87 protein-coding genes and 3 pseudogenes (1 of these 90 only partly in view) are annotated in these 97003 nt (G+C 54.1%); 64 read left to right on the plus strand and 26 right to left on the minus strand.

All coding sequences use genetic code 11. The features are described 5' to 3' along the window. The 4 genes from PCH05_RS04630 to PCH05_RS04645 all read left to right on the plus strand — a co-directional run. A protein-coding gene (locus tag PCH05_RS04630) for a sensor histidine kinase (protein WP_127601149.1) crosses the window boundary here: on the plus strand, window positions 1-882 show its 3' portion. It extends 951 nt beyond the left edge of the window; 882 of the gene's 1833 nt are visible here — the last part of the coding sequence; the start codon falls outside the window, past its left edge; it ends in the stop codon at window positions 880-882. Beyond that, window positions 875-2518, plus strand: coding sequence for a response regulator (locus PCH05_RS04635; protein WP_127601151.1), 1644 nt, complete (start codon window positions 875-877; stop codon window positions 2516-2518). Before PCH05_RS04630 ends, PCH05_RS04635 begins: the two co-directional genes overlap by 8 nt. 146 nt (window positions 2519-2664) lie before the next feature. Then, window positions 2665-3984 carry an ABC transporter substrate-binding protein gene (locus tag PCH05_RS04640; protein WP_127601153.1) on the plus strand — a complete coding sequence of 440 codons (1320 nt, stop codon included), beginning with the start codon at window positions 2665-2667 and terminating at the stop codon, window positions 3982-3984. A 103-nt stretch (window positions 3985-4087) separates the two neighbouring features. Further along, complete coding sequence (locus tag PCH05_RS04645) at window positions 4088-6232, plus strand: glycoside hydrolase family 36 protein (RefSeq protein ID WP_246049358.1); 2145 nt, start codon at window positions 4088-4090, stop codon at window positions 6230-6232. A gap of 75 nt (window positions 6233-6307) precedes the next feature. On the opposite strand, the gene PCH05_RS04650 is transcribed toward PCH05_RS04645, so the two are convergent. Further along, entirely contained in the window at window positions 6308-6859 is a 552-nt protein-coding gene (locus tag PCH05_RS04650) for a helix-turn-helix domain-containing protein (protein WP_127601155.1), read from the minus strand. Between the two features lie 150 nt (window positions 6860-7009). Between PCH05_RS04650 and PCH05_RS04655 the strand changes: the two genes are divergently transcribed. Beyond that, entirely contained in the window at window positions 7010-7417 is a 408-nt protein-coding gene (locus tag PCH05_RS04655) for a DoxX family protein (RefSeq protein WP_127601157.1), read from the plus strand. Window positions 7418-7458: 41 nt separating this feature from the next. After that, on the plus strand, window positions 7459-8229 hold the full coding sequence (locus PCH05_RS04660) for a DODA-type extradiol aromatic ring-opening family dioxygenase (protein ID WP_127601159.1): 771 nt from the start codon (window positions 7459-7461) through the stop codon (window positions 8227-8229). A gap of 116 nt (window positions 8230-8345) precedes the next feature. Here PCH05_RS04660 and PCH05_RS04665 read toward each other — a convergent pair whose 3' ends face one another. Further along, window positions 8346-9389 (minus strand): C40 family peptidase, encoded by a 1044-nt coding sequence (locus tag PCH05_RS04665; protein ID WP_127601274.1) that lies wholly within the window; start codon window positions 9387-9389, stop codon window positions 8346-8348. A gap of 326 nt (window positions 9390-9715) precedes the next feature. Here PCH05_RS04665 and PCH05_RS04670 point away from each other — a divergent pair, with 326 nt between their 5' ends. Further along, window positions 9716-10777 (plus strand): LLM class flavin-dependent oxidoreductase, encoded by a 1062-nt coding sequence (locus tag PCH05_RS04670; protein WP_127601162.1) that lies wholly within the window; start codon window positions 9716-9718, stop codon window positions 10775-10777. A 241-nt stretch (window positions 10778-11018) separates the two neighbouring features. After that, on the plus strand, window positions 11019-11966 hold the full coding sequence (locus tag PCH05_RS04675; RefSeq protein ID WP_127601164.1) for a bile acid:sodium symporter family protein: 948 nt from the start codon (window positions 11019-11021) through the stop codon (window positions 11964-11966). Between the two features lie 90 nt (window positions 11967-12056). Here PCH05_RS04675 and PCH05_RS04680 read toward each other — a convergent pair whose 3' ends face one another. Next, window positions 12057-13295, minus strand: a complete 1239-nt coding sequence (locus PCH05_RS04680; protein ID WP_164766538.1) for a tetratricopeptide repeat protein — start codon at window positions 13293-13295, stop codon at window positions 12057-12059. Window positions 13296-13575: 280 nt separating this feature from the next. Here PCH05_RS04680 and PCH05_RS04685 point away from each other — a divergent pair, with 280 nt between their 5' ends. The 11 genes from PCH05_RS04685 (at window position 13576) to PCH05_RS04735 (ending at window position 23831) form a co-directional block, all read left to right on the plus strand. Continuing rightward, window positions 13576-14553 carry a ring-cleaving dioxygenase gene (locus PCH05_RS04685; RefSeq protein ID WP_127601169.1) on the plus strand — a complete coding sequence of 326 codons (978 nt, stop codon included), beginning with the start codon at window positions 13576-13578 and terminating at the stop codon, window positions 14551-14553. A gap of 228 nt (window positions 14554-14781) precedes the next feature. Continuing rightward, window positions 14782-15357 carry a CatB-related O-acetyltransferase gene (locus PCH05_RS04690; protein ID WP_127601275.1) on the plus strand — a complete coding sequence of 192 codons (576 nt, stop codon included), beginning with the start codon at window positions 14782-14784 and terminating at the stop codon, window positions 15355-15357. Between the two features lie 93 nt (window positions 15358-15450). Further along, entirely contained in the window at window positions 15451-16404 is a 954-nt protein-coding gene (locus tag PCH05_RS04695) for a phosphotransferase family protein (protein WP_164766539.1), read from the plus strand. A 112-nt stretch (window positions 16405-16516) separates the two neighbouring features. Continuing rightward, window positions 16517-17347, plus strand: coding sequence for a KPN_02809 family neutral zinc metallopeptidase (ypfJ, locus tag PCH05_RS04700; protein ID WP_127601173.1), 831 nt, complete (start codon window positions 16517-16519; stop codon window positions 17345-17347). Between the two features lie 137 nt (window positions 17348-17484). After that, window positions 17485-17673, plus strand: coding sequence for a hypothetical protein (locus PCH05_RS04705; RefSeq protein ID WP_127601175.1), 189 nt, complete (start codon window positions 17485-17487; stop codon window positions 17671-17673). Between the two features lie 206 nt (window positions 17674-17879). Then, entirely contained in the window at window positions 17880-19493 is a 1614-nt protein-coding gene (locus PCH05_RS04710) for an ABC transporter substrate-binding protein (RefSeq protein ID WP_127601177.1), read from the plus strand. 145 nt (window positions 19494-19638) lie between these two features. Continuing rightward, on the plus strand, window positions 19639-20589 hold the full coding sequence (locus PCH05_RS04715) for an ABC transporter permease (protein WP_127601179.1): 951 nt from the start codon (window positions 19639-19641) through the stop codon (window positions 20587-20589). A 4-nt stretch (window positions 20590-20593) separates the two neighbouring features. Further along, a complete protein-coding gene (locus PCH05_RS04720; protein ID WP_127601181.1) occupies window positions 20594-21439 on the plus strand; it encodes an ABC transporter permease in 846 nt (281 codons plus the stop codon). A 38-nt stretch (window positions 21440-21477) separates the two neighbouring features. Then, window positions 21478-22491: an ABC transporter ATP-binding protein gene (locus PCH05_RS04725; protein WP_127601183.1), complete on the plus strand. Its 1014-nt coding sequence runs from the start codon at window positions 21478-21480 to the stop codon at window positions 22489-22491. After that, on the plus strand, window positions 22488-23375 hold the full coding sequence (locus tag PCH05_RS04730; protein WP_127601185.1) for an ABC transporter ATP-binding protein: 888 nt from the start codon (window positions 22488-22490) through the stop codon (window positions 23373-23375). The genes PCH05_RS04725 and PCH05_RS04730 overlap by 4 nt, the downstream gene beginning before the upstream one ends. A 21-nt stretch (window positions 23376-23396) precedes the next feature. After that, window positions 23397-23831 carry a hypothetical protein gene (locus tag PCH05_RS04735; RefSeq protein ID WP_127601187.1) on the plus strand — a complete coding sequence of 145 codons (435 nt, stop codon included), beginning with the start codon at window positions 23397-23399 and terminating at the stop codon, window positions 23829-23831. 120 nt (window positions 23832-23951) lie between these two features. On the opposite strand, the gene PCH05_RS04740 is transcribed toward PCH05_RS04735, so the two are convergent. The 3 genes from PCH05_RS04740 to PCH05_RS04750 form a co-directional block, all read right to left on the minus strand. After that, entirely contained in the window at window positions 23952-24905 is a 954-nt protein-coding gene (locus PCH05_RS04740) for a helix-turn-helix transcriptional regulator (RefSeq protein ID WP_246049359.1), read from the minus strand. Between the two features lie 25 nt (window positions 24906-24930). Next, the gene (locus tag PCH05_RS04745) at window positions 24931-26151 is read right to left on the minus strand and encodes an epoxide hydrolase family protein (RefSeq protein ID WP_127601189.1); all 1221 of its coding nucleotides are present in this window, start codon (window positions 26149-26151) and stop codon (window positions 24931-24933) included. A 295-nt stretch (window positions 26152-26446) separates the two neighbouring features. Next, window positions 26447-27232 (minus strand): ABC transporter ATP-binding protein, encoded by a 786-nt coding sequence (locus PCH05_RS04750; RefSeq protein ID WP_127601191.1) that lies wholly within the window; start codon window positions 27230-27232, stop codon window positions 26447-26449. Between the two features lie 206 nt (window positions 27233-27438). On the opposite strand from PCH05_RS04750, the gene PCH05_RS04755 reads away from it, so the two are divergent. The 3 genes from PCH05_RS04755 to PCH05_RS04765 all read left to right on the plus strand — a co-directional run bounded on the left by PCH05_RS04755 (window position 27439) and on the right by PCH05_RS04765 (window position 33407). Further along, window positions 27439-28488 (plus strand): NAD(P)/FAD-dependent oxidoreductase, encoded by a 1050-nt coding sequence (locus PCH05_RS04755; RefSeq protein WP_127601193.1) that lies wholly within the window; start codon window positions 27439-27441, stop codon window positions 28486-28488. Window positions 28489-28907: 419 nt separating this feature from the next. Beyond that, the gene (locus PCH05_RS04760) at window positions 28908-31706 is read left to right on the plus strand and encodes a bifunctional diguanylate cyclase/phosphodiesterase (RefSeq protein ID WP_127601195.1); all 2799 of its coding nucleotides are present in this window, start codon (window positions 28908-28910) and stop codon (window positions 31704-31706) included. A gap of 63 nt (window positions 31707-31769) precedes the next feature. Beyond that, window positions 31770-33407, plus strand: a complete 1638-nt coding sequence (locus PCH05_RS04765; RefSeq protein ID WP_127601197.1) for a thiamine pyrophosphate-binding protein — start codon at window positions 31770-31772, stop codon at window positions 33405-33407. Between the two features lie 98 nt (window positions 33408-33505). On the opposite strand, the gene PCH05_RS04770 is transcribed toward PCH05_RS04765, so the two are convergent. After that, on the minus strand, window positions 33506-34234 hold the full coding sequence (locus tag PCH05_RS04770; RefSeq protein WP_127601198.1) for a hypothetical protein: 729 nt from the start codon (window positions 34232-34234) through the stop codon (window positions 33506-33508). Between the two features lie 170 nt (window positions 34235-34404). Between PCH05_RS04770 and PCH05_RS04775 the strand changes: the two genes are divergently transcribed. Both PCH05_RS04775 and PCH05_RS04780 read left to right on the plus strand, forming a co-directional pair. Then, entirely contained in the window at window positions 34405-35082 is a 678-nt protein-coding gene (locus PCH05_RS04775) for a cupin domain-containing protein (RefSeq protein ID WP_307719507.1), read from the plus strand. Between the two features lie 171 nt (window positions 35083-35253). Next, a complete protein-coding gene (locus tag PCH05_RS04780; RefSeq protein WP_127601203.1) occupies window positions 35254-36849 on the plus strand; it encodes a PTS sugar transporter in 1596 nt (531 codons plus the stop codon). A 559-nt stretch (window positions 36850-37408) separates the two neighbouring features. Here the strand turns inward: PCH05_RS04780 and PCH05_RS04785 are convergent. Beyond that, window positions 37409-37948, minus strand: a complete 540-nt coding sequence (locus tag PCH05_RS04785) for a hypothetical protein (RefSeq protein WP_127601205.1) — start codon at window positions 37946-37948, stop codon at window positions 37409-37411. A 340-nt stretch (window positions 37949-38288) separates the two neighbouring features. Here PCH05_RS04785 and PCH05_RS04790 point away from each other — a divergent pair. The 4 genes and pseudogenes from PCH05_RS04790 to PCH05_RS04800 form a co-directional block, all read left to right on the plus strand. Continuing rightward, a pseudogene (locus PCH05_RS04790) lies at window positions 38289-38989 on the plus strand (DMT family transporter); the annotation flags it as partial. A gap of 6 nt (window positions 38990-38995) precedes the next feature. Beyond that, window positions 38996-39124, plus strand: a complete 129-nt coding sequence (locus PCH05_RS27875) for a hypothetical protein (protein ID WP_443093730.1) — start codon at window positions 38996-38998, stop codon at window positions 39122-39124. Between the two features lie 50 nt (window positions 39125-39174). Further along, window positions 39175-40149 (plus strand): aldo/keto reductase, encoded by a 975-nt coding sequence (locus PCH05_RS04795; protein WP_127601207.1) that lies wholly within the window; start codon window positions 39175-39177, stop codon window positions 40147-40149. 140 nt (window positions 40150-40289) lie between these two features. Further along, entirely contained in the window at window positions 40290-41705 is a 1416-nt protein-coding gene (locus PCH05_RS04800) for a hypothetical protein (RefSeq protein ID WP_127601277.1), read from the plus strand. A gap of 97 nt (window positions 41706-41802) precedes the next feature. Here PCH05_RS04800 and PCH05_RS04805 read toward each other — a convergent pair. After that, window positions 41803-41988: pseudogene (locus PCH05_RS04805) on the minus strand (KGG domain-containing protein); the annotation flags it as partial. Between the two features lie 377 nt (window positions 41989-42365). Between PCH05_RS04805 and PCH05_RS04810 the strand changes: the two are divergent. Together PCH05_RS04810 and PCH05_RS04815 are read left to right on the plus strand one after the other, a co-directional pair. Further along, window positions 42366-42833 carry an SRPBCC domain-containing protein gene (locus tag PCH05_RS04810; protein ID WP_127601211.1) on the plus strand — a complete coding sequence of 156 codons (468 nt, stop codon included), beginning with the start codon at window positions 42366-42368 and terminating at the stop codon, window positions 42831-42833. Between the two features lie 300 nt (window positions 42834-43133). Continuing rightward, window positions 43134-43568 carry a hypothetical protein gene (locus PCH05_RS04815; protein WP_127601213.1) on the plus strand — a complete coding sequence of 145 codons (435 nt, stop codon included), beginning with the start codon at window positions 43134-43136 and terminating at the stop codon, window positions 43566-43568. Here the strand turns inward: PCH05_RS04815 and PCH05_RS04820 are convergent. Then, window positions 43565-44701, minus strand: a complete 1137-nt coding sequence (locus PCH05_RS04820) for a glycosyltransferase WbsX family protein (protein WP_127601215.1) — start codon at window positions 44699-44701, stop codon at window positions 43565-43567. The two genes, PCH05_RS04815 and PCH05_RS04820, sit on opposite strands and share 4 nt — an antisense overlap. A 31-nt stretch (window positions 44702-44732) precedes the next feature. Continuing rightward, the gene (locus PCH05_RS04825) at window positions 44733-45758 is read right to left on the minus strand and encodes a glycosyltransferase family protein (protein WP_164766540.1); all 1026 of its coding nucleotides are present in this window, start codon (window positions 45756-45758) and stop codon (window positions 44733-44735) included. 406 nt (window positions 45759-46164) lie between these two features. Between PCH05_RS04825 and rlmN the strand changes: the two genes are divergently transcribed. Further along, window positions 46165-47262, plus strand: a complete 1098-nt coding sequence (gene rlmN / locus PCH05_RS04830; RefSeq protein ID WP_127601219.1) for a dual-specificity RNA methyltransferase RlmN — start codon at window positions 46165-46167, stop codon at window positions 47260-47262. A 58-nt stretch (window positions 47263-47320) separates the two neighbouring features. Here rlmN and PCH05_RS04835 read toward each other — a convergent pair whose 3' ends face one another. Beyond that, window positions 47321-47689, minus strand: coding sequence for a DUF423 domain-containing protein (locus tag PCH05_RS04835; RefSeq protein ID WP_127601278.1), 369 nt, complete (start codon window positions 47687-47689; stop codon window positions 47321-47323). A gap of 255 nt (window positions 47690-47944) precedes the next feature. Here PCH05_RS04835 and PCH05_RS04840 point away from each other — a divergent pair, with 255 nt between their 5' ends. The 9 genes and pseudogenes from PCH05_RS04840 to PCH05_RS04875 all read left to right on the plus strand — a co-directional run bounded on the left by PCH05_RS04840 (window position 47945) and on the right by PCH05_RS04875 (window position 56736). Continuing rightward, a complete protein-coding gene (locus PCH05_RS04840; protein WP_246049360.1) occupies window positions 47945-48913 on the plus strand; it encodes an AAA family ATPase in 969 nt (322 codons plus the stop codon). Next, a complete protein-coding gene (locus PCH05_RS04845; RefSeq protein ID WP_127601223.1) occupies window positions 48914-50017 on the plus strand; it encodes a DUF58 domain-containing protein in 1104 nt (367 codons plus the stop codon). After that, entirely contained in the window at window positions 50014-51276 is a 1263-nt protein-coding gene (locus tag PCH05_RS04850) for a hypothetical protein (protein WP_127601225.1), read from the plus strand. The genes PCH05_RS04845 and PCH05_RS04850 overlap by 4 nt, the downstream gene beginning before the upstream one ends. Before the next feature lie 183 nt (window positions 51277-51459). Further along, on the plus strand, window positions 51460-52557 hold the full coding sequence (locus tag PCH05_RS04855; protein ID WP_127601227.1) for a sulfotransferase family protein: 1098 nt from the start codon (window positions 51460-51462) through the stop codon (window positions 52555-52557). A gap of 193 nt (window positions 52558-52750) precedes the next feature. Beyond that, window positions 52751-53626, plus strand: coding sequence for a diguanylate cyclase domain-containing protein (locus tag PCH05_RS04860; protein ID WP_127601229.1), 876 nt, complete (start codon window positions 52751-52753; stop codon window positions 53624-53626). Window positions 53627-53639: 13 nt separating this feature from the next. Further along, the gene (locus PCH05_RS27175; RefSeq protein ID WP_164766541.1) at window positions 53640-53783 is read left to right on the plus strand and encodes a hypothetical protein; all 144 of its coding nucleotides are present in this window, start codon (window positions 53640-53642) and stop codon (window positions 53781-53783) included. After that, window positions 53776-55072, plus strand: a pseudogene (locus PCH05_RS04865) (glycosyltransferase family 2 protein). Before PCH05_RS27175 ends, PCH05_RS04865 begins: the two are co-directional and overlap by 8 nt. A 330-nt stretch (window positions 55073-55402) precedes the next feature. Beyond that, entirely contained in the window at window positions 55403-55945 is a 543-nt protein-coding gene (locus PCH05_RS04870; RefSeq protein ID WP_127601231.1) for a CD3072 family TudS-related putative desulfidase, read from the plus strand. 50 nt (window positions 55946-55995) lie between these two features. Next, complete coding sequence (locus PCH05_RS04875) at window positions 55996-56736, plus strand: hypothetical protein (protein WP_127601233.1); 741 nt, start codon at window positions 55996-55998, stop codon at window positions 56734-56736. Window positions 56737-56917: 181 nt separating this feature from the next. Here the strand turns inward: PCH05_RS04875 and PCH05_RS04880 are convergent, their stop codons facing one another. Together PCH05_RS04880 and PCH05_RS04885 are read right to left on the minus strand one after the other, a co-directional pair. Continuing rightward, window positions 56918-57445, minus strand: a complete 528-nt coding sequence (locus PCH05_RS04880; RefSeq protein ID WP_127601235.1) for a PadR family transcriptional regulator — start codon at window positions 57443-57445, stop codon at window positions 56918-56920. A 156-nt stretch (window positions 57446-57601) separates the two neighbouring features. Beyond that, window positions 57602-58765, minus strand: a complete 1164-nt coding sequence (locus tag PCH05_RS04885; protein ID WP_127601237.1) for a YhgE/Pip domain-containing protein — start codon at window positions 58763-58765, stop codon at window positions 57602-57604. A gap of 240 nt (window positions 58766-59005) precedes the next feature. Between PCH05_RS04885 and PCH05_RS04890 the strand changes: the two genes are divergently transcribed. From PCH05_RS04890 to PCH05_RS04910, 5 genes are all read left to right on the plus strand, one after another. Continuing rightward, a complete protein-coding gene (locus tag PCH05_RS04890) occupies window positions 59006-59407 on the plus strand; it encodes a BlaI/MecI/CopY family transcriptional regulator (RefSeq protein WP_127601239.1) in 402 nt (133 codons plus the stop codon). A gap of 31 nt (window positions 59408-59438) precedes the next feature. After that, a complete protein-coding gene (locus PCH05_RS04895; RefSeq protein WP_127601240.1) occupies window positions 59439-61706 on the plus strand; it encodes a M56 family metallopeptidase in 2268 nt (755 codons plus the stop codon). A gap of 157 nt (window positions 61707-61863) precedes the next feature. Then, the gene (locus PCH05_RS04900; protein WP_127601241.1) at window positions 61864-62154 is read left to right on the plus strand and encodes an ArsR/SmtB family transcription factor; all 291 of its coding nucleotides are present in this window, start codon (window positions 61864-61866) and stop codon (window positions 62152-62154) included. Window positions 62155-62322: 168 nt separating this feature from the next. Continuing rightward, window positions 62323-63333, plus strand: a complete 1011-nt coding sequence (locus PCH05_RS04905; RefSeq protein ID WP_127601242.1) for an NADP-dependent oxidoreductase — start codon at window positions 62323-62325, stop codon at window positions 63331-63333. A gap of 280 nt (window positions 63334-63613) precedes the next feature. Next, window positions 63614-64021: a hypothetical protein gene (locus tag PCH05_RS04910; protein WP_127601243.1), complete on the plus strand. Its 408-nt coding sequence runs from the start codon at window positions 63614-63616 to the stop codon at window positions 64019-64021. A gap of 69 nt (window positions 64022-64090) precedes the next feature. Here PCH05_RS04910 and yedF read toward each other — a convergent pair whose 3' ends face one another. Together yedF and yedE are read right to left on the minus strand one after the other, a co-directional pair. Continuing rightward, window positions 64091-64318 carry a sulfurtransferase-like selenium metabolism protein YedF gene (yedF, locus tag PCH05_RS04915; protein ID WP_127601244.1) on the minus strand — a complete coding sequence of 76 codons (228 nt, stop codon included), beginning with the start codon at window positions 64316-64318 and terminating at the stop codon, window positions 64091-64093. Continuing rightward, window positions 64308-65495, minus strand: coding sequence for a selenium metabolism membrane protein YedE/FdhT (gene yedE / locus PCH05_RS04920; protein WP_127601279.1), 1188 nt, complete (start codon window positions 65493-65495; stop codon window positions 64308-64310). Before yedE ends, yedF begins: the two co-directional genes overlap by 11 nt. 328 nt (window positions 65496-65823) lie before the next feature. On the opposite strand from yedE, the gene PCH05_RS04925 reads away from it, so the two are divergent. The 10 genes from PCH05_RS04925 (at window position 65824) to PCH05_RS04960 (ending at window position 74665) form a co-directional block, all read left to right on the plus strand. Further along, complete coding sequence (locus PCH05_RS04925) at window positions 65824-67518, plus strand: methyl-accepting chemotaxis protein (protein WP_127601245.1); 1695 nt, start codon at window positions 65824-65826, stop codon at window positions 67516-67518. A gap of 166 nt (window positions 67519-67684) precedes the next feature. Then, on the plus strand, window positions 67685-67963 hold the full coding sequence (locus tag PCH05_RS04930; RefSeq protein ID WP_127601246.1) for a hypothetical protein: 279 nt from the start codon (window positions 67685-67687) through the stop codon (window positions 67961-67963). A gap of 183 nt (window positions 67964-68146) precedes the next feature. Then, the gene (locus PCH05_RS27605; RefSeq protein WP_246049361.1) at window positions 68147-68542 is read left to right on the plus strand and encodes an alcohol dehydrogenase catalytic domain-containing protein; all 396 of its coding nucleotides are present in this window, start codon (window positions 68147-68149) and stop codon (window positions 68540-68542) included. Continuing rightward, the gene (locus tag PCH05_RS27610) at window positions 68543-69154 is read left to right on the plus strand and encodes a zinc-binding dehydrogenase (RefSeq protein ID WP_246049362.1); all 612 of its coding nucleotides are present in this window, start codon (window positions 68543-68545) and stop codon (window positions 69152-69154) included. Window positions 69155-69172: 18 nt separating this feature from the next. Continuing rightward, complete coding sequence (locus PCH05_RS04940; protein WP_127601247.1) at window positions 69173-69595, plus strand: MerR family transcriptional regulator; 423 nt, start codon at window positions 69173-69175, stop codon at window positions 69593-69595. Window positions 69596-69777: 182 nt separating this feature from the next. Then, window positions 69778-69954 (plus strand): hypothetical protein, encoded by a 177-nt coding sequence (locus PCH05_RS27180; RefSeq protein WP_164766542.1) that lies wholly within the window; start codon window positions 69778-69780, stop codon window positions 69952-69954. Window positions 69955-70162: 208 nt separating this feature from the next. Further along, entirely contained in the window at window positions 70163-70864 is a 702-nt protein-coding gene (locus PCH05_RS04945) for an N-acetylmannosamine-6-phosphate 2-epimerase (protein WP_127601248.1), read from the plus strand. 34 nt (window positions 70865-70898) lie between these two features. Beyond that, window positions 70899-71789, plus strand: a complete 891-nt coding sequence (locus PCH05_RS04950; RefSeq protein ID WP_127601249.1) for an ROK family protein — start codon at window positions 70899-70901, stop codon at window positions 71787-71789. Between the two features lie 371 nt (window positions 71790-72160). Beyond that, a complete protein-coding gene (locus tag PCH05_RS04955) occupies window positions 72161-72601 on the plus strand; it encodes a MarR family winged helix-turn-helix transcriptional regulator (protein WP_127601250.1) in 441 nt (146 codons plus the stop codon). A gap of 90 nt (window positions 72602-72691) precedes the next feature. Beyond that, complete coding sequence (locus PCH05_RS04960; RefSeq protein ID WP_127601251.1) at window positions 72692-74665, plus strand: FUSC family protein; 1974 nt, start codon at window positions 72692-72694, stop codon at window positions 74663-74665. Between the two features lie 95 nt (window positions 74666-74760). On the opposite strand, the gene PCH05_RS04965 is transcribed toward PCH05_RS04960, so the two are convergent. Together PCH05_RS04965 and PCH05_RS04970 are read right to left on the minus strand one after the other, a co-directional pair. Then, a complete protein-coding gene (locus tag PCH05_RS04965; RefSeq protein WP_127601252.1) occupies window positions 74761-75240 on the minus strand; it encodes a GyrI-like domain-containing protein in 480 nt (159 codons plus the stop codon). A gap of 209 nt (window positions 75241-75449) precedes the next feature. Next, window positions 75450-75788 carry a hypothetical protein gene (locus PCH05_RS04970; RefSeq protein ID WP_127601253.1) on the minus strand — a complete coding sequence of 113 codons (339 nt, stop codon included), beginning with the start codon at window positions 75786-75788 and terminating at the stop codon, window positions 75450-75452. A 106-nt stretch (window positions 75789-75894) separates the two neighbouring features. Here PCH05_RS04970 and PCH05_RS27880 point away from each other — a divergent pair, with 106 nt between their 5' ends. Next, window positions 75895-76017, plus strand: a complete 123-nt coding sequence (locus PCH05_RS27880) for a MerR family transcriptional regulator (RefSeq protein ID WP_281278745.1) — start codon at window positions 75895-75897, stop codon at window positions 76015-76017. A gap of 39 nt (window positions 76018-76056) precedes the next feature. After that, window positions 76057-76281, plus strand: coding sequence for a hypothetical protein (locus tag PCH05_RS04975; RefSeq protein WP_127601254.1), 225 nt, complete (start codon window positions 76057-76059; stop codon window positions 76279-76281). A 7-nt stretch (window positions 76282-76288) separates the two neighbouring features. Here the strand turns inward: PCH05_RS04975 and PCH05_RS04980 are convergent, their stop codons facing one another. Then, the gene (locus PCH05_RS04980) at window positions 76289-77173 is read right to left on the minus strand and encodes a LysR family transcriptional regulator (RefSeq protein ID WP_127601255.1); all 885 of its coding nucleotides are present in this window, start codon (window positions 77171-77173) and stop codon (window positions 76289-76291) included. A 169-nt stretch (window positions 77174-77342) separates the two neighbouring features. Here PCH05_RS04980 and thrC point away from each other — a divergent pair, with 169 nt between their 5' ends. The 3 genes from thrC (at window position 77343) to PCH05_RS27185 (ending at window position 80529) form a co-directional block, all read left to right on the plus strand. After that, window positions 77343-78584 carry a threonine synthase gene (gene thrC, locus PCH05_RS04985; RefSeq protein ID WP_127601256.1) on the plus strand — a complete coding sequence of 414 codons (1242 nt, stop codon included), beginning with the start codon at window positions 77343-77345 and terminating at the stop codon, window positions 78582-78584. Window positions 78585-78958: 374 nt separating this feature from the next. Continuing rightward, entirely contained in the window at window positions 78959-80380 is a 1422-nt protein-coding gene (locus PCH05_RS04990; protein ID WP_127601257.1) for an FAD-dependent oxidoreductase, read from the plus strand. Continuing rightward, window positions 80377-80529, plus strand: coding sequence for a hypothetical protein (locus tag PCH05_RS27185; RefSeq protein WP_164766543.1), 153 nt, complete (start codon window positions 80377-80379; stop codon window positions 80527-80529). Before PCH05_RS04990 ends, PCH05_RS27185 begins: the two co-directional genes overlap by 4 nt. Window positions 80530-80543: 14 nt before the next feature. On the opposite strand, the gene PCH05_RS04995 is transcribed toward PCH05_RS27185, so the two are convergent. Beyond that, window positions 80544-82103 carry a hypothetical protein gene (locus PCH05_RS04995; RefSeq protein ID WP_127601258.1) on the minus strand — a complete coding sequence of 520 codons (1560 nt, stop codon included), beginning with the start codon at window positions 82101-82103 and terminating at the stop codon, window positions 80544-80546. 226 nt (window positions 82104-82329) lie between these two features. On the opposite strand from PCH05_RS04995, the gene PCH05_RS05000 reads away from it, so the two are divergent. After that, window positions 82330-82941 carry a TetR/AcrR family transcriptional regulator gene (locus tag PCH05_RS05000; protein WP_164766544.1) on the plus strand — a complete coding sequence of 204 codons (612 nt, stop codon included), beginning with the start codon at window positions 82330-82332 and terminating at the stop codon, window positions 82939-82941. A gap of 148 nt (window positions 82942-83089) precedes the next feature. After that, complete coding sequence (locus PCH05_RS05005) at window positions 83090-86206, plus strand: MMPL family transporter (RefSeq protein ID WP_127601260.1); 3117 nt, start codon at window positions 83090-83092, stop codon at window positions 86204-86206. 113 nt (window positions 86207-86319) lie between these two features. On the opposite strand, the gene PCH05_RS05010 is transcribed toward PCH05_RS05005, so the two are convergent. The 3 genes from PCH05_RS05010 to PCH05_RS05020 form a co-directional block, all read right to left on the minus strand. Then, the gene (locus PCH05_RS05010; RefSeq protein ID WP_127601261.1) at window positions 86320-87444 is read right to left on the minus strand and encodes an NADH:flavin oxidoreductase; all 1125 of its coding nucleotides are present in this window, start codon (window positions 87442-87444) and stop codon (window positions 86320-86322) included. 113 nt (window positions 87445-87557) lie between these two features. Further along, entirely contained in the window at window positions 87558-87869 is a 312-nt protein-coding gene (locus PCH05_RS05015) for an ArsR/SmtB family transcription factor (protein ID WP_127601262.1), read from the minus strand. A 51-nt stretch (window positions 87870-87920) separates the two neighbouring features. Then, window positions 87921-88217, minus strand: a complete 297-nt coding sequence (locus tag PCH05_RS05020; RefSeq protein ID WP_127601263.1) for a hypothetical protein — start codon at window positions 88215-88217, stop codon at window positions 87921-87923. Between the two features lie 188 nt (window positions 88218-88405). On the opposite strand from PCH05_RS05020, the gene PCH05_RS05025 reads away from it, so the two are divergent. Then, entirely contained in the window at window positions 88406-90544 is a 2139-nt protein-coding gene (locus PCH05_RS05025; protein ID WP_127601264.1) for a catalase, read from the plus strand. Between the two features lie 139 nt (window positions 90545-90683). Beyond that, complete coding sequence (gene mprF, locus PCH05_RS05030) at window positions 90684-93335, plus strand: bifunctional lysylphosphatidylglycerol flippase/synthetase MprF (protein WP_127601265.1); 2652 nt, start codon at window positions 90684-90686, stop codon at window positions 93333-93335. Window positions 93336-93451: 116 nt separating this feature from the next. On the opposite strand, the gene PCH05_RS05035 is transcribed toward mprF, so the two are convergent. The 3 genes from PCH05_RS05035 to PCH05_RS05045 form a co-directional block, all read right to left on the minus strand. After that, entirely contained in the window at window positions 93452-95401 is a 1950-nt protein-coding gene (locus PCH05_RS05035) for a CotH kinase family protein (RefSeq protein ID WP_246049364.1), read from the minus strand. A gap of 63 nt (window positions 95402-95464) precedes the next feature. Next, complete coding sequence (locus PCH05_RS05040) at window positions 95465-96163, minus strand: DUF4956 domain-containing protein (protein ID WP_127601266.1); 699 nt, start codon at window positions 96161-96163, stop codon at window positions 95465-95467. Window positions 96164-96217: 54 nt separating this feature from the next. Continuing rightward, window positions 96218-96931: a polyphosphate polymerase domain-containing protein gene (locus tag PCH05_RS05045; RefSeq protein WP_127601267.1), complete on the minus strand. Its 714-nt coding sequence runs from the start codon at window positions 96929-96931 to the stop codon at window positions 96218-96220. Window positions 96932-97003 lie beyond the last annotated feature (72 nt).

The raw sequence follows: 97003 nt of genomic DNA on the forward strand, positions 1-97003 counted from the left end.
CTCAGTTATATGATCGGCCTGATTTTCTTGGTGCTCTCGATCATTCTGGTCGTGCTGATCTCGAACGCCATCACGAAGCCGCTGCATAAGTTGGCTTACCAAATGAAGCGATTTAGCGAAGGAACGTTTGATGCGTCCGCACCCGTCAAGGGCCGGGATGAGATTGCTTACTTGACTCAGCATTTCAATCGGATGGTGATCCGGACGAACGATCTCATCAACGAACGCTACAAAATGAAGCTGGTGGAAAAGAACGCGATTCTCAAGGCGTTGGAGGCCGAAATCAACCCGCATTTCCTGTACAATGCCCTGCAGGCGATATCCACCAAGGCGCTGAAAAGCGGGGAATACGAGGTGGTGGATATGGTGGATGCGCTGGCGCTGACGCTCCGGTATTGTATCAGCAGCAAGGATATTGTTTACGCCAGAGAAGAACTGAGGCATATTGACCATTATTTGGCGTTGCAAAAGGCGCGTTTTGGCAGCCGGCTTGAGGTGTCTGTTGATTGGGATCAGGCGCTGGAGGATTTACTGATTCCGAAGCTGTCCGTCCAATCACTGGTCGAAAATTCCATTAAGCATGCGGTAGAGAAGGTATCGGGACCCGTTAAAATCACGATCCGCGCCGAGTCGGAGGATACCCGCACGCGCATATCCGTTCACGACAACGGCCCGGGCATCGAAGAAGCCCGGATGACGCAAATTCTAAAGTCTTTTCAGACGGAATGGGAAGACCAGGAGGGTGAAAATATCGGCCTCAAGAACCTCCATACCCGGCTGAAGCTGCTGTACGGAGATGAGGCAGCGCTACAGATCGAAAGCAGCGGCGGAGGAACGACGATGATCATGTTCATACCACGGGGAGGTGGCAGCTATGTATAAAGTACTGATTATTGATGATGAGGAGCCGCTGCGCGAGGCGATTTCCATCCTGGGCGATTGGAAGGCGCTTTCGGTCAGCGATGTTTTCGAGGCTACGAACGGTAAGGAGGGCTTGGAGATGATCGGGGAGCATCAGCCTGATCTGGTGATGGTAGACATGAAGATGCCGGAGATGAACGGCGTCGAATTCCTGCGGGTGATCGAGCAGGAGTATCCGGAGATGATGACGATCGTCATCAGCGGATATAACGATTTTGAATTCACAAAACAGGCAATCCATTCGAAGGTAGCGGATTATTTGTTGAAGCCGATCAATCGGCGTGAATTGAACGAGGCACTGCACAAGGCTTTCGACGTGATAGAGGCGAAGCGACAGCTTCAAAACGAATCCATCAGCCGCAATATCGCTTATAATCTGTCCGTTCCGAAGCTCAAGGAAAAAATGTACCTTTCCATCATTGAAGGCAGCTTTAAACCCTACAATCACTCGGCGTTTTTGTCGCTGATCGGAGCGGACAAGCAGGGTCGGCAGTTCGGCGCCATCGTGCTGCGAATTCTGAATGTTGAGAGCATCCGCGACAGCCGTTTCAAGCGGGATATCGAGCTGCTCTATTTTGCGGTCGAGAACGTCATCAATGACATGTCCTCAGACAGGGTACAATGCTTCAGCTTTGCTAATCCGAAACAGGAGCGGGAAATGATTGCCGTGTATACGCTGTCAGGCGGGTACCCGCAGGAATGGACGTACCGTCTGGAACAGCTGGTCAAGCAGGCGGTCGCCCATCTGGGCAGCTTGTTTGGCATGATCGCGGCAGGCGGCGTCGGTCCTTGCTTCGGCGATCCGATAGGGATCGCCGAATCCTACAAGGCGGCCAGAGCGGCCTTGCTGGAAACGGACCTGCTGCGGATGAAGGGGCAAGGCGTGACTGGTAGTTCCGATAAGCCAACCGCCGTAAGGGACATTCATTCGCTGACAAGCCGGATGCCGTTGATCCGCAACGCTCTGGAAGCTGGGAACCTTCATCATGCGCGGACGATTCTCAGCGAGTTCACGGCCAAGGTCAAGACCTCGGAAACCTTCAGCCTGGGCGATGCCGACCGAATGATTCATGAGGCTGCCGTTCTGTTCAACGATATGGCGCTAGAGTTGGGCGTGTCGGCAGATCAAATTCCGCCATCCGGCGGGGAACGGGCACTTCGTTCCCTTGGCATGATGACCGATTTTGCCACATTTGACGAATTCGAGCATCTGCTGATGCTCATCCTGGAGCGTTACGGCGAACTGATCGGCAAGAAAATGGCGGGTAACCGTCCGTTTAACGCCGCGGATATCAAGGATTACATCGACAAGCATTATTTTGAGGACATTAAGATTTCCATGTTCACCGAAAAATATTATCTCAGCCGGGAGTATCTGATGAAGCTCTTCAAGCAGCATTTCGGCTACGGCATCCATGAATACGTGCAGAAGGTCCGGATGGACAAGGCCCGGCAGCTGCTGGATGACCAGAGTCTGAAAATCCAGGATATTTCGGAGATGCTGGGATACAAAGATAAAAACTATTTCAGCAAGGCGTTCCGCAATTATTACTCGATTTCACCGTCTGAATACCGAAGCAGCAGAATGGAACACTGAAGTGAAAAAAGGATCACGTCACTTTTTTACCCTCATTACTTCACTTATCTGCATTTTTATGATGAAGCGTTTTCAATACAATAAGGCCAAGAGGTAATACTTCTTATCCAATTTTGATAGCATGAACAGAAGGTGGGGGAACACGGATGAAAAAGAAAATTTTAGCCTTGTCTTTCAGTTTGGTGTTGATCATGGGACTGCTGTCCGCATGCGGAGGCAGCAAGACGGATGACAACACATCGAGCGGAACGGAGGGCAGCGAAAAAACCGCAACCGACGATTCCAAGCCAGTGACGATCAACATGTTCACAGCTTCTCCGGAATACACAGACGCTTTCAACGCTTACATCGCAGAATACAAAAAAGTGAAGCCTAACGTTACGATTAACCTGGAAATTATGCAAGCCGACTATAACACCGTATTGAAATCGAGAATTGCGGCCGGCAGCACGCCGGACGTATTCCAAACGACAGCGGGCGGCGATATCGATACCTTCGCGGAATATACGGCCGATCTGACCAATGAGCCGCTGGCGGCAGCCATGACCGATGCCGTACGTTCGAACATGAGCTCCTCGGACGGCAAAGTGCTCGGCCTCCCGGTCAAGGGCAATCTATTCGCTCTGATTTACAACAAGAAGCTGCTTGAAGAAGCCGGAGTCACCTCCGTACCCAAAACCATGACCGAAATGCAGGACGCGGTAACGAAGCTGGAAGCCAAAGGCATCACGCCATTCGCGAATGCGTATAAAGAATGGTGGGTATGGAAGCATGAATTCCAGCATTTCATTAATGCGGCTGCTCAAGACGCAGGCGTAAGCTCCAAGGAACTTGTCGATAAATTTATTAAGGGTGAAGCCAAATTCAAGGATTATCCGGTACTGTACAACAACTTCTTTGACTTTGTGGACCTGACGGTCAAGCACGGCACGGACAAACCGCTGGAGCGTGACAGCAATGCCGAAGTGAGCGATTTTGCTTCAGGCAAGGCCGCATTCATGACCGGCAAAGGCGCATGGGATGAAGAAGCGATCAAGAAGATTTCCCCGGATATCCAAATCGGCATCGCGGGTTATCCTGTGAGCGACAAGCCGGAACAGTCCATGATCATTACCGGAGCTGACCAAGCGCTTCGCATCAACAAGGATTCCGCCGTTCTGAAGGAAACCGTAGAATTCTTCAACTGGCTGTACACTTCCGACTACGGTAAAAACTGGTTCTCCAGCGTAGCCAAGGTTATTCCACCAATCAAGGACGCCCCACTTCCGGATCTTGATATGCCGAAGGAAATGGAGGAAATTCTGAAAACGGAAAAATCCGGCGACCTCTCGGTCAACTATTCGCTGGATACGTTCCATCAAAAATTCGGTGAAATCATGCAATCTTATATTGGCGGCAGCGAATCGAAGGATCAAGCCGTCAGCGATATCGAAAAAGCATGGGTACAGCTGGGATCTGCTGAATAAGCTTACACTGAGCTATATGCACACCTTAACTCAGCACCAGCCGGTGCTGAGTTAAGGTGCTTTGTAGGACTTAATGATGGGATGGAAGAGAAGGAACACGCATATGAAGGCAGGTGTGATGATGTCCGAATTCATCAGAATCGAGGAAAATAACGTGCATCTCGTTCTGGAGATCACGAAGGCGAAGGACGTTTTGCTGCTGCACTTCGGTGCGCAGGCATGGGATGAAAAGAGTATTGATGGCAAGCAAAAGCCGTTCTTTCGCCTGATGGAACTGCAGGTTGCCGGAGAGGACCGGGACGAATATCACGGCAGGACGCACCGCGCGACCTATCCGGGACTGCGTATGCAGTATGACGGATATACCGATGAACGGAATGGGATGGGAAGGAAGCTGGAGATCCGGCTCAAGGATCCGGCCACCCTGTTGACAGCCGTGCAGCATTTCCAGTTCTATGACGGCATTCAAACCGTCCGATCCTGGGCGGTACTGAAGCATGAGGGAGAGGGGCCGCTGGGAGTCGAGTATGTCTCTTCTTTTGCGCTAACGGGACTGGATAAGGAAGGAGTAAGGGACCGCGGCGAGAAAATGAAGCTGCATCTGCCGCATACCGGCTGGCAGAGCGAGCTGCAATGGAGATCCTACCGTCTACCTGAGCTGGGCTTATCCCATTTAACTGACCGTACATCCAAACGGATTTCCTGCAGCAACACAGGCTCGTGGTCTGCCGCCGAGCACATTCCGATGGCAGTACTGGAGAATGAGGAGGATGGAAGCACCCTATTCTGGCAGATCGAGCATAATGGCTCATGGCATTGGGAGATCATCGATCAGAGCGATTTCCTTACCTTGCTTGTCAGCGGGCCGACCGAGCATGACAATCATTGGTGGATCGAGCTTCAGCCAGGCGAAGAGTTCGAAGGTGTTCCGGTTGCGGTCGGATCGGTACAGGGCGGATTCCAGGAAGCAGCCGGTGAGCTGACGAAATACCGGAGGAAGATCCGGCGCTTAAATGAAGATAATCGTACGCTCAAGGTCATTTTCAATGACTACATGAACTGTCTTTGGGGAAGTCCGACGACCGAAAAGCTGCTGCCGTTGATCGATGCTGCGGCCGAGGCCGGGTGCGAATACTTCTGCATCGATGCAGGCTGGTATGCTCCGGGTGAATGGTGGGACGGCGTCGGGGAGTGGCTGCCGTCTGAGGAACGCTTCCCGGGGGGGATTAAAATTGTTCTGGATTATGTCCGCAGCAAAGGGATGGTCCCCGGCCTGTGGCTCGAGCTTGAAGTCATGGGCATCAATAGCCCGAAGCTTGCCGAAACAGACGACAGCTGGTTTTTTATGCGACATGGCCGCAGAGTGAAGGATCGAAGCCGTTACCAGCTGGATTACCGGAATCCGGCAGTCGTGGCGCATGCGAACGAAGTGATTCGCCGCCTGGTCGAGGACTACGGCGTCGGGTACATTAAAATGGATTACAATATCAATGCCGGAATCGGCACGGAGACGGACGCGGACAGCTTCGGCGACGGCCTGCTTCAGCATAACCGCGCCTACCTGAGCTGGCTTGATTCAATCTTTGACTGTTACCCCGATCTCGTGATCGAGAATTGCTCAAGCGGAGGCATGCGGATGGACTATGCCATGCTGAGCCGCTACAGCATTCAGTCCACGAGTGATCAGGAGAATTACGTGAACTACGCGGCTATTGCCGCCGCGTCGCCTTCGGCGCTCACGCCGGAACAATCCGCCGTATGGTCCTATCCGCTTCGCGAAGGCGATGACGAGGAAGTGGTCTTCAACATGGTGAACGCGCTGCTGCTTCGCGTCCATCAAAGCGGACATCTCGCCGAGCTGAGTCCCCGCCGGAGAGAGCTGGTGAAGGAAGCGCTGGACTATTACAAGCAAATCCGCAGCGACATTCCGGAAGCTCTTCCGTTCTGGCCGCTCGGTCTGCCTGCAGCGGAGGACGAATGGGTAAGCCTTGGCCTGCGCCGGGATGAACGCTTGTACCTGGCCGTTTGGCGCGTGCGAGGCCGCATAAATTATCAGGAGGCGCAGCCTGCTACAGTTTCATTGCCCCTGCCATCCCTCAAGGGGGAGGACCTGGCGGTCCGCTGCGCGTATCCACTGGACATGCCGGTTGAATACCGTTGGCAGCCTGGCGCAGGCGAACTGGAAGTGACGCTGCCGGCGACCCAAACGGCCAGATTGTTTGAAATTCATGTGAAAAGCGTACGGTAAGCGCCGTTTCTTCATCCAAAAAAGCTCTTCCCCTAAAGGGGAGGAGCTTTTTTGGATTCGAAGCGGTCTAACGTCCTATAAATAATCGACTGGCTGCTCGGACTCGGTGTAGACCGATATCAGAATGATCGCCAGCTCATCCCCGATATTTTTCACGAAATGAGGCGTGCAGGCATTCCACGCAAAAGAATCTCCTTCGCCGAACTCGGCGGAATCCTCTCCCTGCTCGGCATAGACCCTACCTTTGATGACAACATGAACCTCTTCGCCTTCATGCGCATGCGGGGCGTCTCCGGTCGAAGCGCCGGGAGGAACCTCCACCAGCATCATCTTCACGTTCTTCGTGGAACTGAGATGCTCGACTTTCAGCTGCTGCGAGCCGCTGGTCGTTACCTTCCGCTCCTCTTTGCGGACGATATGCATGCGTTCTTCCTTTTTAAGAAGCAAATAAGCCAAGGGAACCTTCAGCGCCTGCGCGATATGTTCTAAAGTAGCGATGGAAGGCGAGGTTTTGTTGGTCTCAACCTGGCTTAGAAAGCCCTGGGACAGGCCGGTTTCCTCGCATATTTGCGCTATCGTAATGTTTTTTCGTTTCCGGATCGCCCGGATGTTGGAGCCGATATCCATGGATTCACGCGTCCTCTAAAAATATTTGTAATACTGAATTAATATTTATATTAACAAATTTCCTGTTGACATGCCAGCAAGCGGCGCGTTAAATTACTTATATAGAATTTATTTTATTATTACTTATATTTTAGGGATGGAGTGAATGCAATGATCAAACATATAGGGGTACCGACCTTATTGCGGGTGGTGCTTGGCATTATATTTCTGGCTCACGGCATCAGCAAGCTGCAAATGGGCCTCGGCAATGTGGAAGCATGGTTCAGCTCGATGGGCGTGCCTGGCTTCATGGCTTACGTGGCTGCTTTTGTGGAGCTTGCCGGGGGAATTCTGCTCATCGTCGGGTTGTTTACCCGCGTGGTGTCGGCGCTGTTCATTGTACTTATGCTCGGCGCGATTGTAACCGTGAAGCTGTCCTCCGGATTGCTTGGGCACGATCAAGCAGCCGGCTATGAGCTTGAGCTGAGCCTGGTCCTTATTTCCATTTATTTGCTGGCATCCGGTCCGGCTGCTTTGTCGCTTGATCATCTTATTTTTAACAAACGCCGTTCGGCGTAATCATAAGCGAAAATGAACCATCGATAAGGAGTGATATGAATATGATGCCATCTTTCTTTTTTGCGCATGGGGCGCCATCGCTCGTGCTCGAAGAGCATGCGTATACGGATTTATTGAAGCAATTTGCGGCAAAGCTGCTGCAGCCGAAAGCCATTGTGATCTTTTCCGCCCATTGGGAGGAGCAGGTGCAAACGGTCAGCTCCGTGGACCGGTACAGCACGATCTATGATTTTGGCGGGTTTCAGGATGAGCTGTACCGGATGACGTATCCGGCTCCAGGGGATCGTCCGTTAAGCGAGCAAATTCAATCGTTGTTTGCGAAACACGGCATACCAAGCCGGCTCGATGGGGAGAGAGGACTCGATCACGGGGCTTGGGCGGTGCTCAAGCTGATCTACCCGGATGCGGATATTCCGGTCGTAGCCTTATCCGTAAACCGCGATTTGACGAATGAGCAGCAGTATGAAATCGGAAAAGCGCTGTCTGAGCTGAGAGAGCAGGATGTGCTGATCATCGGCAGCGGCGGGACCGTCCATAACCTGCGGAGCGTCAATTGGCGCGCGCAGGGCGTGGATGAATGGGCGGGAGCCTTCGATCAATGGCTGGAGAGCAAGCTTGAGGCATGGGACACGGAGGCATTGTTCCAATATGAGGAGCTTGCCCCTTATGCCCGGATGGCGGTTCCGACGAGCGAGCATTTCGTTCCGCTGTTGATTGCTATGGGCTCCGGGGATGCGAACCGGCAGGCACAGCTGCTTCATCGCAGCTATCAGTACGGCAATTTGAGCTTGAGCTGTTGGCAATTCAACTAATATAAAAAGGGCAGACCCGTCAAGGGGGTCTGCCCTTTCTTTATATGTTTTGCTGCCAATTCCCTTCGTTGTATGAATGCGGAATAAAGCCGCGAATCATTCATCGCTTACAAGGCTTAAAATACGCGGCGTGCGGTAACAAACCGCTTTTTCCACTGGCCGTCAAAGGGTTCAATATGAACGCCGAGTACTTTGGAATAAGTGTGCAATATCTGGTTATTTCCCGCATAGATCGCTACGTGGCCGATGTCGAGATCACGGGCGCTGAAGAACAGGAGATCGCCTTTGCGCAGATTGCTGAGGCTGACTTCGGTGCCTGTCTTGGCCTGATCATACGACACGCGCGGAAGATCGACCGACAGCGTATCCTGGAAGACGCGCTTCACGAAGGAAGAGCAGTCGAAGGAGTCGGTCTGGTCGGGGGAAGCGCCGAATACGTAGGGGGCACCAAGATACTTTTTGCCGGTTTCAATCAAGGCATCACCTTGCAGCTCGGCCAAGGAAGGGCTGGTGTAATCGGTATATTTCGGCTTCGCCGATATGTATCCGGTGCGGTTATCCTGGGTCTGTACTTCGAGCCACAGGGCGTTCACCTCCCGGATGACATGCACCTTCGCACCGGCGGACAGCATCTCGAGAGAAGCGCCCTTCTCGGCATCGGGCTGGCTTCGCAAATTAACGCCCCACCGAATGCTGGTCTCATCCAAGACCGTTGACATAATTCGTACCGTTTTGGAAGCCGGATCCCAATTCACCGTACTTCCCAGCGCTTCGCTGACAAAGCGCAAAGGGACCATCGAGTAACCGTTCAGAATCTGTCCGGGAACGTCAACAGTTACCGCTTTGCCGTTGAGGGAAGCCGTATGCTCTCCAATCCGGTAAGTAAGCGTGGTGCTGCCTTTGATTGCCGTCACGGTTTTGCTGTCATTATTCCAGGCGAGCTTGGCTCCTTCATGCTCGAATAGCTCGCGCATGGGCACGAGCACGGTGCCGCTCTGATTGACAGGCGGCGCTGCAGGTTGCAGCTGCTTGCCGTCCATATAGATGGATATCGGGGCTGCAGGCGTTTGGGCCGGAGAAGCCGTTTCGGCATGCGTAGGAGCAGAGTATAAGAACGATGCCGTTAATAAAAGAAGTAGCGCGGTTTTGCTTTTGTTCATCTGTTCATCACCTTGCTGATAGATTTGTTCGTTCATATAGATGGATATAAAATAAGGTCGCATCGCTCCTAGAAAACGGATCAAGGGTTGATGACGGACAATTTCATCTATATATAGTTGGACGAGAGAGGTTAAAATTGGTTTTGTGCCAAATGATGGAAACTTTATCATCCGCCAGTTATACGAAGTCTCTCCGGAATAACGACATGATGAAATCAGCTTGAAAATCCACTGCAAATAGTTCAATATAAAGATATCAATCATTAAAATTTGCACTTTTATAAAGCAGCTAACAAAAAAAGTGCATGAATATAGGAGGGCTCGACATGGAGATCGGGATCAGTACATTTGTGGAAACGACGCCGGATGCGCATACCGGCGAGGTGATCAGTCATGCACAGCGGCTGCGCGAGGTGGTCGAGGAGATCGTGCTTGCGGATCAGGTCGGGCTGGATATATTTGGCGTCGGGGAGCATCACCGGAAGGATTATGCTGCTTCATCCCCGGCTCTGGTGCTCGCGGCAGCTGCGCCGCAGACGAAACGAATCCGGCTGACCAGTGCCGTAACGGTGCTTTCATCGGCGGATCCGGTGCGCGTGTTCCAGGATTTCGCGACGCTGGATGGCATCTCAAACGGAAGAGCGGAGATTATGGCGGGGCGCGGTTCTTTTATCGAATCGTTCCCGCTGTTTGGATATGATCTGGATGACTATGATGAGCTGTTCGACGAGAAGCTGGAGCTGCTGCTCAAAATCCGCGAGTCTGAAAAAGTAACATGGAAAGGCGGCCACCGGCCGGCCATCCGCAATCTGGGCGTATATCCGCGTCCGGTTCAGGACCCGCTCCCGGTATGGATCGGCAGCGGCGGCAACCAGGAATCGGTCGTTCGCGCAGGGCTACTCGGATTACCTCTGGTACTGGCGATCATCGGCGGCAGACCGACGCAGTTTGCGCCTCTCGTCCAGCTCTATAAGAAAGCGGCCGAGCATGCGGGCCATGACGCTTCGAAGCTGCCGGTCGCATCGCACTCGCACGGCTTTATCGCCGAGAGTACCGACCTTGCAGCCGATCTGTTCTTCCCGTCCACGCAGGCGGCGATGAACGTGCTTGGCCGGGAGCGGGGCTGGGGACATTACGACCGTTCGAGCTTTGACTTCGCCCGCAGCTTTGAAGGTGCGCTGTATGTAGGGGACCCGGAAACGGTAGCCAAGAAAATCATCCACCTGCGCAAAAAGGTTGGCATTACGCGTTTTATGCTGCATGTACCGGTAGGCTCCATGCCTCATCACCACGTGATGAAAGCCATTGAGCTGCTCGGAACCCAGGCGGCACCGATCGTGCGCGAGGAAATCGCCAAATGGGAAGCGGCAGGAGAGCCGCAGGATTAATCGGTTCACCGCGCCAGGATGGCGTTATACGGCCTCTCGATGAATACCTGCTTCCAATGGTGTTCCACGTACGAGGCTTAATAGAGGATTGCATGACAAGAGCTGCCAGGCGCAACCAAGCCGGCGGCTCTTTTGGTGCTGAAACTGTAATAAACTTCCATTGCCCGGTACCGGGGAAAAGCGTAAAATGATTTTTAATTATCATCCAGGATATATCACATCGGAAGTGAGGTTTGGTGCTGTGAACGCGATTGCAAAGGTAAGCAGATTTGTAGGGGGAACGTTTTCCGTATGGGTTATTTTATTTGCCGGATTGGGATTTTTTTTACCCGGGGTCTTTAGCCATTTAAAGGGGTACATTTCTCTATTCCTGGGCATTGTCATGTTCGGCATGGGGCTTACGCTGTCCTCGGCTGATTTTCGCGAAGTATTCCGCCGTCCGCTGGAAGTGCTGATCGGTGTGGTCGGCCACTTCATCATTATGCCGCTGCTCGCTTACGTGCTGGCGCTAGTGTTGAACCTGCCGCCCGATATTGCCGTAGGCGTGATTCTCGTCGGCTGCTGCCCAAGCGGTACCTCCTCGAATGTCATGACGCTGCTGGCAAAAGGCGATGTGGCGCTGGGCGTCTCCATTGCATCGGTCTCCACGGTGATTGCTCCGCTGGCCACCCCGGCATTGATCAGCCTGCTCGCCGGGCGCTGGATGCCGATTGACGGCGGGGGACTGATCAAAGATATTCTGATGGTCGTCATTCTGCCGATTATTCTGGGCGTCATTGTGAAGACCTTGTTTAAAAAGCAGGCCGAGGCAAGCGTGCAAGCCCTGCCGCTTGTATCTACGTTGGCGATTGTCCTGATCGTGGCGATTGTGGTCGGCGGCAGCAAGACCAAAATCATCGAGAGCGGCTTGCTGATCTTTGCCGTCGTGATTTTGCACAACATACTCGGGTATGTCCTCGGGTATCTGTTTGCCAAGCTGTTCCGGATGAATCTGGCCAAACGCAAGGCTGTGCTGTTCGAAACCGGTATGCAAAATTCCGGGCTGGGAGCCGCGCTCGCTGCGGCCCACTTTAACCCGGTTGCCGCCGTTCCAAGCGCCATCTTCAGCGTATGGCACAACATTTCCGGCTCGCTGCTGGCAACCTGGTTTGCTCGCCGTGCGGAGAAAGAGACCGGACAGGCCGGGTAGATGCTGCAGAAATTCAGAAAATTCAAAAAGCCATCCCTATTAAGGGATGGTTTTTCTAGTTTAAAGCAGATTCTGAATTGCAGAAATGAATTACCATGCCATTCCGTTCTTCTGCAAAAACTGCTGGCTGACCTCGAGCTCCTGCCTTGCGGCAGCCTTATACATCTCGATGGCCTCTTCAATCCTACCCTGCTGCTGCAGCATGATGGCGTAGTTATGCTGGGCCATGGCGTCACCCTGCCGGGCCGCTTGTCCGTACCAACTGAACGCGCCCTCGTAATCGCCCTGTTCGTTGAGCAGAAAAGCGAGATTGTACTGGGCGTCGGTATCTCCTTGCTTCGCGGCAAGCTTGTACCACTTGACCGCTTCCTCAGGGGCTTTTTCCTCCAGCAGGGCACCGATGCTGAATTGGGCAGCGGCCATGCCCTGCTTCGCGGCTAATTCAAACCATGGCAAGGCTTCTTCCTGATAACCGTCCTTGCTCAGCATATCCCCCAGACGATATTGGGCTTTGGCATAGCCCCTGTCGGCAGCCTCGTGAATGAGCTCATAGGCCTGGGTTCTCATCTGATGTGCGGCATAGATGCCGCCCAGACGGAAGATCGCCTGCACATGCTCCTGCTTGGCGGCTTCTTCATACCAGTGTATGGCCTGCTCGAGATCCTTCTCCTCCAGTTCGTAATGCATACCGAGCTGATATTGCGCCTCCGCATGTCCTGAGGCAGCGGCCAGCTTATAGTGCTCCAGCGATAATTCAGGTTGATCGGGCTTGGATCTCTCCGGTACCATTCGGTCATTCGTCCCGGAGTTTCCTCCGCTGGCGTAGCCCCGGCTTGTTTCGGCATTTCCCTCCAGCTGGTCGAGCTTGTTTCGGGCATCCTTGACGCCAAGGTTCGCCGCTTTGACATAGAAGCTTTTTGCTTCCTCCACATTTCCTTCTTCATATAATAAGTCTCCGTAATACTGCATGGCCAGCGGATCATTATCCTGCAGCGCGCTCTCCATCAGGTCGGCGCCTGCTTCAACAGACCCGGACTCGATATACATCATGCCGAGGTGGTATTTGGCGCCTGGTTCACGGTTTTCGATGGCGAGCCTGTACCATTTTTCGGCCTTTTTCGGTTTGTTCAGGAACCGGTAAGCATGGGCTGCGCCCGTTTGGGCTTCGGCATTGCCATGTTTGGCGGATCTTTTGTACCAGGTCAGGGCGTTTCTATATTCGCCATTGTCTACATAGTAATGACCCAACGCGCATTGCGCTTCGGGATCTCCTCTTCTGGCTTTGCGTGTCAAACCTTCCAGGTCGATGCGTTCGATGTTTTCTTCCATATGCATATTCAAGCCTCAGTCCATCTCCTTTTCTTCTGCGCTTCACAAATGTAGGACGGCAGGATGGCAGACCGGTAATTTTGCAGGTCACTTCATAATGTACACTATAACAACAGGGGATGAAAACCCGGACGGAAGTACCGGTGCGCAGGTTGACAAGGGAAAATCAACGTGATATATTTATCTTAAATTAAAGATTCTTTAATGAGAAGGATGAGCGCCCTGGCATTCATTTTAAATACATTTTTGGGGAAGCTTAAAATGAAGAGGAGGAATTGCAATGAACGGATTAAAAGGTATTCACCACGTCACAGCGATTACAAGCAGCGCGGAAAAGAACTATGAGTTTTTCACTTATGTGCTCGGGATGCGGCTGGTCAAAAAGACGGTGAACCAGGATGACATCCAGACGTATCATTTATTTTTTGCCGATGATAAGGGAAGCGCGGGAACGGACATGACGTTTTTCGATTTTCCGGGCATTCCGAAAGGGGTTCACGGCACCAATGAAATATCAAAAACCTCGTTCCGCGTGCCGACCGATGCGGCGCTCGATTATTGGGTGAAGCGGTTCGACCGCTTGAACGTGCAGCATTTTGGCATCCAGGAGATGTTCGGGAAAAAGACGCTTTCGTTCGAGGACTTCGACGATCAGCAGTACCAGCTGATTTCGGATGAGCATAACGAAGGAGTTGCCTCCGGAACCCCATGGCAAAAGGGACCGATTCCGCTGGAATACGCGATTACCGGTCTGGGACCGGTTTTTGTGCGGATCGCGAACTTCGATTATTTTAAGGAAATGCTGGAAAAAGTCATGGAATTCAAGGAGATCGGGCATGAAGGCTCATATCACCTGTTTGAGGTCGGTGAAGGAGGCAACGGCGCGCAGGTCATCGTGGATTACAATGCCGTGCTGCCGCCGGCACGCCAAGGCTTCGGCACCGTGCATCACGCGGCATTCCGGGTTGAGGATCGCAGCGTACTGAATGAGTGGATCAAACGTCTCGATGATTTCGGTTTCTCGACATCCGGCTATGTGAACCGCCACTTTTTCGAATCGCTGTATGCCAGAGTGGCGCCGCAGATTCTGTTTGAGCTGGCTACTGACGGCCCCGGCTTTATGGGCGATGAGCCTTACGAGACGCTGGGCGAGCTGCTGTCGCTGCCGCCGTTCCTTGAGCCGAAGCGCGAGCAGATCGAAAAGCTGGTGCGTCCGATCAATACCGTGCGCAGCACGATCGAGTTTACGAAGGAATAAAGCCGCCCAAAACGGGGGAGCGCATGATGCCATGCGCTCCTTTTTGGCGTGTTCGTGTCGGGGAGGCCAGCGAATGGAATCTTTTATCCCCATCCGGCTGCATGAAAATCCGAAGCTTCTAATATACATGGCGAAGGAATTTAAGATGAATGGATGGGAGCGATATCGATGACCCTATCGAAGGATGAGGCAAGCATGGCCGCTGATCAAGGACCGGCGCAAGGCGATATGCTGAGACGGCTGCGAGAGCAGCTGCCGGAGCGCCGGGACGACTGGGGGAAATATGTTGTGGGCGACTACACGTACGGAATGCCGGCAGTCCGATCCTGGGGAGAGGAGGCAATGCTCCATATCGGAAAATTTTGCTCGATCGCGGATCAGGTGACCGTTTTCCTCGGCGGAGAGCACCGGGTGGATTGGGTAACGACGTACCCGTTCAGCGCGCTGCTGCCGGAATACGCCCACATCGAGGGGCATCCGCGAAGTAAAGGCGATGTCCATATCGGCAACGACGTGTGGATCGGGCATGGAGTTATGATTTTATCCGGCGTGCACATCGGCGACGGCGCGGTCATCGCGGCGAAGGCGGTAGTAACCCGGGATGTACCTCCATATGCGGTTGTTGCGGGCAATCCCGCCGCCGTCGTGAAAAACCGCTTCGACCTTGAAACCGTGACCCGCCTGCTGACCATTTGTTGGTGGGACTGGGAGCTTTCGCATATCGAAGGGGCGATTCCTCTCCTGCTCAGCGGCGATATGGAGGCTTTTTTGCATTATGCGGAGCATGAGGTGACGCCGTCGTAAATTTTCATTATAAGGAAATAATCCCGTGAATGCTCCTGCCGGCTTCGGTATCATTGGAAGCAGAACCATCGAAGATTGGAAGGAGACGTTACATTGGGTAAAAAGGAAGTCCCTTCGCTGCCATCGGTCCAGGCATGGCTCCGCGCATATTTTCCGGATGCCGATTTGCCGATCGAAAGAGAGCTAAGCGGCAGATCCACGTATGTTTTCCGCATCCGCACAGGAGAAGAAAACCTCTATTTACGCATTCTGCCGGAGGCGGAGATGAGCTTCGGCGTCGAGGTTCACGCGCATGAGCTGCTCCGCCGGAAAGGCGTGCAGGTTCCGGAAGTCATTGCGTACGAAAATCACGCCGAAGCGCTTGGCATGTCCGTCATGCTCGTGCGGGAGATGGCCGGCGGTTCCGCCGGTCAGGCTGATGCGCTGAACCGGATGGATTATGAAAACGTCATGCGGGCTGCGGGCAAGCAAATCGCGCTGGTGCACCAGGTGCCGGTGGACGGCTTCGGCTGGATTCGGCGCGGACGTGAGGAAGCGGCTGACGGTTTGCATGGGGAGAACCACAGCATCGGAGCGTACGTGAACGAAGGCTTAGAGCAGGATTTGGGCTTCTTATCGAAAGAGCTGCTCCATGGCTTCGAGATATCCCGAATCCGGGGTGTTCTGGAGACGGGATTGCAATGGATGTCGCGGCATGAGGCGAGACTCGTTCATGGCGATTTCGACGACTCCCATATTTTTCAGGATAAAGGCTCGTATACCGGCCTGATTGATTTCGGCGAGATGCAGGGAAGCAGTCCGATGTATGATCTGGGTCATTTCAAGCTGCATGACGATCAGCGCTTTGCCGGATACGAGGCACTGACTGCCGGTTACGGGGAGGTAACGCCGCTGACGCCTGACGACCAGCTGGAGATCAGCCTGTGGGCGCTTTGGATTGGCGTAAGAAGGCTGGCTGTTGCCGGGCGCAGGCCGCCCGGAAGCTATCGGCAGCATCTGACGAAGGCGGTCCGGCAGGAACTGGATCTGCTCGGAAGCAGGCTGTAACCCTTTCTTTTGTTATTTTCCGGAAGCTTCAATCTACCTGCTCGCGGGGTATTAGAACTTAGAACCTTTGAACAAGATGTTCATAACGCGAATCAGGCAGGAGAGGATATCGATGCAGTGGAAAGGCAGAAGGGCAAGCTCCAACGTGGAGGACCGCCGGGGCAAGGGTGGAGGGCTCGCGATCGGAGGCGGTATCGGCGGCATCATTCTTGTGCTGCTGGTCACGCTTTTGGGCGGCGGCAACGGCGGGGACATTCTGAATTCATTGACGGGGCTCGGGACGCAATCCAGCGCCCCTTATCAGGAAACCGCGGAGGAGAAGGATCTCTCGCAATTCGTGTCCGTCGTGCTCGCCGATACGGAGGATGTATGGACGGATATTTTCAAGCAGAAGGGCATGACGTATGAAAAGCCGACGCTCGTGCTGTACACGGATCGGGTGCAGTCGGCTTGCGGCACGACAGGCTCATCGGTCGGACCGTTCTATTGTCCGGGGGATCACAAGCTTTACATCGACCTCAGCTTCTATGACGAGCTGCGGCAGAAATTTCAGGCGCCGGGCGATTTTGCGATGGCCTACGTGATCGCGCATGAAGTGGGGCATCACGTACAGACTCTGCTAGGTGACATCAACAAAAAGGCTGCGGGTGGTCAAACCGCAAACCAGCTATCTGTACGCACCGAGCTGCAGGCTGACTACTATGCGGGTGTATGGGCGCATCACGCGCAGGATATGAACGTGCTGGATCCCGGCGATCTGGAGGAGGCGCTGACGGCGGCGAGCGCGGTCGGTGACGACACGATTCAGAAAAAGGCCCAGGGCTACGCCGTGCCGGAAAGCTTCACGCACGGAACGGCAGAGCAGCGCATGCGCTGGTTCAAGAAGGGCTTCGACACCGGCACCATTGAAGGCGGCGATACATTTCATGCAAGCAGCCTGTAAGCCGGATCGAATGAGGAGAGGGTTGGCGGACCCTCTTTTTTTTGTGCGATTTTTTAATGGTTTCCGCCTCCCCCGCGTCACAAAACAGCTCCCCGCTTCGTTTTAAGTGCATTAAAAGATAAGGGAGACGATTCGTGATGAGACATTTCACATGCGTTGTGATCGGTGGGGGATATGCGGGGATTCAGGCGATCCAGGCCATGCGGAAGGGAATTTCCGAGGGTGCTCTTCCCGGCGGCATGAAGCTGATTCTGATCGACAAGCAGCCGTATCACCTTCGGAAGGTGCCTCTTTTTCAGCCGGCCGTTCAGGAGCAATCCGGATAAACTGACATTTCGACAGTAAATTTCGACATTTTTCGAAAAAAATGCATAGCAATTTTTACGGAAACCTACTAAAATAAAGTTAGTTAGTATTTTAGTCAAGTACATTGCTAAACCGGCAAAACCTTGTAAATTCGGATAGTCATTGCAATTCCGAGTAATCCGATATACAATGAAAAAAGTTTCATAGAGATGGGGGATAAGACATCATGCGTAAATATTTATCAGGGGTCATTATTTTGGCGTTGCTGACGATGATTGTCAGCGCGTGCGGCTCGGGAGACAGCTCCAGCAGTTCGTCTTCGAATACGGGCACGTCGTCCGATACGACACAAACGACAGACCAGCCGAAGGATGGCGGTAATTTGATTATTGGCGTTGCGGCCGATCCGGTCATTCTGAATCCGAACTATGCGGGCGACCGCGTCAGTCTGACGATTGACCAGGCGCTTTATGCACCTCTTTTCCAAGTAAACAACGGCAAAAAGACGTTTTATCTCGCGGACAGCCTGGAGCCGTCTGCAGATAAGCTGACGTATACATTGAAGCTCAAGAGCGGGCTGACTTGGCATGATGGCGAGAAGTTGACGGCCGATGACGTCGTGTTCACCATCGATAAGATTTTGGACGAAAAGCAAAACAGCATGCTCCGCGGCAACTTCATCATCGGCGGCAAGCCGATCCAAGCGGTGAAAGTCGATGATACGACGGTGGAATTCAAGCTTCCGCAGGTCAGTCCGGCTTTTGAAGCGACGCTGGTACAGGTAACGCCGATTCCGAAGCATATTTTCGAGAACGAGGCCGATATTGAGAAGAGTCCTAAGAACAACACGCCAGTAGGTTCCGGACCGTTCAAGTTCAAGGAATACAAAACCGGCGAGTATGTGACTTTGGACCGCTTCGACAACTACTTCGGCGGCAAGCCGCATCTGGATTCGATCACGTACCGCATTTCCAAGGATGCGAATGCATCGAACCTTGCGCTGCAAAACGGCGAAATCAACATGAAATACGTTGATCCGCAGGACGCTGCGACCATCGAGTCCACCGGCAATTTTGAAATGAAAAATTACAGCGAAGGACGCCTGTCCTACCTGATCTTTAACGAGAACAGCGACACCGGCCTGCTGGCCAAGAAGGAAGTCAGAGAAGCGTTGTCTTACGCTCTGAACCGTGAGGAGCTCATTCAAGTAGCTTACACTTCACCCGACTATGCCGATCCGGCCAAATCCTTCGTGACACCAGACGGATTGTATCATGATAACAACGTAACCACGTACGACAATGACGTGAATAAAGCGAAGGAGCTCCTGCAGGCTAACGGCGCGACAGGCAAAAAGCTGCGCATTATCGTTTCCGGCGGCAACAAGGCCCAGGAAGCCATCGCCCTCTATGTTCAGCAAAAGCTGAAGGACGTTGGCGTGGAAGTGGAGATCCAATCCATGGACGCTTCCGCTTACAGCACGAAATTTACCGACCCGAAAGCCACCGATTATGAACTGGCCGTAGGCGGTTATATTATGGGCTTCGATCCGGACGCATACAGCATCCTGTACACTTCCGGTAGCGACTCCAACTACACGCACTATTCCGACAAGGAAGTGGATCAGCTGTTCACGCAGGGCGCCAGCGAAGCTGACGATGCGAAACGCGGCGAAATCTACAAGAAGCTGCAAGAAAAGATTGCTTCCGACGCGGTAATCTATCCGATCGCTTATACGAAGACCATCGTTGCCGTAGACAAGAAGTTCGGCGGTCTGGACGAAGCGGTATTGAAGCCGGTCGTGATCTTTGAGGATCCTTCCAAGCTTTACCTGAAATAAGAATTTCAGGTTTGGTGCTTTCATAGGCAGAAACGACAGCTGCGCCCCCAGGGTGCAGCCGTTTCTGTTCTGTTGGAATATGATCGTGACAGCAAATATCCTGTTCTTATTGTTCTTATCTGAATTAAGCTAGGAGACTATAAGCATGAGAAGACTGATCGTCAGAAGATTATTGCAAACCGTGCCGATGCTGTTTTTTGTGTCGATCGTCTGCTTCATTTTGGTGAAAGCGGCGCCCGGGGATCCCGTGCGTTCTTTTGTTACACCGAACATGCATGCGGCGGACATTGAACGCATCCGGCATAACCTCGGCTTGGACAAGCCTGCGTATATTCAATATTTTATATGGCTGAAGGAGTGCCTGACGGGCAATTTCGGCTACTCGCTCATCAATCATCAACCGGTGCTCGGGCAAATTCTGGATCGTCTGCCGGCGACGGCAGGTCTGATGGCCTCGGCCATTGCGCTGGCCGTTATTTTGGCCATTCCGCTCGGACTGTTGGCCGGGGCGAACCGCAGCCGCTGGGTGGATAAGCTGGTCAATATGATCGCCTATATCGGGATATCGCTTCCGCTCTTTTGGCTGGCGATCCTGATGGTCTATTTTTTCTCGATTAAAATGCACTGGCTTCCGAGCATGGGGATGCGCACGATCGGCACAAGCTCCGCGCTCGATATTATCAGGCACGGCATCCTGCCTTGCTCCGTGCTCGCCATCGGCTTTCTGACCGTGTATGTCAGATATATCCGTTCCAGCACGATCAGCCAGCTGAAGGAAGACTATGTGCAGATTCAATATGCGTTTGGCTCGAACAAACGGACGATCTTGTTCCGGCATGTTATGAAGCATGTGCTGCTTCCGATCATCACGCTGCTCGGCATGTCCATGGGCGACCTGGTCGCCGGGGCGATCGTGACGGAGACGGTATTTTCCTGGCCGGGCATCGGCTCGCTCGGCATGACGGCGGTACGGGGGATGGATTACCCAGTCATTATGGGCATTACGTTATTCTCCTCCGTCCTGCTGATTCTGGGTAACCTGCTCGCGGATATCCTGTATGGCATTGTCGACCCGAGAATTAAATCAACGAGGTGATCTCATGAAACAGAGTAAATGGGCTAATGTTGCCCGCGAGTTGAAGGGGAACAAGCTGGGGATCGCCGCCGTTATTCTATTGTTTGTGATTGCGCTGGCCGCGATCTTTGCCTTTCTGTCCTCCAGGGACCCGAACCAGCTGAATGCGCTGGAGCGCCTGAAGCCGCCAAGCAAGGACCATTGGTTCGGCACGGACGACTACGGCCGTGACACGTTCACTAGAGCGCTGTTCGGCGGCCGCATCTCCCTGATGGTCGGCGTGCTGTCCATGCTGTTCGCGACGGCGATCGGCGTGACGGTCGGCATGATCAGCGGCTATTTCGGCGGCTGGATCGACGGCCTGCTGATGCGTTTCGTGGACATTATCATGTCCATTCCTTCTTTCCTGATTCTGCTGCTGCTCAGCGTGTATCTGAAGCCGAACGTCGGCAGCATTATCGTGATTATTTCCCTCTTGATGTGGATGAGCATCGCCCGGGTGGTCCGGGCGGAGACGATGACGCTGAAAGAGAGGGAATACGTCCTGTATGCGAAGGCATCGGGGCAGAGCACGTTCGGCATTATCTGGAAGCATATTTTGCCCGGACTCTTATCCGTTGTGATCGTAAGTGCCACCAATAATATCGCTTCGGCGATTATGATGGAGTCGTCGCTGAGCTTTTTGGGCTTCGGCGTGCGCCAGCCGAATGCGACATGGGGAAGCATGCTGAACGGGGCTCAAGGGCATCTGATGGACGCTCCCTACATGGCTATATTCCCGGGCTTGCTTATTTTTGTCACCGTGCTTTGCTTTAACATCCTAGGAGATATTCTGCGCATCGGTCTTGAACCGAAGCTCGGCAAACGATAAAACGCCGCCTTGAGGCGAACGAGGAGTGAGAAGCCAATATGACCAAACAACTGCTGAATGTCGATGAACTTCAGGTCTCATTCCATACCCGGGACGGACTGAATCAAGCGGTACGCGGCGTCAGCTTCCACATGGGCGCGGGCGAAACGGTCGGCATTGTCGGAGAATCCGGCAGCGGCAAAAGCGTGACCGCCAAAGCCATCATGGGACTCATTGCGCCGCCGGGGAAAATTACGCACGGCAGCGTCACGTTCCAAGGGGAAAACCTGCTCGGGCTCAGCCAGAAGGATTGGCGCAAGCTCCGCGGCAACCGGATCGCTATGGTGTTCCAGGATCCAATGACCTCGCTGAATCCGGTCAAAACGATCGGTTTTCAAATGTCGGAGGTCATCCGGCGCCACCGGGGGCTCGGAAAAAAAGAAGCTATGCTGGAAGCGGTGGAGATGCTGCGGAAGGTGGGCATCTCCGAGCCCGAGCGCCGCGTGAAGCAGTATCCGCATGAATTCAGCGGCGGGATGCGCCAGCGGGTCATGATCGCCATGGCCCTCTCGTGCAATCCGGAGCTGCTGATTGCGGACGAGCCGACGACGGCGCTGGACGTGACGATCCAGGCCCAGATTCTCGATCTGCTCAAGAAGCTCAAGGACGAATCCGATACAGCCGTGCTGCTCATTACGCACGACCTCGGCGTCGTGGCGCAGGTATGCTCCCGCGTCGTCGTCATGTACGGCGGCATGGTGATGGAAGAAGGCACGGTCGAAGATATTTTCTACCGTACCGGTCATCCATACACGCAAGGGCTGCTCCGTTCGCTGCCGAAGCGCGTCGGCGCAAACCGGGAACGGCTCGTGCCGATCGAAGGCTCGCCGCCGGATCTGATTAATCCGCCTGCCGGCTGCCCGTTCCGGGACCGCTGTCCCTATGCGTTCGGGAAATGCGCGGAGCTGCCGCCGGTGGCCGAGCTGGGCGAGGGACACCGTTCCCTGTGCTGGCTTGTGCAGGACAAGGACACGCTGGCCGAGGCGCTGGCGGAAGGAGGGGCAGACCTATGAGCGAACAGATCATGGTCGATGTACGGAACCTGAAGAAGCACTTCAAGAAAGGACATGAAGTGCTGAAAGCCGTTGACGGCGTCAGCTTCCAGATCCGCAAAGGCGAGACGTTCGGGCTCGTAGGCGAGTCCGGCAGCGGCAAATCCACGGTTGGACGCTGCTTAATCCGGCTCTATGATTATACCGAGGGCGAGGTTTTCTTCGACGGGCAGAACCTGTCGAAGCTCGGCGACAAACAGCTGAAGCCTTATCGCCGCCGGATTCAAACCATTTTTCAGGATCCGTATTCTTCTTTGAATCCGGGCATGAATGTGCTGGATTTGATCGGGGAACCGATGGATATCCATGGTATTCATAAGAAGCCTAATGAACGCAAGGCATTCGTTGCCGACCTTCTCAAGAAGGTGGGGCTGAAGGAAGAGCATCTGTACCGGTTTCCGCATGAATTCAGCGGCGGGCAGCGGCAGCGCATCTCGATCGCGCGGGCGCTGTCGGTGCGCCCGGACTTCGTCGTATGCGATGAGCCGATTTCCGCCCTGGACGTGTCGGTGCAGGCGCAGGTCGTGAACATGCTGGAGGATCTGCAGGCCGAATTCGGTCTTACCTACCTCTTCATTGCGCATGACCTGTCGATGGTGCGGCACATATCCGACCGCATCGGCGTGATGTATAAAGGGCGCCTGGTGGAAGTGGCGGAGAGTGACGAGCTTTACGATAATCCGCTGCATCCGTACACGAAGGCGCTGCTGTCTTCGATTCCGATTCCGGATCCGCGTGCGGCAGGCGAGAACTTGGCGATCAAATATGAAGTACCCACGGCACAAGACGGCGCGGTGCCGGAGCTGCGGGAAGTTAGCCCGGGCCATTTCGTGGCCGATCATTAAGTTAGGGGAGGCGCTTTAAGTATGGAAGCCAAGCAACGCGTCAAACTATCCCAGTGGGATGCATTAATGCTGGAAGGACTGCGGGCCTACGGCTGGTCGGACGACGAGCTGCTGCAGCGGGTGCGTGAACGGAATCTGCCCGAGGACCACAGCATATACGAATTTGATTATCAGGCGCTGGCCGAGTTTGCAGCGGCGGACCTGGAATTGTTCGAGTCAGCGGTGAAGGATGGATATGTCATCAAGTACAACACGCTGGGCGGCCTTCGCTCCTGGATTGCGGTGGCGTACGGCTTAGAGCCGGTCGTCGTGCGGGAGCCGGGGCAGGAGATGGTCATCGCCGAGCTGACGGAAGCCCAGAAGGAGCGGCTCGAGTCCGTGATCTCATTCGGCTGGGCCATCCATGAGGATGCGGCTCGGCCCGGCGTGTACCGGATGGAGCCGATCCAGCGTTAATTCGGGCGCTTTCAATCGGAGCAGCCGATAATTAACTGAGCCTAAATGCGTTTTAAACACAAAAACCTGCCCTTTTGGGCAGGTTTTTGCTATTTTTCGTTCGTGGAATGTCTGTCTCACTTATATGCCATACTTCACGGCCATCGCAGCAATATGCCGTTTTAGCTCCTCAATCACTTCCGCCGGTTCGATCACCGTGACGCTGCTGCTGAAGCCCAGTATGTTTTGCATCGCCTTCTCCATCGAGGAATAATGAGCAGTGACGAAGAGCGACCCATCCGGCTGATCGTGAACCCGGTCATACCCGAATTCATCCCGCACGCGGGTTTTCACACTCGGATGAAACTGCAGCAGGGCACGGACCCTCTTGAAATCGGCCTGGCTCATAAACTGCTCTTCCACATCCTGCAGCGTATAAGGACGCCGAAGAAAGTTCTGCGGCAGGCTCTCCAGCTCTGTCATGCGTGTCATTCGGAATACGCGGATATCGGAACGTGTCAGGCAGAACCCATAGAGATACCAGACATATCCCTTCAGGAACAGTCCCATGGGCTCGATAGTCCGGTCGGATTCGTTCCCTTTATTGTCCAGATACCGGAAGCGAACGAGATGCTGCGTTTTGACGGCTTGCTGCAGGGGGAGGATCTTCTCCTTCACCATCGGTTCCGGCTGGAAATCAAGATCGATATGTCCGCTTCCGAGCCCGAGCGTGCTGTCAGGTGAGGGCATGAGCGCCCCGATCCGTTCCAGCAGGCCGTCAATATCCGTGCTGTCCGTGGCCGAACGGGCTCCGCGAAGCGCGGAGCAGATCGAAGCAAAATCATCCAGCGACAAGACTTGTTTGTCAATGCGGTAGCCCGACATGATTTCATATCCCCCGTCGGAACCCGCATAGGAAACGATCGGGATCCCGGCTTGATTGATGGCTTCCATATCTCGGTATATGGTCCTGAGGGAAACCTCGAAGCGTGCAGCCAGCTCGGTTGCACTAACTCTGGGCTGATTTAACAAAATCATCGTAATGGCGAGCAACCGGTCCAGCTTCACGCAAACATCCCCCCACTTGAGCTTCATCTTGGCTTATGGCATGGCTACCTCTTTAATTCTGCGGCTTAGGCTCAGGACCTGCTGCATTCCCATAAGAAGGCGATATTTCGTCTCTGAACCGGCGGAAAAACTTCCGGATGTCCGTGGCCAACACGGCAGGCTCATCCATGGCGGCGAAGTGAGTGCCGCGCTCGAATTCCGACCAATGTACAATATGGCTGTTGTCGCGCTCGGCGAAGCGGCGGATGGACTTGAAATCGTTGCCGAACACGGCTACCCCGGTTGGAGCGGCATTCACGCCTTGGGCGGCCTCCGCATTTCGGATATTTTCGTAATAAATGCGCGCCGAGGACTCTGCGGTGTTGGTCAGCCAGTACAGCATGACGTTGGACAAAAAGGCATCACGGTCGATAAAGTCGACATGGTCTCCAAAGCCATTGAACAGATCCGCGATCCAGGCGAGCTGTCCGGCGGGAGAGTCCGCCAGACCGTAAGCGAGCGTCTGCGGACGGGCCTGCTGAATTTGGTTAAAGCCAGCACGTTTGAAGAACTGGCCCAGAAATTGCAGACGTCTTTGGTCCTCTTCCGTCAGGCCGGCCATTTCGGCCGGATCACCGGATGGAAAGGAGAACAGCTGCAATACGTGGATGCCGAGCAGGCCTTCCGGCTGCTGCATTCCCATCTCACGGGATACGAGAGAACCGCAGTCGCTGCCATGCGAGCCATATTGCTCGTAACCGAGACGTTTCATCAGGGTATCCCATGCTCTGCCGATACGGGAGATGTTCCAGCCGGCGTCAAGGGCAGATCCGGAGAACCCGAAGCCCGGGATGGAGGGGATAACCAAATGAAAAGCATCGGCCGCATCGCCGCCGTAGGCGCGGGGATTGGTGAGCGGTCCGATCATTTCCAGGAATTCAACGACGGAACCGGGCCAGGAGTGCGTCAGGATGAGGGGGAAAGCACCGGGCTCGGGGGACTTGATGTGAAGATAATGAATGTTGGCTCCATCGATGGTCGTCATGAACTGCGGATATTCATTCAATCGCCGTTCATGCTTGCGCCAGTCATAGTCATGTTCCCAATAGGCTGCAAGCTCTTTTACGTAATCAAGGGAAACGCCGTACTTCCAGCCTGCTCCGGGCAGTGCGTCGATCCAGCGGGTACGGGAGAGACGGTATTTCAAATCATCCAGATCGTCTTGCGGGATATCGATACGGAACGGGCGGATGTCGCTTTCTTGAGCTTCAAGATTTGGGTTTGTGATTGTCATGGGAATGGCCTCCTCGATTTTTCGAAATGGATGAGGTTAACTTATATATCCATCTTAATTCATCCACCCTGACAGCCTTATGTCAGGGTGGTGAGGAGGCGAGGATTGAATTCGCTTTTTTTGCAAAAATAATATTAGCTCGGCGCGGCTGCCCAGAGAGACGACGATGCCGGCTGCAAGCCTGTCGGTGCTTGGAACCTGGCGGCCGATCGCGTCCGCCAGCCCAGCAGCCAGCCTCCAAGGAGGATTGCTATGGAGGATTCGGATCGAATCATTCGGGATGATAGAAGAACCTCTATTTGATCAGATTATAGGTGACGCACATCGGCTTATCCGTTCTCGGATCGCGTCCGATGGCCGCATCGATTTGATACACCTGCTGCAGGACCTCCCGCGAGATCACTTCCTCGCCGCTGCCGGTTTTAACGATCTCCCCGTCTTTAAGGGCGATGAGATAGTCGGCGAAACGTGCAGCTTGGTTGATGTCGTGAAGCACCATAACGATGGTGCGCTGCTGCTCCAGGTTCAGCTTCTGCAGAAGCTCCAGCACCTCCAGCTGATGCGCCATATCGAGGTATGTCGTCGGTTCATCAAGGAAAATAATATCGGTTTCCTGGGCTAGTGCCATCGCGATCCAGACCCGCTGCCGTTGTCCTCCCGAGAGGGTGTCGACGGAGCGGAACTTGTAGTCCTTCGTCCCCGTTTTTTCGAGCGCCCAGTCAATGACCTCATAATCCCGGGTTGTCAGCCGCCCGAAGCCTTTTTGGTAAGGAAATCTTCCGTAAGAGACCAGCTCCCCTACCGTCAGGCCTGCTGCGCTTTCCGGCGTCTGCGGCAGGATGGCCATTTTGCGGGCCAACTGTTTCGTGTTTTCTTTGGCAATATTTTCGCCGTCGAGAATAACCGCTCCGGCCTGATGCGGGATGATCCGTGTGATCGCCTTCAGCAGCGTGGATTTGCCGCAGCCATTCGAGCCAATGATCGCGGTGATTTTTTTGTCGGGAATGTTCACACTGAGATTTTTTACAATGGAGCGTTCGCCGTAACCGATATTCAGTTCCGTTGTGTACAGCCGAACCATGACTTGCCCCCCTATATAAATGGTTTATTTTATTTGAGAAAATAAGTGATAATGATTCTCAATATCGTTAAAAGAATAAGTTGAAAACAGATTAATGTCAATACAATCTTGAAAAGTCAGCGCAACAAGTGTATATTTACTTGAGAATGAGAATTGTTATCAGTTATTGTGATCGTGAAGAATAAATTTCTGAGGAGCGAGCGGGAATGGTTCAAGAAGAAATTTTCGATATGACAGTGATCGGCGGAGGTCCGGCCGGACTTTATTCCGCATTCTATAGTGGTCTTCGAGAGATGAAGACGAAAATCATTGAGTTTCAGCCGATGCTTGGGGGCAAGGTTCATGTATATCCGGAAAAAATGATCTGGGACGTCGGCGGCTTGACGCCGATGCCTGCCGCGAAGCTGATCGAGCAGTTGGTGCAGCAGGGGCTGACGTTCAATCCCGAGGTTGTGTTGAATGAAAAAATCGAATCCATCACGCGCAGCTCGGACGGGATTTTTGAGCTCCACGCCGCTTCGGGGCGCGTCCATCTCTCGAAAACCGTCATCGTGGCGGTTGGAGGCGGCATCCTGAACCCGCAGAAGCTGGATATCGAGGGCGCAAGCCGCTTCGAAGTCAGCAACCTTCATTATACGGTGAAGTCCCTGAAGCAGTTCAAGGATAAGACCGTCATCATTTCCGGGGGTGGCAATGCAGCTGTCGATTGGGCGAACGAGCTGGAGCCGATCGCGAAGAAGGTGTATATCACATACCGCAGGGAAGCATTAACGGGGCATGAGGCGACGGTGGGGCAGCTGCTGAACAGCTCGGTAGAATGCCTTGCACACACCTCCATTTCAAAGCTGCATGCACGCGGGGATCATGAGGTGATCGAGCGCGTGGAGCTGACGCATCACCAGACCGGTGAAGTGCTGGAGCTGGAAGTGGATGAGGTGATCATCAATCACGGCTACGAGCAGGACGCTTCCCTTTTGGAGAACAGCACGCTTCAGATCGAAATTGCGGAAAATTTCTACATCGCAGGCACGGCCAACAGCGAATCTTCTGTTCCTGGCCTGTACGCTGCGGGAGACATTCTGAAGCACGAAGGCAAGCTGCACCTGATCGCGGGAGCGTTCCAGGACGCGGCGAATGCCGTCAACAAAGCGAAGATGTTCATTCAGCCGGATGCCGAAGGATACGCCATGGTCTCCTCGCATAATGATCTGTTTAAGGACCGCAACAAAGAGCTCGTCAAAAAAATGATGGTCTAGGCCCGAATAACCATCTATCTTGATTTCGCATAGTTAAGCCAAGGCCAAAAGTCTCCTCCTATACGAGGGGGCTTTTTCTATATCTTGAAGTTGTTATTCGCTCACATTTTTGACTGGAGCGCTCGCTTTTTTCCAGAATAAATCATTAAGATTGGAATGAAAGGCTCATTTACTTATAAGTCTTTAGGAACCGGTTCCTTTAACTTTGTTAAAATAACTAAAAATTACTATTTTTTTAGATTTGCATATATAAAAAAGAACCCGGTTTGAGTTAAAATAAGGAAAATAGGACCTTATATCAGAGAAGGTATGACCGGGAGATAGGATGGAGAGATCATACGCTTGCACAACATAAGTAGTTCATATTTAGCAGGACCATACATCGATGTCAAACGAAGATGACAAGGGGAGAGCGTATGATGGTGAAGGAGCAAACGAGGTATTCCCGGCTTGCGAATATTACGAAGCTAATCAACACGAAGCTGGAATTACGAGAGGTACTGCAGCATGTTACGACGGCAATCTCAGAGGAAATCGTCCAATGTGATTCGGTAGGCATTTACTTGCCGCAGGAAGATGGGACTTTCAGAGGATATGTCGGCAAACCGGAAACCATTAACGGCATGACATTGGACATGCATATCATCGACACCCGAAATGATCTGCTCGCCAAAGAAGTGATCGAAACGCAGAGAACGATCTATATTCCCGACACATCACAGGATGAACGCCCGGATGCCTGGGCCATCGAGGGTTTTGAGATTAAGTCGCTCCTCGTCCTCCCCATCTCGTATGAGAAGGAATTGTTCGGACTCGCCTTCTTGTTCGATTACGGCATTCCGATGAACCTGACGGAGTCGGAGATTCAAACCGTCGAGGCTTACGTGAATATGGCGGCCGTTGCGATCCGCAATGCCAACAACTTGACGCACAAAGAGAATTTGATCGCCGAGAAGCAGCTCCTGCTCGATGTGACACGCAATCTTTCAATGTGTTCTACGATGCAGCAAGGACTGGACACGAGCTTTTACTATATTGCAAAAGTACTCAACAACTACAATGTCGGTGCGCATCTGCTGGATCCGCTGGCAGGCAAAAGAATCAAACCGGCCAAGCTGAGCAAGGACAGCGACTGGACCGAGGAAGACTGGATGCGGACGCATCAGAAAATCAAGATCGATCCGGAAAACGACGCCGTTTTCCAAGAAGTGATACGCACGAAGAAGGTTATTATCATTCCGGATGTGTTCGAGGACAACCGGCCGAATCATGATGCCTGCCGCGATTTTGGCATCAAAGGGATGTTCATGTTCCCGCTCGTATCCATGGGCGAGGTGCTTGGCGTCATTGCCGTCGTGAATCTGGGCGACAAGCCCATCGTCTATTCCGAGGCAACGATCCAGCTATGCCAATCCATTGCGGAAGCGACCGCTTCAACGCTGTCGAATCTGCTCTATATGGAGAAGCAGGAGGTCATTATCGAGGAGAGAACGTCGGAGATTACCGTCAAGAACCAGGAGCTGGAACGCGTTGTTGCGGAGCTCCAGCACTTGAGCCGGGAGAAGGAGCTGATCCTCAACTCCGCGGGCGAGGGGATATTCGGTCTCAATTTGGAGGGCAAGATTACATTTTGCAATCCGGCCGGTGAGGCGATGCTGGGCTACGAAACGAAGGGCGAGCTGATCGGGCAGCCGGGGAGCATTATTTTCAATGGCAAAAAAGCCAAGATCGAATCGGACAACGGCAGCAGCCAGCGCTCATGGAGCATCGGCCATACCGACGACCGGTTTTACCGCAAGGATAATACCAGCTTTCCCGTGGAATACGTCATCTCCTCCATCAAGGAAGGGGAGGACATTGTGGGTGACGTGGTCACCTTTAAGGACATCACGCAGCGCAAGCAGATGGAAGAGGAAATCAAGTACCATGCGTATTTTGACAGCGTGACGGACTTGCCTAACCGGGTGTTGCTCAAAGACAGGCTCAATCAGGGCATCAAGTATGCCCAAATGAATGGGGGAAAAGTAGCGCTCCTGTACCTGGATTTGGACCGTTTCAAGTTCATCAACGACACGCTGGGGCATTCTTACGGGGATCTGCTGCTGCGCGACGTAGCCAAACGCCTGAGCGCCTGCATCCCGAAAAGCGCGACGGTTTCGCGCCAAGGCGGAGACGAATTCACCATCTTTTTGCCGAACAGCAAGAGCCGTAAAGAGATTCTGAAGGTCGTCAATCAGGTCGTTTCATCGTTCGCCGAGCCCTTCTACGTCAAGGATAACGAGGTGTACATCAAAACAAGCATCGGGATCAGCCTGTTTCCGGATCACGGCGATACAAGCGAAACGCTCATTAAAAATGCCGACACCGCCATGTACAAATCCAAAGAGATTTCGGGCAACAGCTATCATTTCTTCAGCTCAGGCATGGACACGCGCACCTTTGAAATCGTTAAATTCGAAAATGCCTTATATAAAGCGCTCGACCAGAACGAGCTGATGATCTATTATCAGCCGCAGATTAACTATGAGACCAATACGATCGTCGGGGTAGAGGCGCTCCTGCGCTGGAATCATCCGACCGAGGGCATGGTGTCGCCGGATGAATTCATTCCGATTGCGGAGGAGACGGGCCTGATCGTTCCGATCGGGGAATGGGTGCTGCGCAATGCCTGCTTGCAGATTAAGGAGTGGCACCGCAAGGGCTTCCCGCTCATCAGCGTGTCAGTGAATCTGTCTGTCCGGCAGTTCGAGCAGGATAATCTGTTCGGGATGGTCAAGAGCATCCTGAAAAAGACCGAATTGGCGCCAGAGTATCTCCATTTGGAGGTAACCGAGAACCAGATCATTAAAAATTCCGATATTACGCTCAAAACGATGGAGCAGTTAAAGGGCCTCGGCATCAGCATTGCGATTGACGATTTCGGTACAGGCTATTCCTCGTTGGGTTATTTGAAAAACTTCCCGATCAGCACACTGAAGATCGATAAATCCTTCGTGCAGGACATCATTCAGGATGAAGACAACGCGGCGATTACGAACACGATCATTACCCTGGCCCAGAATCTGCACCTGAACGTGATCGCCGAAGGCGTCGAGACGAAGGAGCAGGCTGAGTTTCTGGCTGCGCGCAGCTGCTATTTGATGCAGGGATATTATTTCAGCCGCCCGATGAAGGCGGAGGATATTGCCGAATTATACCTATCCTGTGGAGTGAACTGAGACCCCGGGTATCGGTTCACTCTGTTACACCATAGATAAATAAGAATTTTTAGGAGGTTTTTTATGAAAGCAGCTCGTGCAGTACTAGAGTATCTGAAGGGACAAGGCGTCAGACATATCTTCGGCATTCCTGCCGGCTCGGTCAATGTGCTGTTCGACCAGTTGGTGGAGATGCCTGAAATTACACCGGTGGTCACCAAACATGAGGGGGCCGCGTCGTATATGGCGGCGGCTTATGCCAAATATTCGAATCAGATGAGCGTCGTCATCGGCTGCAGCGGGCCGGGAGGAACTAATTTGGTCACCGGCGCTGCCAATGCGATGCGCGAGCATTTGCCGGTATTATTCCTGACGGGCGCGGTTCCGGTGAATACGCTTGGGCTCAACGCCTCGCAGGAGCTGGACGCCGAGCCGGTATTCCGTCCGGTGACTAAATACAGCGTGATGGTACGCGAATCGAAGGATCTGCTGGCTGAAGTGGTCAAAGCGGTGGAGATCGCCATTTCCGGCGTGCCGGGTCCGGTCCATGTCGCGATGCCGATCGACGTGCAGCAGGGCGAGATCGATCATCCGATCATTCCGGCACCTCCGAGAAGAGCGCCGATGGTTCCGGAACTCGACGTCATCAAACGGGTGGCGGAGGAGCTGGTGCAGCGGGAAAAAGGCTATATTTTCGCGGGTCAGGGCGTCCGCGGTTCGGTCGATCAGCTGCTGGAGCTGGGCGAACTGCTGAATTGGCCGATTCTGACCTCGCCGCAGGCCAAGGGCTTTTTCCCTGAAGAGCATCCGCTTTCCGCAGGCGTTTTCGGCTTCGCCGGCCACGAAGGGGCTTCGGCGCTGATCAATGAAGGAGACGGACAAGCTCTCCTGATCATCGGCTCAAGTTTGGGCGAAACTGCAACAAACAACTGGAATATGAATTTGACGAAGAACCGCTTCTGCGTGCAGATGGATTTTGATGAGACGGTGTTCAACCGGAAATATGAGATCGACATTCCGGTGCTGGGCGACATCAATCTGAGCCTGATGTTCCTGATGGAGGAATTGAAGGCGCTGGGCCTGCCGAAGGCTGGCGCAGCAGCCCTGGAGAAGCCGCAGGAGTACAAGGTAACGGAGGAATACAACACACAAAACGTGCTCAAAACCCTTCAGCAGCACCTCCCTGCAGACACGCGCTATACCGTGGACATCGGAGAGTTCATGTCCTACGTCATTCACTATATGAAGGTGCTGGATTATAACACTTTCGATATAAACGTTCACTTTGGTGCCATGGGCAGCGGCATCGGCTCGGCGATCGGGGCGAAGCTCGCCGATCCGGACCGTCCGGTGGCATGCATTACGGGTGACGGCTGCTTCTTCATGCACGGCATGGAGATTCTCACGGCGAAGGAATACAAGCTGCCGATCCTGTTCGTGATCATGAACAATGCCCGTCTTGGTATGGTGTATCATGGACACGAGCTTCAGTATAAGCGATCGCATGCTTCCTTCGGGCAGCAGCCGATCAGTATCGCCGCGATGGCTGCCGCGATGGATATCCCGAGCCTTCGGGTGAACGAGCTGACCGACTTGAGCGAGGATGCGCTGCGCAGCCTGATGAATACAGGCGGGCCGGCGGTGCTCGAAATGGCGCTGGTGGACAACAACACGCCGCCGATGGGCGACCGGGTGAAGTTTCTGTCCTCGTTTGGCAAATAGGAAGAATTAAAAAGGCTCCGATCCATCATGGATCGGAGCCCTTTTTGTGGAGTTGAAAGCGGTGTACCCTGGCCGCAGGCATCATCACTCATGCAGCACTAGGTTAAAGCCCGGACCGCTGCCATGATGGCGCCCATCGTCTGTCCTTTGAACGCATCCGGGATGGCTTGTCCTTGCGGATGGGCATAACTGTAGCCGTTGTCTTCTGCGTCAAAACGATATCCCAAGCCTTGCAGCGCATGCTGCAGGTCCGCCGGCAGCTTGTCCGTTCCCGTGTGCTCCTTGTAATAATCGGTCGGATGCACGTGAACGTCCACGTCGCCTGCGCCGGTATAGACGAGGAAGAGGTCATCGTCATGCCGCACGATCCATTGACCCTTGGAGTACAGTGAAATTCTCGCTTTTCCCATCGATGAAATCGCGTCAAGGTTGACGCCGAACAGGTGATTGAGCAGGCTGCGGATTTCCGGGCCGCTCCAATCTCCGCCGCCGGCCAGCCGGGAATCGATGATGAAGCGGGGCTGGAGGCTGCTGGAGCGCGCGGCTTCGGCCTTCGCAGCTTCGGATGCCGCCAGGGCTTCCTCTTCTCCTTTGCTTAACAGTGAAACCGAATCCAGGTCGATTTCAAAAATGCGCAGCACGGCCTCGTGGATGACGTCACCCGTGATTTCACCTTCCAGCGATTGCAGGTATGCATCCATGATTTGAGCTTTGCTCATTTCGCTTCTACGTTCATCCAGCTCGGAAGAAGATGCGCCGGGCCATTCCCGGGCAAGCGTTTGGTTTACGCCTTCGAGGATGGCGTTATTGGCGTTTAGTGGATTCATAGGGCCTCCATAAGTGTTCATTATTCATGATTAATTGTTAAAGTTATCCATTAAGGGGATTGATTTTATTATAACGGAATCTGAGGCGTCCACAACCCCGATTGTCAGGAGCAATTGCCTGGGCGAATGCATACAGTGAGATAGACATGAACCTAGAGGAGGCACCTGACTTGAACGTTGATCTGACATCCCCGTCTCTGAATCTCAGCGCGGATTCCAATGAAGTTGTGACGTACCGCAGGGATTCGCGGAATTATATTACCCAGCTGTTCGGCGCACAGCTGCCGGCGGTTCACACGGGCTTTTTTAATGTATCGATGAGCCAGGGTATGATGATCAATCCGCATTGGCATACGAATGTGAATGAGCTGGTGGTGGTCATTACCGGCGAAGTGATGACATCCGTGTTTAACCCGTTTACGCAAAAGCTGATGACGTACCGGCTCAAACCCGGTCAGGTATCCCAGCTTCCGAAAGGCTGGTTCCACTGGATCGTTTCGCTCACGGACCATACGTTCATCATGACGATATTCGATCAGCCGACGCCGGATATCGTGTACGCTTCAGACTTCCTGCGCTTTACGCCAAAGGAAATTATGAACCGTGCATATTGCGTCAATCCGGAAGAGTACGCCAAGGCGGTGGCGCCCATAACGCAGTCGGTCATCTTGGGTCCGCCTGTCGATTGTGTTAACCGCGAGCTTCCGTCCCTTTCCGAGCCGCAGCCGGAATTCGTTCCGCCCGTCTACCCGGGTTTGCAGATGGAGCAGCCGTTGTTCCAGCCGCAAAATCCTTACGGACCAGGGCCTGCCCAGCCGTATCGCTTCGATCCGAACCGCTTCTGGTAACGAATACTTAGGAAAGAAGGGAGGGGGACCCCTCTCTCTTTTTTGCTGTCCTGAAATGTCCGCTCCGGTTATTTTGCGAAATAGCGGTTGTTCGTCCGACATTTTACTCTTATAATATGGTAATACGGTACCTGAATAAAGCGATAAAATAGATGGATAGAGGAGCACATCATGAAACGAATAGCAGTCATAGGCAGCAGCGGCGGCAATTTATATAATTTGGGCGGCAAAGATCCGGACAAGCTGATGGGGGAAATCGCGGCGCAGTGCAAGGGAGCGGGAGTCGAGATCAGCGGAGTGCAGTTCATTGCGGCCTCGGAGTCCATGGATACGGCTAAAGAGAGCACATCAGCAATTCTATACGGTTGGGATCCGGACGAGAACCGGCTGATGAAACGGACAGCGGGATCCTTGAGCGAGGTAAACCAGGCCGCAGCGGAAATCGACCATGAGATGGCCGGCTTAATCCGTGCAGGGCAGGTAGACGGCTTGATCGTAATGAGCGCAGATTCGGAAGTGGCGAACCGTTTCACGATCGAAGCGGCGGCGGAGCTCCACATTCCGGTGGTAGGCACCGGCGGCACCTCCATGGCTTTAATCAGCTCCAAGGGAGCGAATGTGATCGCGACTTCCGGCACGACGGGGACGACAAACCGGACCCGGGCAGTGTCGTTCGTCACCTCGCTTTGCAAGCATTGGGGAATAAAATATGTGCCCGTGCTGGGAAGCCCGGGCGCGGGGAAGCTGACGGCTGCCAACAAGCCTTGGCGGAGAGTCAATCTGAAGGGCATCATGCAATCCTCTCTGCCCGGCTTTATTGCCATGGCAATCGTGCTGGCGCTCAGCCAGATTCCAGCCTTGAAGGGCCTTAGTGAAGTATTCGACGTCATGCTGAAGGCGCTGCCGGTTGTTCTGGCCGTGATCGCGGCCAAGCAGATTTCCGACATGGACGAGGTGTCGATCGTTGCAGGGGTCATCGCCGGCGCGCTATCCATCAACGGCGGCATTATCGGGGGCATCCTCGGCGGAATAGGTGCTGGACTGCTCGTGCAGTTCCTGTTCGTCAAATGCGTGCAGTGGAAATTCCCGATGACGACCGTCAATATCGTGGCCGGCGGCTTCGCCGGTCTGATCTCCGGACTGATCATGTATTATCTGATTGCTCCCTTTGCGCTCCAGGCTGGGGAATTCATCAAATATCTGATCAATGAGGCGATTTCCTTCAATCCGATTGTAGCAGGCGTCATCGGCGGCTTGCTGATCTGGCCGGCCATTCTGGGCGGCGTGTATCACGCGGCGATCCTGCCAATCGTTCTGCTCGAAATGGAGAAGACAGGCAACAGCTTCCTGGGCGCAATCGACATGGTCGGACTGGTCATGGTATCCGCCGGCATCACGCTTGCGAACATTGTTGCCCCAAGGGATAAGGGTGAGGCGGCTGTCGCGGCGCCGGGCTTTCTGATCAATATGGGCTTCGGCACATTCGTGGAGGCGGCGTATCCATTCATGTTCTCGAACAAATGGGTTTTCGCGGGGGCGATTCTGTCCGCGGGCGTTGGCGGCGGCCTGGTCGGCGTTTTTAACGTTCGGGGGACCGCATATGTGCCGTCCTTTATGGGGCCGCTGCTCTCCAACAACGTCATCGGATTTACCCTTTCCATGGCGGTGGCCCTGCTGCTTGCCTTCGCAGTGACGCTGGTGGCCAACAAGGCGGCGAGAGTCCGGAAGCAAGCGCAAGGAGATGTGTCAGCTCAACAATCGGCATAACATTCGGATAAGACATTTTGCTGCAAGAAAAACCCGGATGCCCTGGTGACAAGGCTGACCGGGTTTTTGCACTTCAAAATAAGGGGCTGCTATGTATTTGAGTCATTTTATTGACGCCGATACGAAGCAGCGGCCTGCTGCAAGCTTTCGTCATCCTCCCTTGTTCGGAAAGAAGGTTTTTATGTTGCTTAACGGGATGGATCGCAGCCGTCTGGGCAGCATCTTGAGCCGGTAGTGAACCCAAGCCCCAAAATAGAACCCTGGGAGTCCCCGGATTCCTTCGATTATCGGCGGGACGATTACGGCAGGGCAGCGATCTGGCGCCTGGGTGAGCTGGGAAAGAATTGTCTGGAGGAGCTAAGCCGTTGGAGCAGCCAGACGGATTAACAGCATTGGATACAACGCTACAAAGCGCTAATGCCGTTTAAGAGATTGGCCGCATGCGTGGAAAAGCTGAAATCCCCCATTACGGGGGATTTTGTGTTGTGTTCCATGATGCGTGTCAACGGTGACGGGCAGCTTAGCGGTCGCCCGGGATGCTGGGCAAAGAAGCGATCCGCTAACGGCGCCGCCGCCCGCCGCCCTGTTTCCGCAGCTTGTTGACGGCCCGGCCTCCTTGTCCGCCGCCAACCGCCTGCTGCTGTTTGGTAAAGGGGCTCTCGATGGCAGCATTGGTACCGCCGGTGCTGTATTTGCCGGCGCCGCTTGCGATCTGCGTGGCCGAGGCAGCCCTTTGGTTCCGCGGGAGCTTCACGACTTGATGGTTTATGATGAATACCGCCTCCTTGCGGCGGCTGCGGTGCCTTTTCCCGGAGGGGGAGGCATGAAGCGGATGGAGGACTTTTTTATCCAGTATATTTTTGGCTTTGCCGCCGGCTCCGATGCTCTCCTGCTGCTGCGTGAACGGAGACTTGATGGCTGCGTTGCTGCCGGCTGCACTGCTGCGACCGGCGCCGCTTGCGATCTGTGTGGTATTAGGCGCATTCGTAAACTGGTCATTAATGACGAACACAAACTTATCGAACTTGCGGAGCGGAACCCGCGTCGACATTTGCTTGCCGTCCCTAACCAGCGTGACGATCAGCTCATCTGGATCCATTACAACACGACCTTTCTTGTAGATTTCATCATGGTGGACATATCATTAGTAAATGATGAGATTTCTCAGGCGGTGAGGGTCGCTGCCTTGGCGTATCGAATTTTATGGGACAACAAATGGGAGAGTGCCCCCAGCCTGGATTTGCAGCCCTGTTATCGCCGGTGGGCTTCATTGACAAATAGCCGGAGAGAACGTATATTCACTAAAAACAACGGCTGCCGCTGCGGCGGGAGTCTGACATAGCTAGGTTTTATACATATTTTTTAAGACATCCGAGGTGTGGTTAATGAATGGTTTGATCGGATTGCTATGCTTGATCTGGGGCTTTAACTGGGTGTTCATGAAGCTGGCGAACGGCGTTTTTCCGCCAGTGCTGTTTGCCGGTTACCGGTTTGCGCTGGGAGCTCTCGTGTTGATAGCGGTGTGCATCGTGAAAAGGGTGCCGCTCCCCCGGCTGCAGGATTTGAAGTGGTATGTTCTTTGCGGCCTGCTGCAGACGATGTATTTTAATTTGGCCATTCAGTTGTCACTCGAAGATTTGAGCGCGGGGCTCACTTCGGTGCTGACTTACAGCATGCCGCTGTGGCTGACCTTGATGGCGCACTTCTGGCTGCCGGGTGAACAGCTACGCGCGCGTAAATTGCTGGGAATCGTGGTCGGCATCGCCGGATTGTTCGTGGCCATGGATGCGCATTGGAGCGGGAGCACGCCTGCCCTGCTGCTGGCTGTATCCTCGGGACTGTCCTGGGCGATAGCCAACCTGCTGGTAAAAAGGAAGCTGGGCCATTGCGACATGCTGCAGTTTACGACATGGCAGATGATTACCGGTGCCGCGGGACTGCTGCTATACTCCCTCATGTTCGAGCATGGGGAAAGCCACTGGGGAGTCATGCCTGCGGTATATGTGCTGTTCTCGGGTATTGTCGGCTCGGCGCTGGCTTTTGTGACCTGTCGAAGGTGGAGGCAAGCAAGGCATCCATCTCACTGCTGCTCGTACCGGTTATCGGGGTGGTATCGGGCGTATTGTTCCTTGATGAGAAGCTCGGCATGATTACGGTCGGCGGGATTATGCTCGTGTTATTGGGCATCTGGCTCGTGAACGGCAAAAGCCGGACGAAGCATCCGGAGCTGCCGCTGCAAACGGGTTCGGAGCAGCAGAGCGAGATTATGAAATAACATCATTCAATCAGTGAAATTAAAAAAACAGGTGAAGGAGCGAATTGCAGATGAAATACCGCCGATTGGGAAATAGCGGCCTGGAAGTGTCCCTTCTGGGTCTTGGCACAAATGCGTTCGGCAAACGGGCCGATCAGGAAGCGTCCACGAGGATTCTTCATCAAGCGATCGATCAGGGCATCAATTTTATCGATACGGCCAATATTTATGCCGGCACGGAATCCGAGCGGATTATCGGAGAAGCGTTGAACGGGCGCAGACATGAGGTGGTGCTGGCCACCAAGGCGGGGCTGATCCGCGGGGAAGGTCCCAATAGCCGGGGCTCGTCGCGCTTTCATCTGATGCAGGAGCTGGACCAAAGCCTGAAGCGGCTCAAAACCGATTATGTGGATCTGTACCAGATCCATACGTTCGATCCGAATACCCCGCTTGAAGAGACGCTGCGCACCCTGGATGACATGGTTCGTGCCGGCAAAGTCCGCTATATCGGCGCTTCCAACTATGCCGCGTGGGAGCTGATGAAGGCGCTGGGAATCAGTGAAGCGAAGGGGTTAAACCGGTATGTGTCCACGCAAACGAGCTACTCGCTGGCCGACCGCACGCCGGAGCAGGAATTAGTGCCGATGTGCCTGGACCAGGGCGTGGGTATCATTCCGTATTTCCCTCTGGCCGGAGGAATCCTGACCGGCAAATACAGCTTCGCCGACCGGGCGCCGCTGCAATCGCGCGCGCAAACGGATCCGAGCTTCAACCGCTTCATAAACGACCGGACGCTGACGCTGGGCGAGGAGGTCAGCCGGATTGCTGAGGCATACGGCTGTACGCCGAGCACCCTCTCCATTGCGTGGCTGATGAAGCAACCGGCTGTTTCGACGGTCATTGTGGGCGCCACCCGGGCCGAGCAGCTGGATGAGAATTTGAAAAGCGTGGAGCTGGACCTGCCCGCCGAGGCGCTGACCCGCTTGAACGAGGTCAGCGATGCCTTCTTATACGGCAAGCCCTTTGCATCGTATCGCCTGTCTTAATCTCTGTTCCAGATGCTCCGCTGCTTCGATGTAACCTGACAAAGGTCACTCCGTAAAGCGCCGCTCCGATGAACGTTCGCCCAGACCCCTGCATAGCATATAGCACGACTTTGCAGCAGGGGAAGGGAGTGACCTTGGAAATGGTCATTCATTTAACGGCCATTCATCACGTATATCTGGCGTTCATCGTGTTCATTATGGCGCTGCTTATTCGGCGGCGGGATACGACGATGATTTGCGTGGCCGGGATTTTCGCGCTTGGCGTGCTGGCGACAGGCACGCTTAGCGGTTCGGTTTCCGGCATATTCAACTCATTCATTTATGCCACCAAAGAGCTGATGGGCACGATCATGATCATATCCATTATTGTGGCGATGAGCCGGGTGTTGATCATTACGGGCATCAACGAGGCCATGGTCGCCCCGCTCACACGCTTCATACGCACGCCGGCGCTGGCATTCTGGGGCATCGGCATCATTATGATGGTGACGTCCTGGTTTTTCTGGCCCTCGCCGGCGGTTGCCCTGATCGGCGCCGTGCTGCTTCCGGTAGCGATCCGCGTCGGCCTGCCCGCGCTTGGCGCCGCGATGGCGATGAACCTGTTCGGCCACGGCATTGCGCTCTCGGGCGACTATATTATCCAGGGGGCGCCGAAGCTGACGGCCGATGCGGCAGGTCTGCCCGTCACTAGCGTCATGGAAGCGAGCGTGCCGCTCGTCATCGTCATGGGACTCGTGACGACTGTAACCGCCTTCTGGATGATGCGCAAGGATATGAAGAACGGAACCTGGAGAGACGGCCTGGTTGCCGTCAAAAGCACGGGCAATGTTCTGGCGGCAGACGGGGCGGCAGACGAGATCAAGGTCGTATTGCCCTCCAAGATGAAAAAGGGGCTGGCCTTGGTTGTTCTGCTTCTGTTTCTGGCGGACGTGGTTGCGATGTTCCTGCTAAAGCTACAGGGCGGAGACGCCACCGCGCTTGTTGGCGGCACGGCCGTACTGATCTTGATCGCGGTTTCACTTCTTGCCCACAGAAATCAGGGGCTGGAGAAAATCACCACCTACCTGATCGACGGCTTTGTGTTCGGTTTCAAAATTTTCGCTCCGGTCATTCCGATCGCCGCCTTTTTCTATCTTGGCGATGCGGCGTTTACGGACCTGTTCGGCAAAGTGCTCCCCGAAGCGTCCCATGGCATCGTGAACGACCTTGGGGTCGCGCTGGCGGGCAGCGTGCCGCTGAACGGTGCGGTGGGCGCGGTGACATCGACCATTACGGGCGCGATTACCGGCCTCGACGGCTCCGGTTTCTCCGGCATCTCGCTCGCAGGCTCCATTGCCCAGCTGTTCGCGGCAGCGACGCATACGGGCGCGGCGACGTTAACGGCGCTAGGGCAAATCGCCGCGATTTGGGTCGGCGGCGGCACGTTGATTCCGTGGGCACTGATTCCGGCTGCGGCTATTTGCGGAGTCAGCCCATTCGAGCTGGCTCGCCGCAATTTGAAACCGGTGCTTATCGGGCTTATCGTTACAACCGTCGTGGCCATCTTCCTGATTTGATCGTGATATCAAACCTGAACGCGAAAAAGCACGATTTCAATGCGCGGTTGAAATCGTGCTTTTTATTCTAGATTATGAAGGCATCTTTCCATATTTAGTTGTTATTACCCCTGGCTTCCCCGCCTTTTCTACCGTTTTCGCGGTAAAAATCCTTGTCATGGTTTTTGGAAGTGGCTTCTCCGCCCTTTTCGCCGATTTCCTGATAGAATTCTTTGTCATGATTACGTGCCGTTGCTTCTCCGCCTTTGCGACCTGCTTCTTCTCTGGACATTTTGTCTGCCATTTTAAATCTCTCCCTTTTAATTGTATTTTTGCAATAATTTGCATCACCGCTACGTTATTTATATAACCGCGATCGGTGCGTATCAAACAAAAGCTTTGTTATTTCCTGCTTGAAAATGCTGGGAAGCGTGAATGCTTGGCAGGTGAGCGGTGGGTCCCGGAACCGGTAGTCTTCTATTACCCGTCTGTTCAGAATGCAATCGGAAATCGGGGAACGCCTGCCGGCTATCCGGGTTGTGGGCATTTCGAAAAAACAAAGTATCCATTTATTTACATACGAGTTGAAATGGGATTATATTATATATGTTGATAACGATGGACGACTTTGCCAGAGCCGGAGGATATACCTAATACACCTGATTAGGAGGTTGGGATATAATGGATTCATTACCTGCAGAAAAGAAATCCGCAAGCGGCAATGCTATCAAGCCGGTTGGGAAAACGGCGGCGGCCGGATTTCAAATTGGAGTTCGCAGAACGTTAGCGTTATCTGCTCAAGAAGCGTGGGATCTGCTTGTTTCTGACGAAGGAATGAGATATTGGATCGGCGAGGTGAACGGCTTTAAGATTACACCTGGACAGACATTTGCTTCGAGCGAAGGCACGACGGGAGAGCTTCGGATTGTCAAGCCGTTGGAGCAGCTGCGGATGAAATGGCAGCGTGCCGGATGGAAGGAGCCCTCGACGCTTCAAATTCGCATTTTACCGGCTGCGCAGGGCAGGACAACCATCAGCTTTCATCAGGAGAAGCTGGAGGATATGCAGGCCCGTGAGACCATGAAGCGCTTCTGGGAAGCAGCCTTGGATGGAATCAGCGAACAGGTGGTACGAATGGGAAACCTATGAATCGACTCCGTCATGTGGGCCATAGATTACGCAGCGCTGGCTAAGGGAACATTTCGGGGGAAGCTAATATAAAAAAGTAAACGGACAGCTCCGGCTGTCCGTTTGTTTATGTCAGTATGATGCCGGATTACGGTAGCCCAGGGTGGGCAGGAATCATGAACTCTATGATCAATCTGCCGATTTCATAGGTTGGGGGCGAGACTATTTTTCGGTTAAATCTATAAAATTGTGCCGCTGACTCGTACGAGACCTTAGCAGCATACATATCATATCCTATCAATGTCGAAAGGATGTAGAGCGATGCCTACTTTTGATAGTGTGCTCGTCACGGGAAACCAGACGATTAATCAGGATTTGCAGGTCAATGGAAACGAAACGGTTGGGGGAAGCATGCAGGTCAACAATAATCAAACGGTTGCAGGCAGTATGCAGGTGGTCGGCGATCAGTCGGTTGCCGGGAATCTCGCGGTCGGCGGCCTGATTCTGGCCAATACCGATGCGCTTGTGTTCGGCTCCGTCGATGCCGGCAGCACGATCAACGCCGTCTACAGATTGTCGGCGATTTCGCGGTCGACAACTCCTCCCGGCAGTTTTAGCGCCCAGCAGGTACGTTATTATCCAGCCGTCATGGCCGGACAGCCCGGACTCGTTCTGAATGGCACGGACGGCAACAATTATGTGCTGTTTGTCGATGTCAGCGGCGGCACTCCCAACCTGGGCATCATGAAGGCTTAGGTCGCTTCGATATAGGCTGGACATTTGGCGGAATGGGGAGCTTCAGCTTTGTCGGCACGGGAAGCAGCTTGGAGGGAATAAAGGCCATTTTCCTCCAAAGCCTGCTTGACCGCTTCCAGGTAACGGTAGCGATAATGCCGGTCGGGCTCCAGATAAGCGCCCTCTGCCCATTCGTTCCATGCGTTGATAAACAGGAATTCGCTTTGATAGACGGAAGCTGCCCGGCGGAGCTGCAAGGATAGGTAATGCCGGAACTTATCCGGCGAGGCCCCGATGCAGCTCTGTCCTTTTTCCGCAAGACGCGGCGTATTATCCCAGTTTACGAAAGCGCCCGGATAAACCATTTCGCCGCCGCGATGGGGCGATCTTCCCAGAACCGACTGCCATACGCCGTCATAATCGACGATCAGATGCTGCGAGCGCGCTGTTGTTATATAGTTCCACAGGTTTTCGCTATGATGATGTGCAAACGTATAATGGGGCTCGAATTCCACGCTTGCGTCAAACCCCTTTTGCTGCGGGACGGGAAACCCGCCCAGCGTACGGACAAAATGAATGCCTTCAAGGCCGTTTCCGGCAGCAAGCCTATTCCAGAACTTTAGCATTTCCTCGCAGCGCGGAATATTCCCGGGACGATAGATCAGAAAAAGAGGCTTTCCATTCACACGGATATACCTTTCATCCTTAAACGCTTCCAGTAGATCATAAAAATGGTGTTCCCAGTCATGCTCGGTTCCATAATCCTGCGGCTGCAGGATATGCTGGTTCCCGCCGTCCCATTTGCGAGTCCATGCTTCATTAGCCCAAGACAGGCAGAAAGGGAAATGCGGTTCTCCCAGCCGCAGAACCTGATTGAACGGTTTTTCTAGCAGACGCTTTCCCTTAAACCAGTAATGATAGTAGCAAAACCCGTATATACCATAGGCGCGAGCCAAATCAGCCTGCCACTGCCTTGCTTCGCGATCCGTCAGATCGTAGTAATAATCGTCAAGCGGTTCTTTGGGCTGCATATGTCCCCGGTACAGCGGCCTGCTTTTGCGTGTATTCGTCCATTCCGTAAAGCCTTCTCCCCACCAGCAGTCATTTTCTGGAATCCGGTGAAACTGGGGCAGCAGAAATGCGATAAGCTTCAAGGCTCTAAGCACCTCCTCTAAGGTTGCGATTTCAGCCTCTCTGTAACGGCACGATCCTCTGAAGGAGCTCCATGGCCATATGAAGCGGTGAGTAGTCATAGCGCGTGCGCCAGAGCGCCCTGCTGGCAATGATTCTCCTGCGGTCAACCTCTTCGGAATAATAAGTCAAACATGAATCCAGCTCGGCCGCATCCTGAAACGGTATGACGTCTTGGCTTGCCTCCATGTATTTGAAAAGATCGGGGTTTGCCTCCACGAGCTGGAACACACCGCAGGCGGCCGCCTCAAACACTCGGCGCTGGACAGGCTCCCAGTGGATGATCATATTGGCCCGATTATAGACATCGCGCAAAGGCTCCTTGGAAGAGACGGCAGGAATGAAAGCGGAATATGGCTCCCAGCCTTTGCCGAGGGCATGCACTTTGAGATCTTGTGAGAAACGCTGAATCAAGCGGATGTATTCTTCATGCAGCTTGCCGGCATTTCCGATAACCAGCAGATCGCAGCGTTCGGATTCCGTACTCTGTTTGGGCGCAAAGATCTCCGGGTTCGCTGGAAAGGGCAAGTAGTCGGCATGCCTGCATCCTGCCTGCTTATACGAAGCCAGATGCGAATGATGCTGCGAAAATACATAATTGAAAGCCAGGGCCGTCTGTCTCAGGGAATCGGTGATTCCGTTCTCGTCATTCAGCCATATGGCCGATGGGATTTCCGAATGCCGGATCATCTCCAGATCATTGGTGTGAATCGGCTCGGCTCCGCCGATCATCAGCAGGATATCGGGGCGGAGTTTATGCAGAACGTCGGCGAAACCCTCATAGGCTTTCACGACAAGCAGTTCTTTGACCAAAAGCCTCAACGCATCGGGGATGGATTGTCCTTCCGCCGGATGTGCAGGTTCGGATAACGGGGTCACGAGCAGGAGCCGCAGGCTTTTATGGGCGAGCCGAGGGATATCCATTCCCGAATCGACCGGATGCGGCGTTTCTGGCTCCCCCGTCTCCTCTTCAACAGGGTCGCTTGCCGCGGATGGAGGGAGCGGGGAGGCTTCTTCCACAACGAAAGAAGGCCTAGACCTCCGCCGTTTCTCAATACGGATGGAGGCGGAGCTTTCTGCCTGCGCGGGTGTGCGGGGTACCTCCCTGACAGCCCGTTTCTTCAAGGAGCGGATGACCGGGCGGCGTTTTGTGGCTCTGTGTTTCTTTTTCATAGCGACACCCTTTACGAGAGAATCAGCCTCATTTTGGTTCATTATATGATGGGGAAGGCTCCTGTTACAGGGCAGCTGTGCGTAATGCGCAAAAATAGGCCGGAGACCCGAGGCGAAGGGAACGGCTCAATTCCTGGCTGGCTCCCCTTGTTTTAACAATGAAATTTTGGGACAATAAAGGCAGACTGACGTTCTTTTTCTGGTAAAGTAGAGAGGAACTGAATTTTAGGTTTTTGAAAAGAGGAAAGCAGCAATGAACAAACCATCCATTTATGGATTCACTCTCGACCAGCTGGCCGCATGGCTGGCTGAGCACGGGCATAAAAAATCGCGGGCGTTTCAGGTATGGGACGCATTGTACCGCAAGCGGGTGACCGCATTTTCCGACATGGCGGACGTGAGACCGGAATGCCAGGAGCTTTTGGCTGAGCATTTTGCCATTCAGACGCTGGAGGAGCATACCAAGCAGGAATCGGCCGACGGCACGGTCAAATTCCTGCTTCGTCTTCAGGACGGCAATTTGATCGAGACGGTGCTGATGCGCCATAAATTCGGTCTTTCCGTCTGCGTGACTACGCAGGTGGGCTGCAATATCGGCTGCAGCTTCTGCGCCAGCGGACTGCTGAGCAAGAGCCGCGATCTGACCAGCGGCGAAATCGTGGAGCAGGTGATGAAGGTGCAGCTGCACCTGGATCAGCAGAAGCAGGGTGAGCGCGTCAGCCATATCGTCGTTATGGGCATCGGTGAGCCGTTCGATAACTTCGAGCATATGTCCGATTTCATCCGCGTCATCCGCGATCATAAGGGGCTGGCGATCGGGCCGCGCCACATTACCGTATCGACCAGCGGTCTGGCGCCTAAAATCCGCGAGTTTGCCGACAGCGATCTCGGCACCAACCTGGCGATTTCCCTGCACGCGCCGAACAATGACATCCGCACGCGCATCATGAAGATTAACAAGGCGTATCCGATCGAGCCGCTGATGGAAGCGATCGATTACTACTTGGAGAAGACCAATCGCCGGATTACGCTGGAATACATTCTTCTGAAGGACGTTAACGACCAGCCGGAGCATGCGCTGGAGCTGGCGGAGCTGGTAGGCGACCGCAGATCCATGGCGAACGTGAACCTCATTCCGTACAATCCGGTCGATGAGCACAGCCAGTACCAACGGAGTTCCCAAGAGACGATTACGGCTTTCTACGATACGCTGAAAAAGCAAAACGTCAGCTGCAGCGTGCGTCTGGAGCATGGAACAGACATCGATGCCGCCTGCGGACAGCTGCGCAGCAAGCAGATCCAAAGCGATCGGGCGCGCGCTTCCAAGGCAAGCCAGGCCGCAAACCAATAAGAGAGCATGAGAAGAGCGCAGTCCCCGAAGGGAGCTGCGCTCTTCGTCATGCATTCCGTTATCCTTGCGCTGCGGCAACGATGAAGAGTATCCACCCCGCCAGAAAGGCGACGCCGCCAAGGGGTGTAATGGCGCCTAGCTTGCGCATGCCGGTGAGGCTCAGAGCATACAGGCTGCCGGAGAACAATACGATCCCCGCTGCGATGAACCAGCCTGCCGTCACCGCAAGGGAGGCGTGCTCCGACATGCCTGCATAAAGTCCGATCAACACCAGGCCAAGCCCGTGGATCAGATGGTACAGAATGCCTGTCTGGTATGTTTTTTGCTGGGCTTCATTCAGCTTTTCTTTCAGAGCATGCGCGCCAAAGGCGCCAAGCGCGACCGCGAGAAACAGCATGATGCCGCCGAGTATCAGCATGGTTGACAATTCAATCACCTCTTACGCTCATCTTACCGACACCCCGGCATCGGCGTCAACGGCTGCCGTTATTTCGGAGAATTACCCTCTGGCAAGAAAAATTTGTTAATATGGGAATGAAGGGAAACGGCATACCTATGCGTTCTTTAACAGGTAAACCGTGTATTCGCACACGTATAACAAAGGAGACTTGCTCCATTTTGCAAGCGTTTTTACGAAACACCAGGGACCGAAATGGCGGCAAGGGAGAGGTGGGGAAAAGATATGGAGAGTGTGCATCAGCTCACGCAAAAATTAAAGCAAAACATTGCGAACGTCATCGTCGGCAAGGAGCATGAAGTGGATCTGCTGCTAACGGCGCTGCTGGCCTCCGGGCATGTGCTGCTGGAGGATGTTCCGGGAACGGGCAAGACGCTGCTGGCCAAAAGCCTGGCGGCTTCGCTCAGCCTGAGCTTCCAGCGGATTCAGTTTACCCCGGATTTGCTGCCTTCGGATTTGACGGGCATTCATTATTTCAATCAAAAGGACGGCGACTTTCATTTCCGGCCGGGGCCGCTGTTTGCGGGGATCGTCCTGGCGGACGAGATCAACCGGGCGACTCCGAGAACGCAGTCCAGCCTGCTGGAGTGCATGGAGGAACGGCAGATCAGCATCGAAGGCAAGACGATGCCGCTCTCAAGCCCGTTCATGGTGCTGGCTACGCAGAACCCGGTGGATAACCAGGGAACCTTTCCGCTGCCTGAAGCGCAGATGGACCGTTTTCTGATCCGGATGAAGCTGGGTTATCCTTCGGCGGTTGAAGGGGTGGAAATTCTGAAGCGGACGGCGGCTGCAGGCAGCCTGCGGGTGGAAGCGGCGGTCCAGACGGCCACCGCAGAAGAGGTGCTGGAGGCGCAGCGGCTGTGCGGAGAGGTACGGATCGCGGATGACCTGCTGGGTTACATCGTGGCTTTGGCGGAGGCGACCCGGGGTCACGCGGAGACGATGCTGGGCATCAGCCCGCGCGGTACCCAGGCGCTATTGCGCGCGGCCCAGGCTTATGCAGCGCTGCAGGGAAGAAGCTATGTGCTGCCCGATGATATCAAGCAGCTTGTGCTGCCGGTATGGACGCACCGGCTCGTGCTCCGCAAACGTCATGAGTCCGGCGGCAGCCAAGCCGAGCGCGTATTGACGGAAATCATGAACAGCATTCCGGTTCCCAGCGAAAAGGAACTGGAAAGCGGCGTGAAATAAATGGCGGTGATGTGGTTGTTTCTCGCCTGCGGGGCCGTCATGGTGCTGCAGGGGCTGATTTTGGGAAGGAACGCGCTGGGCAAGCTGGCTTACGATCGTCACTTCAGCACCGAGACGTGTTATGCCGGAGACCGGATCGAGATGGTCGAGGTGATCGAGAACAAGCGCCGTGTTCCGATTCCCTGGCTGCGGCTCGAAGCGATGCTTCCGGCTTCGCTCGGCTTCAAGCGGAGCAAGGAAACCTGGATCAGCGAAGGCCAGATCTATCAGAACCATACGAGCTTATTCTCGCTTCCCGCCCGGACGCGGATCACCAGAACGCATCAAATCCAGTGCCGGGGACGCGGCATCTTTCGGATGGATACGGCTACGATGACCGGCAGTGACCTGTTTGCGATGTATACACCCTCCTTAAAGGTGAAGCTGGACAAACGGCTTGTGGTCTATCCCTTCCTGCGAAGGGACGAGGAACTGCCCTCGTCCTGGAAAACATGGCAGGGCGAGCTGGCCGTGCGCCGCTGGATCGTAGAAGATCCGTTTTTGTTTACGGGCGTCAGAAGCTATGCCCCCGGCGACGCGATGAACCGGATTCACTGGAAGGCCAGCGCAAGAAGCGGGGAGCTTCAGGTGCATCAGCACGGCTATACCGCGGATCCGAAAGCGATGATCCTGCTGAACATCGAGGTGTCCGAGCAGATGTGGAATGTCGTCACCAAGCCGCAGATCATCGAAGATGCGCTGTCTTATGCGGCCACGTGCGCCGCTGCGCTCATCCGTCAAGGCATGGCGGCCGGATTCGCAAGCAATGCGTATCTGTCGCCGGAGGCCGATGCCCGCTTGGCGCGGCTTGATCCGGATTACGGAATTCCGCATCTGGAGGAGCTGCTTGAAGCGATGGCCGCGGTCGAGCTGAAGGTGTATCGCCCCTTTTATGAGCAGCTGAAGCTGGAGGCGGAGACCGACCGGGCGGAAACGATCGATTATCTGCTGGTCACGCCCCATCGGTCGGCGTCGATCCTGGAGGGCGCTCGGCTGCTGGAGCAAAAAGGCCACCGGGTATCGTTCGCCGACCTGGGCGAGGACGTTCGGGAGGCAGGAGCATGAGAAACAACGGGAAGAGCATTCGATTGCGCCGGCTCCTGGTCGTATTGGGACATTCGCTGCTGGAGACGGCGGCATGTTATCCATTTTTGCTGCTCTATATGGTGTATGCCATGGAGGCTGCGCCTTGGTGGCTTCTGCCGCTGGTATGGCTGCTCCACGCAGCGGGTACGCTGGTCGGCATGCGCCAGGCGAATGGCCATAAGGCAAGCCTGACCACGGTTGTGCTGTTTGCCGCCGCGCTGCTGCCGCTGGTGTTTGCGGGGGCCGGGCTCCGCGCGGTCATTCTCGCCACCCTCTTGCTGCTGCTGGCGGATATCCGCGGACTGATCGTCGGACGCAAGGAACAGTGGAGGCATCTGCAGCTGAATCTGCCGCTGGCGGGACTGGCGGCTGCACTGATTGTATATGGCATATCCTCTCGCGTCGAAGCCATCGAGCCGCATCGTACCCTGCTCTACCTCATGAGTCTGCTGACATTGTTTGGGGTCCTGCTGCGTTGGAACGGTGACCGTGTTCGCGAAGCTTCCAATGCGCAGGAGACGGATCAGATGCTGCTGCGCCGGATTATGTCACGGAACCGGCGGATGACCTGGATGGTCGTCGCGCTGATTCTGCTCCTGAGCATGTGGAACGGCCTGGGCCAGGGCTTGGCCTATGTCCGGAGCTGGCTGGCCGGGCTGTTACGGGGCCTGCCGAGCGGCGAACCGCCCAAGCCGGATTCGTCTCCGCAAGAGATGCCGCAGCAGGGACCGCTGGATCTGCCGCCGCCGACCCCGTCGCCGAAATGGGTGCATATCGTCGGCCAGATCGTATTTGCGATGCTGATCGTCCTGATATCCGTCGCCCTGCTCCTGCTGCTGTACCGGCTGCTGCGGCGCTGGCTGCCTGAGCGCTTCCGCGCCTTTATGGAAAGGCTGGCCCGGCGTCTGCGTCTTCTGCGGGAGATCCGGAGCATCCCGATGGATCAGGGGGATTACGTGGACGAGGTCGAACGAATTGAACGAGTCGGCAAGCGCCCTGGCAGACTGAAAAAACGGCGCAGGGACGCGGCCGCCGTCCAGGATCAAGACCCCCGCCGCGCCTATGAAGGCTTGATCCGTGCTGCGGTCAAGCGGGGCTATAAGTTTCGTCCGAGCCTGACGCCTTCGGAGAACGGCATGGAGCTGGCCGGGAAGGAAGAGTACACCGGCCTGCAGGAGCGGGAAGTGGAACAGGTCGTCAGCCGTTACAACCAGATTCGTTACGGTTCCGAGGATTAGTTTGCAAGCGCCAGCATGGAACCGCGCCTCGAATGAATATAAAGCGCTGAACACGCGAAATGCCCGGGAGGATTCCCGGGCATTTTTTTGGCATACCATCCCATCGCCAGAGTGCCAGACTGGAACCGATTGGGTAATATATTATTTACCATGAGCGGATCGTGTTAGAGAGGCGGGATTCAAATGAACAAGAAACGGATGTCCATCGTCATTGCCGGGCTCCTGCTTCTCGCGGGGACGGGGTTTTGGTTGACGGGCAAAGATAGGGAGCCTGACCGTACGCCGCTGCAGACGGAATGGTTTATCCGAAAGGATATGACGAATCCGAACGGAACGCTGGCGACGTACCTCCAAAGCGCAAGCTCGAAAAATCCGGATATCGTGGCGGGCAGGGAGGCCTTGTCCGAATCGATGGGATTCTGGCTGCAGTATGCCGTGCTGAAGGGGGATAAGGAACTGTTCCGTGACAGCTTCGGGGTGCTGGAGCGATCCTTCATCGCTCCGCAGCAATATGCAGCCTGGAAGCTGAAGCCGGATGGCACCTCGGATGTCCATACGAATGCGCTGGGCGATGATCTGCGCCTGATTGGTGCGCTGCTTGAGGCGGGACGTCTTTGGGGAATAGATGAATACGGCCAGATGGCCGGCAGGCTGACCCGTACCCTGGTCTCTTCTACGTTGGTGAATGGATATTTGACCGATTTTCATGATTTTCTAAGCGATGATTCGGCTCAGATACTGAGCCTAGCCTATATCGACAGCGGCGGCATGAAGCAGATGCGCGAGGCGGGCCTGATCCAGGAGTCTTTCCTGAACAGACATATGCAGCTGCTGGCGGAGATGCCGGACGACGGGGCATTTTATCCGAAAAGCTATAATGTCCGCACGGGGACCTATGCCTATGACAAGGCGGTGAATCTGATCGATCAGCTGCTGGTTGGAATACACGCGCAGGAAAGCGGGCGTAAACCGCAAGCGCTGCTTACTTTTTTGAAGAAGGAATGGAGCTCCAGACATCAGCTGCACGGGCGTTATGACAGGGTATCGCGGACAAGCAGCGCCGCTTACGAATCGCCTTCGGTTTACGGCCTGGCAGTGCAGCTGGCGCTCGCAACCGGCGACACAGCCTGGGCTGGAGAGATGTATCATCATATGCTCTCGTTTCGAGATGCCGATCCGAGGTACCCTGGGGGATATGTATTTCAAGGGAATACGCATGTATTTGATAACCTACTTCCGCTTGTGGCGGGAGAATTCTGGATGAAATATTCGCAAAAGTGAAAATTTGGTTTGATTATCTTGTGTTTGTGGTTAATTATTCATTAAATAACCAAGAAAGATGTCGTATTATGTAGTAAAATGATTGCGTAGTGTGGTTCATTCTTTGAAGGCCGGTCTCGCAACGGAATGGGGCATCTTGTAGATTCCATGAGTCATGTGGTGCGGTCCTGAAACGTAAAAGGGAGGAATGCGGATGAAGAACCCATCAACAATCCGCCGGCTGGAGCTTGGCTACGTGCTCTTGATCGCCTTGACGATGGTGCAGGAGCTGCTGATATTTCTGAAAATATACCTGGATCAATCCTACACGACGCTGGATGCGGCGTTCAGCATGGCACTGCTTGCGGCGCTGCTGATCGGCTTCATCATTCCGATGGGAATTTCGGTGGTCGTGGTATTCGTATATATGGTGAGCTACTTCGTCTGGCTGACGACCTATGCTCCCTTGAATGTGCTGACCTTTTCATGGATGCTGCTGGTCCCCGCCAATCTGCTGATTGCCGCTTTTATCAAGTCCGGACTGATCGGCAGCAAACGCTGGATGGAACGCATGAATGAAATGAAAGGAATCCTGCCTCAGGTCGATATCGACACGAGCCTCGGGAATAAGGAAGCGTTGGAAGAGACGGTTCAAAAGCAATCCAATCTGGCTAAGCGCTATGCCGACCGATACGGCTTTTCGATGGCGATGTTCAAGATCGACTTTCTGCCGCTGGTGCAGGAATCGCTTGGATCGCAGCTGTATTCGCGCCTGCTTTTGGAGCTGTCGGCTACGATTCAGAAGCAAATCCGCTATGAAGATTACAAGTTTGCGATCAGCAAGGGGCGTTTTATCATTTTGTGCCCGATGCTGGGACAGGAAAACCTGCATATGCTGACCAGCCGGATCAAGAATGCCCTGATGAACATGGTGTTTCTCGATAAAAGAGGCCAGGAACTGAAGCTGGTCATCCGCGCCGGTGCGCTGGTCTTCCAGAAGGAGCAGTTCGGCAAATACGAGCATATCGATGAGGTCATTGCCGCCCTGGAGCGCAATACCGAGACCGATCTGATTGGCGAATATATTTAGAGGAGGACTTCCCATGTCTTATACGAGCTGGTTTATCCCTGTATGCATCGCCGTCAGCGCCGTTTTTGCCGTAACCATCCTGGTTCTTACGATCGCAACCCTTCGATTCCGGGCCGATATCAATAAAAAATACGATCGGGGGAAATTCAGTGGCTGATGTCCTGTTGATTCTGTCGATCGTAACCATCTGGATCGCCGTATTCGAATCCGTCATCATTATGGCGGGTGCCGTCCGGTTCATCTTCAAGCAAAATAAGAAGGAGCTCATGCTTCCCGGCAATATGGACGATTATCCGGCCGTGACTGTCATGGTTCCGGCACATAACGAGGAGCTTGTCATCACCGCGACCGCGGAGCATATTCTGAAAATGAACTATCCGGAGGAGAAGGTGCAGCTGATCGTCATTGCCGATAATTGCTCGGATAACACGGCGGGGCGGCTCAAAGCGCTGAAGGAGAAGACCAGCTATAAGGACCGCGATTTCGTTATCCTGGAGCGGAAGGGAACGGGCGGCAAATCCGGCGCGCTCAAACGATGCGCTGAAGCTGGCGACGGGCGAATGGATCTGCGTATACGATGCGGACGCCGCACCGGAGCGCAACGCACTTCTATTCCTGACGCAAAAGGCGATGGAGAACCCCGATCAATACGGCGCCGTCTTCGGCCGGAACAAGGCCCGTAACCGCGGCCAGAATTTTCTGTCCCGCTGCATTAACCTTGAGATTATTACGATTCAGCGCGTGCATCACACCGGACTATGGGAGCTGTTTAAGCTCGGAACGATTCCAGGTACCAATTTCATCGTGAAAACCGAGTTGATGCGGGACATCGGCGGCTGGGACGAGCAGGCGATTACCGAGGATACGGCCGTTTCCTTCGAAATCATGTCCCGCGGCCAGCTGATCGCGCTTGCGCCCCGGGCGGAAGCATATCAGCAGGAGCCGGAGCAGCTGCGCGTGTACTTGAAACAGCGGGAACGCTGGGCGAAGGGCAATTACAACGTCGTGGTGGAAAACCTGCATCATTTGTTCGACCGCAGCAGCTGGCGGATCAAGCTGCAGGTGCTTTACTACGCGGCCAGCTACTTCTGGTTCATGATCGCGATCATCGTCTCGGATATCGTCTTTATCGCGAATCTGGTGTATCAGGTCATCGCTCTTTTCAAGCCGGGCGTGGTCTCGCCCTTCCAATTCCAGTCGGATGTGTACGTCTATCTCGTCGTGGCCTGGGCGCTCATGTATTTTCTCTACGTGCTGCAGATCAACCTGGCGCTGGCGACCGATATCGGGCAAAGCAACGTACGCAATTTCGTGCTCTCCTGTATCTCCTATTTCACGTATGCCCAATTGTTCCTCGTCATTTCCGTGAAGGCCTTTTACAATATGGTCATCGATAAAATCACCGGCCGGGAAAGCAAATGGTATAAAACCCAGCGTTTCGGTTAGCCTAAAGCGGCATCAGCTATCCGCTTCACCAGTCGAATGATGAATTACGCAGGCTCCGGCAGGATGACGGGGCCTTTTTGATGTGAGGCTGTATTCTGTGACCTTGTTGGAACCACCTTATGGCACATATTTCACGCTTGGTCTTGGCGGAATGATTGACTTCTGAAGGATTCGTCATACAATATAATCAATTATTCCGATTAGATTAGTCGATATATGGTGGCTATATGAATCCGAACCGAGCCGGTCTGGACGCCGGTGCAGACATTTTGCGGACGGGTTGCGATGCTATCGTGCAGAGATGGCCAATGAGGAGAAACGGGGTGCTCCGTGCAGAGCAGCAGAAGAATCATCGTCATGTCCCATTGCATTTTAAATCAAAATTCGGTTGCGCCGGGGAAAGCCCGCAGTCCCGGCATCATGAAATCGGCGGTCGATTGGGCGACGGAGGAAAGATACGGCATTCTCCAGCTGCCATGCCCGGAGCTGACGTTTTTTGGCCTTGATCGTCCGCTAATGAACGCGGAGGCTTATGATACACCGGAATATCATGCCCATAATCGCCGCATCTTGCTGCCGGTCATCGACCAACTCAAAACATACCAACAGCATGGATATGAGATTGCCGGAGGCCTCGGCATCGCGGGCAGCCTCTCCTGTGACCCGGGCAGGGGCGTGTTCATGCGCGATTTTCTTGAGTTGGCGAAGGAGCATGACGTATATATCGATTTCTTTTGGCAAATTCCTGATCATAAGGAAGAGGTTTTCGACGCGAGGGATAAGCAGAGCGTTTATGGCCCTGTGGGCCGGCGTCCCCAAACCGCATCCCCAAGGAAGTCTAAGGACGGCAGGAAAAAAGGAAGGTTTCGATGAATCCGCGATCGGGAGCGGCTGCTTCCGGTACCCGGGAAGGAGGGAACGCCTTGGCAATCTCATCTTTGTTCTCGAATTATAAACCGGCGCTGCTGAGGCTTCCCCAAGGCGCGGAGCTGACCAAGCCGGAGCTGTTGACGGAAGCGTTCCGCATGGCGTCCGAAGGGCGGATCGCCATGTATTATGCGCCGCATAACGAATGGATCAACCGCAGCGCGCAGGTGGCGATCGTTGGAATCACGCCGGGATGGACGCAAATGAAGGCAGCCTATGAATCGGCGGTGGCCGGTCTGGCCGCGGGGCTTCCGGACGAGGAGATCTGCCGCCGGGCGAAACGAACGGCCGGGTTTGCCGGGCCGATGCGCCAGCATCTGACTGCCATGCTGGACAAGCTTGGCCTGCCGGAGTGCCTGGACATCCGTTCCAGCGCGGAATTGTTCGGGGAGAAGGCGCTTTTGCTGCATACGACATCGCTCCTGAAGTACCCGGTGTTCGTGCAGGAACGCAATTACACGGGCGCGAATCCCGATATGCTGGCTTCGCCGCTGCTTTGGGGCCAGGCGCTGGCTTTCCTGGAGGAGCTGCGGGATCTCCCGGATGTACTGCTGATTCCGCTTGGCCGGTCGGTGGAGCGGGTGCTCTGCCGGATGGCGGAGGAGGGACGGATTCATGAGGAGCGGATTTTGCGGGGATTTCCGCATCCCTCCGGGGCTAATGGGCATCGGAAGCGCCAATTCGCCGCGCAGCAGGATGCCATGCAGGCGAAGCTGCGGGCTTTTTACGGGCGGTAACGGGCAACGCCAAGTTGAGTGTGCTGCGGTCGGGGACGAATGCAGCTTTGAAAGCGGACCTGCGAGGCTTTCATCCGGAACTAGCCGTTGTGAATATGTACGGCCTAGACCAAAAAACGGCGTACGCATAAGTCTGAGCGACTTTCTGCGTACGCCGTTCTATCGTAAATGTAGGGTCAAGTTATTGCTGCGCGATCACGAGCTGCTCCAGCTTGTTCAGCCACTCGAGGTCGATCTTCAGCTGGCTGATGGAATGCTCGTGAATCAGGTGCACCGCAGGCGGGGTACCCTCACGCACCGATTCCCAAAAGGCCTCATCGCTTCGGATTTTGTTCTCCAGCTTTTCCTTGGCCTCGTCAATAAGAAACATCAGCTTTTTCGGATCGGCATGCTTCAGGAAGATGACAGAGGAGTACAGGGCGTCGACGCGGGTGAAGTTTTTAAAGCTCGCATAGATTTCCTGCTCCAAGTACCCTTTTCCGAGCGGCGTGATGCCATAGGTCGTTTTTTCCGGACGGTTGTCGTCGCGGATCACCTCGATTTTTTCGATGTACCCCTTCTTCAGCATCACCTCGAAATTGTAGTACAGGGTTCCGTCATTGATCTTGGAGCTTTCATCGAGCACGTTCTGCTTGAACATTTTCTTGATATCATACGGATGATGATGACCCGAACTGAGAACTCCCAATATAAAAATTTGAAGCGACATTATGCAACACTCCCATCCAATCATACGAAAAGCCGGCTGACTCTGGGGAGTGAGCTGGCTTCGCGTGTATGTGCCATAGACGGCCTGGGCATAAGACCCGGGCAGTCTATGCGGCTTATCTTCATTGAAAGAAAATCAACTTGCAACCTGACTTCATCATGATACGGCCGCTGCAGGTTTACTCTCGTCGGCCGATTCTTTCGGGGAAACGAAGTAGAACGAAATCAGGCAGATGATCATGGAAGCAATGGATGCGATCCACAATCCGAGCAGATGCTCGGTTAGCTTGCCGCCGCCGAAGATGACCGAGAAGTCCGTTTGCACGGTATAGAACATGATGGAGATATAGCTCACGATCTTGAAGAGCCATGGCATCATTTCCCGGGACATCGTCGCGCCGCTGCTGATGGTTTGGATCAGCATGAGCGTCAGGTTCGCGAAAATGGCTTTGTCCTTTAATAATAAACTGAAAATGGACATAAACTCAATGGCTCCGAACAATTCAAGCGCATGAACAAGCCATACCTTTACGAAAATTTCCGCTCCGTAGCCGCCTTGAATCAGGAAATAGATCGAAATCCCGATCAGCGGCGCGATCAGAGCGACAATGGCATTGGTAGCCTGCGCGGACCAAAAGGCCTGCCACAAACCCATCTTGCGTTTCAATACGTTCATGGCGCCGACCATCATCATGGAGAAGATCATGGCGCCCGTATAACTGACCATCGTCAGGAAGAAGGGTGCCATCTGGTTATGCATGCCTGCCGGCACCGGATTCGTGTTGACGATATTCGCATCCAGCTTGGTAGGAATCTCAGCCGCGAGCTTCTGTGCCTGCTCCGCAGGCATTTTCATCGACTGAAATACGCCCTGCGCGGTCTGCGTTGCGAATTGGTTGTTCAAATTGGTCATAATCTGCGTCACGACCGACTGCATGCTGCTCGAGACCATCGCCGGGTTGGACTGGTTCATGAAGAAATCCATTTTGGCTTTCGTTCCGGATGTGGACAGCTGCTTCGTAAAGTCCTGCGGGATGTGAATGACCAGCGCAAGTTCACGGTCGTTCAGCTGCTCCTGGGCTTTATCCAGCGGAAGATCCGTCACCATTTTGAACGGAAGCTGCTTGGCCAGGCCTGCCGCGATTTCTTTGCCCGCCTGTTTGTCTTCGTTGACGATGGCAACGGACATCTCGGTCATGTTTTTCGGAATGGCACTGTAGCCTGTCATGAAGACCAGGATCATGACGACCTGATAAAACAGGACCATTGTGATTCCGCCGATGACGGATTTGTTTTTAAGAAACGTTACAATGTTTTTCAATGACACACACCTCGATGTATATAAATTTGATTTAATTACTTTAATTAGAGTAATTGATTTAGAATCATACGCCGGGTGAAATGTGGTGTCAACGAATGTATGCGCTTATATGTGATTTTTGTCATATTCAAAATGAAAAGTTTTCATTTAAGACACAATTACGGTTGTAATAGTTCAGGTCATAGGTTATATTTACATTTGTAATAGTTAATCTTCCTGGAATGGAAAGGAGGTGTAAGGATGGAGAGCATGCCCAAAATATCAGAGTCCGAGTGGGAGATTATGAAGATTGTATGGAAGGAAAACCCGCTGACGGCAGAGCAGATCGTTCAGCATTTGCCCGCAGATACGGAATGGAGCGACCAAACGGTCAGGACCTTCATTAACCGGCTGATGAAAAAGAAGGCGCTGGGCTATGAAAAGTCGGGGAGGAGCTATCGTTATTATCCGCTGATATCCGAAAAAGAATGCGTGCGCGCGGAAAGCAGGTCGTTCCTGAACCGCGTGTTTGGCGGAGCGGCGGGGCTGATGATGACGAATTTTCTGGAGGAAACGCAGCTGTCGGACCAGGAAATTGAACAGCTGCGACAGCTGCTATTGGAGAAGCAAAGCAAGGACGCGAACAACCCATCACGGTCCTAAGCCGTGAAATCCAATCAAACGAGGTCATCCCATGAACATTACCGAGAGCCTCTTCAGGTGGTTTATCGCGGCGACATTGACGGCGAGCTTGGCTGCCATCGTGGTAATATTCGTACAGCATCTGCTGCGCAGGCGCATCGGCGCCCGTCTGAGATATGCATTATGGCTGATTGTGCTGGTCAGGCTCGTGGTGCCCGTTTTTCCTCACAGCCCGGTAAGCCTTTTTAATGCGATTCCTACGGTTACAGAGATAAAAAATGCTGTCTCCAGCCTATCGTTTCAGCAGGACAAGCCTGGCGCGAAGGGTGGAAACAGCGTCAAAGAAAATTCAAACCAAACCCATTATACAACGAATGAGAACGCACAGACTATCCCGCAGCAGCTTTGGTTGCCGCAGGGTCATGGAGCAAGCGCGGTTCCGGCAGAACGAGCATCCCATCCGGCGATCCGGGTTCTGTCCGTCGTCTGGCTGACGGGTACGTTAGCCTTTCTGGCATACAATCTGGTGTACTGGCTGCGGATCAAGAGAAAGCAGAGAAGCTTCCGCCGCGTCAGCAATCCCGAAGCATGGTCGATCGTGGAAGAATGCCGGAGTCTGTTTGCCATTCAACGGCCGGTATCGCTATTCACCGATTCAAGCATACAAAGTCCTTATATTACGGGCGTTGTCCGTCCGGCAATATATTTGCCAGACACATTCGGACAAGAGGCGGAGGATGCGTCCCGCCTCAAGCATGTGCTTGCACATGAGCTGGCCCATTATAAAAGAAAAGATACGGCTTGGAACATGCTGGGCAGTTTGGTATTGGCCATTCACTGGATGAACCCGTTCGTATGGTTCCTGATGCGGCGGATGAAATCGGACCGGGAGCAAGCCTGCGACGCCTGTGCTTTGGAGGTGCTTGGCGAAGAGGAGGCCGTGCCGTACGGCATGACGATTATCGCTTTCCTTAAGCGGCATTCCGCAGGACGGAATCAGCCGCATCTCCTGTACTTCAAAGGCATGAACGGGGAAAAGGACATGATGCGGCGGATTCGCATGATCGGTTCTTTTAAAAAGGGTTCTTATAAGTTTTCGTTATTGGCCGTACTTCTGGTGGTTCTGCTCGGCGCGGCAACGCTGACGAACGCACCGGTGTCGGAGGCAGGCACTTCCGCCTGGATTCATGCGGAGCAGGGCGGGAAGGAGAAGCTGTTCGAGGATGGAGGGTTCCTTGTTTACGATAATCTGGAGAAGGGGGCTCGGATGGCACCGTTCGTGTTTAAAGTGCCTTCGGTGCTGCCGGACGGATATACTTTTGACGACTTGTCTTTTCATATTCAACCGCTGACATCCTCGGCCAGTCCGGAAGTGGATATCAAGTATATAAAGGCTAGGATAAATACAAGCAGCGGCAGCATGCACCTCAAAATCTCGCGCAGCGCAGGCCTGGAAGAGACCACTGAACAAGTCGTTGCGGACGAGAGCAAATCTCTTGAGGGGTTCGGTCATCAAGAAGGGAGCTACACCATCGAAAAAGCGCCCATCTCCCTTTCCGGCACCGAGGGACTGCGAATCACAATCCGCATGCTCGCCTGGGAAGGTCAGCCGGAGCGCTACTATTATATCTGGAAGGATCAAGGAATCACTTATCAGCTGGATTCTTACGGCGGTTTGAGCCCGGACGATTACGAGCGCATGATCGTTTCTATGAAGCTGCCGGACCGCGAGCTGAACAAGCTTTATGAAAACAACGAATATCATGGCAGAACGATTACGTATCTGTTTGACACCGAGGATATCCGGCGGGCTCAGAAGCTGATCGGATATGATGCCGCTTTTCCGCGCGAACTCCCCGGGGGCTTTGCTGCAAGCGGATCTTACGTATCCCGTAAGGTGAATTTTAACTATCCCGAGAGCGATCAGGATTCCATGCGGATGCTGCTTGAGGTGAGCTATCGCCCCATTAAGACAGACAAGAGCTCTGGAGGAGAACAGGTCGAGGGCATTAAGAGGGTCGACTTCACGCAAATGCTGAACGGGACGATGTATGAGGATATGAAGAATAAAGGGTTGGTCTCGTTTATGCTGATCGATGGGGAACGGAACAACGTCAAGCTGCAGCCGGTCTCCATCCAGGGACGGGAAGCGCTGCGAACGGAAACTTTCAAGGTGGACGGTACCCTCAGTGGTCCGAACGCAACCGATCTTGTCAGCTACTTCTGGCTGGAGGACGGCGTTTGCTATCAAGCGAACTTTGCCGGACAGGCACCTGAAGAAGAGCAGATCGTTCTATATTTGATGCAGCAGGACAAATAAGATTCGGAATACGGAAAGGAGCCGGCTCACGCAGCCCGGCTTCTTTCTTTCTCCGCATAAATAATGATTGCCTGGATGGGGTATAGATAAACGGCGGTCCATAAAAAGGAAGCGTCGGCAGATTGACTTCCTTCTCGGCTAAGAATAGTATAGTCGTATGACTATCAAACTTTCTAAAGACGATGAGAAGCGGGCTAAGATTTTCAAGGCCCTATCGGAAGTAAAGCGCATTGAGATCATCCGTTACCTGCATCATCACCGCAGCTGCAATACCTGCGGCGAGGTAGGGGAAGCGATGGGCATGGACAAGTCCAATGTCTCGTATCATCTCAAAATTTTGTACGAAGCGGATCTGATCGAGTTATACCGCAAAGGTCAAAATAAGAACAGCGTGCTGCGGGAGGATACGTTTAACGAATGGATGCCGGGTTTCTTGGACAGTTTATAATGGACGAGAAACCCTGTTTTCGGATCAATAGTTTTAAAGTTTTAAAACTATTTAATATTTTTAAGGGCGACAAAGGCGACTTCAAGCTTCTTCGAATATGAACGGTACTTAGTCATTGATTATTCCAGTACAACACATTTAATTATAATAAGGGAGCAGTGATTCAATATGCGTCAGTTATCCAATAGATCGATCATCCTGAAAAAACGTCCGGTCGGCATGCCGACAGAGCAGGACTTTGAATACCGCGAGGCGCCGGTCCAGGAGCCGCAGGCAGGGCAAGTCGTTGTTCGTTCGATATACATGTCCGTAGATCCTTACATGAGAGGGAGAATGAGCGACGCCAAGTCATATGTGGCCCCGTACCTATTGAATGAAGTCATCTCCGGCGGCATCGTCGGCGAAATCGTCGAATCCAAATCCGAAGCGTTTCAGGCCGGCGACAAAGTGATCGGCATGCTGGGATGGCAGCTGTATAATGTCGTTGACGCGAAGCTCGTGCGCAAGATTGACGAATCCGTCGCACCGTTGTCCGCTTATTTGAGCGTGCTCGGCTTGACGGGGCTGACGGCATATTTCGGCCTGCTCGATATCGGCCAGCCGAAGGCCGGAGAGACGGTCGTCGTTTCCGGTGCTGCCGGCTCGGTGGGCATGTTCGTCGGACAGATTGCCAAGATCCAAGGCGCACGCGCCGTCGGCATTGCCGGAACGGATGAGAAATGCGCTTATCTTATGAATGAGCTCGGTTTTGACGCAGCCATCAATTATAAAACGACGAAGGATCTTGGAAAAGCGCTCGAAGAGGCCTGCCCGAACGGCGTGGATGTGTATTTTGACAATGTCGGCGGCACGGTGTCCGATGCGGTCATGACATTGCTGAACGACTATGCGCGGATTCCGCTATGCGGCGCGATTTCTTCCTACAACAGCACGGACGGCGACATGGGACCGCGGATTCAATCGAAAATCATCAAGACCCGTTCGCTGATGAAGGGCTTTGTCCTCGGAGATTATGCTTCCCGCCAGCAGGAGGGATTGGTGGAGCTCGGAACATGGCTGTCCGAAGGCAAGCTGAAATATGAAGAAACCATCATCGACGGCTTCGATCATGTGATCGACGCGTTTCTGCAGCTGTTCCAGGGTACGAACCTGGGCAAAATGCTCGTCAAAGTAAGCTGAGGCGATGGAAAAAGCGGAGGGAGTTATGGACCGGATATCAGGTCCTTTATCCATCCTAGCCTTCTTCCCTAAGCGGCTTTCAGGTTAAACGATACGTATAACGATTCCAAGCCCTTTTCGTTTTTAACGAAAGGGGCTTTTTTGAAGAAGCTGAAAGGGGGGGCTTTTTTTGCGTGAATGTCTTGTGCCCCGAGGAAATTAGCGTTATATTGAAGAGCCGATAGCTTTATGCGCTGATCCTCGAAAATCATATTTTGAATGATAAGGAAGTTGTTAGACGATGACTGAAAAATTCAAAGGCAACAAGATGAACATCGTGATGTTTGGACTGCTCCTGCTTGCTGTGATCATCCGGCTGGCGCTGCAGTCGACCTCCCATTACACCCGGACGCAGTCCGTATGGAACATCGTATTGATGGCGGCGCTATTGCTCCTGTCTTTGCGGTTCGCATACGTGTATATGCGTTACATCCGCATCCGCGGGGACAAAGTGAGCGTCGTGAATATCCAAGGCACCCGGACGTTTGATGCGGCCGAGGTCGAGAAAGTCCAGCTTTACGACAATTGGATCCGGTTTACGATGAAAGCGGACCGGGACGTATTCATTCATATCAAGGATTTGAACGAGAGAGGCCGCGTTCCGTTTGTGGCTTGGGCGGCGGATCGATTCGAAATTGAAAAGGATTAGGGAGAATGCTGCTCACCCTAATCCTTTTTGTTATTTCTTAAAATATGCATATTGAAAATCTACGTTGGTCTACGCCCGGATGAAGAAGAGCAGCTCTTTGCCGTTTTTCATGGGCTCCTTCTCCAGCGTGTAGCCATGCTTGACGACTTCCTCGGGCACGTTGCGGAAGGCTGCCGGACAGTCGGCGATGACTTGAAGCAGCTCTCCCTTTTTCATTCCTTGCAGCGTTTCAAGGGTGTAGATTACCGGATAAGGACAAGATTCTCCGCGGAGATCGAGCGTGTAATCAATGGACATGTTTGGTTTCCCCTTTCTTGAATCCGACGCCGAAGCGGTAGTTTTTCTGCCAGAAGACAGCGACGATAAAGCCTGCGGCCAGCAGGACAAGCGTTAGGATCAGCGCCCAAGCCGCCCCCAGCTCTGTGATCAGGTTGATCGGCTTGCCCATCTTCACCAGCGCGTTGTAAATACCGAGATGATCCCAGCCGTATGCAAGCACGGTCGCGCCAGCGATGTTGCCGATGAATACCGGCAGGAAGACGACCTGCCCTTCCATCAGCCGGTACATCATGCCGGTTTCGCAGCCGCCGGCCATGACGATGCCGACACCGAACAGCAGGCCGCCGATCAGCGTGCTGGGAGCCGCCATTTTGGTGACGGGATCCATGCCGCCCACCAGGATAATGATGAGTGTGACAACCGAGCTGACCGCCATGCCGAGCGTGATCGCTTTGGTCATGGTGGCCCGTCCGCTGATCCACAAATCGCGGAAGGCGGAGGTGAAGCAGATTTGTCCCCTCTCAATCAGAATGCCAAACAAGGCGCCGAACAGAGCGGCGGTACCCAGCATGTTTTTGCCCGCCGCATAAAAATAAATGATCAGTGCAGCATAGCCGACCGCAAGCACCATGCCGATATACGGCTGAATTTTGGCGCGTTCCTTCACGATCTTGGCGGTATTCCCTTTCTGCAGAACAGGCTTGCCCTTCCACCAGGAAGTGCCAACGATCTTGGCCCCGCCAAAGGTGCCGATCGCCGTGGCGACGATGAAAATCCACGAGTGCAGCGAGAACTGCGGCACGCCGGTGAAGAAGGCTGCGAGGTTGCACCCAAGCGCCATTCGTGCGCCGAAGCCGGCGATAAAGCCGCCGATCAGCCCCTGCACCCAGCGGCGCTTTTGCCGCGGCATCCTGATTTTGAAATTGTTGCCGAGCAGCACCATGAGCAGCGCCCCGATGAACATGCCCCACACGATCCAGCCGTCTGTACGGGTAAAGGTCGTGCCTTCCATATGAATCAATTTGAAATAAGCCCACCCGGAGATGTCGACGCCGAACCATTCCAGAATATGCCCACCGAGACGGGTGAACTCGCCGGTTACCGCCCATACCGTCTTGGTGATGCCGAAGTACAGAGCGCTAAGCACGCCGGCAACGGCCATGACCAGATAAGGGCTCCAATACTGATTGAACATTCTTTTTAACACGTGTCTATTCCTGCCTTTCTTGACCCGATCATTCAATTGATGATGAATGTATATGTTCCAAGCCCTATCAATTTTACATCATTTTCTGGTGATTGTGTGCGAATTTGAGATTTGTCTCATCTGGTTCGAAATGGCTAATTTAGCGAGGACTGCCTCCAAATATGTCTATTGTGTGAATTTGTGATTCAAATGGATAATCCAAACGATTATATTTTAAAAAATATAGTTTTATAAAATTGAATATCGTGTATAAAATTGTATATAAACATAGGTAATAAGTCTCGATAAATTACATAAATAGAAGGAGCTAGCAAGGATGAGATTTAAACAGAAACTTTCTTTAAGCTTCGCTGCCGTATTGGTCATTACCATGATTGTGGGCACGATTGGTTGGGTACAGCTGTCGAATGCGAACCAAAGTTATCGGTCGCTCCTGGATGACCGTGTAGCGAAAATGCTTCTGGCAAAGGATCTCGGACGGATTGCCGCGCTGGAAGCCGAAAATGTGAGGGGGTACCTGCTGACCGGCAACGAGGAGCATTTGGCGAGCTATGAGAACAGCCGCAAGGATTTCGGTAAAGCGAAATCGGAAATCCAGGCGTCCATCAAAACGGGCAAAGGGAAAGAAATGTCCGAACAGCTTTTCGAGCTTGAACAACAGTATGCCGTGATAGTGGATGAGATTGCAGCCTATAAGAAAAAGAACGATGTTGCGACGTATACCCGCCTTGTCGAAGAGAAATGCGCGCCGATGGTGAAGAACATGACCGCAGCCGCGGCTGAGCTGGAAAACTACCAGCAGGAACAGCTGAATGCGGACTTGCAAAAGACAAGTGAACAGGAACAAAGGACGAAGACGGTGCTCGGTGTAACGGTGCTGCTGTCCTTGCTGGTGGGCATCCTCATGGCTTATCTGATGATACGGATGATCTCCCGCCCCGTGACCCTGGTGGCCCGTGCCGTGAAGCAGATTGCCGCCGGCGATTTGACGGTTGCGGATCTGAACATTCGTCAAAAGGACGAAATCGGCAGTATGGCACGTTCCTTCGACGAAATGAAGCATACGTTGAAGCGGCTTATGCGTCAGGTCGACCATCATGCATCTGAAGTGGCAACCGCATCCGGAGAGCTGACGCTCGGATCGGAGCAGACCGTGCTTGCTTCCCGGCAGATTACCGAATCGATGCAGGAGGTGTCTGGTGCAGCGGAGAGCCAGATGGCCCGCATGAAGGAGAATAAGGCGGCGATGGAAGAAAGCGCGGCAAGCCTGCAGCGCATCGCGGAGTCCGCATCGGTGACCGTTGAAACGGCGGAGACGATGCAAAAACAGTCGGAGCAAGGCTTGGAGCTGCTGGCGGAAACCGTTTCGCAGATGCAAAAAATCCAGGCGGTCATGGAGGATTCCTTGGGAACGGTTCATGATTTAGGGGATCGTTCGCAGCGAATCGAGAGCATCACCCTCTTCATCAAGGGAATCGCCGACCAGACGAATCTGCTGTCGCTGAATGCCAGCATTGAGGCGGCACGTGCCGGAGAGCATGGCAGAGGCTTCGCCGTCGTAGCCGGTGAAGTAAAAAAGCTGGCGGAACAGGTGAGCGCGGCTTCGGAGCAAATTGCCGGGGGCATACGCGACATGGTCGGCCAGGTGTCGAAATCGGTTGATGCAATGAACCGAAGCTCCAAGGAGCTGGAGGCGGGAAAAGCGTCGATGGAGAAGACGGGAGATGCGTTTCAGGAAATTTTCACGTCCATCCAGACCGTGACGGGACAGGCGCAGGAGGTATCGGCTTCCACGGAGGAGCTATCCGCTCTGACGGAGCAGCTGCTGAAGTCGGAAGAACGAATGGTAGAGCTGTCTTCACACATTGCCGAGCATTCCCAAAGCGTCGCAGCCGTGACTGAAGAGCAGCTGGCGGCGATGGAGGAAATTTCCGCCTCGACGTCCGCCATGAACGAAATGGCGAAAGATCTGCAGGGAGAGATCCGGACATTCAAATACGAAAACAGCTAAAATTACTGATTATGGGAAGCCTAAGCCTGTCTGAAATGAATAAGAAGCCATGTAAGAGGAACTCCTGCTTTTTGTAAAATTGGTAAATTGCCGCTTGAAAAAATGGAAACCACTTCATTTTGTGTTACAATGGCGCTAGGACATGAAATAAGGAGATGAAAAGGCCATGAGCGGCACAGTCAACGAGCAGGAGCTTGTGCAGTACATAGCGGCTGAGACGGGCGCTGAACCCGAAAGCATCAGGGTTGTCCTGAAGCATGAAAAGACGTTCATTAACACGGCGGAAGCGAATGAACAAGGCGAAGTGGAAATCGATAGCGATGATCTGGTCGATTACGTCCTGAGCCGTAAAGATGTCAAACTGGATGAAATGACCGTCGAGGCTGTACTTGATGCCGAGATGGATTACCTGATGGATATAGGGATTGCCGTAGACGAAGACTAGAGCCAACATCATTCGCAGAAAGCTCATTACCCTGCAGGCGGGAGTAATGGGCTTTTCTATATTTTCAATTCCGCCGAATTCGATTCGAATCTTGCTTCTTCTTTCCGCTAAATTATAGGTTGACTTCGAGTTTGCTCTAACCTGTAGAATAAGTGCACATGGAATAGAAAGCAGGGGATGAGCATGCAAAATACGAAAATCGTGGTAGAACGATATGGCGGTCCTGATGTTCTCAAGGTGGTTGAAGAGGAGCTGTCCCCTCCGGGGCACCGGGACATCCGCATCCGGGTGGAAGCGGCAGGTGTGGCGCTGGCGGATGTCATGCGCAGGGAAGGAACTTATCTGGACTCGCCTCTGCCTCCCTTCACGCCGGGCTATGAAGCGGTAGGATTCGTGGAGGATGTGGGGGAGCTCGTAACGGAATATGTCCGCGGTGAGCGGGTAGGGGCTTTCCTGAATGGAACGGGTGCATATTCTGCCTATATTAACTTGCCCGCAGAGGAGGCTTTGCGGATCCCGCATGATGTGGACGCCGCCCAGGCGGCTTCGGTGATGTTGAACTACGTGACGGCCTACTAGATGCTGCACCGGTTGGCGGAAGTGTCTGCCGGGGACAGTGTTCTGATCCATGGCGCAGGCGGCGGGGTAGGGACTGCGCTGCTGGAGCTTGGACGGATGATGGGGCTTCGGATGTTCGGGACGGCTTCGTCCGCCAAGCATCCGGGTGTTGCCGCTTATGGAGCCGTGCCGATCGACTATCGGAAGGCAGATTTCACCGAAGTGCTGCAACAGCTGATGCCCGGGGGTGTGGATGCCGTCTTCGATCCGATCGGCGGGGATCACTGGCAGCGTTCCTTCCGAACACTGGGCGAACGCGGCCGGTTCGTCGGCTTTGGTCATACTTCGGTACTTCAGGAGTCCACGCGTGAGGCGTGGACAAATCAGTGGAGGGAGTTGGCGGAGATAAAGCGGACGCCAACCGGTCATCCGGCATACCTATACAGCATTACGTCCCTGAAACAGGAGCATCCCGTCTGGTTCAGGGAGGATGCCGAGCTGCTGCTGTCCTGGCTCGGAAAAGGGCTGCTGAAACCACGCGTATTTTGCCGTGTTCCCTTCCGCGAAGCAGGCAGAGCGCAGCAGCTCATGCTGGAAGCGGGAACGGTCGGCAAGGTTGTGCTTACCTTTTAATGAAACGGGAGGATGAGCATGGAGGAATACACCATCAACGAGGTCGCTGAAATTACCGGCATTACGGCGTATACGCTTCGCTATTACGAAAGCATAGGCGTGCTGCCGACTCCCGCACGGACAAGAGGCTCCCGCCGTTACAGCGATCAGGATGTGCAGCTGATCTCCTTCATTCAAGGACTGAAGCAGACCGGAATGAAGCTCAGCGAAATCGCACTTTTCATGGAGGACGGATGCATCCTGTCACCAAGCGGGGAACAGCAGGATTGGACGAATGTATTGGAGAAGCGGATTCGCATTTTGACGGAGCATATGAAAGAACTGGATGCGCGGATGCAGGAGGTCGCGAGAGTGAAGGCGGCCGCTGCGGCGAAATGCGCTTATTATGCCGAGCGTCTGCAGGCGAAGAAGCAAGACGACGGTGAACGTATCATCAAATAATAAAAGGGCTGCCCGAGGCAGCCCCTTTTTGCATGGGATCGCATGATGTTTACATGCGGTGCATGTGAGTTGTTGCCGATCATTGCATTTTTGCCCGGAACATTATGGCGGTTTGCGGTTTCACCGTGGAATGTGGGTACATTTTATATAAGCTTCGTTATTTATGGGAGGGATCAGTCAGCGTGGATGCGAAGGATTACAGAGAGCTGTATATCCGAGGGATACTGGATTTGGCGGAAGAGCATGGGCTGGATTACCGAAGAAACGTGCTGGAGCAGATGGCGGAGAAGGATCTGATCGAGCTGCGCGATGCGCTGCGCATGAAGCACGGCAACATCAACTTCAAGCGTTTTTGTTAATAACGGGCCGGAATAACGCTGATTGGGAGAGTCAGAAAGCATAAGGGATGATTCTCCGGAAATCGGCGTGTTTTATTATGAAAGAAATAATCTCCCGATATACATTTAATAATGGAGAAAATCTTTATTAACTGCTATAATAGGGTTCAATAAGCATCGGAAAAATGATCCACATACCGACCGGTAGAGGGTAACAGGAGATGAATGCATGGACGACCCGTATTTCAACAACATTCAAGGTGGATTGATTGTTTCCTGCCAGGCACTGGAGGATGAACCGCTGCATGGGGGCGATACGATGGCCAAGATGGCCTTGGCCGCCGAGCAGGGAGGCGCCGCGGGGATCCGCGCGAACGGCGTTCACGATATTACCGCCATCAAGCGGGTAACGAAGCTGCCGATTATCGGCATTATCAAACGGGATTACGCCGATAGCGGCGTATATATTACCCCGACCTTGCGCGAGGTGCGGGAGCTAATGGAGACGGGAGTGGACGTAATCGCTCTGGATGCCACACGCAGCCCAAGACCAGGCGGAGAAACGCTCGAAGCCCTTGTGGCCTATATGAAGGAGCAGGGACAGAAGGTCATGGCCGATATTTCGACGATCGAAGAAGCGGAATATGCCGCATCACTGGGAGTGGACTGCATCTCGACGACGCTTTCCGGCTATACGCCTTATTCGCCGCAGCTAAAAGAACCTGACTTCGAGCTTCTGCGTAAAGCGGTGCATCACATGCCTATTCCGGTCATCGGGGAAGGGCGCATCCATACGCCGGAGCAGGCAGCGCAGTGCCTGAGGCTAGGAGCGCATGCCGTCGTCGTTGGATCCGCCATTACCAGACCCAAGCTTATCACGGAGAAATTTGCCGCGGCCGTCCGCGAAGCGATGGAAGGGGAAGCCCGTTAAAGCAGGGCCGGGACAAGAAAGGAATGGGGCAGGCATGAAGGTGATAGGAATTGATATCGGCGGTACTTCGATCAAGGGCATCGTCGTGGACGGCTCAGGCCAGCTTCTTGAGCAGGGCAAAACGGCGACGGAGGCGAGTCAGGGCAAGGAGCGCATATTAGAAAATATGAAGCTGTTGGTGGATGACCTGCTGGCAAAGCATGGCGATGTGCAGGGCATCGGGATCGGCACCGCCGGCAGGGTCAACGTCCAGACGGGCGAGATCGTGTACGCGACGGATAATTTGCCGGGCTGGCAGGGGGCTCCTGTGAAGGTGATCATGGAAGCGGCTTACAGGCTTCCGGTCTTCGTCGATAATGATGCCAATACCGCACTTGCAGGCGAGGCTTGGCTCGGAGCCGGGAAGGGCTTGCGGGATCTCTCCATGCTTACGCTCGGTACGGGCGTGGGCGGGGCTAATATGATCGGCGGAGACCTGTACAGGGGCGCTCATTGGAATGGCGGGGAATGGGGACATACGGTGCTCGTCCCCGGCGGCCGGCCCTGCAACTGCGGTCTGAACGGCTGCATCGAGCAGTACTTGTCAGGATCGGCTCTTGTGAAGCTTGCGAACGAAGCGACGGGCCATGCGTATGCTTCCGGCGTTGGGGTCATGGATGATCACCTGAAGGGGAAACCGCTGGTGACGAAGGTGTTGAAACAATTCGCAGCCCATCTGGCGGTCGTCATCCATAATCTTCATAACGGATTGAATCCTGAGGCCATCCTCATTGGTGGCGGTCTGGTCGATTCCAGGGCGATCTGGTGGCCGCTGCTGCTTGAAGCCATGGATGGCATGCGGCTTCGGGCGGATGTGCGGCCGGCACTGCTCGGCAATGAGGCGGGAGCGATCGGCGCGGCCAGGCTGATAGCAGACCGGCTCTAGACAAGTCCCCTTAGTGGAATGGATTTTATCGTCGATCCTAAGGGTCAGCATGTATTTTAAATCTCATAAGCGCAGTCCCGAGAGCGGCCGACAGGCCGCTTTTCAGCATATTAAGACGTATAAAATACGTTTTTTATTTTTTTGGAATGATCAACGGCCAGAACACGCATCCTGATATCGTAAGGAAAGCTTGTCTAACACAATTTGCACATGGGCAAAGGCAAGCATATCAGCTTCATAATTTTAATTTATACTTCGTCAATAACTTATCATAATAATAGTTTGTATACATATAGTATTTACAAAAACCATTTAATTATATAGAATAGAACTACAACAGGCGGTTAAGGAAGGGAGCGGCAGCTTCAGGCATGGAGGACAAAGAACATCTGTACGGGCACCTGATTTCGAAGACCAGCCGTGCCCTTATGCGGTATTTGACGATGCATTTCAAGGAAGACGATATTACGCCGGAGCAGTGGACAGTGCTGAAGCGTCTGGGGGAACAGGACGGGATTACGCAAAAGGAGCTGGCGCTTCTCGCGGATAAGGATCAGGCGACGCTGACCAAAATACTGGATATTCTGGAACGCAAGCAGCTGGTCCGCAGAGGAAGGAACATGGACGATCGGCGCTCGTTTTTGATTTTTATTACCGATGAGGGCAGACGGCTGCGCGAGCGGCTGTTTACGTATGTGAACCGGCTATTTGAAGAAGAAATTGTCGCCGGCATTCCTGAGGAGGACCTCCGGGTGTTTCTGGCGACGCTAATGAAGATTCAGCAGCATGCTGAGTCTGCCAAAGAAACGTAAAGCCTAGCGGCTCTTGCGAGCGCGCCGCCGGGGTTTGGATGATATCGAAACGAAAGACAAAATAGAGATCGACATGGGAGAGAATGCTTTATGATAACCGAATCGCATCAAGGCCCCTATGTTCGGCGCCGAACCGTTCAGCAGGCACCTGCACCGGGAAAGATGCGGGATGCTTTCCGCATTCGTCCGCTGCCGCTGCAGTGGTTCCGCGGGATCGGCTCCGCCATCAGCGCTGGAATTCCGGTCCTGATCGGCGCCTTGACCGGACATATGGATTACGGATTATGCGCCTCCATCGGAGGCTTTGCTTTTTTGTACGTAGGCAATGAAACTTACAGGCAGCGGGCGATCAAGCTGCTGCTCGTGGCCCTCGGAATGGCCTTATCCTTCGGGCTTGGCTCATTGACGGGAAGCATCCCTTGGCTGATGGTGCTGCTTTTTGGCCTCATCGGAGCGATAGCCGTGTTCTGCTTCGGGGCTTTTCAGGTGAAAGGTCCGTCGGCCATGTTTTTGATTCTGACCTTCGCCGTCGGTACGAGTTTGCCGCAGGACTTATCAGCCGTTCCGCTGCGGACCGGCTTTGTTCTTATGGGCGGCGTATGGGCATGGCTCGTTGCCATGTCTGGCTGGACGATGCATCCGCACCGCCCGGAAACCAAGGCTGTTTCGGGTGCTTATGCTTCGCTTGCCCGGTTTCTCGGCTCGGTCGGCACCGAGCATCAATATGAGGCGCAGCATCAGGCGGCTGTCTCCCTGCGGAATGCAGGGCAGATGGTTGCGGGCGGGGAGCTGCGCTGGCGGAAGGCTTATGAGCCGACCCGGCGTCTGATGCTCTTGTCGCAAAAGGCTAACGAGATCTACTTGACGCTGGTGGATATGGCCCTTGGCCATCAAGTCCAAGCAGACGCCGCCGCGGCGGTGAAGTCGCTCCGCTCCATAGCCAGGGACGTTCGAAGCGGAGCGGGGAAGAAGCCGCTCGGTGAAAGTCCGCTTTCTTGGACGGGGCATGGCAGCCTCGGCGGTCGTCTGGCCCAGCAGATCGAAGAAGCGCAGGCTCTGCTGCATGGCACCGGCGAAGCGCCGCAACTGGCGATGCCGGACGAGCCCGCGAACAAGCTGCGGCTCATCCTGGCGGGAGCTTTCAACCGTCACTCGACGCTGCTTAGCACGGCCGGCCGGTATGGCATCATGATCGCCATCGCCGCTGCCGTGGCTTACGGATTGGGCTTTCACCGTTCCTACTGGGTACCGCTGTCCTGTGCCGCCGTGATGCTCGGCACGACGGCGATCGGCACGCTGCACCGCGCGCTGCAGCGCACCGCGGGCACTATCGTCGGCCTGCTGACGGGAGGAGTCCTGCTCTCCTTGAAGCCGGAGGGCATCTATGTGGCTTTGGCGATGGCTGTCCTGCAGTTTATCGTGGAGCTGATCTACCTGCGCAATTATGCGCTGGCTGTCATTTTCATTACGCCGAGCACGCTCCTGATTGCGGAGAGCAATCATCCGGAAACCGCGATGAGCTACTTTATGTCGGCCCGCCTCGTCGACATTCTGGTCGGCAGCGCCATCGGACTGGCAGGCGTTCTGCTGCTATGGCGGCGCGCTTCCTCCAGCCGGCTGCCCGGTGCGCTGGCAGAGGTGATCCGCAAGGAGGGCGCCTTGATGAATCGGATCCTGGCAGGAGGACAGCCGACAGGAGAAGCCAACCAGGCTGCCGAGCTGGAAACGGCCCTGCTCCGGGTCAGACTGCTCTTCGATGCGGCGCTGGCCGAATCGGTCCGGCAGCGCGAGCGAATCAGCCTGTGGTGGCCGGCCTTGGCCGAAATCCAGCATTTCGGCTATGTGCTCATCGCAGCAGGGGAGAGAGCGCTGAAGCACCGGGAGCCGGCCGAAACGCTGCGCAAGCTGGAGCTGGCGTTCGAAACGCTGGCGGCTGCCGCTGAACAGTCGGCGTCGCCCGCGCCGGTTGAGATCCCGGAGCTTCCCTCTTTTTCGGTATTGCGCGATGAGCTGCTTGAGCTTCACGCTGCCCTGCAGATCGGGGAGAGCGCCGCTCCGCTCTAAGCTGCGGTTGACCTCAGCTAAGATAAAAGGCCTGTGCCGATTCTTTGCATAATCCGCAAAGGAACCTGCACAGGCCTTTTGATGCGCTGCGTGTTTTATTTTTTTAAGACGGGAATCCACACCTCGCAGCGGTATTCGTCGCTTGCGGTGTCTCCGGGCGGGTAGACCTCCAGCTCCGGTCCGCGGGCATGCTCGTAACCGCTTGATGGAAACCAGTCCGCATAGATGTGATGCCACACCTGCTGAATCGCTCCGGGCATCGGACCCACGGACGTGAAGACGGCCCAGTCCGCCGCCGGAATGACGCGGGAGACGAATTCTTCGGCTCCGGTCTGATCCGCTTCCGTCTCTACCCCTATAAAGTAATGAAAACGGTTCTGTCCGTCAAAATCCATGCAGATGCCGAGCATATCCTTTCCTGCGGCCAGCACGTCCAGCTTCATGGATGTCCCATCCGTGTGGCAGTCCTGCCAAAAGGCGGGGATTTCTCGCAAATTGCTTCCGTCTACCGTGGATATCTCGCGCATTTTACCGGTCACCTGAAAGGCTTCCCTGTGAACGATCCGAAAATCCATGAGGCTTCACTCCCTGAATTCAAAATATATGTCCTGTCGATACCCGATGCATTCCATTCTAGTTCCATTCATAACATTCGGTTTAACGGTCGAAATTCCCTTCTTGTAAGCCAAGTGGAATGCCGACTGTTTTTGACGCATTTTGACGAGCGTTGTCCTGATTTGTACGACGCTATCAGTTGAATCCGATCAGGCGGCATTTCGGCAGTCTATATCAACCAATCGAGCGCAAACGCAGCCGCGAAAATACCTGCGGTCACCGCATAATGCCGCCAGTGGGTCTGTCCAAACAGGACGCGCCCATTCAGCCAGCGGGAGCTGATAACAAGGAGCAGGCAGCCGATAAAATAAGTGTAGCCGACGGGCCTAAAGAGATGCCGGATCGAGAGGAATAGCAGCATCAGGTGGGAGAGGAGAAACAGCAGGGTTGCACACCAGGCGGCAAAACGGCTGTATCCGCTCGAAGAGACGGGGCTGCGGCAAATCAGGGCCACCGCTGCGGCAAGACTGACTAGACTGTAAGCAAGCAGAATCACGGCAAGAGTCATGTGGAAATCCTCCTTTTCGTACACACCGGGTTGGAATACAATCAAGTCAAGTGAACAATGCGGGGTCGACCCCGTGTCAAGGGTTGGATTCATAAAAAAGAAAGCGGTGGGGGATAAAGTGAGGATTGGCGAGTTCGTCAGAAGGACCCGGACGACCAAGGATACGGTGAGGCATTACGAGGACCTGCAGCTGATCCGGTCGCTTGGGCCGGATGGAAAGCGGGAATAAAGCGAAGCTCATGTAGAGGACATCCAGGTAATTCAGGAGTTGAAAAGCTACGGCCTGCCGCTGAAGGACATTCAGGCCATATTCGAATGGAAGCGCAGCAGCGGCTGCGGAAGCGAGGCGCTGCTTCTCGGCGTCGAGGAAGCCCTCGAGGAGAGGCTAGCCTCGATAAGGGAGGAGGAGGCATGCCTCAGGGAGCGCCGGCTGCGGCTGGAGGAGGCTTCACGGGAGCTGAAGTCGCTGCGGATGCTCCGGCAATCCCGGTAGACGGCTGCTAACGGAAAACGCGGAGGAGATCATCCAGGAAGTGGCGCGCGGCCGGAGGAAGCGGTTCTTTGCGTGTATATACCGAAATGGGATTGCTCAGCTGCGCTTCCTTGACATGGACCTTGGCGAGTTCGTTGCGGGCTACGAAGGCTTCGGTTTCCAGCGAAGAGAGGAAGGCGGCGCCATACCCCTCCATGACGACGCGCAGCGTCTCATGCAGCCCGTTCATCTGAAGCCCGATCGCCGGGGCCGGGAGACGATGAAGCCGGCACAGGGCAAGGAGCTGCTCCCGGGAGAAGCTTCCCTCTTCCCGGAAAATAAACGGCTCCCGCAGTATATCGGCTAGCGTTGCTTCTGCCCCTGCCAGGCGGTGGCCCGGATGCACGACAAAGCACATGTCGTCCTTCACCCAGGAGGTTCGCTGAAGCAGCGGATGTTCTGCGTCGCTGCCTCCGACGATGGCGATGTCGGCCTTGAAGTGAACCAGCAGCTCCAGTGCCTGGCTGGAGTTGGTCGTGGTCAGCTCGATCTCGACGGAGGGATAGCGCTGTTTATAAGCGGCGATCGTTCGCGGAAGCAGAAAATTGGCAGGCAGATAGGTAGCCGCAAGCTGCAGTTTCCCCGACAGACCCTGCATCAAACGCTCCAGGTTCATCTCGATGCGCTGTTCGAGCTCGAACAGCCTCTGTGCCTCGCCAGCCAGCATCCGCCCGGCTTCGGTGAGTGAAACTCCGCGGCCCTGCGGAGTCCAGAGCTGGACCCCAAGCTCTTTCTCCAGCCGTTTGATCTGTGCGGTGACGGCCGGCTGGCTGACGCGCAGCAGCTCCGAAGCCAGCGTCACGCTGCCGGTCTCCGCCACCTTGGCAAAAAAACGTAATGCATGCAGGTTCATAGGCATGGATGACTCCCTTCGGTTGTTATAACTCATAACGAAATATTATGTAATAGACAAAATAATATATTAGATTTATCAAACGCTTCTGATTATTCTAATCCTAACCGGAGCGTATGGCAATGAGCCATATATAAACCTCCAATCGGAATGAGAGGATGAAGAGCGGATGAAACAGGTATGTGTGGATTGCGGAGCAGAGCAGGCGTGGCGTGAGTACGGCATCTCCTGCAGCTGCGGGGGGAGAATGGAGGGGGTTCAGGACCTGAGAGGTCTGGACGGAGAAAAGCTGAAGGCGCTGTTCAAGGAGAGGCTCGCTGAGCGGCTGTCGGTGTATGCGAGCGGGGTATGGCGCTATAAGGAGCTGATTGACCCGCAGCTCCCGCCAGAGCATATCGTGACGAAATATGAAGGTAACACCGGGCTGTACACCTCCGGCGCGATTCGCGAAAAGCTGGGGATCCGGGAGTTGTATTTTAAAGCCCAAAGCGAGAATCCGAGTGGTTCCTTCAAGGACAACGGCATGACGGCTGCCGTTTCCCATGGCCGTATGCTGGGGTATACCCGGTTCGCATGCGCCTCTACGGGCAATACCTCTTCATCGCTTGCGATGTATGCCGCTATGGCAGGCTGCTCGTCGCAAGTGTTCGTGCCAAGCCACAGTGTATCCGCGAACAAGGTTCTGCAGACGATGGCCTACGGAGCGCAGGTGATCCGGTTTGATGGTACCTATGATGACGGCATCCGTTTTCTGGAGCAGCATGGGAAGGAGCTTGGCCTGTATGTCTGCAACTCGGTGAATCCGCTGCGGATTGAGGGGCAGAAAAGCATTATTTATGAAATCGCGCAGTCGCTGAACTGGGAGCTTCCGGAGTGGATTATTATTCCCGGCGGTGCGCTCAGCAATGTTTCGGCTTTGGGCAAAGGGCTCAGCGATCTCCACAGCCTGGGCATGATTTCAAAGCTGCCGCGCATTGCTCTAATTCAGGCGGAGGGAGCAAGCCCCTTCCATCGCATGATGGCGGAGGGACGGGAAGAGCTGGTTCCGGAGCCGAAGCCGTTTACCAAGGCTTCCGCGCTGAATATCGGACATCCGCCAAGCTGGCAAATCGCCCGCCGCGCCTTGCGGCTCTGTCAGGGCGTGACCTGCAGCGTGACGGACGAAGAGATCCTGGAAGCGAAGCGGATGATTGACCGCAGCGGGATCGGCTGTGAGCCGGCGTCGGCGTCCACGCTGGCGGGGCTTACCAAGCTGATGCGTGAGCAGGTGATCGACAAGGATGAGCGCGCCTTGTGCATTTTGACCGGGAATTTATTGAAGGATACGGATATTTTGACGGAGACGGTATCTTCCCCGGCCTATGCGAAGCTGACCGTGGAAGCCGTACAGAAAAGCATGGAAACGGCATAGCATGCCGGGGGTCCTACATCGATATTTACATATAATAGATATTTTTCAACATTTAAGTAACCTTTTCCGGGGTTAAGCCGTCCTAATTAGGACGGCTTTTTTTCTAGATCTTCGGCCGGCATTGAACAGGAAGTTCACAGCTGTGTTTTGCAGAAATTAACTCTGTGTAAAATGTAGCCGCAGATATGCACCCGAGTGTTAAATATTGTATATCAAAAGGAGGTGGTTTATAGTAGAAAATAAATATAAAGGAAATATATTTTCTTGGATTTTATATGGATTTTATATAGAAGAACAACATTCATAACATTTTTACTATATAAGAAATGAGCTGATTATAGCCTGTGCATCGATCAAAAAAAATATGGCAGCTAATGTTGATTGTCATGATATCCGCACTTATTATTCAATTTTTCATTCCGCACGGATTAACGCGGATTACCCAGCCCGTATCTTGCGGGGAAGGGTGCAGCCGTTACGATGTCGTCGTCATAGGCAGCGAGCTGCAGGGTGTTCTTTTGGCCCGGGAAGCCCAAAAACTTGGGCTTAGCGTATTGGTTCTGGATCCGCGGGAGAAGCCCGGCGGCGAGCTCATTCAAGGCGAGATGCTGTTCCTCGATGAACCGTTCAACAAACAGCGGAAAAGTCTCGTGCAAGGCGAGATGAAAACCTTGTTCAAAGAGTATAACAAAGGCAAAATACGTGATCTGGATGAATTCACCGATTACTATAATAAGCTCATTCGAGACTTACCGCTTAAGAGCGGCGTCAAAATAAACGCGGTCCATGAAGCTGTCGCGGGCCAAAGCCACACCATGCAGTCCCTGTTATATACGGATCGAGACCGGCGGCAATATAAGCTGGAAGCGGGCTACTGGGTGGAAAATACGGATTTCAACGCTCTAACGGGCAAGCTGCAGCATAAAAAGCGCATTCCAGGCATGGAGGTGGTCGAAAAAAGCGATCAGCCGGATTATATGGGCGCAACCTACATGCTGAGATATAAGAACGTGGACTGGAAAAAGCTGTACAAGGATGTCCTGAAGCATTATCCGCTGGCTAACGTCCAGAAGGTGTTCGGTCCGAATACGTATGTGGACCGGAATTTCGGGGTAGGTTTCAGCAATATCATGAGTCAATATCAACCGGCAAATCAATTGGTGCGGCTGCGCGGGCTTAATATTTCCAATCAGGGCAACGGAGAGGTGATCATTAACGGCTTGATCATGTATAATGTCGATCCGTCCAGCGATGCCTCCGTGAATGAAGCGCTGCGTAAGGGCCAGGTGGAAGCGCCCCGTATTCTGGAGTTTTTGCGGACCCATTTGGCCGGCTTCGAAAAGGCGCAGATGAACGGATACCCAAGCTACCTGTATATTCGCGACTTTAACCGGTATGAGACCGACTATGTGTTGAAGTATGAGGATGTCATGAAGGGCCGCATGTTCTATGACAACGTCAGCATCGGCGCTTACCCGGTCGATCTGCAGGGCACGGTGAACATTCCGCACGGCATTAGCTTTGGGTCGCCGGAGCCTTACGGTATTCCACTGCGTTCCTTCCTGCTGAAGGAATATAATAATGTGATCGTGGTCGGGAAAAATATCGGGGCTGACATCAAAGCCTACGGAACGGCAAGAATCATGCCCAATAATGCGCTGGCCGCCCAGAGCATTGGAGTCATCCTGGCGTACGAATCGAAGAAAAAGCAGCTGAAGGATTTGACGCCGGAGGATTTTGAACGGATCCATCGTTATCTGAAGAGAAGATGCAAGATTGATGTGGCAAACACATGACGGAATTGGACCTCAAAGCAAAAGCCTTCCATGCCCTTGTGGCAGCGGAGGGCTTTTTAAATTTAAGGAAATACAAGGAGGCGGCGCTCGGCAAAAAGCGTGAACAAGCCGGAGTCCCTAAGTTTGACGGGATTTCCGGCTTCGTATGATCAAGGGATGAGGGCTAGATTCTGGGGGCGAGGGCGGGATGAATCGATTCGTACTTCTCGAGCAGCGCCTGCCACCAAGGCATTCCGGCGACACTCCTGCTGCTATCGACGGTGAAAATATCGAGGGCGTCTGCCGATGAAAGGCGCAGCTTGGTTTGGTATTCGCTTTTTAATACGGACAAGCTTTCGCTGCCGTAATGGAAAATGGCGAGCCGTTTACCGGCCTCGGCGAGCGAACGGAACAGCCCGTTAATATGGCCGTCATCGCCGTTAAATCCGTAGCCGATGATGGCAATGACGTCCGACTGCTCGAACCGGTCATACAGCTCGACGTAGCGTCTGGACATCGTAACCGAAGTCAGCGGCTTGATGCCGCTTTGCGTGAAAATCAGCGGTACGAGCAGGCGAGGATATGCATCCAGCTCCTCGGCGGTGGGCTGCTCCAGGATAAGGTTGCAGTACGGATCGTAATATTCTTCCACGCAGCCGTTCAAATAGTAGACCGGAACCTCCGGAAACTGCCGGTGCACCAGCTCGCGGACAAAGCCGTTGTAATTCGTCGTGCCGACAGCGGCGATCCGTACCGCTTGGGCCAGCCCGGACAGATCATGATAATACCCGGGTCCGGCAGCGATTTTCTCCATTAAATGCGCGTCCGCCCTGCTGATGTACCTGCGCACGGTTCGCAGAAAGATGGCAATGCGCGTGAAACGGGCCCAATGGGCCTTCGGATTATACAGATAGCGGAAATGGCTGTCGACCAGTGCTTGGTAATCAAGCGTGCGCGAATACATATCCTCCAGCACCGTGCGGCACAGTGCCGAGAAGATGTCAACCGGCGCATCCTCCTCCGTGACCGGCTGGGCCGGCTCGCCAAGCACGATATCCATGCCGGTTTGCCCGACGCTGTGATAATTGAGACTGAATATGCCGGAGAGGTCATCGAACACGGACAGCTTGTCAGGCGCGGCCTCGAAGACCTCCTCGTTCAGCTTGGCGACCAGGCGCTGACCGCAGGCGCCGACGAGCAGCTCCAGAATGGCGCGGACACCGTGCTGCAGTCCGGTCTGATCCGGATGCAGCTCCAGCAGCTTGAGCCAAGCGGAGAAGAAGGCCGAGTTAAACAATCCCACGCTTTCCGCCAGGCGGCTGTTCAGCCTGACGGCTTGTCCGTACAGGATTTGCCCCAGCTCATGGCCGGTTTCGGCGCGAAATGCCTCGCGGACATCATCCTCCCGGACAGTCCAGGAGCGGAGCAGGCGGAGCACATGCTGATCGAGCTGCTCCAGATAGGTAAGTATATCGTCTTTCCGGTATTCCAGACTGGAGGCGATGATACCCTCATAATCGCTTTTGCCGAAGACATGAATGCGTTTCTTGAGATAATCGTCTGGCAGCCACTTGGTGGCGTAGGCCGACGTGTTATCCAGTGCTTTCAGCTGCTCTTTGAACGCGGCTTTATCCTGATCGGCAGGAACCCGGAACAGGTCCAGCGCGAACTGGCCTCCCGAGGGCAGTCCGTATCCCACCTCGGCGCCAGCGCCGAAAAACAAGGAAACTGCAGGCTTTTCCATCATCGCTTCCCCCATTTCTATTACTAAATCCTTACAATTATTGTAGCATAAAGCGCTTTCCTCTACCTCTTTCAAAAATCGAACTTTGGAGGTGACTTAAGGCGGTACAACCCTCGAAATCCACCGAGGCAAAAGCCGTTCATTCGGGGGATGATCAGGATTTGCCAATGGGCCTCATATGCCTTATAATGATTTTTATAAAATATTAGTAAACAGGTGTTTATTTATGCAGACTCTGAAAGAAGACGTCCGCCAGAGCATTCTGCGGGCAGCCCGGAACGAATTCCAATCGCATGATTATACCGGCGCCTCCATGCGCCGTATTTCGGCAGCGGCGGGAATTACGACCGGTAACATCTACCGCTATTTCACGAACAAGGAAGAGCTGTTCGAAGCGCTGGTGGGACCGATTTACGAAAAAATCGTCAATTACATTCTGGATCTGAAAAAGGAACTGGAGCGCAGCTACGCGGGTGAAGATAACGGGCTGAAGTATTTGAACATGGTCGAGGAAACGATCGTGGGATTGTTCTTGGAATACAGCACGGAGCTGACCATTTTGATGAACCGCAGCAGCGGCTCGAAATATGGCCAGGTGAAGGAGCGTATGGTCAGCCTGATCGTAACCATTTTGGAGGATGCCTTTACGGCCGGCCCCCAAAACGCGGGAGAGCTCACGACGGCCGATCGCCAGAGTGCCAGAATGCTCGCCGGAACCATCGTGGAGGGCGTGTGCCTGATCCTGCGGGAGCATGAGGACGGGGAGACTGTGAAAAGGCTCGTGAATGAGTTCGTCTTCCTGTATCATCTGGGCATGCAGCACAGGTGCACCCGTTAAATGGGGCGCCTTCCGCCCTTTTGCGATGAATAATTTCACCTCTGCCTCATTATGTATGATATGGAGTGAAAACGGCGAAAGCTTTCTTTTTTTGCCTGAATAATGAACGCCTGTTTACTAACCGACTTAGAGGAGGAAAAACAAAAGCATGCGGCAAATCATCAAATGGCGCTGGGCGATCCTGGTGCTGTGGCTTGTGGCAACCGTTCTGTTAACCGTGTTTCAGCCGGACGTCAACGCCATTTTGCATGAGCGGGGCCAGGACCCGCTGACAGAAGACAGTCCGTCGAAGGTGGCTGGTAAGCTGCTGAACAAGATGACCGGTACCAGCGGAACGAGCGATATCATCGTGTTTCACAGGGAAGGCAAGCTGACGGACGAGGACATGAAACAGATCGGGACCGGGATTGAAGCCATGATCCAGCATAAATCGGAGCTCGGCTTCAGTCAGCTGATCGACCCGATTACGACCCCTGCAGCCAAATCCTCCCTTGTGTCCGAAGATAACACGACGCTGATGGCCAGCTTTAACCTTGATAAAATGGGCCGGAACGTGGATGAGATCGACAAACAGTTCAAGGAAGTGCTGAAGGATGTCCAGGTTCCTTATTATTTGAGCGGTGAAGACTTCATCCAGAACGACTATATCAAGGCATCGACATCCGGAGTGGAAAAGAGTGCGGCGCTTACCGTCATTTTCATTTTGCTTGTCTTGATCTTGATGTTCCGCTCGGTCATTATTCCGTTTGTTTCTCTGCTTGCGGTGGGAGTTTCGTACCTTTGCTCCATGGGGATTGCCGCGCAGATCATCGACAAGCTGGATTTTCCGGTGACGAGCGTGACGCAGATGCTGCTGGTGCTGATCCTGTTCGGCATTGGCACGGATTACAACATTTTGCTGTTCAACCGGTTTAAAGAGGAGCTATCCCACGGGCGCTCCGTGGACGAGGCGATCATCGCTTCCTATAAAACGGCGGGCAAAACGATCATTTACAGTATCGCGACGGTATTTATCGCGTTTGCCGGACTCAGCTTCTCGAGCTTCGGCATTTATAAATCGGCGAATGTGGTGGCCATCGGCACGGTCGTGCTGGTGCTGCAGATACTGACGCTGACGCCGTTCTTCCTGAAGGTGCTCGGACCGAAGCTGTTCTGGCCATCGAAAAAGGTGGCAGGCCACAAGGAGAGCAAGTTCTGGGCGAGGCTGACAGGCGTTTCCGTCAAGCATCCGATTATTGTAACGGTCATTATCGTTATTCTCATGATTCCGGCGCTGCTGACGAGCGCGCAAAAGCTTTCCTTCGATCAGCTGAAGGAGCTTGGCGACGGCTACCCTTCAACCAAGGGCTTCAGCATCGTTGCGGAGCATTTCAGCCGCGGGCAGGCGCTGCCGACAACCGTCGTGATCGAAGATGCCAAAGCCATGGACAACAACGACACGCTCGGCGTGATCGACAAGCTGACGGAAAAGCTGAAGGCCGTGGATGGCGTAAAATCGGTAGCGAGCGTTACGCAGCCGCAGTCGAAGGCGATTGATGAATTCTATATCAGCAATCAGACCGAAACGGTCACGGAAGGCATTTCGGCCTCCCAAAAGGGCGTGGATCAGATCAAGAGCGGTCTGGATCAAATCGGCGACAAGCTGAGCACGCCGGACACGTCCAGCGCGAATCAACTCGTTACCGGCACCGGACAGGTCAAAGACGGCTACGACCAGATTACGGCCGCGCTTGGCCAGGTGGCGTCAGGCATCAACAAAGGCGCGGGCGGAGCCGGCGAGCTGAGCAAAGGCATTGCGGGGCTCAAAAGCGGTATGGATACCGTCAGCGCCAACACCGGCAAAATCAGTAACGGCCTATCCCAGATTTCGAAGGGATACGCATCGCTTGAAGACGGTTATAAGCAGGTCAGCGGACAGATTCCGCAAATTCAGCAGGGCTTGACCGGTATGAACGGCTTGATCGCCGGTCTGGGAGCCAAGCACAGCGAGCTGGCATCCGATCCGGATTATGCGAAGCTGAAGGCAACGGGAGAAAGCCTTGCTTCCAGCCTGGCTCAGCTCAGCGGAGGACTGCAGGAGCTGGATACGAATTATGCCAAGCTGAATGCTTCCTTGAGCGAAACGGCCGGAGGGCTCGGACAGATTCAGGCTGCCCAGCAGCAAATGTCTGCCGGACTCGCGGCCCTGCAAAAAGGCGCAGATGAGCTGCAGAAGGGCCTGCAGCAGGGCGGCAGCGGCAGCCGTGAAATCGAAGCGAACATGAAGAAGCTGAATGCGGCGCTGGGCGAGGTGCAGAGCGGGCAGAAGCAGCTGATCGGCGGCCTTTCCAGCTTGACCGGCGGCATGTCGCAGTTGAAAGAGGGCATCGACAAGAGCGGTAACGGACTCGGAGATATTTCCGAGGGTCTGGGCAAAACGGGCGATTTCCTGACCCAGCTGAACAGCTCGAAGACCTTCTTTATTCCGCGCGAGGCGTTGGACAGCGAGGATTTCAAACAAGCTGAGGACAATTTCATGTCCAAGGACCGGAAGATTACGAAATTGCTCGTGATCCTGGACAATGATCCTTATTCACCGGCTGCACTGCAAACCATTGAGAAAATCAATGATACGGTATCCAGCAGCCTGAAGGGAACCGTGCTGGATCAGGCTCAATACGGGGCGGCGGGACCAAGCGCAACGACCTATGATATGAACAAGGAGCAGGTGAAATCCTTCAACAGTACCGCCATTATCGTGATTGTGAGCGTGTTTGTTGTTCTCCTGTTCGTCATTCGTTCGTTCTGGCCGGCGGTCTTCATTGTATTGTCGCTCGTTGCGTCTTATTATGTGGCGATGAGCGCGTCCAATCTGGTCACAACCTACGTCATCGGAGCGGACGGGGTATCCTCCTTCGTGCCATTCTTCTCCTTCATCATTATTGTGGCGGTAGGCGTCGACTACAGCATCTTCCTGATGGAGCGCTACCGCGAGCATGGCGATATGGCGCCGGGCGATGCGATCGTGAAAGCGGCGAAGAGCGTGGGCGGGGTCATCATTTCCGCCATGGTGATATTGGGCGGAACGTTCGCTACCCTGATTCCATCGGGGCTGGTGCTGCTGATCGAGCTGGCGTCCGCCGTCATCGTCGGCTTGATCGTGCTCTGCTTCATCCTGCTGCCGATGCTGGTGCCGGCACTGATCGTGCTGCCGGAGAAAATGCAGCAGCGGCGCTCGGAACGGCTGAAAGTTGCCCATGTAAGCAGTAAGAATAACAACAAGTAAAAGCGGATAAATCAAAAAGGACCGGAAGAGCTGCAGGCTCTTTCCGGTCCTTTTGTATATGAAGGTCTAGAGGGTGTGCTGCCTTTTTCGAAGGGGGGAAGCGGGCAGTCCCTTTAAACCAGTGTTTGCAGTGCGTCCGGCGTGAACGGCTTCAGGTCCTCGAAGCGGCCTTCACGCACCTTCGCAGCCCATTCCGGATCTGCGAGCAGGGCGCGCCCTACCGCGACCAGATCAAACTCCTGGTTTTCCAGACGATCCAGGAGATCATCGATATCCTGTTTGCCGGCACCTTTGCCTTCAGTGAAGAGGCTCGTAAAGGCTTCGTCCAAGCCGACAGAGCCTACGGTGATGACGGTTTTGCCTGTCAGCTTCTTCGCCCATCCGGCAAAGTTCAGAGTGGAGCCTTCAAATTCCGGCTCCCAGAAACGGCGGGTGGAGCAGTGGAAAATATCCACGCCTGCATCGGAAAGGGCCGTGAGCAGCTCTTTCAATTTTTCCGGCGTATCCGCCAGCTTAGCTTCATATTTGGTCGTCTTCCACTGGGAAAGGCGCAGCGCAACCGGGAAGTCGGGGCCAACCGCTGCACGGACGGCTTGAACCACCTCGATAGCAAAGCGGGCGCGCTTCATCATGTCGCCGCCGTATTCATCGGTCCGCTGGTTGGTCGTTTCCCACAGGAACTGGTCGATCAGGTAGCCGTGCGCGCCGTGGATTTCCACGCCGTCAAAGCCGATCCGCTTCGCATTTGCGGCCGCATCGGCATAAGCCTTGATGACGCGCTGGATCTCATCGATGGTCATCGGCTCCGTCACTTTGTTACCGTTCAGGTCCAGACCGGAGGGGCCAATCGGCATCGCTTCAGGATTCGGTTCGGAACCGACCGGACGCGTCATGCCCACATGCCAGATCTGGGGCATGATTTTGCCGCCGGCTTCATGCACTTGCTTCACGACTTCCGCCCAGCCGTTCAATGCAGCTTCACCGTGGAAGTTCGGTATGCTCGGACTTTCCACTGCCGCCGGATGGTCAATTGCCGTGCCTTCCGTGATGATCAGGCCGACGCCATTCTCGGCGCGGCGGCGGTAGTAAGCGGCAACGTTCGCTCCCGGCACCCCGTTAGGGGAGAAACCGCGGGTCATCGGTGCCATGACGATGCGGTTGGAAAGCTTCAGGTTACCTAGTGTGTATGGCTGGAACAGTGCTGCCGTCGAACGGACTTCCTGTTTTTTCTGACTCATGTATGGAATCCTCCAATGTGTTTGATTTTATTTTTCTATATTTCCATAAAAATAGATATATATGATCAAAAGCAAGAGCTTTCTGCTTAATCGCGCGCGGTTATGCTTTTAAGCTAAAGCTCTTGCTTGAGTTGTTCGATAAAGCGGTGGATTCCCTCCTCGTTACGTCGGTAATATGTCCATTGCCCCGCGCGGCGGGATTCGAGCAAACCTGCCTTCTGCAACTTGACCAGATAGCCGGACACAACCGATTGGGCAAGTCCTGTTTTCGCCGAAATGGAGCCGACACAAATGCCGCCTTCAAAATCGCAGGTCGCGGGCATATGCTCCTGGGGACTGAAATGCTCCTCGGGATGCTTCAGCCATTCCAATATGTTGAACCGGGTCTCATTTGATATGGCCTTGATCGTTTGTAATATATCCATGAGCCTTATTATATCTATTTTTATAGAAATGTAAATATCCAATTATATGGTTTATTCAGGAGGTTTTTCCGGAGCCGTTTCTTTGGCCGAATCGGGGCTGGCTTGCGTGAAGCATGCTATGACCAGTATATAAATACTCCCTGCAAACAGAAACAGGCAGAAGAAGAGCGAGGCCACCGACCCATCCAGGCTGCTGAAGACCGAGGAAAGGACTGGAAACATGAGAACTGAAAGAATCATCTGAGTAAGTCCGGCTGCGAATCTTCGAGCCCTTCTCCGCTTAGTCATGACGATCACCATAAAGGATATCCATGCTGCCAGCAGCATCAATACGAATAAGATACCCATCCGAAGCTCCTCTCTAACCCTGATATATTTAGACCAATATACCATAATATGTAACTTTGCTGCAGTTGAGGTCGGTTTACTTCTCGCAGGCGGATATCCGTTTAAGGGCTGATCCAGAAGGGTAATACCGTGTTGTATTCAGAAATCGGACAAAGGGCCGTACATAAGAACAGGAGGGAATGAACTTCATGAACAAGGATCGGGAAAACATGAACATGAACGAAGACAGCAAAAAAGAGCAGCTGAAACCTTTTACGGTGAACGATTCCGGTCAAAAAATGACCACCAACCAAGGCGTGCGTATTACGGATGACGAGCATTCGCTGAAGGCGGGTGACCGCGGACCAACCTTAATGGAGGATTTTCAGTTCAGGGAGAAGATGACCCATTTTGACCATGAACGGATTCCCGAGCGGATCGTCCATGCCAGAGGCTTTGGCGCGCACGGTTATTTTCAGGTATATGAGCCCATGGCCGAATTCACCAAAGCGAAGTTTTTGCAGGATCCGTCCGTAAAAACACCCGTGTTTGTCCGCTTCTCTACCGTTGCAGGCTCCCGGGGATCGGCGGATACGGTGCGCGACGTGCGGGGCTTCGCGACGAAGTTTTATACCGAAGAAGGAAACTTTGACCTGGTAGGCAACAACATGCCGGTCTTTTTTATACAGGATGCCATGAAATTCCCTGACTTTGTTCATGCAGTCAAGCCCGAGCCTCATCATGAAATGCCGCAGGCTTCCACGGCGCATGACACGCATTGGGATTTCATCGCCAATAATACCGAATCCACGCATATGATCATGTGGGCGATGTCGGACCGCGCGATTCCGCGCAGCTACCGGATGATGGAGGGCTTCGGGGTACATACCTTCCGTTTTGTAAACGAAAAAGGCGAAGCCCACTTCGTCAAATTCCACTGGAAGCCGCTGCTTGGCGTGCATTCGCTTGTATGGGACGAAGCACAGAAGCTCGCCGGCAAAGACCCGGATTTCAACCGCCGCGATCTGTGGGAAGCGATCGAGATGGGCAACTATCCGGAGTTCGAGTTCGGCGTTCAGATCATCCGCGAGGAGGAGGAGTTCAACTTCGACTTCGATATTCTGGATCCGACGAAGCTGTGGCCGGAGGAGCTGATTCCGGTGCGCCGCATCGGCAAAATGACGCTGAACCGTAACGTCGATAATTTCTTTGCCGAAACCGAACAGGCTGCCTTCCATATCGGCCATGTCGTGCCGGGCATCGACTTTACGAATGATCCGCTGCTGCAGGGCCGCCTGTTCTCCTACACGGATACGCAGCTATCCCGTCTCGGCGGACCAAACTTCCATGAAATTCCCATTAACCGCCCGCTGGCGGATATCCATAACAATCAGCGTGACGGGATGCACCGCATGACGATCAATCAGGGGCAGACGAGCTATCATAAAAACTCGCTGAATAACAATGATCCGCATGAAGCGACCGAGCAGGAGGGCGGATTCATTCACTATCAGGAAAAGGTGGAGGGACGCAAGGTTCGAGCACGCAGCGACAGTTTCAAGGACCACTACAGCCAGGCTGTGCTGTTCTGGAACAGCATGTCCGACGTAGAGCAGAAGCATATGATCAAGGCCTTCCGTTTTGAGCTCGGAAAGGTCCAGAGCAAGAGCGTGCAGCAGCAGATGGTCAACAATCTCAGCAACGTCGGTCTGCAGCTCGCGCAGCAGGTAGCTCAGGGCATCGGCGTCGAAGCGCCGCAAGCCCCAACGGAGGAGGTGCGCCAAGGCGTAACCCTGCTGTCGCCGGCGCTCAGCCAGATGAACACGGTTAAATCCCCGGCAACCCGAAAAATCGCCGTGCTTGCCGCCAACGGCTTTGATTCCGCCGAAATGAAGGCGGTCATGACGGCGCTTCAAACCGCCGGGGTTACGGCTGAAATCGTCAGCGAAAATTTGGGCATCCTAACAGGTACGGAAGGAGATCAGCAGCAGGTGATGCAAACGTTCCTGACGGCCGACTCCGTCTTGTATGATGCCGTCTACCTGGCTGGCGGTAAGGAGAGCATCGCACAGATCGGCAGCATCCGCGAAGCGGTGAACTTCGTGGTTGAAGCCTACAATCATCTCAAGACGATCGGCGCATCGGCAGATGGCCTGGAGCTGCTGGGTACGGCAGGCATTCATGTTACGGGACCGGAAGCAGCGGCAGGCAATCTGGAAGAGCCGCTCGTCGATACGGGACTGATTGTCAGCAGCGATGCAGCAGACGTCAATGATTTCGGACAAAAGCTGGTAGACGCGATCGCCATGCACCGCCATTGGGGGCGCGAGCTCTCCATGTTCAAATAGGCGCGGAAACCATCGTTTTTGCGCATAGAGCCAGCCCGGGGAAGCGCCCAGGGCTGGCTTTTGATTTAATGATTTGTATCGGTCAGGCTTTATGTTAGGATAATAAGGGATTTAAATTCCAATCTTTACAAGCGAAAGGGTGCGTGGCATGAAGGAAAGGCTGGAACGGTACAAAATATTCCGCATTCTGGCTTCCATCTACCGGATCAAAGCCGTCCGATTGCTGATACCGATTGCGGTCATCGGTCTGGTGTACTGGGAAGGGCAGAAAGAGCTGCGTCAGATATCTCTTGGCCGCACGTTCGGCGAGCTTAGGCGGTTGCCTGTTGAAGCAGCCGTGGAAATATTCCTGCTGTCCCTCTTTTCCATCGCGGTCATGAGCCTGTATGACTTTATGATCCGCCGCCATTTCCGGTTGAAGGTTGGATTCTGGAGTACTTTCCGTTATGCTTGGATCGCCAACACGTTTAATAATATTATCGGATTCGCCGGATTAACCGGCGCGGGACTCCGGACGATTTTATATAAAAGAAGCGGCATTTCGCCGGTATTAATGGCTTCCGCGGTTGTTTTCCTGTCTCCGGTCGTCGTTACGGGGCTTTCGATTTTATCCTGGGGCATTATCGCAGGCGTATTCTCGGTCGGAGATCTGTTTACGGAGCATCGGTGGCTGATATTTGCGGTATGGGGGATGGCGCTCTATTTGCCCCTATTTGTGCTGATGCAGAGATCGTCGCTATTCGCCAAATGGTTCAACCGCGGCGAAGGAAGAACGCCATGGTCAACGGTCGGCGTCTCCCTCAGCGCCTCCCTGCTGGAATGGGCCTGCGCGGCGTTGACGTTCTGGCTCATCGCCAGCAGCGTGCTTCATGATGTGACCTTCCGTGAAATCATCGGCATGTATGCGGTCTCTGCGATCGCCGGCATTTTGAGCATGGCGCCCGGAGGCATCGGTGCCTTCGACCTGACCGTTTTGCTCGGACTGGAGCAGCTGGGCTTTCCTTCCGACCGCGCCATGGCGGTGCTGGTGCTGTTCCGCTTGTTCTATTACATCGTACCGTGGCTGATCGGACTGATCATGTCGGCCTTTGAGCTGGGCAACGCAGCCAAACGCGCAGGGGATAAGACATACGATCCGGATTTCCCGCTGAACGTATGGCAGCGGATATGGCGCTGGCCGGGGCAGTTCCGGTTCCTCAGCGACTTGGGCGTATGGGCGCTCGGAAAGCTGGTGCTGGTCAGTGGTTTGGTGCTTCTGCTCTCGGCTGCGACGCCGGGGCTGCTGTACCGGCTTAAGCTCTCGGAGGAAATCCTGTCCATGCCGCTGATGCGCTTGTCCCATCTGCTCTCGGTCATGATCGGGTTCATGCTGATCGTGCTGTCTCGCGGCATTTCGCTGCGCATTCACAGAGCCTATGTATGGACGGGCATACTGCTGCTGGCAGGAGCGATTTTTACGTTTACGAAGGCATTCGATTTCGAAGAAGCCATTTTTCTGCTGATTGTCGGCATCGCGCTTTGGATGTCGCGGGCACGGTTTTACCGCGTAGGGGCGCCTGTTGAGGTTCGGAGCTACCTGTTATGGTATGTGCTGTCTGCCGCCATTGCTTTTCTGTACTACTGGATCGGCAGTCATGTCCATCACGGCTGGTTGAAGCATTTGCCTACGGCCGATCGCATCCACTGGATGTTCATCCCAAGGCCGTATGCGATCACGGCACTCATCGGCCTGGCAGGAGCATGGGTGCTGCTCACGATGCTGCTTCTGCTCCGTCCAAACCGCAAAATTGCGGCCGGGGCAGGGCCTGAGGAGCTGGACAAGCTGCGGCAGTTCTTGCAGACCCATCAGGGCAATCTGTTGACGCATATGCTGTTTACGGGCGACAAAAGCTTCTTTTGGGCGCAGGATGACGAAGTTCTGATTCCGTATGCCAAGGCCCGGGATAAGCTGGTCGTGCTTGGTGATCCGCTCGGTCCTTTGAAAAGAGTGCCCGAAGCGATCGCCGAGTTCCAGCAGTACGCCGATCAATACGCGATGTCGGTCGTCTTTTATCAGGCAACGCCGGATTATTTGCCAATCTACCACGAGTACGGGTACCGCTTCTTTAAGCTGGGGGAAGAGGCCCTTGTGCATCTGGACACGTTCTCCCTCACCGGCAAAAAGAACGCCGATCTGCGAAGCGTCCGTAACCGGTTCGAGCGGGAAGGCTATGAATTTGAAGTCGTTTCTCCGCCTTTTGATGATGTGCTGCTGGGTGAGCTCCGCGCCGTGTCGGATGAATGGATCAAAGGCAGACGCGAGAAGGGTTACTCGCTCGGATGGTTCGACAAGGCATACCTGGAGCAGGCGCCGGTTGCCATCCTGAAGGCTCCGGAAGGGAACATTCTTGCGTTCGCCTCGCTTGCTCCGGGGTATGATGAAGGACGCACGATGTCCATTGATTTGATGCGGCACCACAGCGGCACGCCGAACGGCACGATGGACTATCTGTTCGTCAGGCTGCTGGAATGGTGCAAGGAGCAGGGCTACCATATCTTTAATCTCGGCAACGCGCCGCTCTCAAGCGTGGGTGAAAGCAAAAGCGCGCTGCGGGAGGAAAAGCTGGCAGCACTGGTCTTTCAATACGGCGGTCACTGGTACGGGTTCAAGGGACTGCGCAGGTACAAGGAAAAGTTTGCGCCGGAATGGGAGCCCCGTTTCCTCGCGTACCCGGCTTGGGTATCACTGCCCGTGCTGACGGTTGATCTGGTGAGGCTGGTATCGAGACGGGTGCAGGGCAAAAAGAAATAAGATGGAATAAAGAGCAGCGGCACGGATCATCGTAGGGGATGACGGGTGCCTGCTGCTCTTTTTGATAATCCGATTTCCTCGCTTGTCTGCGATCCGTTATCTTTTCGGGTTCTCTGTTAGTTGTCTAATTCTTTTGCGGGCCGTTGCGGGCTTTCCGATCCGCCGGATTTGGAACGCGGCACTCTTCTCCGCTGAAATTTCAGCGCGAAGATCAGTGCGCCGATCAGCAGAATCAGGAAGATGCCGGACAGGATCACATCCTGTGTCGTGAATTTGCCGGCGGTTCCGGTTTGGCCGTCAGGCCCGCCCATGCCGCCTGGCATGTCGCCGGGTCCGCCGCCCCCCGGAAATCCGCCGCCAGGGAACCCGCCGCCGCGATTACCGCGGCCTTGTCCCTGCTGGCCGTTCTGACCGTCCGGAGGCTGCATGCCGCCTCCCTGCATGTTGCCGGGATTCTGTCCGTCCGGCATCGCCGGCGGCTGTCCTCCGCCGAAGCCCATGCCGCTGCTCGTATCGGCTTCAACGACCAGCTCGCCGGTGAGCTGCTTGTTGATGGATTCGGCCCGCTCGGTTGCGAATTTCACCAGACTCTTGTCACCGGAGACGGACTCTTTAAGCTGATCCAGCGTGTAGAACTTGGTCGGATCCTTTTCCACATACGGAGAGATCAGAGCCGAAAGGGCTGTCGTCATGGACAGCATGTTATCTTCCGTGAAATATTCATCGGCGATTTCCTTCAGATATTGCTGGTACTTTTCCTTATATTCGTCCTTGGCCAGAAGAGCTTTCAGGAGCGGACGATCATCCAGCGACGTGCCGGAAACCGGCGTCGTGATACTGAAGTTAATATTGTTTTCGCTGAGGAAGTTGGCCGCCATGTCGCCGCCCATACCGCCTCCGCCCATGCCGCCGAATCCGCCCCTCTTTTGGTTCGCCTGCCCGGCCGCTTGGTCGGGGTTGTTTTGCCTGGCAGTTGCATCGTTTGGCGGGTTTTGCCCGGTGTTCGCGTCCTGCGGATTGCCTCCGGCGGGATTCGGATTCTGAGCATTGCCGTTATCAGCAGCAGAAGCGTCCGGGGCATGACCCGGATCATTTTTCTGCGCATTGCCTTGACCCGCCATACCGCCTGGCATGCCGCCACCACCCCCGCCGACGCCATAACCGCCGAAAGCCATGTTGTAATCCCATGGAAGCACGGAAAATTTGCCGTCCTTTTCATAGAGGTAGTAGTTATGCTTCAGACTGCCCTGATAGCTGTCAAGATTGACGAGCGCCGTGTTGGCCGCAAAATACCTCAGCATCTCGTCCACATCCGCCACGTCTTCGAGGCTGCCGCCGTTGTTGATGACATCCAGCAGCTTCATCATGGCTTTTTGGTCGGAGTTTGCGTTCGATTTCAGGTTCAGCCCCGTGTAATCCTTCATATCGTCGCTGATCCATTTGAGATCGCTGCCGGTTCCGTCCGGCTTGTACAAATCCCCGGTGCTGTCCCCGAAGTTGCGCTGTAAATACGGCTCTTCGATCGCTTCAACGCCCAGATACAGTCCCCATTCTTTGCCGTTAATCGTGACGTACATATAGGAGTAGCCGGGCGTAGCGATGCCCATCTTCTCCATCAGCGCGTAGGAGAGGTACTCCCGCATTTGCGAAGGATCGCTGTAGTTGTTGTTCAGGTTCAGCTTTTTCAAACCGTACAGGTTTTGATCGTCATTGTAATAATCGAAATCGAGCTTGAAGCTGTATCGGTCCGAATCCTCCATCTGGGCCACGGAGCGCAGCGTCATATTTCCTTTGGTGCGTATGCCGATTCCGTCCAGCTTTTTGCCGTCGATGACAACGTTGGCTTGTTCGATTGTCTCATCCATCGGGTTGTCGAGCATGGACTGCAGATCCTTGGGATTCATGGTGATGTCCACGCTGGTTACCTTGCTTTTATCGAATACCTGCTGCATATAGGTGTTTTCCAAATGGGTGGCCTGCAGGCCCGCCCGCGGAAGTATGGCCGTTACCGTGACAAACAGCACGATCAGCAATGCCAGCGAAGCTACTAGGGTTCTGTTTTTCACAAAGCGAGGACTCCTTCCGTCTTAAAATTCATGCCGTGCCTTCCGGAAGTGGAGACAGGCCTCTTAAGCCGTGAAGTTTCCGTCGTAACTCAGCATAATGGCTGATTTCACGCCGTCCATGCCGGTAATCTGCTGCACGAAGTCGGTGTTGTTGTCTTTCAAACGGATTTCGTAGGTCATTTCCAGGCTTCCTTCCGCGGTAACGGATTTGGATTTGACGGTGTGCTTTTTCGATTGCATGGATATCATGTGCGCAAGCGGTTTTTCCACGGATGGATCGTTATATTTGATGACTAAGAGATAAGGATTGTCGATCGTCAGACGGTTGACGAAGAAGAGCAGCACGAGGCCGATCAGGATCGCGCCGATGATGACCAGCGGAATAAGACCGGCACCGCATAGAATGCCTGAAGCCACCGCCCAGAATATGAAGATCAGATCGATCGGGTCTTTGATCGGCGTTCTGAAGCGGACGATGGACAGGGCGCCGACCATGCCGAGCGAAAGCACGATATTGGTGGAGATCCCCATGATGATCAGGGCCGTAGCCATCGTCATGACGATGAGCGAAATGTTGAAGCTGTGCGAGTACATCACGCCGCTGAACGTTTTTTTGTAAATGACATAGATGAACAGTCCGACGGCAAAAGCGACCAGAAGGCCGATCAGGGAATCGACTATCGAGAAGCTGCTTGTTTTTTCGAGAAAGCTGGATTTGAAAATATCCGTGAATGTGGTGGCATTATTTGCGGTTGTATTCATTGAAACATTCCCCCAAAGCGTAGTAGTTTATGGCCGCTGTGCAGAGCGGCTTTTCTAGCCGTACATGCGGCTGTATTGATATTTGGAAAAAGAGGTTTTGCGGCTGTCCCGCACCTGCAGCAGTAGCTTGATCACATCCGGCAGATACTCGTCGTATTTCACCTCCAGGATGACGGTGTTCGGATCGACTGTATCGACCATGATCAGATCCGGATTCAGAATATCCGTATCCTTGCAGCTGGTTCGGACCTGGCTGTCGAACGTAACCCGCACATTGCCCTGCTCATAGATGTAGACCTCGCGGATATAATCCACGACGGCGACGGGCTTCAGCTGGAACAGATTCATATGCGCATACAGCTCGCGCATCAGCGGACGGGCGTCATCTTCCATCCAGGCGATATCGCCGTTATTCAGCCGCGTGTACTCCTCGGCGGTGATACGGCATTTTTCTTTGTAGCAGAGGTTGTCCCGCTTGCTCTTTTTCTCCAGATTGATGAAGCTCGTGTCATAGTCATACAACCGCACCCGGTATTTGTCCCGGTGAAACAGACCCTCTTTTTTCTGATTCAGGATTTTGTTGTCGAAGTTGTCGAAATACACGCTGCGGATCAGGTACCTGCCATCCTTTTTGGCATGCGGATCGAGCGTCATCACATGCTGCAGGTTATGTCTCAGCAAATGGCAGTCCCCCTGCGTAATGACATGCTTCAGCTCGCGCCGTCCTTTCAGGGTAGGTTGTCCCGTCTTCAGGTTCAGGGTATTCATCGTTGGCATTTCCTCCTGTTCTGCTTATGTTCAAAAACGTTTCCGGAAAAACAAAGGATAAAGGAGAGGGGG

It is taken from the genome of Paenibacillus chibensis (genome assembly GCF_004001045.1).
Taxonomy (GTDB): Bacteria; Bacillota; Bacilli; order Paenibacillales; family Paenibacillaceae; genus Paenibacillus_AQ; species Paenibacillus_AQ chibensis.

Excerpts from the sequence above, each read along its gene's own strand:
- PCH05_RS04735 (WP_127601187.1), top strand. The coding sequence starts at position 23,397 with ATGGAAGCCAAGCAACGCGTCAAACTATCCCAGTGGGATGCATTAATG.
- PCH05_RS04910 (WP_127601243.1), top strand. The coding sequence starts at position 63,614 with ATGACTGAAAAATTCAAAGGCAACAAGATGAACATCGTGATGTTTGGA.
- PCH05_RS04685 (WP_127601169.1), top strand. The coding sequence starts at position 13,576 with ATGAACGGATTAAAAGGTATTCACCACGTCACAGCGATTACAAGCAGC.
- PCH05_RS04650 (WP_127601155.1), bottom strand. The coding sequence starts at position 6,859 with ATGGATATCGGCTCCAACATCCGGGCGATCCGGAAACGAAAAAACATT.
- PCH05_RS04785 (WP_127601205.1), bottom strand. The coding sequence starts at position 37,948 with ATGGATCCAGATGAGCTGATCGTCACGCTGGTTAGGGACGGCAAGCAA.
- PCH05_RS04640 (WP_127601153.1), top strand. The coding sequence starts at position 2,665 with ATGAAAAAGAAAATTTTAGCCTTGTCTTTCAGTTTGGTGTTGATCATG.
- PCH05_RS04680 (WP_164766538.1), bottom strand. The coding sequence starts at position 13,295 with ATGGAAGAAAACATCGAACGCATCGACCTGGAAGGTTTGACACGCAAA.
- PCH05_RS04855 (WP_127601227.1), top strand. The coding sequence starts at position 51,460 with ATGAACAAGAAACGGATGTCCATCGTCATTGCCGGGCTCCTGCTTCTC.
- PCH05_RS04725 (WP_127601183.1), top strand. The coding sequence starts at position 21,478 with ATGACCAAACAACTGCTGAATGTCGATGAACTTCAGGTCTCATTCCAT.
- PCH05_RS04905 (WP_127601242.1), top strand. The coding sequence starts at position 62,323 with ATGCGTCAGTTATCCAATAGATCGATCATCCTGAAAAAACGTCCGGTC.
- PCH05_RS04980 (WP_127601255.1), bottom strand. The coding sequence starts at position 77,173 with ATGAACCTGCATGCATTACGTTTTTTTGCCAAGGTGGCGGAGACCGGC.
- PCH05_RS04845 (WP_127601223.1), top strand. The coding sequence starts at position 48,914 with ATGGCGGTGATGTGGTTGTTTCTCGCCTGCGGGGCCGTCATGGTGCTG.
- PCH05_RS04645 (WP_246049358.1), top strand. The coding sequence starts at position 4,088 with ATGAAGGCAGGTGTGATGATGTCCGAATTCATCAGAATCGAGGAAAAT.
- PCH05_RS05045 (WP_127601267.1), bottom strand. The coding sequence starts at position 96,931 with ATGAATACCCTGAACCTGAAGACGGGACAACCTACCCTGAAAGGACGG.
- PCH05_RS04970 (WP_127601253.1), bottom strand. The coding sequence starts at position 75,788 with ATGACTCTTGCCGTGATTCTGCTTGCTTACAGTCTAGTCAGTCTTGCC.
- PCH05_RS04795 (WP_127601207.1), top strand. The coding sequence starts at position 39,175 with ATGAAATACCGCCGATTGGGAAATAGCGGCCTGGAAGTGTCCCTTCTG.
- PCH05_RS05015 (WP_127601262.1), bottom strand. The coding sequence starts at position 87,869 with ATGGATATATTACAAACGATCAAGGCCATATCAAATGAGACCCGGTTC.
- PCH05_RS04670 (WP_127601162.1), top strand. The coding sequence starts at position 9,716 with ATGGAGATCGGGATCAGTACATTTGTGGAAACGACGCCGGATGCGCAT.
- rlmN (WP_127601219.1), top strand. The coding sequence starts at position 46,165 with ATGAACAAACCATCCATTTATGGATTCACTCTCGACCAGCTGGCCGCA.
- PCH05_RS04815 (WP_127601213.1), top strand. The coding sequence starts at position 43,134 with ATGCCTACTTTTGATAGTGTGCTCGTCACGGGAAACCAGACGATTAAT.
- PCH05_RS27175 (WP_164766541.1), top strand. The coding sequence starts at position 53,640 with ATGTCTTATACGAGCTGGTTTATCCCTGTATGCATCGCCGTCAGCGCC.
- PCH05_RS04660 (WP_127601159.1), top strand. The coding sequence starts at position 7,459 with ATGATGCCATCTTTCTTTTTTGCGCATGGGGCGCCATCGCTCGTGCTC.
- PCH05_RS04635 (WP_127601151.1), top strand. The coding sequence starts at position 875 with ATGTATAAAGTACTGATTATTGATGATGAGGAGCCGCTGCGCGAGGCG.
- PCH05_RS04945 (WP_127601248.1), top strand. The coding sequence starts at position 70,163 with ATGGACGACCCGTATTTCAACAACATTCAAGGTGGATTGATTGTTTCC.
- PCH05_RS04995 (WP_127601258.1), bottom strand. The coding sequence starts at position 82,103 with ATGGAAAAGCCTGCAGTTTCCTTGTTTTTCGGCGCTGGCGCCGAGGTG.
- thrC (WP_127601256.1), top strand. The coding sequence starts at position 77,343 with ATGAAACAGGTATGTGTGGATTGCGGAGCAGAGCAGGCGTGGCGTGAG.
- PCH05_RS04750 (WP_127601191.1), bottom strand. The coding sequence starts at position 27,232 with ATGGTTCGGCTGTACACAACGGAACTGAATATCGGTTACGGCGAACGC.
- PCH05_RS04990 (WP_127601257.1), top strand. The coding sequence starts at position 78,959 with ATGTTGATTGTCATGATATCCGCACTTATTATTCAATTTTTCATTCCG.
- PCH05_RS04715 (WP_127601179.1), top strand. The coding sequence starts at position 19,639 with ATGAGAAGACTGATCGTCAGAAGATTATTGCAAACCGTGCCGATGCTG.
- PCH05_RS04745 (WP_127601189.1), bottom strand. The coding sequence starts at position 26,151 with ATGACAATCACAAACCCAAATCTTGAAGCTCAAGAAAGCGACATCCGC.
- PCH05_RS27185 (WP_164766543.1), top strand. The coding sequence starts at position 80,377 with ATGACGGAATTGGACCTCAAAGCAAAAGCCTTCCATGCCCTTGTGGCA.
- PCH05_RS04705 (WP_127601175.1), top strand. The coding sequence starts at position 17,485 with ATGAGACATTTCACATGCGTTGTGATCGGTGGGGGATATGCGGGGATT.
- PCH05_RS04720 (WP_127601181.1), top strand. The coding sequence starts at position 20,594 with ATGAAACAGAGTAAATGGGCTAATGTTGCCCGCGAGTTGAAGGGGAAC.
- PCH05_RS04950 (WP_127601249.1), top strand. The coding sequence starts at position 70,899 with ATGAAGGTGATAGGAATTGATATCGGCGGTACTTCGATCAAGGGCATC.
- PCH05_RS27610 (WP_246049362.1), top strand. The coding sequence starts at position 68,543 with ATGCTGCACCGGTTGGCGGAAGTGTCTGCCGGGGACAGTGTTCTGATC.
- PCH05_RS04840 (WP_246049360.1), top strand. The coding sequence starts at position 47,945 with ATGGAGAGTGTGCATCAGCTCACGCAAAAATTAAAGCAAAACATTGCG.
- PCH05_RS05020 (WP_127601263.1), bottom strand. The coding sequence starts at position 88,217 with ATGGGTATCTTATTCGTATTGATGCTGCTGGCAGCATGGATATCCTTT.
- PCH05_RS04940 (WP_127601247.1), top strand. The coding sequence starts at position 69,173 with ATGGAGGAATACACCATCAACGAGGTCGCTGAAATTACCGGCATTACG.
- PCH05_RS04880 (WP_127601235.1), bottom strand. The coding sequence starts at position 57,445 with ATGTCGCTTCAAATTTTTATATTGGGAGTTCTCAGTTCGGGTCATCAT.
- PCH05_RS04955 (WP_127601250.1), top strand. The coding sequence starts at position 72,161 with ATGGAGGACAAAGAACATCTGTACGGGCACCTGATTTCGAAGACCAGC.
- PCH05_RS04860 (WP_127601229.1), top strand. The coding sequence starts at position 52,751 with ATGAAGAACCCATCAACAATCCGCCGGCTGGAGCTTGGCTACGTGCTC.
- PCH05_RS05040 (WP_127601266.1), bottom strand. The coding sequence starts at position 96,163 with ATGAATACAACCGCAAATAATGCCACCACATTCACGGATATTTTCAAA.
- yedE (WP_127601279.1), bottom strand. The coding sequence starts at position 65,495 with ATGTTCAATCAGTATTGGAGCCCTTATCTGGTCATGGCCGTTGCCGGC.
- PCH05_RS04780 (WP_127601203.1), top strand. The coding sequence starts at position 35,254 with ATGAAACGAATAGCAGTCATAGGCAGCAGCGGCGGCAATTTATATAAT.
- PCH05_RS04655 (WP_127601157.1), top strand. The coding sequence starts at position 7,010 with ATGATCAAACATATAGGGGTACCGACCTTATTGCGGGTGGTGCTTGGC.
- PCH05_RS04800 (WP_127601277.1), top strand. The coding sequence starts at position 40,290 with ATGGTCATTCATTTAACGGCCATTCATCACGTATATCTGGCGTTCATC.
- PCH05_RS04895 (WP_127601240.1), top strand. The coding sequence starts at position 59,439 with ATGAACATTACCGAGAGCCTCTTCAGGTGGTTTATCGCGGCGACATTG.
- PCH05_RS27875 (WP_443093730.1), top strand. The coding sequence starts at position 38,996 with ATGATTACGGTCGGCGGGATTATGCTCGTGTTATTGGGCATCTGGCTC.
- PCH05_RS04665 (WP_127601274.1), bottom strand. The coding sequence starts at position 9,389 with ATGAACAAAAGCAAAACCGCGCTACTTCTTTTATTAACGGCATCGTTC.
- PCH05_RS04960 (WP_127601251.1), top strand. The coding sequence starts at position 72,692 with ATGATAACCGAATCGCATCAAGGCCCCTATGTTCGGCGCCGAACCGTT.
- ypfJ (WP_127601173.1), top strand. The coding sequence starts at position 16,517 with ATGCAGTGGAAAGGCAGAAGGGCAAGCTCCAACGTGGAGGACCGCCGG.
- PCH05_RS04850 (WP_127601225.1), top strand. The coding sequence starts at position 50,014 with ATGAGAAACAACGGGAAGAGCATTCGATTGCGCCGGCTCCTGGTCGTA.
- PCH05_RS04690 (WP_127601275.1), top strand. The coding sequence starts at position 14,782 with ATGCTGAGACGGCTGCGAGAGCAGCTGCCGGAGCGCCGGGACGACTGG.
- PCH05_RS05010 (WP_127601261.1), bottom strand. The coding sequence starts at position 87,444 with ATGAGTCAGAAAAAACAGGAAGTCCGTTCGACGGCAGCACTGTTCCAG.
- PCH05_RS04755 (WP_127601193.1), top strand. The coding sequence starts at position 27,439 with ATGGTTCAAGAAGAAATTTTCGATATGACAGTGATCGGCGGAGGTCCG.
- PCH05_RS04890 (WP_127601239.1), top strand. The coding sequence starts at position 59,006 with ATGGAGAGCATGCCCAAAATATCAGAGTCCGAGTGGGAGATTATGAAG.
- PCH05_RS04900 (WP_127601241.1), top strand. The coding sequence starts at position 61,864 with ATGACTATCAAACTTTCTAAAGACGATGAGAAGCGGGCTAAGATTTTC.
- PCH05_RS04765 (WP_127601197.1), top strand. The coding sequence starts at position 31,770 with ATGAAAGCAGCTCGTGCAGTACTAGAGTATCTGAAGGGACAAGGCGTC.
- PCH05_RS04930 (WP_127601246.1), top strand. The coding sequence starts at position 67,685 with ATGAGCGGCACAGTCAACGAGCAGGAGCTTGTGCAGTACATAGCGGCT.
- yedF (WP_127601244.1), bottom strand. The coding sequence starts at position 64,318 with ATGTCCATTGATTACACGCTCGATCTCCGCGGAGAATCTTGTCCTTAT.
- PCH05_RS04925 (WP_127601245.1), top strand. The coding sequence starts at position 65,824 with ATGAGATTTAAACAGAAACTTTCTTTAAGCTTCGCTGCCGTATTGGTC.
- PCH05_RS04730 (WP_127601185.1), top strand. The coding sequence starts at position 22,488 with ATGAGCGAACAGATCATGGTCGATGTACGGAACCTGAAGAAGCACTTC.
- PCH05_RS05025 (WP_127601264.1), top strand. The coding sequence starts at position 88,406 with ATGAACAAGGATCGGGAAAACATGAACATGAACGAAGACAGCAAAAAA.
- PCH05_RS05000 (WP_164766544.1), top strand. The coding sequence starts at position 82,330 with ATGCAGACTCTGAAAGAAGACGTCCGCCAGAGCATTCTGCGGGCAGCC.
- PCH05_RS04770 (WP_127601198.1), bottom strand. The coding sequence starts at position 34,234 with ATGAATCCACTAAACGCCAATAACGCCATCCTCGAAGGCGTAAACCAA.
- PCH05_RS04710 (WP_127601177.1), top strand. The coding sequence starts at position 17,880 with ATGCGTAAATATTTATCAGGGGTCATTATTTTGGCGTTGCTGACGATG.
- PCH05_RS04965 (WP_127601252.1), bottom strand. The coding sequence starts at position 75,240 with ATGGATTTTCGGATCGTTCACAGGGAAGCCTTTCAGGTGACCGGTAAA.
- PCH05_RS05005 (WP_127601260.1), top strand. The coding sequence starts at position 83,090 with ATGCGGCAAATCATCAAATGGCGCTGGGCGATCCTGGTGCTGTGGCTT.
- PCH05_RS04760 (WP_127601195.1), top strand. The coding sequence starts at position 28,908 with ATGGTGAAGGAGCAAACGAGGTATTCCCGGCTTGCGAATATTACGAAG.
- PCH05_RS04740 (WP_246049359.1), bottom strand. The coding sequence starts at position 24,905 with ATGAAGCTCAAGTGGGGGGATGTTTGCGTGAAGCTGGACCGGTTGCTC.
- PCH05_RS04810 (WP_127601211.1), top strand. The coding sequence starts at position 42,366 with ATGGATTCATTACCTGCAGAAAAGAAATCCGCAAGCGGCAATGCTATC.
- PCH05_RS27605 (WP_246049361.1), top strand. The coding sequence starts at position 68,147 with ATGCAAAATACGAAAATCGTGGTAGAACGATATGGCGGTCCTGATGTT.